Annotated in this window: 98 protein-coding genes and 6 pseudogenes (1 of these 104 running past the window's edge); 42 read left to right on the plus strand and 62 right to left on the minus strand. The window is 60.1% G+C overall.

Going from position 1 to position 115,343, the window contains the following annotated elements; translation table 11 throughout:
* Positions 1-706: 706 nt before the first annotated feature.
* Positions 707-892, minus strand: a pseudogene (locus J9885_RS16385) (IS5/IS1182 family transposase); the annotation flags it as partial.
* A gap of 5 nt (positions 893-897) precedes the next feature.
* Positions 898-1,848 (minus strand): IS1595-like element ISKpn3 family transposase, encoded by a 951-nt coding sequence (locus tag J9885_RS16390; protein WP_005342491.1) that lies wholly within the window; start codon positions 1,846-1,848, stop codon positions 898-900.
* 178 nt (positions 1,849-2,026) lie between these two features.
* On the opposite strand from J9885_RS16390, the gene J9885_RS16395 reads away from it, so the two are divergent.
* Positions 2,027-2,323 carry a hypothetical protein gene (locus J9885_RS16395; RefSeq protein WP_197930939.1) on the plus strand — a complete coding sequence of 99 codons (297 nt, stop codon included), beginning with the start codon at positions 2,027-2,029 and terminating at the stop codon, positions 2,321-2,323.
* Here J9885_RS16395 and umuC read toward each other — a convergent pair.
* Both umuC and umuD read right to left on the minus strand, forming a co-directional pair.
* A complete protein-coding gene (umuC, locus tag J9885_RS16400; RefSeq protein WP_210550081.1) occupies positions 2,306-3,577 on the minus strand; it encodes a translesion error-prone DNA polymerase V subunit UmuC in 1,272 nt (423 codons plus the stop codon). The two genes, J9885_RS16395 and umuC, sit on opposite strands and share 18 nt — an antisense overlap.
* Before the next feature lie 3 nt (positions 3,578-3,580).
* A complete protein-coding gene (gene umuD, locus J9885_RS16405) occupies positions 3,581-4,003 on the minus strand; it encodes a translesion error-prone DNA polymerase V autoproteolytic subunit (protein ID WP_010676201.1) in 423 nt (140 codons plus the stop codon).
* Positions 4,004-4,179: 176 nt separating this feature from the next.
* On the opposite strand from umuD, the gene vapB reads away from it, so the two are divergent.
* The 5 genes from vapB (at position 4,180) to J9885_RS16430 (ending at position 12,158) form a co-directional block, all read left to right on the plus strand.
* A complete protein-coding gene (gene vapB, locus J9885_RS16410; RefSeq protein WP_246877014.1) occupies positions 4,180-4,362 on the plus strand; it encodes a type II toxin-antitoxin system VapB family antitoxin in 183 nt (60 codons plus the stop codon).
* A 554-nt stretch (positions 4,363-4,916) separates the two neighbouring features.
* On the plus strand, positions 4,917-5,897 hold the full coding sequence (locus J9885_RS16415; RefSeq protein ID WP_246876996.1) for an IS5 family transposase: 981 nt from the start codon (positions 4,917-4,919) through the stop codon (positions 5,895-5,897).
* A 243-nt stretch (positions 5,898-6,140) separates the two neighbouring features.
* Positions 6,141-8,831: a DNA methyltransferase gene (locus J9885_RS16420; protein WP_210550083.1), complete on the plus strand. Its 2,691-nt coding sequence runs from the start codon at positions 6,141-6,143 to the stop codon at positions 8,829-8,831.
* A 56-nt stretch (positions 8,832-8,887) separates the two neighbouring features.
* Positions 8,888-10,906, plus strand: coding sequence for a helicase-related protein (locus tag J9885_RS16425; protein WP_210550084.1), 2,019 nt, complete (start codon positions 8,888-8,890; stop codon positions 10,904-10,906).
* A 1-nt stretch (position 10,907) separates the two neighbouring features.
* Positions 10,908-12,158: a GIY-YIG nuclease family protein gene (locus tag J9885_RS16430; RefSeq protein ID WP_210550085.1), complete on the plus strand. Its 1,251-nt coding sequence runs from the start codon at positions 10,908-10,910 to the stop codon at positions 12,156-12,158.
* 319 nt (positions 12,159-12,477) lie between these two features.
* On the opposite strand, the pseudogene J9885_RS16435 reads toward J9885_RS16430, so the two are convergent.
* From J9885_RS16435 to J9885_RS16445, 3 genes and pseudogenes are all read right to left on the minus strand, one after another.
* Positions 12,478-12,630: pseudogene (locus tag J9885_RS16435) on the minus strand (IS630 family transposase); the annotation flags it as partial.
* Positions 12,631-12,968: 338 nt separating this feature from the next.
* Entirely contained in the window at positions 12,969-13,661 is a 693-nt protein-coding gene (locus tag J9885_RS16440) for a hypothetical protein (RefSeq protein WP_210550086.1), read from the minus strand.
* Between the two features lie 29 nt (positions 13,662-13,690).
* Positions 13,691-15,175, minus strand: coding sequence for a relaxase/mobilization nuclease domain-containing protein (locus tag J9885_RS16445; protein ID WP_210550087.1), 1,485 nt, complete (start codon positions 15,173-15,175; stop codon positions 13,691-13,693).
* Positions 15,176-16,131: 956 nt separating this feature from the next.
* On the opposite strand from J9885_RS16445, the pseudogene J9885_RS19995 reads away from it, so the two are divergent.
* Positions 16,132-16,257, plus strand: a pseudogene (locus J9885_RS19995) (IS30 family transposase); the annotation flags it as partial.
* A 1,219-nt stretch (positions 16,258-17,476) separates the two neighbouring features.
* Here the strand turns inward: J9885_RS19995 and J9885_RS16450 are convergent.
* Positions 17,477-17,704 carry a helix-turn-helix transcriptional regulator gene (locus J9885_RS16450; RefSeq protein WP_081043428.1) on the minus strand — a complete coding sequence of 76 codons (228 nt, stop codon included), beginning with the start codon at positions 17,702-17,704 and terminating at the stop codon, positions 17,477-17,479.
* Positions 17,705-17,814: 110 nt separating this feature from the next.
* On the opposite strand from J9885_RS16450, the gene J9885_RS16455 reads away from it, so the two are divergent.
* From J9885_RS16455 to repC, 5 genes and pseudogenes are all read left to right on the plus strand, one after another.
* Positions 17,815-18,054 carry a hypothetical protein gene (locus tag J9885_RS16455; RefSeq protein ID WP_042878959.1) on the plus strand — a complete coding sequence of 80 codons (240 nt, stop codon included), beginning with the start codon at positions 17,815-17,817 and terminating at the stop codon, positions 18,052-18,054.
* Positions 18,055-18,250: 196 nt separating this feature from the next.
* Positions 18,251-18,412, plus strand: a pseudogene (locus J9885_RS16460) (transposase); the annotation flags it as partial.
* An 86-nt stretch (positions 18,413-18,498) separates the two neighbouring features.
* Positions 18,499-19,527, plus strand: coding sequence for an IS110 family transposase (locus tag J9885_RS16465; protein ID WP_163157521.1), 1,029 nt, complete (start codon positions 18,499-18,501; stop codon positions 19,525-19,527).
* Positions 19,528-20,146: 619 nt separating this feature from the next.
* A complete protein-coding gene (locus tag J9885_RS16470) occupies positions 20,147-21,037 on the plus strand; it encodes a helicase RepA family protein (RefSeq protein ID WP_043851840.1) in 891 nt (296 codons plus the stop codon).
* Positions 21,024-21,953, plus strand: coding sequence for a replication protein C, IncQ-type (gene repC, locus J9885_RS16475; RefSeq protein ID WP_210550088.1), 930 nt, complete (start codon positions 21,024-21,026; stop codon positions 21,951-21,953). Before J9885_RS16470 ends, repC begins: the two co-directional genes overlap by 14 nt.
* Before the next feature lie 718 nt (positions 21,954-22,671).
* On the opposite strand, the gene J9885_RS16480 is transcribed toward repC, so the two are convergent.
* Positions 22,672-23,916, minus strand: a complete 1,245-nt coding sequence (locus tag J9885_RS16480) for a site-specific integrase (RefSeq protein WP_210550089.1) — start codon at positions 23,914-23,916, stop codon at positions 22,672-22,674.
* Between the two features lie 547 nt (positions 23,917-24,463).
* Here J9885_RS16480 and J9885_RS16485 point away from each other — a divergent pair.
* Complete coding sequence (locus J9885_RS16485; RefSeq protein ID WP_210550090.1) at positions 24,464-25,390, plus strand: L,D-transpeptidase family protein; 927 nt, start codon at positions 24,464-24,466, stop codon at positions 25,388-25,390.
* Between the two features lie 67 nt (positions 25,391-25,457).
* On the opposite strand, the gene J9885_RS16490 is transcribed toward J9885_RS16485, so the two are convergent.
* The 4 genes from J9885_RS16490 to fldB all read right to left on the minus strand — a co-directional run bounded on the left by J9885_RS16490 (position 25,458) and on the right by fldB (position 29,555).
* Positions 25,458-25,835: a VOC family protein gene (locus J9885_RS16490; protein ID WP_043762210.1), complete on the minus strand. Its 378-nt coding sequence runs from the start codon at positions 25,833-25,835 to the stop codon at positions 25,458-25,460.
* Between the two features lie 144 nt (positions 25,836-25,979).
* Complete coding sequence (locus J9885_RS16495; protein ID WP_210550091.1) at positions 25,980-27,320, minus strand: metallopeptidase TldD-related protein; 1,341 nt, start codon at positions 27,318-27,320, stop codon at positions 25,980-25,982.
* Positions 27,320-28,720: a TldD/PmbA family protein gene (locus J9885_RS16500; protein WP_210550092.1), complete on the minus strand. Its 1,401-nt coding sequence runs from the start codon at positions 28,718-28,720 to the stop codon at positions 27,320-27,322. The genes J9885_RS16495 and J9885_RS16500 overlap by 1 nt, the downstream gene beginning before the upstream one ends.
* Before the next feature lie 316 nt (positions 28,721-29,036).
* Positions 29,037-29,555 (minus strand): flavodoxin FldB, encoded by a 519-nt coding sequence (gene fldB, locus J9885_RS16505; RefSeq protein WP_134695363.1) that lies wholly within the window; start codon positions 29,553-29,555, stop codon positions 29,037-29,039.
* 181 nt (positions 29,556-29,736) lie between these two features.
* Between fldB and xerD the strand changes: the two genes are divergently transcribed.
* The gene (gene xerD / locus J9885_RS16510) at positions 29,737-30,636 is read left to right on the plus strand and encodes a site-specific tyrosine recombinase XerD (RefSeq protein ID WP_210550093.1); all 900 of its coding nucleotides are present in this window, start codon (positions 29,737-29,739) and stop codon (positions 30,634-30,636) included.
* Positions 30,637-30,711: 75 nt separating this feature from the next.
* Here the strand turns inward: xerD and J9885_RS16515 are convergent, their stop codons facing one another.
* The 3 genes from J9885_RS16515 to J9885_RS16525 form a co-directional block, all read right to left on the minus strand.
* Positions 30,712-33,195, minus strand: a complete 2,484-nt coding sequence (locus J9885_RS16515; RefSeq protein ID WP_210550094.1) for a hypothetical protein — start codon at positions 33,193-33,195, stop codon at positions 30,712-30,714.
* 693 nt (positions 33,196-33,888) lie between these two features.
* Positions 33,889-34,299: a large-conductance mechanosensitive channel protein MscL gene (mscL, locus tag J9885_RS16520; protein WP_043762205.1), complete on the minus strand. Its 411-nt coding sequence runs from the start codon at positions 34,297-34,299 to the stop codon at positions 33,889-33,891.
* A gap of 325 nt (positions 34,300-34,624) precedes the next feature.
* Entirely contained in the window at positions 34,625-36,313 is a 1,689-nt protein-coding gene (locus J9885_RS16525) for a hypothetical protein (protein ID WP_210550095.1), read from the minus strand.
* A 445-nt stretch (positions 36,314-36,758) separates the two neighbouring features.
* On the opposite strand from J9885_RS16525, the gene J9885_RS16530 reads away from it, so the two are divergent.
* Positions 36,759-38,099, plus strand: coding sequence for a sigma-54 dependent transcriptional regulator (locus J9885_RS16530; protein WP_246876997.1), 1,341 nt, complete (start codon positions 36,759-36,761; stop codon positions 38,097-38,099).
* Positions 38,100-38,202: 103 nt separating this feature from the next.
* Positions 38,203-39,933: a single-stranded-DNA-specific exonuclease RecJ gene (gene recJ / locus J9885_RS16535; protein WP_210550096.1), complete on the plus strand. Its 1,731-nt coding sequence runs from the start codon at positions 38,203-38,205 to the stop codon at positions 39,931-39,933.
* 93 nt (positions 39,934-40,026) lie between these two features.
* Here recJ and J9885_RS16540 read toward each other — a convergent pair whose 3' ends face one another.
* The 15 genes from J9885_RS16540 to leuS all read right to left on the minus strand — a co-directional run bounded on the left by J9885_RS16540 (position 40,027) and on the right by leuS (position 55,406).
* The gene (locus tag J9885_RS16540) at positions 40,027-40,527 is read right to left on the minus strand and encodes a GNAT family N-acetyltransferase (protein ID WP_210550097.1); all 501 of its coding nucleotides are present in this window, start codon (positions 40,525-40,527) and stop codon (positions 40,027-40,029) included.
* Positions 40,528-40,674: 147 nt separating this feature from the next.
* Positions 40,675-41,640, minus strand: a complete 966-nt coding sequence (lipA, locus tag J9885_RS16545; RefSeq protein WP_043762198.1) for a lipoyl synthase — start codon at positions 41,638-41,640, stop codon at positions 40,675-40,677.
* Complete coding sequence (lipB, locus tag J9885_RS16550; protein WP_210550098.1) at positions 41,637-42,329, minus strand: lipoyl(octanoyl) transferase LipB; 693 nt, start codon at positions 42,327-42,329, stop codon at positions 41,637-41,639. Before lipB ends, lipA begins: the two co-directional genes overlap by 4 nt.
* 94 nt (positions 42,330-42,423) lie before the next feature.
* Positions 42,424-42,687, minus strand: a complete 264-nt coding sequence (gene ybeD, locus J9885_RS16555) for a DUF493 family protein YbeD (protein ID WP_010673756.1) — start codon at positions 42,685-42,687, stop codon at positions 42,424-42,426.
* A gap of 277 nt (positions 42,688-42,964) precedes the next feature.
* Positions 42,965-44,194: a D-alanyl-D-alanine carboxypeptidase family protein gene (locus tag J9885_RS16560; protein WP_043762195.1), complete on the minus strand. Its 1,230-nt coding sequence runs from the start codon at positions 44,192-44,194 to the stop codon at positions 42,965-42,967.
* A 165-nt stretch (positions 44,195-44,359) separates the two neighbouring features.
* Complete coding sequence (locus J9885_RS16565) at positions 44,360-45,283, minus strand: septal ring lytic transglycosylase RlpA family protein (protein WP_043762194.1); 924 nt, start codon at positions 45,281-45,283, stop codon at positions 44,360-44,362.
* On the minus strand, positions 45,225-46,223 hold the full coding sequence (gene mltB / locus J9885_RS16570; protein WP_210550099.1) for a lytic murein transglycosylase B: 999 nt from the start codon (positions 46,221-46,223) through the stop codon (positions 45,225-45,227). The genes J9885_RS16565 and mltB overlap by 59 nt, the downstream gene beginning before the upstream one ends.
* Positions 46,223-47,326, minus strand: a complete 1,104-nt coding sequence (gene rodA / locus J9885_RS16575; RefSeq protein ID WP_043762191.1) for a rod shape-determining protein RodA — start codon at positions 47,324-47,326, stop codon at positions 46,223-46,225. Before rodA ends, mltB begins: the two co-directional genes overlap by 1 nt.
* Positions 47,319-49,235 carry a penicillin-binding protein 2 gene (mrdA, locus tag J9885_RS16580; RefSeq protein ID WP_134695371.1) on the minus strand — a complete coding sequence of 639 codons (1,917 nt, stop codon included), beginning with the start codon at positions 49,233-49,235 and terminating at the stop codon, positions 47,319-47,321. The genes rodA and mrdA overlap by 8 nt, the downstream gene beginning before the upstream one ends.
* Before the next feature lie 105 nt (positions 49,236-49,340).
* Entirely contained in the window at positions 49,341-49,808 is a 468-nt protein-coding gene (rlmH, locus tag J9885_RS16585; RefSeq protein ID WP_005298242.1) for a 23S rRNA (pseudouridine(1915)-N(3))-methyltransferase RlmH, read from the minus strand.
* Positions 49,809-49,832: 24 nt separating this feature from the next.
* Positions 49,833-50,171, minus strand: a complete 339-nt coding sequence (gene rsfS / locus J9885_RS16590) for a ribosome silencing factor (RefSeq protein ID WP_043762188.1) — start codon at positions 50,169-50,171, stop codon at positions 49,833-49,835.
* A 172-nt stretch (positions 50,172-50,343) separates the two neighbouring features.
* Positions 50,344-51,030, minus strand: a complete 687-nt coding sequence (nadD, locus tag J9885_RS16595; protein WP_210550100.1) for a nicotinate-nucleotide adenylyltransferase — start codon at positions 51,028-51,030, stop codon at positions 50,344-50,346.
* A gap of 76 nt (positions 51,031-51,106) precedes the next feature.
* Positions 51,107-52,141 carry a DNA polymerase III subunit delta gene (holA, locus tag J9885_RS16600; RefSeq protein ID WP_210550101.1) on the minus strand — a complete coding sequence of 345 codons (1,035 nt, stop codon included), beginning with the start codon at positions 52,139-52,141 and terminating at the stop codon, positions 51,107-51,109.
* A gap of 73 nt (positions 52,142-52,214) precedes the next feature.
* Complete coding sequence (lptE, locus tag J9885_RS16605; protein WP_210550102.1) at positions 52,215-52,697, minus strand: LPS assembly lipoprotein LptE; 483 nt, start codon at positions 52,695-52,697, stop codon at positions 52,215-52,217.
* A 117-nt stretch (positions 52,698-52,814) separates the two neighbouring features.
* On the minus strand, positions 52,815-55,406 hold the full coding sequence (gene leuS / locus J9885_RS16610) for a leucine--tRNA ligase (RefSeq protein WP_210550103.1): 2,592 nt from the start codon (positions 55,404-55,406) through the stop codon (positions 52,815-52,817).
* Positions 55,407-55,641: 235 nt separating this feature from the next.
* On the opposite strand from leuS, the gene J9885_RS16615 reads away from it, so the two are divergent.
* Positions 55,642-56,124, plus strand: a complete 483-nt coding sequence (locus tag J9885_RS16615) for a zinc ribbon-containing protein (protein WP_043762182.1) — start codon at positions 55,642-55,644, stop codon at positions 56,122-56,124.
* A gap of 228 nt (positions 56,125-56,352) precedes the next feature.
* On the opposite strand, the gene lnt is transcribed toward J9885_RS16615, so the two are convergent.
* From lnt to miaB, 5 genes are all read right to left on the minus strand, one after another.
* Positions 56,353-57,882 (minus strand): apolipoprotein N-acyltransferase, encoded by a 1,530-nt coding sequence (gene lnt, locus J9885_RS16620; RefSeq protein WP_210550104.1) that lies wholly within the window; start codon positions 57,880-57,882, stop codon positions 56,353-56,355.
* Positions 57,883-58,065: 183 nt separating this feature from the next.
* Positions 58,066-58,947, minus strand: coding sequence for a CNNM family magnesium/cobalt transport protein CorC (gene corC / locus J9885_RS16625; RefSeq protein WP_043762180.1), 882 nt, complete (start codon positions 58,945-58,947; stop codon positions 58,066-58,068).
* A gap of 94 nt (positions 58,948-59,041) precedes the next feature.
* Complete coding sequence (gene ybeY / locus J9885_RS16630; protein WP_043762179.1) at positions 59,042-59,509, minus strand: rRNA maturation RNase YbeY; 468 nt, start codon at positions 59,507-59,509, stop codon at positions 59,042-59,044.
* A complete protein-coding gene (locus tag J9885_RS16635) occupies positions 59,506-60,558 on the minus strand; it encodes a PhoH family protein (RefSeq protein WP_134695377.1) in 1,053 nt (350 codons plus the stop codon). The genes ybeY and J9885_RS16635 overlap by 4 nt, the downstream gene beginning before the upstream one ends.
* 44 nt (positions 60,559-60,602) lie before the next feature.
* Positions 60,603-62,036, minus strand: a complete 1,434-nt coding sequence (miaB, locus tag J9885_RS16640; protein WP_134695378.1) for a tRNA (N6-isopentenyl adenosine(37)-C2)-methylthiotransferase MiaB — start codon at positions 62,034-62,036, stop codon at positions 60,603-60,605.
* 256 nt (positions 62,037-62,292) lie between these two features.
* Here miaB and J9885_RS16645 point away from each other — a divergent pair, with 256 nt between their 5' ends.
* Positions 62,293-63,456 (plus strand): FAD-dependent monooxygenase, encoded by a 1,164-nt coding sequence (locus J9885_RS16645; RefSeq protein WP_043762176.1) that lies wholly within the window; start codon positions 62,293-62,295, stop codon positions 63,454-63,456.
* A 113-nt stretch (positions 63,457-63,569) separates the two neighbouring features.
* On the opposite strand, the gene J9885_RS16650 is transcribed toward J9885_RS16645, so the two are convergent.
* Positions 63,570-63,797 carry a DUF333 domain-containing protein gene (locus J9885_RS16650; protein ID WP_043762175.1) on the minus strand — a complete coding sequence of 76 codons (228 nt, stop codon included), beginning with the start codon at positions 63,795-63,797 and terminating at the stop codon, positions 63,570-63,572.
* Between the two features lie 83 nt (positions 63,798-63,880).
* On the minus strand, positions 63,881-64,786 hold the full coding sequence (locus J9885_RS16655; RefSeq protein ID WP_210550105.1) for a LysR family transcriptional regulator: 906 nt from the start codon (positions 64,784-64,786) through the stop codon (positions 63,881-63,883).
* A 114-nt stretch (positions 64,787-64,900) separates the two neighbouring features.
* Between J9885_RS16655 and J9885_RS16660 the strand changes: the two genes are divergently transcribed.
* Positions 64,901-65,119: a hypothetical protein gene (locus J9885_RS16660; RefSeq protein WP_134695382.1), complete on the plus strand. Its 219-nt coding sequence runs from the start codon at positions 64,901-64,903 to the stop codon at positions 65,117-65,119.
* 73 nt (positions 65,120-65,192) lie between these two features.
* Here the strand turns inward: J9885_RS16660 and J9885_RS16665 are convergent, their stop codons facing one another.
* Positions 65,193-66,656 (minus strand): GGDEF domain-containing protein, encoded by a 1,464-nt coding sequence (locus tag J9885_RS16665; protein ID WP_210550106.1) that lies wholly within the window; start codon positions 66,654-66,656, stop codon positions 65,193-65,195.
* 108 nt (positions 66,657-66,764) lie between these two features.
* Positions 66,765-67,367: a nitroreductase family protein gene (locus J9885_RS16670; RefSeq protein WP_134695384.1), complete on the minus strand. Its 603-nt coding sequence runs from the start codon at positions 67,365-67,367 to the stop codon at positions 66,765-66,767.
* Positions 67,368-67,645: 278 nt separating this feature from the next.
* Here J9885_RS16670 and J9885_RS16675 point away from each other — a divergent pair, with 278 nt between their 5' ends.
* Together J9885_RS16675 and J9885_RS16680 are read left to right on the plus strand one after the other, a co-directional pair.
* On the plus strand, positions 67,646-69,178 hold the full coding sequence (locus J9885_RS16675) for a sensor domain-containing diguanylate cyclase (protein WP_210550107.1): 1,533 nt from the start codon (positions 67,646-67,648) through the stop codon (positions 69,176-69,178).
* A gap of 254 nt (positions 69,179-69,432) precedes the next feature.
* Complete coding sequence (locus J9885_RS16680; RefSeq protein WP_043762168.1) at positions 69,433-69,915, plus strand: glycine zipper domain-containing protein; 483 nt, start codon at positions 69,433-69,435, stop codon at positions 69,913-69,915.
* 79 nt (positions 69,916-69,994) lie between these two features.
* Here the strand turns inward: J9885_RS16680 and J9885_RS16685 are convergent, their stop codons facing one another.
* Together J9885_RS16685 and J9885_RS16690 are read right to left on the minus strand one after the other, a co-directional pair.
* Positions 69,995-70,951: a D-2-hydroxyacid dehydrogenase gene (locus J9885_RS16685; RefSeq protein ID WP_210550108.1), complete on the minus strand. Its 957-nt coding sequence runs from the start codon at positions 70,949-70,951 to the stop codon at positions 69,995-69,997.
* A 104-nt stretch (positions 70,952-71,055) separates the two neighbouring features.
* A complete protein-coding gene (locus J9885_RS16690) occupies positions 71,056-71,826 on the minus strand; it encodes a DUF3530 family protein (protein ID WP_210550109.1) in 771 nt (256 codons plus the stop codon).
* 335 nt (positions 71,827-72,161) lie between these two features.
* Between J9885_RS16690 and J9885_RS16695 the strand changes: the two genes are divergently transcribed.
* The 4 genes and pseudogenes from J9885_RS16695 to J9885_RS16710 all read left to right on the plus strand — a co-directional run bounded on the left by J9885_RS16695 (position 72,162) and on the right by J9885_RS16710 (position 75,481).
* The gene (locus J9885_RS16695) at positions 72,162-73,199 is read left to right on the plus strand and encodes an isopenicillin N synthase family oxygenase (protein WP_210550110.1); all 1,038 of its coding nucleotides are present in this window, start codon (positions 72,162-72,164) and stop codon (positions 73,197-73,199) included.
* Between the two features lie 22 nt (positions 73,200-73,221).
* The gene (locus J9885_RS16700; protein ID WP_210550111.1) at positions 73,222-74,037 is read left to right on the plus strand and encodes a MetQ/NlpA family ABC transporter substrate-binding protein; all 816 of its coding nucleotides are present in this window, start codon (positions 73,222-73,224) and stop codon (positions 74,035-74,037) included.
* Positions 74,034-74,702, plus strand: a pseudogene (locus J9885_RS16705) (ATP-binding cassette domain-containing protein); the annotation flags it as partial. The gene J9885_RS16700 and the pseudogene J9885_RS16705, both read left to right, overlap by 4 nt.
* Before the next feature lie 107 nt (positions 74,703-74,809).
* Complete coding sequence (locus tag J9885_RS16710) at positions 74,810-75,481, plus strand: methionine ABC transporter permease (protein WP_210550113.1); 672 nt, start codon at positions 74,810-74,812, stop codon at positions 75,479-75,481.
* A gap of 94 nt (positions 75,482-75,575) precedes the next feature.
* Here J9885_RS16710 and efp read toward each other — a convergent pair whose 3' ends face one another.
* The 3 genes from efp to J9885_RS16725 form a co-directional block, all read right to left on the minus strand.
* The gene (gene efp / locus J9885_RS16715; protein ID WP_010673788.1) at positions 75,576-76,142 is read right to left on the minus strand and encodes an elongation factor P; all 567 of its coding nucleotides are present in this window, start codon (positions 76,140-76,142) and stop codon (positions 75,576-75,578) included.
* A gap of 45 nt (positions 76,143-76,187) precedes the next feature.
* The gene (earP, locus tag J9885_RS16720) at positions 76,188-77,366 is read right to left on the minus strand and encodes an elongation factor P maturation arginine rhamnosyltransferase EarP (protein ID WP_210550114.1); all 1,179 of its coding nucleotides are present in this window, start codon (positions 77,364-77,366) and stop codon (positions 76,188-76,190) included.
* Positions 77,367-77,447: 81 nt separating this feature from the next.
* Positions 77,448-78,491, minus strand: coding sequence for a GMP reductase (locus J9885_RS16725; RefSeq protein ID WP_134695393.1), 1,044 nt, complete (start codon positions 78,489-78,491; stop codon positions 77,448-77,450).
* A gap of 379 nt (positions 78,492-78,870) precedes the next feature.
* On the opposite strand from J9885_RS16725, the gene J9885_RS16730 reads away from it, so the two are divergent.
* Positions 78,871-79,362: a RimK/LysX family protein gene (locus J9885_RS16730; protein WP_246876998.1), complete on the plus strand. Its 492-nt coding sequence runs from the start codon at positions 78,871-78,873 to the stop codon at positions 79,360-79,362.
* Positions 79,363-79,427: 65 nt separating this feature from the next.
* Here the strand turns inward: J9885_RS16730 and J9885_RS16735 are convergent, their stop codons facing one another.
* From J9885_RS16735 to J9885_RS16765, 7 genes are all read right to left on the minus strand, one after another.
* Positions 79,428-80,870: an ATP-binding protein gene (locus J9885_RS16735; RefSeq protein ID WP_210550115.1), complete on the minus strand. Its 1,443-nt coding sequence runs from the start codon at positions 80,868-80,870 to the stop codon at positions 79,428-79,430.
* Entirely contained in the window at positions 80,867-81,559 is a 693-nt protein-coding gene (locus J9885_RS16740) for a response regulator (RefSeq protein ID WP_043762160.1), read from the minus strand. Before J9885_RS16740 ends, J9885_RS16735 begins: the two co-directional genes overlap by 4 nt.
* 82 nt (positions 81,560-81,641) lie before the next feature.
* Positions 81,642-82,289: a tetratricopeptide repeat protein gene (locus J9885_RS16745; protein WP_210550116.1), complete on the minus strand. Its 648-nt coding sequence runs from the start codon at positions 82,287-82,289 to the stop codon at positions 81,642-81,644.
* A gap of 1 nt (position 82,290) precedes the next feature.
* Positions 82,291-83,133, minus strand: a complete 843-nt coding sequence (locus tag J9885_RS16750) for an SDR family oxidoreductase (protein WP_043762157.1) — start codon at positions 83,131-83,133, stop codon at positions 82,291-82,293.
* Positions 83,130-83,786 (minus strand): iron-containing redox enzyme family protein, encoded by a 657-nt coding sequence (locus J9885_RS16755; RefSeq protein ID WP_210550117.1) that lies wholly within the window; start codon positions 83,784-83,786, stop codon positions 83,130-83,132. Before J9885_RS16755 ends, J9885_RS16750 begins: the two co-directional genes overlap by 4 nt.
* Positions 83,783-85,264, minus strand: a complete 1,482-nt coding sequence (locus J9885_RS16760) for an AMP-dependent synthetase/ligase (RefSeq protein WP_210550118.1) — start codon at positions 85,262-85,264, stop codon at positions 83,783-83,785. The genes J9885_RS16755 and J9885_RS16760 overlap by 4 nt, the downstream gene beginning before the upstream one ends.
* The gene (locus J9885_RS16765; RefSeq protein WP_210550119.1) at positions 85,261-85,920 is read right to left on the minus strand and encodes a thermostable hemolysin; all 660 of its coding nucleotides are present in this window, start codon (positions 85,918-85,920) and stop codon (positions 85,261-85,263) included. Before J9885_RS16765 ends, J9885_RS16760 begins: the two co-directional genes overlap by 4 nt.
* A gap of 182 nt (positions 85,921-86,102) precedes the next feature.
* On the opposite strand from J9885_RS16765, the gene J9885_RS16770 reads away from it, so the two are divergent.
* Together J9885_RS16770 and J9885_RS16775 are read left to right on the plus strand one after the other, a co-directional pair.
* A complete protein-coding gene (locus J9885_RS16770; protein WP_210550120.1) occupies positions 86,103-86,744 on the plus strand; it encodes a class I SAM-dependent methyltransferase in 642 nt (213 codons plus the stop codon).
* Between the two features lie 74 nt (positions 86,745-86,818).
* Complete coding sequence (locus tag J9885_RS16775) at positions 86,819-88,039, plus strand: winged helix-turn-helix domain-containing protein (protein ID WP_210550121.1); 1,221 nt, start codon at positions 86,819-86,821, stop codon at positions 88,037-88,039.
* A gap of 70 nt (positions 88,040-88,109) precedes the next feature.
* Here the strand turns inward: J9885_RS16775 and frdD are convergent, their stop codons facing one another.
* The 4 genes from frdD to frdA all read right to left on the minus strand — a co-directional run bounded on the left by frdD (position 88,110) and on the right by frdA (position 91,502).
* Positions 88,110-88,463 (minus strand): fumarate reductase subunit FrdD, encoded by a 354-nt coding sequence (gene frdD / locus J9885_RS16780; RefSeq protein ID WP_210550122.1) that lies wholly within the window; start codon positions 88,461-88,463, stop codon positions 88,110-88,112.
* A 112-nt stretch (positions 88,464-88,575) separates the two neighbouring features.
* Complete coding sequence (locus tag J9885_RS16785) at positions 88,576-88,974, minus strand: fumarate reductase (RefSeq protein WP_043762146.1); 399 nt, start codon at positions 88,972-88,974, stop codon at positions 88,576-88,578.
* A gap of 16 nt (positions 88,975-88,990) precedes the next feature.
* Complete coding sequence (locus J9885_RS16790) at positions 88,991-89,725, minus strand: succinate dehydrogenase/fumarate reductase iron-sulfur subunit (RefSeq protein ID WP_017781598.1); 735 nt, start codon at positions 89,723-89,725, stop codon at positions 88,991-88,993.
* Positions 89,718-91,502, minus strand: a complete 1,785-nt coding sequence (gene frdA / locus J9885_RS16795; protein ID WP_210537913.1) for a fumarate reductase (quinol) flavoprotein subunit — start codon at positions 91,500-91,502, stop codon at positions 89,718-89,720. The genes J9885_RS16790 and frdA overlap by 8 nt, the downstream gene beginning before the upstream one ends.
* A gap of 22 nt (positions 91,503-91,524) precedes the next feature.
* Between frdA and J9885_RS16800 the strand changes: the two genes are divergently transcribed.
* On the plus strand, positions 91,525-91,869 hold the full coding sequence (locus J9885_RS16800; protein WP_156135305.1) for a hypothetical protein: 345 nt from the start codon (positions 91,525-91,527) through the stop codon (positions 91,867-91,869).
* Positions 91,870-92,018: 149 nt separating this feature from the next.
* Here the strand turns inward: J9885_RS16800 and J9885_RS16805 are convergent, their stop codons facing one another.
* The 3 genes from J9885_RS16805 to mscM form a co-directional block, all read right to left on the minus strand.
* Complete coding sequence (locus J9885_RS16805; protein WP_210550123.1) at positions 92,019-93,896, minus strand: methyl-accepting chemotaxis protein; 1,878 nt, start codon at positions 93,894-93,896, stop codon at positions 92,019-92,021.
* A 156-nt stretch (positions 93,897-94,052) separates the two neighbouring features.
* On the minus strand, positions 94,053-94,730 hold the full coding sequence (locus J9885_RS16810) for a glycerophosphodiester phosphodiesterase family protein (protein ID WP_210550124.1): 678 nt from the start codon (positions 94,728-94,730) through the stop codon (positions 94,053-94,055).
* A 190-nt stretch (positions 94,731-94,920) separates the two neighbouring features.
* Complete coding sequence (gene mscM / locus J9885_RS16815) at positions 94,921-98,196, minus strand: miniconductance mechanosensitive channel MscM (RefSeq protein ID WP_210550125.1); 3,276 nt, start codon at positions 98,194-98,196, stop codon at positions 94,921-94,923.
* Between the two features lie 153 nt (positions 98,197-98,349).
* On the opposite strand from mscM, the gene J9885_RS16820 reads away from it, so the two are divergent.
* Positions 98,350-99,687, plus strand: coding sequence for an MATE family efflux transporter (locus J9885_RS16820; RefSeq protein WP_210550126.1), 1,338 nt, complete (start codon positions 98,350-98,352; stop codon positions 99,685-99,687).
* 66 nt (positions 99,688-99,753) lie between these two features.
* Here the strand turns inward: J9885_RS16820 and J9885_RS16825 are convergent, their stop codons facing one another.
* Positions 99,754-100,581, minus strand: a complete 828-nt coding sequence (locus J9885_RS16825; protein ID WP_210550127.1) for a M23 family metallopeptidase — start codon at positions 100,579-100,581, stop codon at positions 99,754-99,756.
* A gap of 244 nt (positions 100,582-100,825) precedes the next feature.
* Here J9885_RS16825 and J9885_RS16830 point away from each other — a divergent pair, with 244 nt between their 5' ends.
* The 7 genes and pseudogenes from J9885_RS16830 (at position 100,826) to J9885_RS16855 (ending at position 107,297) form a co-directional block, all read left to right on the plus strand.
* Positions 100,826-101,365, plus strand: a complete 540-nt coding sequence (locus J9885_RS16830; RefSeq protein ID WP_210550128.1) for a fimbrial protein — start codon at positions 100,826-100,828, stop codon at positions 101,363-101,365.
* Between the two features lie 9 nt (positions 101,366-101,374).
* Positions 101,375-102,124 (plus strand): fimbria/pilus periplasmic chaperone, encoded by a 750-nt coding sequence (locus tag J9885_RS16835; RefSeq protein WP_210550129.1) that lies wholly within the window; start codon positions 101,375-101,377, stop codon positions 102,122-102,124.
* A gap of 59 nt (positions 102,125-102,183) precedes the next feature.
* Positions 102,184-104,730: a fimbria/pilus outer membrane usher protein gene (locus J9885_RS16840; RefSeq protein ID WP_210550130.1), complete on the plus strand. Its 2,547-nt coding sequence runs from the start codon at positions 102,184-102,186 to the stop codon at positions 104,728-104,730.
* Between the two features lie 74 nt (positions 104,731-104,804).
* A pseudogene (locus J9885_RS20000) lies at positions 104,805-105,092 on the plus strand (fimbria/pilus periplasmic chaperone); the annotation flags it as partial.
* 124 nt (positions 105,093-105,216) lie between these two features.
* On the plus strand, positions 105,217-105,453 hold the full coding sequence (locus J9885_RS20005; protein ID WP_349237396.1) for a hypothetical protein: 237 nt from the start codon (positions 105,217-105,219) through the stop codon (positions 105,451-105,453).
* Positions 105,446-106,477, plus strand: a complete 1,032-nt coding sequence (locus J9885_RS16850) for a fimbrial protein (RefSeq protein ID WP_210550131.1) — start codon at positions 105,446-105,448, stop codon at positions 106,475-106,477. The genes J9885_RS20005 and J9885_RS16850 overlap by 8 nt, the downstream gene beginning before the upstream one ends.
* A gap of 40 nt (positions 106,478-106,517) precedes the next feature.
* Entirely contained in the window at positions 106,518-107,297 is a 780-nt protein-coding gene (locus J9885_RS16855; protein WP_210550132.1) for a BPSS1780 family membrane protein, read from the plus strand.
* A 49-nt stretch (positions 107,298-107,346) separates the two neighbouring features.
* Here the strand turns inward: J9885_RS16855 and J9885_RS16860 are convergent, their stop codons facing one another.
* Positions 107,347-108,249, minus strand: coding sequence for a LysR family transcriptional regulator (locus J9885_RS16860; protein ID WP_210550133.1), 903 nt, complete (start codon positions 108,247-108,249; stop codon positions 107,347-107,349).
* Between the two features lie 121 nt (positions 108,250-108,370).
* Here J9885_RS16860 and J9885_RS16865 point away from each other — a divergent pair, with 121 nt between their 5' ends.
* The 3 genes from J9885_RS16865 to oxyR all read left to right on the plus strand — a co-directional run bounded on the left by J9885_RS16865 (position 108,371) and on the right by oxyR (position 110,984).
* Complete coding sequence (locus tag J9885_RS16865; RefSeq protein ID WP_210550134.1) at positions 108,371-109,228, plus strand: Vmh family MBL fold metallo-hydrolase; 858 nt, start codon at positions 108,371-108,373, stop codon at positions 109,226-109,228.
* A gap of 79 nt (positions 109,229-109,307) precedes the next feature.
* Positions 109,308-109,943, plus strand: a complete 636-nt coding sequence (locus J9885_RS16870) for a DsbA family protein (RefSeq protein ID WP_210550135.1) — start codon at positions 109,308-109,310, stop codon at positions 109,941-109,943.
* 144 nt (positions 109,944-110,087) lie between these two features.
* Entirely contained in the window at positions 110,088-110,984 is an 897-nt protein-coding gene (gene oxyR, locus J9885_RS16875) for a DNA-binding transcriptional regulator OxyR (RefSeq protein ID WP_210550136.1), read from the plus strand.
* 65 nt (positions 110,985-111,049) lie between these two features.
* Here the strand turns inward: oxyR and J9885_RS16880 are convergent, their stop codons facing one another.
* Complete coding sequence (locus J9885_RS16880) at positions 111,050-113,539, minus strand: PBP1A family penicillin-binding protein (protein ID WP_210550137.1); 2,490 nt, start codon at positions 113,537-113,539, stop codon at positions 111,050-111,052.
* A gap of 297 nt (positions 113,540-113,836) precedes the next feature.
* Here J9885_RS16880 and tapM point away from each other — a divergent pair, with 297 nt between their 5' ends.
* Positions 113,837-114,898 (plus strand): PilM family type IVa pilus assembly protein TapM, encoded by a 1,062-nt coding sequence (tapM, locus tag J9885_RS16885; RefSeq protein WP_349237397.1) that lies wholly within the window; start codon positions 113,837-113,839, stop codon positions 114,896-114,898.
* On the plus strand, positions 114,886-115,343 hold the 5' portion of the coding sequence (tapN, locus tag J9885_RS16890; RefSeq protein ID WP_210550139.1) for a PilN family type IV pilus biogenesis protein TapN. It continues 112 nt past the right edge of the window; the window shows 458 of its 570 coding nt (coding positions 1-458); its start codon is at positions 114,886-114,888; the stop codon falls past the right edge of the window. Before tapM ends, tapN begins: the two co-directional genes overlap by 13 nt.

The following is a 115,343-nucleotide window of genomic DNA, read 5'->3' on the forward strand; positions in this document are numbered from 1 at the left end:
GAGAATAAAACCATCCAGATTGGCCAAATTTCCACCAAACAGAATTATTTTCAAACTTTTTCACATCCCCCCACTTGAAAAATTCGGAAAACTGTCCATTTACTAATTATGAGAGCTATAAATTAATTTTTTCCATTTCAACATTCCGCTGCTGCGCAGCGAAGAGAAACCAGTTTTACTACCCCCCCATAAGCTATTTTTTTAAATAAATGAAATTTAAAGAGCACTGATAAATTAAAGTTCCTTAACTTAGCTTAAGATATCAATGCTCCATCACTCAGTAATAAATTAGATTTATATAAACAGAAAACAGAAAACAGAAAACAGAAAACAGAAAACAGAAAACAGAAAACAGAAAACAGAAAACAGAAAACAGAAAACAGAAAACAGAAAACAGAAAACAGAAAACAGAAAACAGAAAACAGAAAACAGAAAACAGAAACAGAAACAGAAACAGAAACAGAAACAGAAACAGAAACAGAAAACAGAAATGTAACCTCAGTTAAGATGTGGTTATATTCGCCCTGTAGGGCGGAAAATTTAAAAGGTGTTTTTGCTAGGGAAGGTGCGAATAAGCGGGGAAATTCTTCTCGGCTGACTCAGTCATTTCATTTCTTCATGTTTGAGCCGATTTTTTCTCCCGTAAATGCCTTGAATCAGCCTATTTAGACCGTTTCTTCGCCATTTAAGGCTTTATTCCCAGTTTTTAGTGAGATCTCTCCCACTGACGTATCATTTGGTCCGCCCGAAACAGGTTGGCCAGCGTGAATAACATCGCCAGTTGGTTATCGTTTTTCAGCAACCCCTTGTATCTGGCTTTCACGAAGCCGAACTGTCGCTTGATGATGCGAAATGGGTGGTCCACCTTGGCCCGGATGCTGGCTTTCATGTACCTGATTACCCATGACCCTCAGCCAGCTTCAAGAGCCGATATGGCATCGGAGGGCTTGCCACGACTGCATGCCCCAATTCAACCAACATGCTCTTGAGGTCAAAACGATGATTAAACCGGAAGCAGTATTCCGCAAGATGCCTTGGTAAATGCTTCGCTCCGAGCGTATGGCAACTGCCCCGCAGCGAGTTTTTCACATTTCCTATCATCGTGTTTACCCAGTTGAATGCCGGATGATCCAGCCAGTCCAGGTTGCCCCCGGTGACAACACCCAGGTGCTCACAATTGGCCTCCTTGACCGCTTTGAAACAGGCCAATCCATCGGATATCACCGCGCTACCACTGGCAATATGCCGTTTTGCCCAATCAGCAACGGACTTGGTTTTGAAACCATCGACCACCGTCATCCGCATCTTGATTGGATGTCCTTCCTTGTTCAGGGCCACTGCTGCCACAAACGGCGTCTTGCCTGCCGCGCCCCGACCCCGTTTGCCACCACGGCGCTCGCCACCCCAGTAGACATCATCGAGCTGAATGATGCCGCTGATGGGCTGCTTGTCATCGGACTCTTTCATGGCTTGCAGCAGCTTGTGCTTGAGCATCCAGGCGGTGTCATATTTGACGCCCAACTGGCGCTTTAGCTCCATCGCTGACAAGCCTGTTTTGGTTTGTGACAACAGGTGCATTGCCAGAAACCACTTGGTCAGTGGGAGCTTGGTGTTTGCGAAAATCGTGTTTCCAGTCAATGACATCTGGTGACGGCAGTGATTGCATTGCCACACACGTGGCCGCCTTCTCAGGCGACAACAGGTCTTGTTGGCACATTCAGGGCAGACAAAGCCGTTAGGAAAACGCCAAGTGAACAGCGCGTTTTCGCACTGAGCCTCAGTGCCATAGTCCTTGAGAAACTCAAACAGGCTGTAGCCTTTCTGGAATTGGATTTTGCTTTTGGCCATGATCTCGCACCTCGATAACTGTACGTAAGATCAGTATAGTTCGTGGTAACTGACTGCTAATCATGGGTAATCAGGAAACCATTTAGTTCCGGTAGCGTTACAGTTCAACCATCTCGTGGCCTGTGGCAGGCAAGCTACTTAGGGCAGAAAGTCCCATAGCGAAGCGCGGTTTGGATCAATGGCAGAGACCCTTGCTCACCGGGCTTTGTTAAAATTGCAGGCAGGTAACTCTGACCCTGTGTCCGACGATCTGCAATTTAAGCTGCCATGGCGAATGCTGGATGCTGCCAGGCAATTGGGGCTCTCATTGGGCCAACTGCGGCAGTGGATGCTAACTGGAATGCTCAACGGACATGAGATTAAACCACCAATGCGTGACGTGAAAGGCGTTGACCGAATCACCGGTTGCGAATTGATGATGGCGCAAGAGCGCCTTGCTGAGTGCAAATCCGGGTTGTCACTTTGCAATGGGTAATTCGTCTAATGCCGTGGTATAGCGGGGACTGAGTTTTTCACGCCTCATAATCCAATCACTGTTGTCTCTCCCACAAGATCCAAAATGAATTTTTCCTAATCGTCCCTGGTTGATTCGGTCGATCATCTGCATTAGGTCCTGACTGCGGGGCTTATGTTGATGATGGTCGAACAAATCTCCCTGCTGGCTGCCGATAGGAGTGAAGTCGGCTAGCATCACGCCCCCTTTTTGGTAGCGGTGCCCATCCCGCCAGATATGAGAGAGCAGTGAGTGGATCACTCCCAGCAGCTCCCTGGTATCGTTGGTAGGCACAGCCAGCGTGGTGCTCACTTGGTTGCCGTAGTAGGGCTCTTTGTCATTGAAGGGGCTGGTACGAATGAATAGGGTGACATGGCGACAGCACATTCCCTCTGCCCGGAGTTTTTCAGCTGCACGTTCCATATATCCTGCGAGGGCTTGATGCATGGAATTCATGTGTGTGATCCGTTCACCGAATGATCGGGAGCAGATGATCTGCTGTTTGGCTTGTGTGTCCTGCTCCAGGCTGGCGCATGGATAGCCGCGTAGCTCTAGCACGGTTCGCTCAACAACGACCCCATAACGATGCCGTAGGTTTTTACCATCGACAGCGACTAGGTCCGCCACACTATTGATCCCGTGCGCTTCGAGCCTGGTGGTCAGTTTTCTACCTATTCCCCATATTTCCCCGACCGGAGTGATAGCCATCAAACGCGCACGACGTGCCTCATCACGCAAATCAACCACTCCACCAGTCGCAGGCCACTTCTTTGCGGCGTAGTTTGCCAGCTTGGCGAGTGTTTTGGTTGGCCCGATCCCGACGCCGACTGTGAGTCCAGTCCATTGCTGTATTCGTTCACGGATCTGACGACCATATGCTGTTAGGTCTCCCGCCCATGATTCGTTCAGTTCAACAAACGCCTCATCAACACTGTACACCTCGACAGTTGGCACCATGCCTTCCAGCGTGGTCATTACGCGCTGTGACATATCACCATAGAGGGCGTAGTTGCTCGAGAACCAAACACCGCCTACGGCCTCGAAGAACTGACGGATCTGGAAGTAGGGAACACCCATCTTGATGCCAAGCGCCTTGGCTTCTGCCGAGCGAGCCACAACGCAGCCGTCGTTGTTCGATAGCACCACGATCGGGCGCCCCTTGAGGTCTGGCCTAAACAGGCGCTCGCAGGACGCATAGAAGTTGTTCACATCGACGAGGGCAATGGCGTTGGGCATGGTTTACCCCAGTTTGGTCTTGTGGAGCACATAGGTTACGACGCCAAAAATTTCTAGTTCCTGCCCGTCCAATAGATGGATGGGTTGGAAATCCGGATTGGCGGGTAGCAGGGCAGGGAACGGGCGTTCTTGCAGCTGTTTGACAGTGAATTCTCCATCAAGGCAGGCTAGAACGATAGCGCCGTGGCGGGCCTTGAGCGCCCTATCTACGATCAAAAGATCCCCGTCATTGATGCCCTTTTCCACCATGCTGTGGCCACTGGCCCTGACATAGAAGGTGGCAGCGGGATGCTCAATACAGATCTGGTTCAGATCTATGGTTTGCTCAATATAGTCCTGTGCTGGGCTAGGAAAGCCGCAAACCACAGGGGACAGAAAAAGCGGCAGCTCTAGAGCGTCCGGGGTTGGATGTGGGATGGCGAACATGGTGGCTCACTGGTTACTGTTTTTATATACAGTATAGCCGTATTGCATAACGTGTGCATCCGGTGTCAGTTGACATACCGCACCCATTAGCTATGTTCGGTTCACATGGTACTGTGTTCATAGGACGCGTGATGGAATCAACAGTTTTTAGGTGTGGTCGTGGCTAGGGGGTATACCTGCCCGAGGCAGTGGCCCTGCCAGATGAGGTCACGCATGTTGAGATCGTCGTGGTTGGTCGTACTCGCATAATCACACCTGTAGGTGAGTCCTGGGATAGGTGGTTTGATGAGCCTGGTATGACCGCCGACTTCATGGCCGAACGTGAGCAGCCAACCGCCCAGGAGCGAGAGAAACTCTGAGGTTGGTCCAGCAGGGTAACTGAGTTGCGTAGCTGAGAGGGATTGTTTTTATATATATAGATAAAGCGTATCCCTCTCACCTGAAAAGGTGAATAGCTATGGCTATCATTCTCGCGTAGCGAGGATTGTTCATAGATCTGTCGGTACTCGCCCCCCAGGCAGGATAGCTCAGTAGCCATTTTTTCTAGGTTGCACCACTGGTCGTGGTGCATGTGATCCAGTTATCTACCCGTGGTTTCCATTGGACCATTCGTTGAAGGTGTTTTGGTGGCACTAGAGCTGAGGTGCACAGCTGAGAGGGATTGTTTTTATATATATAGATAAAGCGCACCCCTCTCACCTAACAGGTAACGATGTGGCTACATCATTCTCGCATAGCGAGGATTGTCCATAGATCTTTCGGCGCTGGCTCTCCCAGGTAGACAGGATAGCTCGATAGCAATTTTCAATGTTGCACCACTGGCGTGGTGCATCTGATCCAGTTAGGGAAGGTGCGAACAAGTCCCTGATATGAGATCATGTTTGTCATCTGGAGCCATGGAACAGGGTTCATCATGAGTCATCAACTTACCTTCGCCGACAGTGAATTCAGCAGTAAGCGCCGTCAGACCAGAAAAGAGATTTTCTTGTCCTGCATGGAGCAGATTCTGCCATGGCAAAACATGGTGGAAGTCATCGAGCCGTTTTACCCCAAGGTTGGTAGTGGCCGGCGACCTTATCCGCTGGAAACCATGCTACGCATTCACTGCATGCAGCATTGGTACAACCTGAGCGATGGCGCGATGGAAGATGCTCTGTACGAAATCGCCTCCATGCGTCTGTTTGCCCGGTTATCCCTGGATAGCGCCTTGCCGGACCGCACCACCATCATGAATTTCCGCCACCTGCTGGAGCAGCATCAACTGGCCCGTCAATTGTTCAAGACCATCAATCGCTGGCTGGCCGAAGCAGGCGTCATGATGACCCAAGGCACCTTGGTCGATGCCACCATTATTGAGGCACCCAGCTCGACCAAGAACAAACAGCAGCAACGCGATCCGGAGATGCATCAGACCAAGAAAGGCAATCAGTGGCACTTTGGCATGAAGGCCCACATTGGTGTCGATGCCAAGAGTGGCCTGACCCACAGCCTGGTCACCACCGCGGCCAACGAGCATGACCTCAATCAGCTGGGTAATCTGCTGCATGGAGAGGAGCAATTTGTCTCAGCCGATGCCGGCTACCAAGGGGCGCCACAGCGCGAGGAGCTGGCCGAGGTGGATGTGGACTGGCTGATCGCCGAGCGCCCCGGCAAGGTAAAAACCTTGAAACAGCATCCACGCAAGAACAAAACGGCCATCACCATCGAATACATGAAAGCCCGCATCCGGGCCAAAGTGGAGCACCCGTTTCGCATCATCAAGCGGCAGTTCGGCTTCGTGAAAGCCAGATACAAGGGGCTACAGAAAAACGATAACCAACTGGCGATGTTATTCACCCTGGCCAACCTGTTTCGGGTGGACCAGATGATACGTCAGTGGGAGAGATCTCACTAAAAACTGGGAATAACGCCTTAAATGGCGAAGAAACGGTCTAAATAGGCTGATTCAAGGCATTTACGGGAGAAAAAATCGGCTCAAACATGAAGAAATGAAATGACTGAGTCAGCCGAGAAGAATTTCCCCGCTTATTCGCACCTTCTCTAGAGTATAAGTGGCTTACTCAAGGCAACTTTGTACGTGATTGATGAAGTGTCAGGGTTAGGCAAAAAATAATCAACAAACATCTTAGGACCACTAATGGCCGTCAATCAGGCGAAAATTTTCGAACAGCTCGAACAACTGACTCAAGAGCTAGATGTCGATGAATTTATATACAGCTTTCTGACAGTGTTCGGTTTCCCCAAAGCCACTGTCTCACGAATTCGCAATGGCGATGACCCGAGAAATTTAGCAAAAGAAGCAGGTCATGTTGCGCTCAAGAACAAGCTTTACTTCCAGCCAACAGTAGAGAGAGCAGACCTGAATGCCTTGTTGGATGCTCGCTTAAGCGATCCTGCTATTGCTAAACACAAGATCCGATTTGTGTTGGTCACAGATTTTATCCGGTTTCTGGCGTGGGATACTTTAAGCAAAGAGTTGCTCGATATTGAGCTTGAGGAGCTGCACAGCAACTATGGTTTCTTCCTGCCACTGGTCGGACTGGAAAAAGCCATCATGAGAAGCGAAAACCCGGCCGATGTCAAAGCTGCCGAGAAAATGGGCAAGCTGTTTGACCTGATTCGCACTCAAAATGACCTTAGCCAGCCTGCTGACATCCACGCTCTGAACGTCTTTTTGACTCGCTTGCTGTTTTGCCTATTTGCCGAAGATACCGGCATTTTTGCCAAAGGGCAGTTTACTTCTGCCATCCAGAGCTACACAGGGGAAGATGGTCGCGATCTGGACTTCTTCCTCGATCAATTGTTCACGGTGCTCAATAGCGAACCAGGCAGTGCTAAGCGGCAAAATTTACCTGTGCATCTGACGGCATTCCCCTACGTCAATGGCGGACTGTTTTCATCTGATCAACCCATCCCGGAACTGGGTAAGAAAGGCCGCCGGATCCTGCTTGAATGCGGCACCATGGATTGGAGCGAGATCAATCCTGACATCTTCGGCAGTATGTTCCAGGCCGTCATCGACGTAGAACAGCGCAGTCGTCTTGGCCAGCACTATACCTCTTACAGCAATATCATGAAGGTGATTCGACCGCTGTTTCTTGATTCGTTGCAGGCTGAGCTTGATAAACAGCTTCAGGTCGCAGCAAGCAAACGTGCTGTAGGGCTGCAAGCGTTATTGGTGCGGATGGGCCAAATCAAGGTTTTCGATCCAGCCTGCGGCTCGGGTAACTTCTTAATCGTTGCCTATAAGGAACTTCGTAAGATTGAGATGGCGGTAATCAAGGCGTTGAAAGAAGTTGACCCGCAAGGTTTTGCTATGAGTGGGCTACATCTATCACAATTTTATGGTATTGAGATCGACGATTTTGCATGTGAGATTGCCCGGCTGTCGCTGTGGCTGGCCGAGCACCAGCTTAACAGCCTGTGGCAGCAGGAGTTTGGTTTTGCTCCCCCGGCACTCCCTTTGCGTGAAAGCGGTAATATTCACAGTGGTAACAGCTTGCGGTTGGATTGGAACCAAGTATGTCCTAAAAGAAAGGAGGATGAGGTTTATATTATCGGAAATCCCCCATTTTTGGGACATGCAGGAAGAGACGAAACTCAAAAAATAGATTTACAGCACGTTTTTTCTAATATTAAAACCACTAACAAGCTGGATTATGTCACCTGCTGGTTTTGGAAAGGTGCGCAATACATTCAACATTCTAAGGCTGAACTAGCATTAGTAGCAACGAACTCTATTTGCCAAGGTGAGCAAGTATCAGCGCTTTGGCCTGCACTGCTTTCACTTGGACTTAACATACATATCGCATACCCTACATTTGTGTGGGCAAACAATGCTCGCGACAAAGCAGCAGTTCATGTTGTTATTGTTGGGTTGTCATCTCATTCCGTCACAAAGCGGCTTTATCAACAATTAGATGGTGAATGGCATTGCCAAAAAGTCAAAAATATAAATCCTTATCTTATCGCAGGGGACAATGTTATTGTCGGAACACCAAGTAAGCCATTAGTGAAAAACGTCCCCCCTTTATTATTTGGTAATATGCCAAACGATGGCGGCCACCTATTGCTAAACCGTCCTGAGCTAGAGCTCTTATTAAATAATGAGTCTGAAGCACAAAAGTGGATTAAGAAATTACTGGGGGCAGACGAATTTCTTAATGGTAAAGAACGATGGTGTTTATGGCTTAAAACGGCAACTGAGGATGAGATAAACTCCATGCCCACCGTTGCAAGCCGAGTAAGAATGGTCGCAGAGACGCGCAAACGAAGTCGTGATAAGGGGACTCAGAAGCTTGCTGAGCGACCACATCAGTTCCGGGACTTAAATAACCCAGATAATTACATCCTTGTACCTAGCGTGTCTTCTGAGCGTAGAACCTATGTTCCACTTGGTTTTTTCAATGCCGATGTGATTTCTACAAACCTTAACTACATAATACCGAATGGCACTCTGTACGAATTTGGAATCCTCTCCTCACTGTTGCACAACGATTGGATGCGCTTGGTTGCTGGGCGTTTAAAAAGTGATTATCGCTACTCTGCATCGGTTGTTTACAATCCATTCCCCTGGCCGGAAGTCACGGATGCCCAACGCCAAGAAATAGAGCGTTTAGCTGAAGAGGTCCTGCTGACTCGAGCAGAGTTCCTTGGGCGTACCTTGGCAGAGCTCTATGATCCCAACAAAATGCCTGCTGCATTGTTGGCTGCTCATCAGGCGCTTGACAGAGCGGTTGATCGCCTTTACCGCGAGCGCCCATTCAAGGATGCAGCAGAGCGTTTAAGCTGCCTGCTGGCTCGTTACGAGGCTCTCGTCGCACATTGATCAATCGCGCAGGCATTGAGCCTGCGTTGTGTCACCATTATTCGGAAGGATTCACGATGAACAATTTGTTGCATGTCGAGTATGGCCAGACAGGCCAGAGTGCCAGCTTAAATGAAATGGGGATGCGCGAGATGCAGGCGCGTGCGTTTGCCGAGCGTAATAGCCAATATTTGTTGATTAAGGCACCGCCTGCTTGCGGTAAGTCTCGTGCTTTGATGTTTCTGGGGCTCGACAAGTTAGAGCGTCAGGGGCTGCGCAAGGTGATAGTAGCTGTGCCTGAAAAGTCCATCGGTGGATCTTTCCAGAATACGCAGTTAACCGAACATGGTTTTTTTGCCGATTGGGTGGTAAGCCCGGAAAACAATCTCTGTGTGGATGGTAGTGACAGCGGAAAGGTCAACGCTTTTCAGCGCTTTATGAGTGGTGATGATCGGATCTTGGTTTGCACCCATGCCACTCTGCGGTTTGCGTTTGATAAGTTACCAGTGGCCGTCTTCAATGACTGTGTTGTGGCCATCGATGAGTTTCACCATGTGTCCGCAGATGGTGATAACCGATTGGGGAGCCTGATCGATGATCTGATGAATAAGTCGAGCGCCCATATTGTCGCGATGACGGGGTCTTATTTCCGAGGAGATACAGTTCCGATCCTGCTCGCAGAGGATGAGGCCAAGTTTACCAAGGTCACTTATACCTACTACGAACAACTCAATGGCTACCAGTACCTGAAATCCCTTGGCATCGGTTACCACTTTTATCAGGGGCGTTATATCGATGCTTTGCCTGATGTGCTTGATGCCAGCAAGAAAACCATCATCCATATCCCTAACGTCAATTCAGGTGAATCGACCAAGGACAAGCACGGTGAGGTAGATGCCATTCTTGACGTGTTGGGTGAGGTTGCCATGCGTGACCCGGAATCGGGCATTTTGCATATCACTGCCAAAGATGGGCGGATGTTGAAAGTGGCCAACTTGGTAGATGACAATGCCACTGAACGCCCAAAGGTTCAGGCCTATTTACGAGATATCAAACAGGCCGATGATATGGACATCATCATTGCCTTGGGAATGGCCAAGGAGGGGTTTGACTGGCCTTACTGCGAGCATGTGTTGACCATTGGTTATCGCAGCTCACTGACCGAGATTGTGCAGATCATTGGTCGTGCTACCCGTGATTGCAAAGGCAAGAGGCATGCCCAGTTTACCAATCTGATCGCCCAACCTGATGCGCAAGATGAGGATGTTCGGGCATCTGTAAACAATATGCTCAAAGCAATCACCACTTCACTGTTGATGGAGCAAATCCTCGCTCCCAGCATTCAGTTCAAGCCCCGTTCGCAATGGGATGGCACCCCACTGCCGCCTAATACCCTGATTATCGATGACACTACGGCCACACCCGTTTCTCAGAAGGTATTGGACATTTTGAACGGTGACAGGAATGAGTTGATGGCTGCGCTTTTAACCAAAGAGCAGGTGGTGAAAGAGGCGATCACAGATACCACGCCAATTGAAGCCGTGACACAGGTGGCGCTGCCTCAAGTGCTCCAGACCCTCTACCCGGAACTGAGCGAGGAAGAGCAGGAACAGGTACGGCAAGGATTGCTGCAAACCATATTGATCAACCAACAGGGAGGCTTGATTGATGGCAAAGACTTGCCAGAAGGTGCGGACGTCGATTTTGGTAGTGAAGCAGGTCATCAGGATGGCAGCACTGGAAGTGGTGTGGCGGGTAAACAGTTTTTGAAAATGGGTGAGAAGTTCCTATGCATCGACAATCTGGATATTGACCTGATCGATACAGTTAATCCGTTCCACGGTGCTTATGAGATCCTGTCCAAGCAGGTCACCGCAGCCATGCTGAAGACAATCCAGCAGGCGGTAAGTGCAACCAAATCACAGGTTTCTGAAGAAGAGGCGGTGATCCTCTGGCCAAAGATCAAGCTGTTTACCCGTGAGCATGGGCGTGAACCATCGCTGAATGCAAGTGACCCAATTGAGGTGCGCTATGCGGAAGCGTTAGCCTTTGTGCGCAAGATGAAGCAACAACAGATGGCAGCACAGGGACGTTAAAATGATCCGCTTATCGACAGCCAGGCTCGCCACTAAATCGAGCCTGGGAGATATCCTCGGTGAAGAGGATGACCTGGGGTTGCTGGATGTTCAACCGTTGAAAGCCAAAGCGGCTCCCATCGATCTCGCCAGCGCACAGTTTGCTGAAATCACTGCATTCTATGAGCTACATGGCCGGTTACCGGATGAGGGAAGTGGTGCGCAGCTCGAGGAGAAGCTGCTGGCAAGACGACTTAAGGGGATTTTGGCAAATCCCGCCCAGTGCGATCATTTGCAGGCGCATGATAAATTCGGTCTGTTAAACCGAGGCGAAACAGCTCTAGAACAGAGTTATTTAGCTACTGCGGTTGAGCCTGAAACGTGCATAAGCAAGTCTGAATTAGTGACTTCGCTTGCTGATATTTTTGCCGATGACGATGATGGTTTACTCGACTTTGATGAGCCAGATATATTCAACTTAAGGCATGTCTCTAGTGAGAAAAAAGAACAACCGGATGAGATTGCTCAGCGTCGGCCATGTCATGATTTCCCCCGCTTTGCCCCATTATTTACTGCCTTTCATGACGGCCTGAAGTCGGGGTCTTTTCGTCTAGAGCGGTTCACGCACAAGCTGAAAATTACTGCTGGTGATTTCTTCATACTTAATGGATTGCTCGGTTATGTGGATAGTGTGGGGGAGCGCCTCGAGCAATATAGCGGGTACAATGCCAGGCTTTATCTGGTGTTTGAAAATGGCACTGAGATGCACATGCTCTATCAGTCATTGACCCATGGTTTGGTTCGAGATAACGAAGGTCGAAAAGCTCAGCTCAATGGGCAATCATTGCTGCCATCTTTGGATACAGTGTCGACCGGGGTTGTTTATATCCTCAAAACACTGAGTACAGATCCTGCTCTCATTCCATATAAGCCGAATCTCTACAAGATTGGGTTCACTGAAACGTCGGTGGAAGAGCGGATCAAAAATGCAGAGCTGGACAGTACATTTCTGGAGGCTCCGGTTCAAATAGTTGCCATCAACCACTGTTTCAATCTCAATGCGCAAAAGCTGGAGGCTTTAGTTCATGGTTTTCTTGCCTCACGACGTCTCAATGTAAAACTAAAGGGGCTCGGTGGGCAGGTGTATACACCGAAGGAGTGGTTTTGTGTTCCTATAGAGACAGCTATGGATGTAATTCAGTACATCGTTGATGGCTCTATCTCTCAGTATCGGTTAGATAACACCACTGGCAAGATTGTTGCGAAGCAGTAGGTTATATGACCACGATGCGAATGCATCTTTTCAACCATTTGTTCTAAGAGATTTTTCGCAGCAGTAAAACGAGCAGTTTATTAGGGATGCTTGTACTTGAAGGGTGAGGGGATGATAAACATACTATTCCCTCGCCCTTTAATTGAAAATGGTCGCGTTCTCGCAGAGCGAGGAATGCTCCGACATATTGCCTACCTATGACTCAATCGCGAATCGAGCTATAATTTTTGAGTTTTGCACCACTGTGGTGCATCCACACCAGTTACAATAAATCGCCTCAAAGATCGTTCTTGTCACTAAATAACTGATCCTAATAGTGCTACACCTTTGCTGTGCCATAGCCATTCCCCGGGAAAGGAGACACGGTATCCATGAAGTGTTTCACTCGAGCCAGCAGGTTGGCCATCCCTCTGCATTGATGATTGCGCGTGATGGTTTCATGCAACTTGTGCCACAGCCGTTCTATGTGATTAGAAACCGACCCAGCAGCCGACGGCCCGTTGGATCTTTTTGCGCTTTGGTGGCATCCATGAATATCGACTGGGAGAAGCTCCGCCACAAGTAACGGAGCTAACAGGAGACCAGCAGATCATTTTGGAGGTATTGGGTGAGCGCTATCGGCAAATTTATTCCTAAATCAGGTGCGGAATGTCGGGTTAATCAATGACTTGTTGTATTGAGGCCAGTTGGTGATGGGGTGAAGCGATGTGCCCATGATGCAGACTTGAAGAGGATGGTGGTGATCAGATCACCAAGTTCTCAGTTAGTTCCATTCAAGGCGCATTGATTTGGGAAACAACGCCGTATTTACTATCCAAACTTACCGTTAGTTTTATTTTTTAACAATGATATAGTTTTTGCTCTGTAACTAGGCGGTAGTTTTTTTTCTAGGTCGGATTGTTTAAATCCAATAACCTCAGTTATCAGGTAGGTAATGGGTTTCAATCCCTGGAAAATACTCTTAGCCTCCTCAATGTTTAATTTTGTTTTTTTGTGAGATCTGATAATTTCATCACACAACGGACTTAGCATGTCGACCAGTGTCCCATCCTTACGTATAAGGTGGAAATTTAATGAATTATCCTTATCTGATTTCGAGGGGAGGTGATTTATTTTTATCGGATCAGCGATAACGCCTATGAACTCACCTATACGTCTATTTTGAATAAACCCAAATTCATCGCGATACTTTTTATCATCGGAAACTGATCTTTTTATAACGGGGTAACCACCCAAAAAACCTCTGGCATGATTCGCGAGATAGGAATTTTTAACGTCATTTTGTTGCTGTTTAGCCCATTCGGTAAATTTTATCACTTCATCCTGTGTTAGACTTGAAATGAGTGAGTAATCAGAATCTATATCAACAGTGCCAAGGTGCTCATGTTTGGATTTATATATTGACCTAATGGTTCCGTCCTTGAGTTCTAAATTTTCTTGAATGCTGATTGTTGTACTGAATGTGATTGTTTTTAAGTTTGAATTCAATCTTGCTATTGCCATATTACTAACCTCATAATTTATTGTTTTAATTATTTTATCTTTAATAACTCAATGCCATTTGGGATGGTTCTTCCAGTCCAATCATCAATCCATTTGTTAGCGTTGTGAATTGACGTGACTAACTCCTCCTGATTGGATGATGTAATCACAACGATGTTTGGTGCCTGCGCCTCTGTATCCATAACGTACCCATCGGGTAGGTTTGGTTCCAATCCGTGATTAACTGACTCAAAACCATTCTTGAATATACGTTTTAATGCAGCCGTTATCGCGGCTAAGAACTCCTCAATCACTGAATCGGAAGGTTTTTCTTTCCATTCACATGAAAAATTAAGTTGTAGCAGGTTATGAGCGTTAAATCGTTTATCCCTGTATATGTATGACTTAACCCTACCTATAATTTTCTTATATTGCTTTTGAGTACAGCGAACCAGTGCTATGAAATTTTCTATATATGTGTCACATTTAGATGTTAGTGATTTTTGGTTATGTTTTCTTTCATTTAAACTAACCTCTGATGCTATAGGGATGGTTTGTTTTAAATGTAAATTTGGCTCTGGTGAAATTTTATTGTATTTTTGAAGTTCAGTTATTATTTTTTGTTCCTCTAAATTGTGAGTACGTAACTCTAAAATTTTATCATCTCTAGTTGGTGAGTAAGTAATACCCTGTTCTAATAGCCTGCCCCAGGCCGCACGGCGGCGTTTAACATGCGTTCCTGAAATCCATATCAGTCCATCAACACTGTACATAATGCCTGTTGGGACACCATTTTTTCTACGCACGGCAACCATCACATTATAGCCCCGCAACTTTTTTACGAGTCCAGAGATGGTTCTCGGTCTACATTCAAACACTCTATCTAAAACAGATCTTATAAGATTTTTTGGATCTTGCTGGGCTGACAACGTTCCTCTACCAGAGCCGGTTTTCATGTCTGTGATAGAATATTCAATTCCCCAGTTTTCATTAGGATTTTTTTGTTTAACGAGGCCAAGAATTTTTTCTATATCTCGTACCGCCTGTATGCAACGGTCATAATCGTTGTAGGTATTGACTAGAGTGCGATCTAGTTTTACGCGACATGCAACGATATGGATATGTTGGCAATGAGCGTCATTGTGTATTACAGAGGTCCATTTCGTGTCATTTCCATATCCCATCCGATCCATGAAAATTCGAGCTGACATGAACCAGTGATATGGGCTGAGGCTATCACCAGCAGGTAACGAAATTGAATAATGCGCACATTTCATTTCTCCAGAACCCAAATACAAATTCGCCTGCTGCTCTAGTTCTGTGAGCAGCCCACTGACATTATAATTTTTACCGCTTTCAGTGAGCGCCAACTCTGGGTAGCTGAATACATTTCCGCCAAGATAATTTATCTGTGTTGGGGTCTGTTTTTTATGGTCTTTCTTTTTGTTGTTAGGATTTTTGAATGGAGAACTCCTGAATATATAATTTAGTCTCCCAGAAAAACCTGGCGTCAGATCAAAAACCTCACCGATCATGTTTGCCCTCCGCATGTGCTACGCCTGAAACATTTATCAGTAATTTATAGACGGATTGGATTTTCTGGAGGATCAAAACATTTTTGGAGTGATTATTTTTGACCTCATCAGAATGTAAATGGAGTCTACACTCCAAAATGAATTCGTTGATATCTGCCGCCAGCCTATTTAGCTGAGCTAACCAATGGATCAATTCTACATGACGGATAGCTGGCTTCGAGTCTATTTTTTTCTCGTTGAGCGCAATTGCACGAACGAGTTCGCTAATTTTAGCTACCCCGGATGCATGGCATCGTGCCTTTAATTTCTGATATTCGTCCGCTGTAAACGAAACTCGAACTCGCAGGGTGCGTTTGTCTGAGTCTATTTTTGGGGGTCTACCCCATTTTTGCCTTTTTATCATAAACACCTTCTGATAGTTGTTATTAGTGTTTTTGTGCCTATCTGTGAACAATAAGACCAGATAAGTAGCCACCTAAATATAGCTGGTAAGGAAAATTATCAAGAACATAATAATTTAAGTGTAATCTGTCATAAATATTGATGTTAAGCTACAAGGAAAAGTCTAAATCAATAATCTTGTTTTAATTATTGCAAATTATAAAAATGATATCAACCCTTCCAATGAAAATATTATTGATTTTTGAAAAGTTATTTTTGAGTAAATTTCTAGGTTCGTAATTTTAGTTTTGATGATAGCTATGTCAGTGGCGTGATCACTCATTTTTTGAACGTAATAAATGGTCATTTTTAAATTGATTTTATCGGTAAGGATGGCGAAAACGGTTACAGAGAAATTTTGATCTGATAGCGGGTATTTCTACCACCCTCAGGCATTTTTTCAAGGCAGCCCGGGAATTCAGATAATAAGTGCGACACTCATGGTTAAGCGGTGAGAGGTAGTCAACTGCTGACGGTGGTACGCTTCAGCTCGCCAAAGTAGAAGCAGTATCACCATGAGTTATCAGCAGGTGACTGAAGGGCAACGATACCAGATATCGGCAAAGGATATCCGTTGCCGCCATGGCTCACTCCATTGGTGTTATCGTTCCACTGTCTATCGGGAACTGCGGCGTAACGCCTGCTAAGATAGCTATCAGCTTGGCTGCTGGCCGATCTTCGGCTCGGTGCTTTCTGGCAGATGGATTATCGGTAGCGTGAAATGGAACTCGGCTTGTCCAGCGATGGCGATTGTTGTCAGCTGACAACGGAGTGATCAGTACATCAGTGCCCGCAGTCATCTGCATTATAAGTATCGTGAAATGGAAACCAAGCTGCTGGCTGGCAGCGATTGTCAGCTGACAACGAGGTGATCTGCGCCTCAGTAGCCGCTGAAAACCGCATTATCGGTATCGAGAAATGGAAACCAAGCTGCTGGTTGGCAGCGATTGTCAGCTGACAACGAGGTGATCTGCGCCTCAGTAGCCGCTGAAAACCGCATTATCGGTATCGAGAAATGGAAACCAAGCTGCTGGTTGGCAGCGATTGTCAGCTGACAATGGGGTGATCTGCGCATCAGTAGCCGCTGGAAACCGCATTATCGGTATCGTGAAATGGAAACTAGGCTACTGGCTGGCAGCGATTGTCAGCTGACAACGGGGTGATCTGCACCTCAGTAGTCGCTGGCGACCCCATTATCGGTATCGTGAAATGAAATCCTGGCTGCTGGCCGATCTTCGGCTCGGTGCTTTCTGGCAGATGGATTATCGGTAGCGTGAGATGGAACTCGTCCTGTCCAGCGATGGCGATTGTCAGCTGACAACGGAGTGATCAGTACATCAATGCCCGCAGGCATTTGCATTATAAGTATCGTGAAATGCTTACAGTACATCAATATCGGTATCAGCGATTTTTTCAGAATATCTCCCAGGCACAGGGTTGTTGTTTTCAACGGTTTTGTTGTAGTCACAACGAGAGGATTGAGATACCTGCTGGCTTCCTAATCGGCTGTCTGGGCGATGCGTTTGTGAGTTGTGACACCGACGATTTCCTAAATAAGGTCTCCTTTCCCTACAGGCCTCATGAGAGGACTGCCTAGTATCATCACTACTCTGTGAGGGTCGACGGAGCACCGGATGTAGCGTTTGTGGGCAAACTTCTGGCCGAATGTGACGCATCTCCCTGATGCGTCTGATGACAACGAGTGTGGTTTCGTATGGATCTGTATAGAGCTGAAACTGTACCAAACCAGCTCAGGGCGGTTTGTATGCAGTGATAAGGTGAGGTGTTTGACGTGTTCGAGTTTATTGCAAATCCAGGGCGGGCCATTGGGTAAGAGCAACAGCCATGCTATGGCTATGGCTATGGCAGCAATGATGCAGGCGAGACCCCAAGGGCTTTGGCGATCAGATAAACTTTCTCCAAGGTTACCCTAGTCTCCCCACGTTCGATTTTTCCCATATGACCACGGTCTATACCAGCAATTAGCGCTAGTTTTTCCTGTTGCATACCTCGTGCAGACCGCAGTTCTCGTACATTTTTACCGAATGCAGTTGCGAGCATCGCCAGCTCAAACTCGTCAGAATCCATTTTATCTCCTCACTAGAGGATCTATGGTCTACGTTATACGGCGCACTGTACACGGCCATCAGTACACTTGTATAATGACACGGCATATAAGCATCATTTGAGGGTGGATAATGTCCAATCAACAGATCATCCTGAGCCAGGATCAAAAAAGTGGCACAGTGACATTAATTTTTCACAATGCGGATTTCCTAGCCGCAGTAGGAGATTCGCTGAGAGTGGATTCACTCTTACATGTCACTATCAATCAATCCATATATGATGAATTTGTTAAGAGTGTGATGGGTTCGTTTGTTGCTGAGTTTATGGATTTTAAGAAAAATTGGCCGATACCTCAGGAGCTAAGGAAGTGAACAAGTCTCTGATATGAGATGTTTACACTCATATGGAGCCGCATCTCAGAGGGCCATCATTAGTCATGTCTGGCATTCCAGCCAGTCGGAGTTGTTGCCCAAATTGATGCAGATTGAATGGAACTAACTTAGGGCTCTGTGATCTGATCACTACCATCCCTCTTCAACTCTGCATCATGGGCGCATCGCTTCACCCCATCACTGACGACGGGGACGCAGCCAGCTCTACACCGACCAAACTATCCCTACTTTCCTGATGCCCAAAGGGATTTTCAGCCTCACGCTTCGCGCAACTCAGGGGCTACTCGACTCCTTGTCCGAGTTGATGAACTTACCGCTGTGCGCGCCGGACTATAGCTAATGGGATGGTCGCCCCTCCCCAAAACGGCATCTGATTGCCAAAGTGGCGAATGTAAGTTCCCACTGATGAGAGAGGCGACCACCATGAAGGCTACGACTATCGGCATTGATCTGGCAAAACATCTCTTCCAATTACATGGCGTTGATCAACATGGCAAGACGGTCCTCAAGCGACAGTTGAAGCGGGATCAGATGCTCTCATTCTTTACCAATCTTCCTCCTAGCCTGATCGGCATGGAGGCATGCGGCAGTGCCCATTACTGGGCCAATAAACTGCAAGGAATGGGGCATACCGTCAAACTGATGGCGCCGCAGTTCGTTAAGCCCTATGTGAAGACCAACAAGAACGATGCTGCGGATGCAGAAGCTATCTGCGAAGCCGTCACCCGACCCAATATGCGGTTTGTGCCAATAAAAAATGGCGAGCAGTTAGCCGTGTTGGCGCTACATCGCGCAAGGCAAGGGTTCGTCAAAGCCAGAACGGCACAAGCTAATCAAATCAGGGGCCTGCTGGCTGAACATGGCATCATTGTCCCTAAAGGTATTACACACATTAGCCTACGATTGCCCGAGCTCCTGGAGGATGCAGAGAACAACCTACCCGGAACGTTTCGTCAATTAATTGAGCGTTTAGGGGAGCACCTCAAAGAGCTCGCCAAGCAGGTGAATGAACTGGAAGAGCAGATCTGGTGTTGGCACAAAAAAAACTCGGCAAGCCAGAAGCTGGCTAAGATGCCGGGTATTGGTCCTCTCACGGCCAGTGCACTGGTAGCGTCTATCGGCGATGCAAAGCAGTTCGAAAATGGCCGCCAGCTAGCAGCCTGGCTGGGCTTGGTACCCAAGCAACATTCCAGCGGCGGCAAGCAGACCCTGTTGGGGATAAGCAAACGCGGTGACATCTATCTACGCACACTGCTGATCCACGGGGCCCGCTCCGTGCTCCGGGTCGCTGAGCGTAAGACAGAGTACGCAGGAAGCTGGCTTGCGGGGGTCATGGAGCGACGTAACCATAATGTAACGGTAGTGGCTCTGGCCAACAAGAATGCACGCATCATCTGGGCATTACTTGCCCATGAGCGCGAGTACGATGCTGATCACGCAGTAGCGGCCTGAGCGCAATAGCTAGCACAGGAACGGTGTTTCATAGCAAGCGTGACAAAGTATCGAGTTAACAACCAGCGTTAGAAAGTACCACCGATTGCACGGGCGATCATGACGTGATGGCGAGGCAGGTCAGACCGTGACTGGCAAAACCCGACAGACACAGGGCACTAATAAGTGCGTTTAGCTGATAGAGGAGCCAGTCAGCGAATTCCATCAGGGATAGAGGCTGTTGCCTCGGTGAAATCCGGATCTATGGCTGCAATCTCAACCTGACTCACTTTCATTGATTGAGGGCTTGGCAAACCGGGGCGACCATCTATGTATCCGCCTCGCAAGCACGCGGGGTTATAGAACAAGAAATGAAGCGGTGCTGGCGATGCGCAAGGAAGGTCTGGCGCACTGGAAGAAGATATCGGGATACCACCGTCGCTTGCTGGCTGATTTGGGCAACAACGCCTACTAGCACCTATGAAAAGCTATTTTTGCTTGTTAGTTGTATAGCTAATGATAGTATATTGAGCGTTTTTTTGGTTTCCGTAGCTGAGTTTTCTGTTTAGCTAATTTTAATTGATGAATTAATGTTAACATTTGGATATTTTTATTTTATTGTTCTGTTAGTGGATTGGAAATGGAAACTATATCTTCCCCGAAAAACAAATTTATTATGGAAAGGGGCGCTGGATCGATAAATTTCGATCACGACCAATTTTTAGTTGAAGATCTTTTAGACGAAAATTCGCTAGCTGGATTTTACGGTCCCAGCGGTTCGCGAAAATCGTTCATTATAATGGATATTGCCTGTCGGATCGCATCAGGGAAGAAATGGCAGGGCAGGGAGGTAAAACATGGTGCTGTAATCTATGTTGCTGCCGAGGGAAGCAATGGCATGAAAAAACGCATGCACGCCTGGATTAATAAATACAATGATGGGCATGACCTAGACAATCTGTACCGTATATCACAACCAATATTTGTATCACAACCACAGGTTGTTACTGATTTAATTTTGGCTACAAAGAATGTTCAAGAAGAAACTAATTTGCCTGTAAGATTGATTGTTATTGATACGCTTGCACGTAGTTTTATCGGTAATGAGAATTCTGCTGAGGATATGGGGAAATTCATCGCCGGTTGTGATGAAATAAAATGCAAAACTGGTGCGACAATTCTCATTGTGCATCACACAGGAAAAGATTTGGGTCAGGGAGCAAGAGGGGCATATTCATTCAAAGCTGCATTAGACAGTGAGTATTTTATAGCTAAGATAGAAGGCAATGATGCGCTAACTACTAAATTAGAATGCACCAAAAATAAGGAGGGGAGCGATGGATTAAAAATGGAAATAAATCTAAAAATCGAGGCTATAGGGAAAACCACAAAAGGAAAAACTATTGATACCTTGGTTGTCATAGACCGTGATAGTCGTTTGGTAGGAGCCCAAAACACTAGGAAAGATAAGAATATCCAGCCACCCTGTGAAAATAAAAAAACTAAAGCAATAGTTGATGAAAATTTCTAAAAATAATGACCACAATGTAAAGAATTTTGCTCTGGCTGCCCCATTTTTAGGGCGAATACCTGGGTTGTTCATGCCTATGCCAAGTGGTAAGCGTCCAAAAAATATTATACTAGATATTGAAAGTGGTCATGAAAGACTGTGTGCTGAATTGGCAGAAGGGCTTGATAGCTCAGACCAAAGCGTACTTCTCGCATTAATCGCCCTAGCTGGTATAGAGAGTAAAATAATTTCGTCAGCTAATACCGGACCGAAGTCGACTCTATTGTGGAATAATTTGAATGTAAGTTTTGATGCTGAAACTGAACAATGTGCGTTAGTAACTACTACACAGACCGACATTTTAAACATTCTAGGGTGGAATAGATCGGGTCATGAATACAATAGGTTGAAGAAATGCTTAAATAGATTAAATAATGTTAATTTACTTATATTTAAGGGAGAGAGAAAGTGGAGATCTGGGCTACTGAGTTATCTAATCAACAACACATCAGTCATTGGTGAGGAAGATGTCGTCTATGTTGTGTTGAACTCCAAAATTGCATATGCGGTCGATGGGGGACAATACGCTAGGATATGTTTGGAGGAACGTCGTTTGCTTAGTTCAAATATAGCTAAGCTGCTTCATGCATGGCTTTCATTCAATATCAATCATGGCTACCACTTATCTCCTTATATAGATACACTAGTACAGAGGATTTGGGGTGAGCCATACAAGCCTCACCAACCTAAATCAAAAACAGAGTATGAAAAAAAAGAGATAAGGCGTAAACGTGCTGAGATTGTTACTGCACTGAAGCAGCTCAGCGAGTTGGACGGCTGGAGAGTTCGGTTTAATGACAAGGTTGGCTCGAATAAGCAAGTCCAGGTGAAGCGTTTAAGAGTCATCAATGGGGCTGTAGAAAAGAGTAATCCATGACGTTAAAGCGATGTACGCAATCAGCGTTAAAGCATGGTGCGTCGCTACGTTAATTCATGGTACGAAAATTGATTTTAAATTCTCTTACAGCCCTTGTTCTACAAGGGTCTTAGCCATTTCATGTTCCTGCTGTTTAAGAAGATCTTCTTAAAGGAAGACTCCTCTTATTACGAAAAAAACTCAGTATCTCTATTGCTCAGTGTAAAACACTGAGCATCATGATGGCCAGTTCCTTTTCTGTTCGCTATGATGTCAATCAATGCGTTTTAAGCTTAGTGGCCATACACAGAATTAATACCAGCCATGAAAATGGTATTATCACCCTCAGCCCTCATATTGAGATAAGTGGGTTCATCATAATGATGTTCATAGAAATAACCACCTCTTCATGGAAAATCATGGAAAAGTAGTGTGCCATCGAATTTCAATTTGGCTGGTAAACAATTAACGATTTCCATAACTAAAAATAGTAATGCCATCTGTTCATAAAAAAGTCCCGACCATATACAAGAATTTATGCGGGTGTCAATTTTTTGATAAAATGAGGGCGAAGCCCTAAAATTTTAAAGCGAAGCGCCTAATAATACAAATCGAATAACAACGAAGTGGCACGAGCGTGTGCGAAGCTAACACGCGGGTGTTTAAATTTCAATTGTGCTCAGATATCACTCACTCGCTATGGTAGTGATAGTATTTTTATTCAACGTTAGAAATCTATCTATTTATCATTTTTGTCTTTTTTATTTCTATCCAATTCAGCAGTTCGAATTCGTCTCATAGTTGCATGAGAGTAGTGCCGTTCGATCATTTTTACGCTGTTGCCGACCTGCGCAGCAATGTGTGCAAGCGGCTCTCCCCTAAGTATCTCATTAGTTATATAGGTATGCCTGAACCAATACAATGTTCCTTCAACTTCCATCTCATCAGCGAAAGATCGCCAAATCTCGGCAGGGCGTTTTAGTTCGAATAGGTACTGGGTTGGAGCCTTAGCTTTGGCTTCAGAAATTTTTTCAAATCCCTGTATTTTAGCTAGCGGAGACATGACCTCAATTATAACCTTGCTCTCCTGCCCACTCCTTGAAATAATCATCTCACGGCCCTCTTTTATCGTGCCCTCCATTTTCCCCTTGCGTACTTTTAAGTAATAATCTTTTTCTGTTTTTAGATCATCCCATCTAACACCAAGTGCCTCATTCCCTGTTCTAATACCGGTTAAATAAAGAAACCTGCAATACAAGTTAAAAATTACTCTATCGGTGTTTGTTGGGGATAATGATTGCCATTTAGTTAATTTATCAAAAATTGTTTTTATTTGATTAGGTTCCCAGCACTCTCCTTTTATAATATTTTTAGTTTCTACTTTATTACTCATGTCAGGTATCGAGCTTATGAGGGCTTGTTCTTTGGCTTCAAGCAAGATTCTTCTCAATACAATATGGATTGAGTTGGCAAGTGATTTTCCTGGAGCATCATGAGTCTCACAGTATTTATTCCAAAACAGTCTAACTGATCTATCGTTGATGCTAGCAATCTCTTGCTCACCAAAATATGGAAGGAGGTGATTCTTGAGCAAGCTTATGTAGTATGTATCTATAGGCTTAGAGCGCTTCAAGTAGAATTGAACGATTTCATTCGCTATTGTTTTAAACGTAATACCCTTTTTAAGCGCAACACCACTCGATAATTTAATTTTTAACATCAGTGCTATTTGATGTGCTTCGGACGTTGCATCTCGTAAGTCGAGTTTCCGTGTGCTCTGACGATAGTCATGAATGCCATCTGCTGGTTGATGGACTCTACAGTGCCACCTGGCGCTGCCTTTTTGTTTGAATAGTGTTATGCCCCCGCCCAAATCATGACGATTTTTGAACGTGCTCTGACTGTCAGCCTCGATCCTCTCTGCCAGCATTCTAGCCAAGTCATGTACAGAAAATTTACTCAACACATCGATCAAATCGCTCATGAGAAGCCCCTAATACTCAACGCAGTCTCATACTAGCATTGTGTATAGTTCCATGGATATCAATTTGAAGATTGTTGTAAGTGACTGAATTTATGGCGGTATGTTATGTTGCGTTCTGATTGCAAATCAGGACGGCGCCACCTGATGGCGTCGTAAGGGTTCATCGGACTGGGTGCGACCGTACTCGCCGCAGGGCCACCCGATGGAGTGCACCCAGAGCAGGAGATGGCTCGATACTCTGGAGATACGGGGTGCGAGATTGTACTCGCGACCGCAGCATCATGCAATTTGGGGTGGGGCTATCAGACCGCCGACATGTTCATTTTACGCTCAGACTGTGGATGCTAGGGTGCCATCTACCCGGGATGCCCGAGAGTTGGCGAAGGAATGGATCTTTTCCGCGAAAAAGTCCATCTCCAAGTTGAAATTTTGCCCTACTCGGGAAAGAATGCGCGCTCGGTGATTGGGCTCGGGTGACACGTCACAAGAGCGACCGAGGATGAGCAGGCCAAAGGCCCACAGGTACAGGAAACCATACAGGAATTTTATGAATCCCCTTCGCATTGCCGCTTCGGCCCTTATTTGCACTCTGACCCTGGTCAGCCAGCAGGCTGCCGCCGTTGAATACGCGCTGCCCGCCGCCAACAGCCGCCTGATCGGCGAGAACCAGGAGTACGTGGTGCCTGCGGACAACCGTCCGCTGGAGCAGATCGCCTCTGACTTCCAGCTGGGCCTGACCAACATCATGGAGGCCAACCCGGGCGTTGACCCCTATCTGCCCACCCCGGGCAGCAAGCTGATCATCCCCCATCAGCTGATCCTGCCGAATGCGCCCCGCGAAGGGATCGTCATCAACGTGGCCGAGATGCGTCTCTACTACTACCCCAAGGGCAAGAACGTGGTGCAGGTGCTGCCCATCGGCATCGGCCAGCTGGGGGTGAACACCCCGGAGAACTGGATCACCAAGGTGGAGCGCAAGCGTGCCAACCCGACCTGGACCCCGACCGAGAACATCCGTCGCCGTTATGCCGCCCAGGGCAAGACCCTGCCTGCGGTCTGGCCGGCCGGCCCGGACAACCCCATGGGTCTGCATGCCCTCTATATCGGCAACCTCTACGCCATCCACGGCACCAACGCCACTTTCGGCATCGGTCTGCGGGTGAGCAGCGGCTGCGTGCGTCTGCGCGCCGATGACATCAAGTACCTGTTCGACAACGTGCCGGTCGGTACCCGCGTCCAGTTCGTCAATCAGCCGATCAAGACCACGGTAGAACCGGATGGCAGCCGCTACATGGAGGTGCACGAGCCGCTGTCGCGCACCGAAGAGGAGTTCAACTCCACCGCCGCCGTCCCCCTGCCCATGACCCAGGCCACGACCCGCTTCATCGCTCACGCCGACTCTGACTCCAACGTGGTCAAGCAGGTGCTGGAACAGCGTACCGGCATGCCGACTCGCCTCAATCCGCAGACGTGATGGCCCGGAAGGGTTATTAATGAACAACGGCGACCCTCTGGTCGCCGTTGTCGTTTCTGCGTGTTTCCTAGGAGGCTGGCGGGGCATAGAGGGCCAGCCAGTTCCCTTCGGTATCTTCGATGATGACCCGTGAGCCATGGCCGCTGCCGATACTGTGCAGAGGCTCCAGCACGCGCCCGCCGAGGTGGGGGACCAGCTGCTCCGCCTCTTGCAGCCGATCGCCCAGGGCGAGGTAGATGAGGGGGCCGGCACCGCCGGGCTGGTGGTACTTGTCCATGGGGCCGAGGCAGGCCGCCGCGTTGTTGCCATCGTGGCGCAACATGGCGAAGCGCATCTCCTCCTCCTGGATGGGGGTGACCTGCACATCGAGCAGGGCAGAGTAGAAGTCCATGGCACGATCCAGATCCCGTGTCGGAATGTCGGCCCAGACCAGGGTGTTGTCCATCTTCGTGTTCTCCAGAGGTTTCCGGCCAACATGCGGCCGGTGGCTCTTTGAGGTTAGAAGTGGCCATCGGGAGGCGCCACGGAGGATAAAAAACGGCGCCTGATGGCGCCGTTTTGAGAGTGCAGGGACGAGCCCGGAATCGCCTTACTTGCCCGCGATGCTGAGTCCGCCGAAGCGGATGAGCGGGGCATAGAAGCCCTTGCCATCGTCATGATGCAGCAGGTCGCCGACCGCTTCCAGCTCGCCGAGCAGGCGGTAGAAGTTGCCCGCCACCGTGATGCCGCGCACCGGTGCCACACGCTCGCCATCCCGGCACAGGAAGCCGGAGGCGCCGAACGAGAAGTCGCCGCTCACCGCGTCGGCGCCGGAGTGCAGGCCGTCCAGCTTGACCAGCTCCAGGTACTCGCCACACTGGACCTCACGCTCGCTGTGGGGGCCGAGTCCGAACACTAGGTGGCGCGGGCTCACGTCAAGGGCGCTGCGGGCACTGCGGGCCGCCGCACCATTGCCGGCCACGCCGAAGTGGCGGGCGGTGGCGCTGTTGTGCAGCAGGGCCTTGAGCTCCCCCTCACCGATGAGCAGCAGATCCGACGTCGGGGCTCCTTCACCGTCGAAGGCCTTGATCTTCATCCCCCCCGGCATATGGACACGGCTCTCCAGGGTGAGCCAGCGGGACGCCACGCTCTGGCCGAGCTTGTCGCGCCAGGGGTTGATCCCCTGCTGGGCCCACTTGCCCGACAGCACCGACTGGAAGCAGCCGAACAGGCTGGCCAGACAGTTGGTGCTGAAGATGACGCTGTAGCGACCGCTCGGCACCGCCTCACCCATCAGCAGGCCATCGGCCACGGCATGGATCTGGCGGATGAGGGGCTGGCTCGCCAGCTCGTCGAAGCGACGGCCATATTGCCCCTGATAGTGCATGGACTGGCGGCCGTACCGCTCGATGAGGGCCGAGCTGTGGCAACCGACGCTGAATTCCTGATGCTCGCAGAAGGTGCCCTGGCTGTTGGCGAGCCAGAGGCGGCTCTCCCCCTCGAAGAAGCCGTTGTAGGGGGCGCCGGTCACGTCCGGCAGGGCCAGCATGTCCGATTCGAGGCGCAGGGCCAGGGCGATCTTCTCCTCCACTGGCGTGGTGTCGGGCTGGTTGATCTCGGCGCAGTCTGTAGTGAGCCGGCTGTTGGCGACCGAGATGGCCTGATCCGCATCCACCTTGGCGAAGCGGCTGGCATCGAGCGCATCCTGCACCATGGCGTCCAGCGCCGATGCATCCAGGGACTCCGAGTAGGCGATGCCGACCCGGCCTTCCTTTATCAGGCGAATGCCGATCTGCTGGCTGCTGGTGACCTTGTATTCGCTGAGCTCCCCCTTGTCGGCCTTGAGGGAGAAGGCCTTGTCCTGATTGGCAATGACGTCCGCCTCGGCACCCAGATCGGCGACCTTGTCCAGCAGACGGGTGAGCAGTTGGTTCATGTCGAGCTGGCTCATCAGGCGTTCCCCCCCACCAGAATGCTGTCAACCTTGAGCGGCGGCTGGCCGACCGAGGCGGGAATGGAGCCGGAGACCGAGCCGCACATGCCGGCGGAGAGGGCCAGATCGCGCCCCACCATGGAGATCTCCTTGAGCACTTGCGGACCGGTGCCGATCAGGGTGGCCGACTTCAGCGGTCTGGTTATTTTACCCCCCTCGATAAGGTAGGCCTCCTGCACGTTGAAGTTGAACTCGCCGGTGCCGGGCTGCACCGAGCCGCCCCCCATCCGCTTGGCATAGATGCCGTGCTCCACGGTTGCCAGCATGTCGTCCAGGCTGTGGTTGCCCGGCTCGATGTAGGTGTTGCGCATGCGCGAGGCCGGGGCGAACTTGTAGGATTCGCGCCGCCCGGAGCCGGTGCGAGCGTAGCCGGTGCGAAGGGCGCCCATTCTGTCCACCAGGAAGCCGGTCAGCACGCCGTCCTTGATGAGCTGGGTGTGCTGGGTCGCCATCCCCTCGTCATCGACGTTGATGGAGCCCCAGGCGTTGCCCTGCAGGCCTTCGTCCACCGCGCTGACCGCGGGGTTGGCGATGAGCTGGCCCATCTTGTCGTGGAACACGGATGCCTTCTTGGCTACCGAGGTGGTCTCGAGCAGGTGGCCGCACGCCTCGTGGAAGATGACGCCGCCAAAACCGCTCTCCATGATGACCGGCAGCTTGCCGCTCGGACAGGGGGCCGCCCCCAGCTTCACCAGTGCCTGGCGGGTAGCGATGAGGGCCAGCTCGCGGGGATCGATGCGTTCGGCGTGTTCCCAGCCCATCATGGCGCCGGGGGCTTCATAGCCCACGCTCTGCTCGCACCCGTCCACGGCGATGGTCTGGGCCATGATGCGGTTGTAGTGGCGGCGATCACTCACCTGCCCCCCTTCGCTGTTGAAGATCTCCACCTCCTGCTCCCAGCCCAGCACGTTGCCGGAGAACTGGCTCACCTTGTCGCTCTCGGCGCGGGCCGCGGCGTCCATGGCGTGCAGGTAGGCGATCTTCTGCTCCAGCAGCTTGTCGGCTGACAGGGGCAGGGCGATCGGGTTGCGATCGGTCAACCGGGTGAAATCGAAGGCGGTGGCGGTCACCACGGGGTCACGCCTGTCCTTGGCCGCCAGCAGGGTGACGATGCGCAAGAGCTCGTTGCGATCGGCCAGGTTGGTGTAGCCGTAGAGCACCTTGTGGCCGTAGCACAGGCGCACGCCGATGCCGAAATCGAGGCCACCGCTGATGTTCTCCATCTGGCTGGAGAGCAGGCTGAGCTGGCTGCGGCGCTTGCGCTCCACAAACAGCTCGGCGAAGTCGGCACCCAGCGCCAGCGCGTGATCGAGCACGTCGCGGGCGATGGCGGGGGCCAACAGGGAGAGTGAAGTCATAGAATTTCCTTTTCTGGTCTGTCCGTTTGCTTCCGACACCCGGCTTTAGGTTGTTATAGGGTGTCGAACCCATTGTTGCAGACCAGCAGCAAAAAGTCGCTATAGCGTCAGGCGATGATACCAAACGAGAAAATCGGTGCGGTTTATGCGCCCGTAAGCCGGATTTGAGTCGCGGACAGGGGGAGCGTTCTGTCGGGGATCGAGTCGCTCAAAGCGGGTTCGGCGCAAGGCATCATGCCCTCAGGGCGTGGGACATGGGGAACGAGAGGCGAGGAGCATCGCCGGGCCGTCTCTCGTGAGGCGGCCCGGCAGGGGGTCACAGCAGCTCGTGGATTTCCCCCAGGATCTGGTCGACCCACTGTTCGATACGGGATTCGGTCTGGTCGTACTGGTTGGCGTCGTCGAGGGCCAGGCCGACGAAGTGACGGCCATCGTCGATGAGCGCCTTGGAGGCGTCGAACTCGTACCCCTCGTTGGGCCAGTAGCCCACCAGCTTGACCCCCTTGGGCACCAGCTGGTCGTGCAAGAGGCCGAGGGCATCCTGATACCACTCCCCATAACCCAGCTGATCGCCGAGGCCAAACAGGGCGATGATGCGTCCCTCCAGCTGCAGGTCGGCAATGTCTTCCCAGCGGGACTCCCAATCTTCCTGGAGCTCGCCGAAGTCCCAGGTGGAGATGCCCAGGATCAGGATGTCGTACTCCTGCATGCGGGCGAGGGGCACATCCTTGATGTTGTGGAGATCGACCAGCTCGGGGCCAATGAGGGCGCGGATCTTCTCGGCCGCCATCTCGGTGTAGCAGGTGGTGGAGCCGTAAAACAAACCTATCTTCATCGCTCTTCTCTTGATCGCAGTCGGCAAGGGGCGTGACCGGCACAGCGGCGCCCGGGGGAGGGCGCCAGTCTAGCAGATTGCGCCGGGCTCTTCACCGCCTGAGGGATGTGCAGCCTTGCCTTGCGGCCCGGGTGGGTCGGCACGTTACAATGGCGACCTGTTTCCCCGAGCGCGGCGCACCATGAGCAAAGCTGAATCCCATCCCCTGATCGAGCCATTCCTCGATGCCCTCTGGCTGGAGCGGGGGCTGTCTGACAACACGGTCAGCTCCTATCGCACCGATCTGGAAAAGTTCGCCCTCTGGCTCGATGAGCAGGGCGGCTCCCTGTTGCTGGCCGGGCTGGACGACATCCAGCACTACCTCGCCTGGCGGGTGGACCACCAGTTTGCGGCCAGCAGCACGGCCCGTTTCCTGTCGGCTCTGCGCCGCTTCTATCAGTATCTCAACCGGGAGAAGCTGCGCAGCGACGATCCCACCGTGCTGCTGGAGGGGCCCAAGCTCCCCAAGAAGCTCCCCGCCGACTTGAGCGAGGCCGAGGTGGAGGCGCTGCTCACGGCGCCTCTGGTGGACGACCCGCTGGAGCTGCGCGACAAGGCGATGCTCGAACTGCTCTATGCCACCGGGCTGCGGGTCTCCGAGCTGGTGGGGCTCACCGCCGAGCATATCAGCCTGCGTCAGGGGCTGGTGCGGGTAGTGGGCAAGGGCAACAAGGAGCGGCTGGTCCCCATGGGGGAGGAGGCGGTGCACTGGCTGGAGCGTTACTACCGGGAGGGGCGCACCCTGCTGCTGGGGGGCACCAGCTCGGACGTGGTGTTTCCTTCCAAGCGGGCCCAGATGATGACGCGCCAGACCTTCTGGCATCGCATCAAACTCTATGCCCAGCGCGCCGGGATCAGGGGGGAGCTCTCCCCCCACACCCTGCGCCACGCCTTCGCCACCCACCTGCTCAACCACGGCGCCGACTTGCGGGTGGTACAGATGCTGCTGGGCCATGCAGATCTCTCCACCACCCAGATCTACACCCACGTGGCGAACGAGCGGCTCAAGGCACTACACGGCCAGCACCACCCCAGAGCCTGAGCCTTAGTCTTAAGACGGCAATACCAAAAAAACGCCCCGGCATTGCCGGGGCGTCAAAGCAAGACAACAAAATGCTTAAGGAGTGGTATCGATAACGACGGAGGCCTCGGCACTGGCCTTGCTCCCTTCCTCGTCGGCAAACTCAACCACAACCGCATCACCGCTGGTGATACTGCTGGTGAACTGGTTGAACTGGCTCGGTGTGAAGTTCGGGGCAAACTCGACACTGAAGGCACAACTGTAATCTGCATCCGGATCCAGCGACAGAGTGTAGGTTGGAGGCTCATCTAGATCAGCCGGTTCCACGCAGGCGAGCAGGTTGAAGCTGCCGAAAGAACCTCCCTCATTGGCGATGGCAAAGTTGCCAGGGAGGTTAGCCGCGTTTCTGACTGTCATGCCCAGTATCCTGAGGGATTTCAGGTAGATTTTTTCGAGGCTCTTGTTCTTCACATTGAGGAACACGGTTGCCTTGAGGGCGAAACCACCTTCAATGCTGGGCGGGACATCATCGAAGTTGACGGTTGCCTGATCTTCGTTGGATGTCACCTCAGTATTTTGGGGGGTCGTTGCCTTGACCTGGGCGGTATTCACCAGGCGACCTTCATTCACCTCTGTCTCCGGATCTGGGTCAAGGGCATTGCCAGTGACATCCGCCACCAGGGTACAGACATACGGGGTGCCATAGGCGATCGTTGTGGTGAAGATACACTCATCCGCTCGTTGGGTGCTCGACTTGGTAGCACGGGGACTGGCAAACAGCACATCGTCGATAAAGTCGCTGAGGGTCAGATCCTCCTCGGTAACGGAATTGTTATTGGTGATGGTAAAGCGATACACCACCATGCCACCGGGTTCGTTCACACTGGTTTCTTCGCCAAAGTCTGCGTCCATCACCGTATTGGGGTCTGAGCCGTTTACGGCGGCGACTTCCTTGGACAGCACGATAGAGGGGGTTCCCAGAGTGACGGACTCACTCGCAACGTCACTTGCCGGTCTATCCTCATTGTCCTTGCCACCGACTTCCACCGTATTGGTATAGGTCTGCCCTTGTCCGAGACTGACATTGGCTACGTATCGGCAGGTGAAGGATCCTCCATCCTTGGCGAGCGTCATGCCGTCAGCCAGACTACAGGCCGGTGAGCCCGTGTTATCTTTCAGCAAATCGGCGATGGCGGTATCTGTCAGAGAGGTCAGCAAGACGGCATCGACAGTACTGTTATTGGTAATGGTCACCACATAGGTGACATTCCCTGATGCCTCAATGAACCAGACATCACCAATCTTGTGCAGGCCCGGGCCAGATTCGGCCTCTTTGGTTATCTCGAGGACAGGATTCACGTTGGCCATCTTGACGGTGACCACATTCGTGCAGTTGCCTGCATTATTGTTTGGATCGTCATCGGTGGGATCACATTGATCATTGCCTACTGCCGTGGTGCCATCGACCCTTGTGGCGGTCGCCCGGATGAAGTCCTGATAGAGCTCGGGGCTACCATCGTCCGGCAGATCTTCGTCCTCTATCTTCATCACCAGCTGGCAGGAGAGAGTAGGAGATGCAGTGGTAAGGGTCTGGGGCAGCGCGAGATCATCGCTGTCGCAGGTATTGTCGGTATCACTGCCAAGCAGGGTCAGGTTGCCAATGGTCTGATCGGTGTTGCTGTTCAGATCGAAATTGGCAAGCACAGTGTTATCCGTGCTGGAACGCACAATGTCACGCAGCGACTGGATGATGACATCTGCCGGCACTGCATCCTTGGTAATGGTCAGCCTGTACTTGAAGATGCCTTCCGGTTCGTTCGCCTGATCGGCGCTTAATAGCTCCTTGCTCAGAGTGGGTGGATTGGGATTGACGACGACATTGATATTGAACTTGCCGCAATTGCATTTGGATTTGTTGTTGGGTACCTGGCCTACCACGGGATTGTCATCGACATCGCAGTTGTTACGGCTGATGTTGTCCCAGGCTGCACAGTAGTTGAAATCGGCACGACCATCGCGATCCGCATCTGCGCACAGCATGGTGATGGGTTCGTCATGCAACACATACTGGTCATTGGTCAGCAGGCTCTTCTTGATGTCACCACACTGGTCGCCATCGAGATTGGCAGCCTGTTCTTCACCAGGTTTGGGTATCAACAGGCTACAGTTCTGGGCATTTGCCCCCTGGATGACCTGGGGGCTCAAATCATTGAGCGGCAGATAGAAGGTGGTATCCCAGCGCTCAGCTGCATTTGTCCTGATGGTGACATCGGCATAGAAGGTGAATGTGTCTCCCAGATCACACGCCTCATTGGGGTTGTTGGGGATTACCTGGGTGATCTCGACATCGTTGGCCGTACAGTTGAGAGACTCGCCCAGCGTATTGGACATCCCCTTGCCACCGGCCTTTATATAGGCGTCGGCCATACAGTACTGTTTATTGAGATCTACTCCTGCCGCCTGTACCGGCCCATCCGAATTTTGCCATATATCTGCGATGGCTGGCTGACATAGCAGCAGTGCAGCGGCACAGGCCGTCCGCAGTGGGCTAAACAGGCGGTTGCGCTTGTTTGGTTTCATGACGCTTTCCTCTTCCTATCCTGTGGTTTCTTGCTCCATTTCGCTCGGCTGCGACTGCGTTAACCGAACGGTGCCCCGGGCCCGGGGCTGATCCGGCAGAGGCGTCTCCCTGTCTCGATGACAGGGGAACAGGCTCTGCCCTCAGGACGGGTATCAAGAGGCAGCCTGCTGTGTTCGCAAGGCGCGTACCAGAGATGTAATTAATTGAAAAGTAATGTTTTTTCTTTACTTTCCAGCGGGCGAGGCCAGGGAAGAGGTGAGAGGTGTAACGGTTATGGGGGGGGATAAACGCGATACGCACTTATGGCATTGATACATAACAACTTTTAATTGTTCAGCGCGTTACGAGGATGAAACAGGGGCTTGTCGGAATGGGGGCTGCCAGCCGTCATGTTCCCGGGTGTGCCTGAAGGATGACGAGCGGTAAAAGAGGAAGTGGCTGCGGCATTCATGGCTGCAAGCGGGTCAGAATCCGGCTGGCACCATGATCGGGGGCTGGCGGCCTGGGGGCTGGTCTGTGTATCAAGGTTGAGACAGTGGGGCGTGAGTCCATCAAGGGCACAAGCGCGGAACCCCGTGCCGGCAAGGGGGGAAGTGCGTTCGCCCATCCTGTAAAAGCAGCCATGAAGGGGACTCTGGGCTCCCCTTCATGGCAAGGCTGCACACAGGATGGACGCGGTGCCGCGAGCGGGCTTACTGATCCTGGCGGGACTTGAGCAGATCGCGGATCTCGGTCAGCAGTTCCTGATCCTTGGTGGGGCCGGCGGGTGCAGCGGCTTCCTCTTCCTGTTTCTTCTTGAGGGTGTTGATGGCCTTGAGACCCATGAAGATGGCGAAAGAGATGATGAGGAAGTCGATACAGGTCTGGATGAACTTGCCATAGGCGATGACCACGGCGGGAGCATCCCCTTCGGCCGCCTTCAGGGTGATGGCCAGATCGCTGAAATCCACCCCGCCCAGGATCAGGCCGATGGGAGGCATGATGACATCTCCCACGAAGGAGGAGACGATCTTGCCGAAGGCGGCACCGATGATGATACCGACCGCCATGTCGATCACGTTGCCTCTGGATGCAAAGGCCTTGAACTCTTGAATCAGACTCATTTTTCCCCCTGGAAATGGACGGCGTGTGGCGTGACCACCGCTGGGTTTGAACAATAAAACATCTGTAAAACAGAGGGATGGCTATGATGCCTCCCGTCGTCATGTTTAGCTTGCGGGGCTCAAGCCCGATTGGCAACCAATTGAAGGGGAAATTTTTGCCTCTACCGCTATTAATGCTTCGCTCACTGCAGGGCGGCCTCTGTGGCCGGTGGTGCTTGTGAGGGGCAGGATGGGGGGCAGGCACCCAGCGTCGTCGATGTTATAAAAAAGGGCCATGGTCTGCACCATGGCCCTGTGGTTCACTCGCGACAGGCGCCTGTCATGCCTAAGGAGTCGGGCAATCCGGGCAGCTTGGGCAGAGCGGGCAGGTAGCGGTTGCCGTGTCTGAAACCGGATCCAGACCGAGGACGGCTGGCGGCTTCCCTGTGGCGGTGACGACATCGCTGAAGGATATCTCGCCGGGGTTTATCGATCCGGCTGCGCTCGGGAAGTAGGATCCAGAATAGGATTCACAGGTGTTCGCCGGGAGAGACGAGATCTGCTTGACCGTCGTCGACGAATTCGAGCCATCCTGCACCTCATCCGTGACCACGACGTCATGCAGACCGACATTCGTGGTGTTGCAGACTTCACCGCTGAAGTCGACTCTCACCACCAATTGGTTCGAGTCCGTGATGACCTTGGTCTCACAGGATTTGGTGACATCTATCCCGGGGGTCTTGACGACGGTGGGGCAGTCTGCCGTCGTGGAATCCGTGATCGTCTGTTGCCCGCCATCGCTGGAGGCGGCCTTGACACTGACACCGTTGGTGGGAGCGTTACCGACGGAATCAAAGCTACCGCTGTAGTTCTCCGAACCGCCTTTCGGTATGGAATCAAATGTCGCGACGACGAAGTCATCGTTGGTGTCGGCCGGGGTACCGTTGTCGTCGGTGACGACGACGTCGAAGATGGCGCCAAAGCCGTCGTTGCTGACAGTACCGTTGAAGTTGTAGGTAAAGCCGGTTTCGGCGGCATTGAGGTCACCGTCTGTACATGTCTTGGTGATCGAGACTTTGCACAGCTCGAAGTTATCCAGCACGAAGTCTTTCAAGGCTGCCGTGAAAGAGCTGGAAGAGCGGGTCTCGGCCATGAAGCTGCTGAAACAGCCGTCACTGCTGCCGACGATCTGGCTGAGATTGATCCCCCCCTCGAAGAAGCTCTCGAAGGGGAAGGTGCCCTGAGTTCCGCTCTTGGGGGTGTAATCGCTCCACAGACCGCTGACGCCATTTGCCAGAGAGTTCGGGGGGACGGGCACGTCACCCGTGTTGGTCAGGGCGCAGGCGAGAGTGGTGCCGCCCTGGCTGGCACAGACGACATCATTGGCTCCCGAGCCTTGCAGCTTCAGCCTCAGGTTGGTAGCGGCGCATTGGCCCGGTTGCGGGTCGTTGTTGGTCGCCTTGCTGCAGGTCGGATCCCAGGTCACCACGGCCAGGTAAGGGACGGCATTGCTCGCCTGCGGGAAGTTGATGAGTACCAGGGTGTCCCCCACGGTGTGCATGCCGCTGAATTTGCCGTTGGGCAGGGCGGTGACCTTCTGCTTGAAGAACCAGAAGCCCATAAAGGCATCCCCAACATTGGAGAGCCTGTCGGCACCGAAGTAGAGCAACAGGTCGCTGTTTTCGTTATAGGCGGCGGCATAGGCGTGGGTCAGATCATCCTTGTCGGGCACCGAGCCATCCTTCCAGCTCCATTTATCGATATCCAGTATGTCTTTGTCGCCTCCCCCGAAGATGGTCTTGGGGGCGGTATCCTGGATGATACCGGTGAACTTGGTGGCTGCCCCGCTGTCGGGAGGGGTAGCCCAGTCATCGCTGTTGAGGGCGGGGTTGTCATCTTGCGGGTTGGCATCCAGCTCGAATGGTGACTCCGCCGTGGCAGCCAGTGCCGGCCCGCAAAGCGCCAGCAGCAAGCCCAGAGCGAGGAGACCATGCTGCCAACAGCGTGGCCAGAGTTGCGTTGCTCGGGTATCCATGTTGCATTCCTTCTGCTTGTTAGTTTTCCATGTCGTCCGGTTATGCGTGAACGGCCGGAGGCGCTGTGGGAATGCAGGCTTTATTCCATCAACTTAACCAATTGAAAATAAATAAAAATAATAGCGTTATTGCCCCTTTGGCTAGACGGTTGTTAACCCTGTGAGGGGGGGGCTTGCAGAGGGGACGGTCTACGTGCAGGCAGGGCAAGGAGTGGGAACTTTTGGCGCTGTCTCCAGGGTGGAACAGAGAACAGATAAAGCGTATCGGACACGGCCGGAGACATGAGCGAACATTGAATTCAATAGATTGTTTTTAAAGGGTTTATCATGTTTTAAATCTTCCTTTGAGAACCGGTTATGCCCCTGTTCCATTAGTGGCACAAGTCGACCTTCTATCCAATACTTTGCACAGTGTTTGGCCGCCATGTGGTGGAGGGGGCTGTTGATGGAAATGCGTACGCTGCTGTGTGTCAACACGGACGAAGTGTGGTCGCCCCCATCACAGGTTGCCGCACTGGGCTGGAGTGTCTGCCTGGCGTCGTCGCCCCAGGAGGCTTTCAGTCATTATGTCAAGAAGGCTCCCAAAGTGGGGGTGGTGCTGTTGAGCGAAGACGCGGCCGAGGCCGTGGAAGCGCTCTTTCGCCAGACCTGCGGCACCATGGTCTGGGTTGCACTTGCCCCTCCTCACCTGCTCGCGCACCCCAGGATGCAGGAGCAGCTTCTGAATTATTGCTTTGACTATCATAGCCTGCCGGTCGAGGACGATCGTCTGCTGGCCATACTGGGGCATGCCTTCGGCATTGCCTGTTTGCGGGGCCGTGTGCCACGCCCCTGCGGGCAGGACAAGGAGGAAGGGGGGCTCATCGGGGAGAGTCCCGTCATGCGACAGCTCATGGGCCGGGTGGAGCGCCTCGCCAAGGCGGATTCGTCGGTCGTGCTGCAAGGGGAGAGCGGCACGGGCAAGGAGCTGGTGGCTCGACTGATCCATCGCCACTCGTCGCGAGCAACGGGCCCCTTCATCGCGATCAATTGCGGCGCCATTCCCGCCACCCTGATCCAGTCAGAGTTGTTTGGTCATGAAAAGGGGGCCTTTACCGATGCCTGGCGCCGCCATATCGGCTGTGTGGAGCGGGCACACAAGGGGGTGCTCTTCCTCGACGAGATTGGGGAGCTGCCGGTGCAGATGCAAGTCAACCTGCTGAGGTTCTTGCAGGAGCGCACCATCATGAGGGTGGGGGGCACCGAGCCCATCGAGGTGGATATCCGTGTGATCGCGGCGACCAACCGGGTGCTGGACAAGGAGATGGCGCAGGGGAACTTCCGGTCCGATCTCTTCTACCGCCTCTGCGTGCTGGATCTGGAGCTGCCACCGCTGCGAGAGCGGGGGGAGGACGTCATGCTGCTGGCCCAGTATTTCCTGGGCAAGATGAGGGAGAGCCTGAACCCCAAGGTACACGGCTTCACGGCTGGCGCCATTCACCAGATGATGAGCTACCACTGGCCCGGCAATGTGCGGGAGCTCAAGAACCGGCTTGAGCGGGCGCTGGTCCTGTGTGAGGGATGCCGCATCGATCATCAGGACCTGGGGCTGGCGCTGCCAAAGGCGGAGGGGGGAATCCGTCCCCTGAACCTGGTGAGGGCGGAGGCGGAGTGTGAAGCGGTGCGTCGGGCGCTGGTCCTGTGCGGCAACAACGTGACCGAAGCCGCCCGTCACCTCGGGATCTCCAGGCTGACCCTCTACCGGGTGCTGGAACGCTCTGCTTCCTCCGAAGATCGCCTCGCCTAGACCCGTCCTGCAAACTGAACCATCGCCGATCCGCTCAAGGCGTGTATCATACGGCCTGCCCTGGCTCATCGCCTTAATCGCCCCAGAAGACAGGATAGAATCGATGTCCCTGCAAATCCGTCGTCGCCCGCGCGTGGATGATTCCCATCTGCCCGCCACCTTGCACCCGCTGCTTCGCCAGATCTTCGCCAGCCGTGGCGTCGAGGATCCCGTCCTGCTCGAACGCAGCGCGAGCTCGCTGCTGCCACCCCAGCGTCTGTTTGGCATGGCGCAGGCGGTGCCCCTGCTGGCCGATGCCCTGGCGGCGCAAAAGCGCATTCTCATCGTCGGCGACTTCGACTGCGACGGCGCCACCAGCTCGGCCCTGTGCGTGCTGGCCCTGCGCGCCATGGGCGGCCGCCACATCGATTTTCTGGTGCCCAACCGCTTCGAGTTCGGTTACGGCCTCACCCCGGAGATCGTCGAACTGGCGGTGGCCCGCGGCGCCGAGTTTCTCATCACGGTGGATAACGGCATCTCCAGCATCGCCGGGGTGGCGGCGGCCAAGGCGGCCGGTATGCAGGTACTGGTTACCGATCACCATCTGCCAGGCCAGGAAGTGCCTGACGCCGATGCGATAGTGAACCCCAACCAGCATGGCTGCGACTTCCCCTCCAAATCGCTGGCCGGGGTCGGGGTCGCCTTCTACCTGATGGCGGCCCTCAACACCCACCTGCGTCAGAGCGGCTGGTATGAGCGCCAGGGGCTGCGCGCCCCCAACGTGGCGGATTACCTGGACCTGGTGGCCCTCGGCACCGTGGCCGACGTGGTGGCGCTCGATGGCAACAACCGCATCCTGGTGCACCAGGGTCTGCAGCGGATCCGGGCAGGGCGCTGCCGTCCCGGCATCCAGGCGCTGGTGGACGTATCGGGCCGCGACGGTCGGCGCCTGTGCGCCGCCGATCTGGGCTTTGCGCTGGGGCCACGTCTCAATGCGGTGGGGCGCCTCGATGACATGTCCCTCGGGGTCGCCTGCCTGCTCTGCGACGACCTCAACCTGGCGCGCCAGCTCGCTTCCGAGATGGACAGCCTCAACCAGGAGCGCAAGGAGATCGAGCAGGGGATGCAGCAGGAGGCCTTGGCCACCCTGGAGCAGATCCGTTTTCGTGACGGCGAGGTGCCCTCCGGCATCGTGCTGCACCGGGACGAGTGGCACCAGGGGGTGGTGGGGCTGGTGGCCTCCAAGATCAAGGAGAAGTACTACCGCCCCGTCATCGCGTTTGCCGAGAGCAGCGACACCGAGCTCAAGGGCTCCGGGCGCTCCATTCCGGGGGTGCACCTGCGCGATGCGCTGGAACTGCTCGATACCCGTCACCCCGGCCTGATGGGCAAGTTTGGCGGCCACGCCATGGCGGCGGGGCTGACCCTGCCCAAGGCCAATATCGAGGCTTTCGGCCGGGCGTTCGAGGCGGTCATCGGCGAGCTGGTGACCCCTGAGCTCTTGACCGGGGTGCTGCTCACCGATGGCGAGCTGCTGCCCGATGAACTGAGTCTGGAGCTGGCGGAGCTGATCCGCGCCTCCGGCCCCTGGGGTCAGGCCTTCCCCGAGCCATTGTTCGACGGCGAGTTCGTGCTGGTGCAGCAGCGGCTGGTGGGGGAGAAGCACCTCAAGATGATGCTGACCACGGATTCCGGCCACGCGGTGGATGCCATCGCCTTTGGCGTCGACTTGCAGCGCTGGCCCGACGCCTCGGTCAAACGGGTGCGGCTGGTCTACCGGCTCGATGTCAACGAGTGGCGCGGCAACCGCAGCGTGCAGCTGCTGGTGGAACATCTGGAGGCCGCCGGCCTCTGACTCGGCGAACTTCGACAATGGCCACCCCGGGGTGGCCGTTTTCGTTGGTGGGCCATGCTATCCGGGCCGGAAGCGGGCGCACCGGAGCAGTTATCACCCCAGGTGCTTCGCCATGTTGTAGCCGGTGATGGTGAAACCCAGCGCCTGATAGAGCGCCAGGGCCCGCGGGTTGTCGTGGGCGACCCTCAGCTTGATCTGGTGGATGCCGAGGGGGACGAGCTGCGCCTCCAGGGCGACCATGGCCGCCTTGCCGAAGCCCTGGCCACGATGGGGCGGTGCCACATAGAAGTCGTAGATGAAGGTGGTGCCGGCGGCGCTGTCGAGGGCATGCCAGAGATAGCCCAGGGGCTCACCCGGTGTGTTCGAGGCGCCGCTACCGTCCTCAGGCACCAGGGCGAGCAGGTGGTGACCCGGGGTGGCGACGCCCTGTGGCAGGAGCTGTTGCAACGAGGCGTCGGCCTGACGGCGGGCGTCAGGCAGCGCCATCCCGTGATTGCTGGCAAGATCCCGGGCGTAATCCTCGATGAAGTAGTCGCGATAGGCGGGAAAGTCTGCGTCATGCAGGGGGATCAGGCGAACGGTGAGAGTCGGCATCCGGCACATCACTCCAGAGAAGGGGGGAGTGGCCACGTTACGCCAGGACGGCGCCAAGCACAAAGGGACAACCGGTGTCTGCGAGGGGGATGGAAATAAAAAAGAGCGCCCAGGGGCGCTCTTTTTTCTGCTGGCAGGAATAGAGGCTTATTTGACCTCTTCCCCCTTGGCCTGCAGATCCGCGTGGTAGGAGGAACGCACGAAGGGGCCGCAGGCTGCGTGGCTGAAGCCGAGCTCCATGGCCACGTCTTTGAGCTCATCGAACTCTGCAGGCGGCACATAGCGCTTCACTGGCAGGTGGTGGCGGCTCGGCTGCAGGTACTGACCCAGGGTCAGCATGTTGACGCCGTGTTCGCGCAGGTCCTTGAGGACCTCCACGATCTCCTCGTTGGTCTCGCCAAGGCCCATCATCAGACCGGACTTGGTCGGTACGTGGGGGTGCATCTCCTTGATGCGGCGCAAGAGCTCCAGGGACCACTTGTAGTCGGCGCCCGGGCGGGCGACCCGGTACATGCGCGGGGCTGTTTCCAGGTTGTGGTTGAAGACGTCCGGCGGGGTCTCGCGGAACACCTCCAGCGCCTGCTCCATGCGGCCGCGGAAGTCCGGGGTCAGGATCTCGATGCGGGTCTGCGGGCTGTGCTCGCGGATTTCGCGGATGCAGTCGGCGAAGTGCTGGGCACCGCCGTCGCGCAGATCGTCGCGGTCCACCGAGGTGATCACCACGTACTTGAGGTTCATCTCCTTGATGGTGAGCGCCAGCTTCTTCGGCTCTTCCGGATCCAGCGGCAGCGGACGGCCGTGGGCCACGTCGCAGAAGGGGCAGCGACGAGTACAGATGGCGCCCATGATCATGAAGGTGGCGGTACCGTGGTTGAAGCACTCCGCCAGGTTGGGGCAGGAGGCTTCCTCACACACAGAGTGCAGCTTGTTCTTGCGTAGGGTGCTCTTGATGTGCTCGATCTTCTGGCTTGACGGCGGCAGCTTGATCCGCATCCAGTCCGGCTTGCGCAGCACTTCTTCGTTGGGATCCGGCATGAATTTCACCGGGATCAGGGCCATCTTGTCGCCATCGCGCAGCTTGACGCCCGGCTCCATACGAACGGGTTTGCTCATGATTCACTCTCGGTGTTTGTTATTGTGTGATAACCAATCAGGCTGGCCAGTTCGGCCACCAGGATGGATTGCGCCTCGGCCACGCTTTGCGGGCCGCCCAGGGCGCTGGTCTGGGTCATGGCCATGCCCGCATAGCCGCACGGGTTGATGCGCAGGAAGGGGGTCATGTCCATGTCGATATTGAGTGCCAGCCCGTGGAACGAGCAGCCCTTGCGGATGCGCAGGCCGAGGGAGGCCAGCTTGGCCTCCATGCCGAGCTCGTTCTTCACGTAGACCCCGGGGGCATCGGCCTTGGCATAGGCAGCGATGTCGCTCTTGGCCAGGGTGTTGATGATGGCGGTTTCCAGGCAGGTCACCAGCTCGCGCACCGTCAGCTTGCTGCGGCGCACGTCCACCAATACGTAGAGCACCAGCTGGCCGGGACCGTGATAGGTCACCTGGCCGCCGCGATCGCTCTGCACCACAGGGATGTCGCCGGGGGCGAGCAGGTGTTCGGCCTTGCCGGCCTGCCCCTGGGTGTAGACGGGGTCGTGCTCCACCACCCAGAACTCGTCCGGGGTGTCGCCGGTACGGCTGTCCGTGAAGGCCTTCATGGCGTCCCATACCGGCTGGTAGGGGCGACGGCCCAGTTGTCTGACGATCAGCTGACTGGGGGGCGAGTGTGGCTCGGCGGGCGTTTCGGGTGACATCTTTCCTCACTGACAGGCGCAGGGCCGGTACGATAGTCGGTGCAACCGGGTGGCAGATAATCAGTCGCCCCGGTGACGGGGCGAGAGAGGTGACTTACAGGACGTAGCGAACCAGCTCGATCTTGCCGAGGGCGGTGTACATGGCCTCGATGTGTTCTTTGCTCTGGGCGGTGACCGTCACTCGTACCGAGTGATAGTTACCCTTGGAGCTCGGTTGAACGGTCGGGCTGTAGGTGCCGGGGGCGTGTTGCTGCAGCACTTCCACCACCATGTCGGGCAGGGCGGGATCGGCCACGCCGAGCACCTTGAACGGGAACTTGCAGGGGAACTCCAGCAGTTCATCAAACTTGGTATTCATCTACTTCACCTTTCTGCGTCGCCGGGAAGCGACTTCATCTTTCATCTTGCAGGGCCGACGGAGGCCGTCGGCATGCGCCTGTAGGGGCATCACCCCAGTCTATATGGGCATTGTCCGCACCGGGATCAAGACCCGGTGATTTGGCAAGACGTGGAAATGCTGCTTTTTACCACAAATCGTCAGTCGGCGGAACCTGCAGATTACAGGGTTATTGACTGGACTGACCGTAAAAGACAGCAGCGGCGCCTGTTGGCGCCGCTGTTTGAGGAGGGGAGTATTACTTGAACCAGCTGGAGACCAGCATCACCAGGTAATCCCACAGGCGGCTCATCAGGCCACCTTCCTGCACCTCTTCCAGGGCAACCAGCGGCACCTGCTTGATCTCCTTGTCCCCTTGCTTCAGGAACACGGTGCCGACGCGCTGACCCTTGGCAAGCGGGGCCTTCAGCTCGCTCTCGAGCTGGAAGTCGGCCTTGAGGTTGTTGCCCTGGCCGCGGGTGACCAGCACGGAGACATCCTGGTCGACGCCCAGTTTCACCTCGGACTTGTCGCCCATCCAGATCTTCTGGGTCACCAGCTCGGTGCCGGCCTTGTAGGGGGTCAGGCTCTGGAAGAAGCGGAAGCCGTAGGTGAGCAGCTTCTTGCTCTCGGCGGCGCGGGTGGCTTCGCTGCTCGCGCCCAGCACCACGGCGATCAGGCGCATGCCTTCGTTGTTGGTGGCGGAGGAGACCAGGTTGTAGCCGACCTGGCTGACGTGGCCGGTCTTGATGCCGTCAACCTGCAGGGACTGGTCCCACAGCAGACGGTTGCGGTTGTGCTGGGTGATGCCGTTGAAGACGAAGGACTTCTGGGCGTAGATCTTGTACTCCTCCGGCAGGTCGCGGATCAGGGCCTGGCCCAAGCGCGCCATGTCGTGAGCGGTACTGTAGTGACCCTCGGCATCCAGGCCGTGCGGGTTCATGAAGTGGCTGTCGTTCATGCCGAGCTTGGCGGCCCAGCTGTTCATCAGGCTGGCGAAGGAGTCGGTGCTGCCTGCCAGGTGTTCGGCCATGGCGACGCAGGCGTCGTTGCCGGACTGGATGATGATGCCCTTGTTGAGATCATCGACGGAGACCTGCTTGCCCACCTCGATGAACATCTTGGAGGAGTCGGAGTAGTTCTTGGACCAGGCGTTCTGGCTGATGGTCACCATGTCGGTGCGCTTGATGTTCCCCTTGGCCAGCTCCTGGCCGATGATGTAGGAAGTCATCATCTTGGTCAGACTGGCGGGGGGCAGACGCTCTTCGGCGTTCTGTTCGGCCAGCACCTGACCGGAGTAGTAGTCGATCAGGATGTGGGCCTTGGCGGAGATCTCCGGTGCGGCGGGGACCACCATGGGGGCGCTGTTCAAAGTGGGGACCGGCTGGGCGGTTGGCAGTGCCGAATCCGGCGTCGGAACAGGCTGGTTGGCCTGAGCGGTGGCGCTTAACAGGGAGGCCAGAATAACGGAACGGGCAAATTTGGACATCTTGAAATTCCTGGTGCCTGGATGGGGTGTACCCAAGTTGAAAAAAAGCGGGCTTCACTATACCAGATGTGCTCGTCGGTCATAGCCCGAGTTGCGATCTGGACGGGATTTTATGGGTTTTCCCCCGACCTCACGTCGTATCCCGGCGTGAGGTCGGGGCTGCGTTCAGGGCACGATGAAGGCCTGCTCCAGCCCGCCCTGGCGGATCTGATCCAGCAGGGCAGCCTGCTGATCGGCCGCCACCGGCCCCATCAGGACGCGGAAGACGGCGCCATGGGTCACCACCTGATAGGGCACGCCGTAGCGCTGGGTCATCACCTTGCCCATGGCCTGGGCCCGGGCCTCGGAGCCGCTCGCCAGCACCTGGATCATCTTGCCCTCGGCCGTGCCGGTCTTGGGGGCGGAGACGGTGCTGGTCGCCGTCTCGGCTGGTGCCGGAGCGGCCTTGGCCGGTGCAGTCGGGGCCGGCGTCTCGTTGACGAAGGTGTCGGCGGCCGGCGCCGCAGGCGCCATCGGTGTCATGGGGGCCATGGGCACCATCTCCACCATCTGGTCCGGCTGATCGGTGATGAGCTCGAGGCGTACCCTGGCCTCGCCACCTTCCACCATCTCCAGCTGTGTGGCGGCGGCGTGGGAGAGGTCGATCAGGCGGTCGCTGCCGAAGGGGCCGCGGTCGTTGACCCGCACGATCGTCTCCAGCCCGTTGTCCAGGTTGGTGACCCGCACGTAGCTTGGCAGCGGCAGGTTGCGGTGGGCGGCGCTGAACAGGGTGCTGTCCAGCACGTCGCCATTGGCGGTCTTGTTGCCGTCCAGATCCCTGGCGAGCCAGCTCGCTGTCCCCTCCTCGCTGTAGTGCTTGATGTCGCGCCACACCTCGTATTTCTGCTTGCCAATCCAGTAATCCCGGTTGCCGCTCTGGCTCATGGGTTCGGGGCGGGGAATGGCGCCGGTCGCCTGGGGGATCTCGATGACCTGAGGCTTCTCCTGGGGGACGGGCTCTGGCGGCAGCGGCTGTGGCTCCGGCTGGCTGCTACAGGCGGCCAGCAACAAGGTCAGGCTGAGGGGGAGAAGTTTGTGGCTGTAATGCATAAGCGTCCTGGATGGCTTGACTGAGTTGATGCACCGCCATCGCATAGAGAGGGCTGCGGTTGTAGCGGGTGATCACGTAAAAATTGTGGCGCGCGACCCAGTATTCCGGTCCTTCGGCCTGCTCCAATGCCAGCAGTTTTACCGGCGTGTCGGGTGCCAGCGGGGTGGCGAGTTCGATGCCTGCGGCCGCCAGCTCGGCCCAGCGCTGCTTGAGCTCGGGCTCGGGTGCAAGCAGGGTACCTACTGGAGCCAATCCGATCAAGGCGGGTTCGACCACCGACTCCCCCCAGCGCCAGCGGTGCAGGGCGAAGTAGTTGGCCACGCTGCCGATGGCATCCGCCGGGTTGGCGAAGAGATCCCGCTTGCCGTCGCCGTCAAAATCGACCGCGTAGTGACGGTAGCTGGAGGGCATGAACTGGCCCATGCCCATGGCGCCGGCATAGGATCCCTTGAGGGTGGTGAGCGGCCACTTCTCCTCCCGGGCAAGCAGCACCAACTGTGCAAACTCCTTGGCAAAGAAGTCGGCCCGCTCGGGGTAGTGGAATCCCAGGGTGTAGAGGCTGTCGAGCACCGGATGGCGGCCCATCTGGCGGCCATAGAAGGTTTCGATGCCGATGATGGCGACGATGAGGGCGGCGGGCACCTGGTAGGTCTGCTCGGCCCGGGCCAGGGTGGAGGCATGGCGCTGCCAGAAGTCGACTCCGCCCCGGATCCGTTCCGGGGTGACGAACAGCGGCCGGTAGCGGTGCCAGGGCTTGGCCTCCCAGGGGCGGCGGATGGTGTCGAGCACCTCCTGACGCAGACTGGCCTCGCCGATGGCGGCCTGCAACTCGGCCAGCGGCACCTGCTGCTGTTCGGCCAGCAGGGCGAGCCCTGCTGGCGAGACGGTGGCGCCCGCCGTCAGGGAGCAGACGCAGAGCGCCAGCCAGCCGCACTTCATCAGGCGAGCAGGCGCCTGTGGGTCTGGATGGACATCAGGACGCCGAAGCCCGCCATCAGGGTCACCATGGAGGTGCCGCCGTAGCTAACCAGCGGCAGGGGCACCCCCACCACGGGCAGGATACCGCTCACCATGCCCATGTTGACGAACACATAGACGAAGAAGGTGAGGGTCAGGGCACCCCCCAGCAGGCGTTCGAAGCTGTTCTGGGCCTGCATGGAGATGAAGAGGCAGCGGCTGATGATATAGAGGTAGATCACCAGCAGGAGGGCCACCCCCACCAGACCGAACTCCTCGCTGAACACGGCGAAGATAAAGTCGGTGTGGCGTTCGGGCAGAAACTCCAGCTGGGACTGGGTGCCTTGCAGCCAGCCCTTGCCGAACACGCCCCCTGAGCCGATGGCAATCTTGGACTGGATGATGTGGTAGCCGCGGCCGAGCGGGTCCTTCTCGGGATCCAGCAGCATCAGCACCCGCTGACGCTGGTAGTCGTGCATCAGGAAGAACCAGAGCACCGGCATGAAGGCGCAGATGAGCAGCACCGCGAGCCCGATGAGCCACCAGCTGATCCCCGCCAGGAAGATGACGAAGAAGCCGGAGGCCGCCACCAGAATGGAAGTGCCAAGGTCCGGCTGGGCGGCGATGAGCAGGGTGGGCAGCAGCACCATCACCAGGGCGATCATCACGTGGCTGAACTTGGGGGGCAGCGAATGGCGGCTGAGCCAGGCGGCCACCATGATGGGCATGGAGAGTTTCATCACCTCGGAGGGCTGGAACTTCATGAAGCCGAGGTCCAGCCAGCGCTGGGCCCCCTTGCCGATGTGACCGAATACGTCCACCGCGATGAGCAGCAGCACCACCACGGCGAACAGGGGCACCGACCAGCGGGCGTAGAGGGAAGGGGGTAGCTGGGCCATGCCGATCATCAGGGCGAAGGCCAGACCGCCACGCACCAGCTGGCGCACGATGGCGTCAACACTCTGCCCCGACGCCGAGTAGAGCACGACCATGGAGAGGGTCATGAGGGCCAGCAGGCCGAGCAGCAGCGGCAGATCGATGTGCAGCTTGTACCAGATGCTCTGCTGGCGGGCAGAATTACTCATTGGGAACGACCTCGCTCGGTTGGGACGGCTTTTCCGGTGCCGGTGGCAGCTGGGGCTCGGGCGGAAGCAGGTAGGCGTCCAGCATGTGGCGGGCGACCGGCGCCGCCATGGCGCTGCCACCCCCGGCGTTCTCCAGCACCAGGGCGACCACGGCCTTGGGCGCCTCGAAGGGGGCGAAGGCGACGAACAGGGCGTTGTCGCGGTGCTCCACCTTGGTGGTGGCCGCGTTGTAGACCTGGTTCTCCTTGAGGCCCACCACCTGGGCGGTGCCCGACTTGCCTGCCGCCTTGTAGGGGGTGTTGGCGAAGGCGCGGCGTCCCGTTCCCTCGTGGCCGTTGATGACGCGCCACATGCCGTCCTTGGCCACCTGCCAGTAGGTGTCGCTCTTGGCGGCGATGGCCACGTTCGGGTTGATGGGGGCGTTGACCACGCCGTCCGACGAGGCGGTGCTCTTGAGCAGGTGCGGTGTCACATCGTGACCGTTCTGGGTCAGGATGCTGATGGCCTTGGCGAGCTGGATCGGAGTGGCGCTCCAGTAGCCCTGGCCGATGCCGATGGAGATGGTGTCACCCTGGTACCAGGGCTGGCGCCAGCGCGCCATCTTCCAGTCGCGCGACGGCATGACCCCCTTGGTCTCCTCGTAGAGATCGACGCCGCTGTACTGACCGAAGCCGAAGCGGGTCATGTAGCTGTTGATCTTGTCGATGCCGACCCGGTAGGCGAGATCGTAGAAGTAGGTGTCAGCCGATACCTCGATGGCGCGGTAGACGTCGAGCCAGCCATGACCCCAGCGACGCCAGTCGCGGAACTTCTTGGTGGTGCCCGGGATGGAGAAGCTGGGCCCGCCGAAGTAGCGATAGTTGGGGGTGATGGCCCCCTCGTTCAGCCCCATCACCGCCATCATGGGCTTGACGGTGGAGGCGGGGGCATAGATGCCCTGGGTGGTGCGGTTCACCAGCGGCCGGGCGGGATCGTTGAGCAGCGCCGAGTAGTTGGTGCTGGAGATACCGGTCACGAACAGGTTGGGGTCGTAGCTCGGGCTCGACTCCATGGCGAGGATGGCGCCGGTGTTGGGCTCCATCATCACGATGGCACCCCGGCGACCGGCCAGCAGCTCCTGCGCCTTCAACTGCAGGCGGATGTCGATGTTGAGGTAGATGTCCTTGCCGGGCTCGGGGGGCTGGAACTTGAGGGTGCGCACCACCCGGCCGCGGTTGTTGACCTCGACCTCCTGGTAGCCCGCCACGCCGTGCAGCTGATCCTCGTAGAACTTCTCCACCCCCTGCTTGCCGATGTCCTTGGTGGCAGCGTAGTTGGCGAGCTTCTCCTCCTTCTCGAGGCGCTCCACGTCGCGGGTGTTGATCTTGGCCACGTAGCCCAGGGCATGGGTCAGGGTGTCGCCAAACGGGTAGTAGCGCTTGAGGTAGGCCTCGATGCTGGCTCCCGGGTAGTTGTGCTGGTTGACCGAGAAGAGGGCGACCTGGTACTCGCTCAGCTTCTCGTACAGGGGCACCGGCTTGAAGCGGCGCTGGCGCTTCACCTCCGCCAGGAACTTCTCCTTGGTCCCTTCCGGCAGGGCCAGCAGGGTGATGAGCGCGTCGGCGGTCTTCTCCAGGTTCTCGGTCTCTTCCGGTACGATTTCCAGGCTGTAGACGGGGCGGTTTTCCGCCAGCAGCACGCCGTTGGCGTCGTAGATCAGGCCGCGGGGCGGTGCCACCGGCACGACGCGGATGCGGTTGTCGTTGGAACGGGTCTGGTAGGTGTCGTAGGACTCTACCTGCAGGTAGTAGAGGTTGCCCAGCAGCACCAGCATGAGCACGACCATGCCGATGTAGGCGACCAGGGTGCGCCGGAAGAACAGACGTCCCTCGGCACTGTGATCGCGCATTTCGATGCGATTCTTCAGCATGCCGTTACCTTATGGCTGACGTGTGATGGAGAGTGACGGTGCGGATAGGCATGCTCAGGCTCCGGGGGCCGGGCGGGTGAGCGGAATGCATAGGCTCTGCATGGGTCACTCTCTGTGATACGGATGATTGGTGGTGATGCTCCAGGCGCGATAGAGGCTCTCGGCCACCAGTACCCGCACCAGCGGATGGGGCAGGGTCAGGGGCGACAGGGACCAGCTCTGTTCGGCGGCGGCCTTGCACTCGGGGGAAAGCCCTTCCGGGCCGCCCACCAGCAGCGCCACGTCCCGGCCATCGAGCTTCCAGGCTTCCAGTTGCACGGCGAGCTGCTCCGTGGTCCAGGGCTTGCCCGGAATGTCCAGGGTCACGATACGCGAGCGCCCGGCGGCCGCCAGCATGGCTTCCCCTTCCTTCTGCAGGATGCGGGGAATGTCGGCATTCTTGCCGCGTTTGCCTGCGCCTATCTCGACGAGTTCGAACGGCATGTCTTTGGGGAAGCGGCGACGGTACTCTTCGAAGCCATGCTCTACCCAGGCAGGCATCTTGGTGCCCACGGCAATCAACTGGATTTTCATCTTTGGTTACGCTGTCGCCCTTTATTACGAATTCATCTGAGCGGCGCCGCTCCAGAGTTTTTCCAGTTGGTAGAAGTCGCGGTACTCATCCTGCATCACGTGGACGATGACCGACCCCATGTCCACCAGCACCCATTCGCCGGTGAGTTCCCCTTCCACGCTCAGCAGATCGAGGCCGGCGTGGCGCGCCTCGCTGGCGAGGTTGTGGGCGATGGCACTGACATGACGATTGGAGTTGCCGGAGCAGATGATCATGGTGTCTGTGATGCTGGATTTGCCGCGCACATCGAGGGTGATGATGTCGCGGCCTTTCATGTCATCGATCTTGTCGACGATAAAGGCGAGCAATTCTTGGCCTTGCAATGTCTTCTCCTGTCTTCCGGCGCCAGAGGGCGGCGGATTATATCATGGTCACTCCCGTTTCCCAGCTTGGCAACGGGAAGGTGCGGGCTGTCATGTCGCAAGGGCAGGCCCTCAAGGATCACTATAGTGCGCAACCCGTCCGGACAATAGTCGGGCCGAGGCCGGGTACGCCTCAAGGTGTCGGCTCGACGCCCTCTCCGGCGGATGACCCCGCCGAGGATTGATAGAGCCCGTGCTGCCGGATGTAGTCGGCGACCGGGGCGGGCAGCAGATAGCGGGGATCCCGCCCCGCCGCCAGCAGAGCCCGCAGCCCCGTGGCCGACAGCTCGATGGGCAGGTTGTCCGCCAGCCAGATGCGGCCGTGGCGCAGCCGGTGCAGATCTGCCACCTCGCGGGTCTGGTGGCGGGCCAGCAACTCGGCGATGGGGGCTGGATAGTCCGGCTGCCAGCCGGGGCGGGTACTCACCACCAGGTGGGCATGGTCGAGCAGCTCCCGCCAGCGGTGCCAGCCCGGCAAGCCGAGCAAGGAGTCCATCCCCATCAGGAAGCAGATCGGGGTGTCCGGCAGCTCGCTCCTCAGCTCCATCAGCGTGTCGATGGTCCAGGAGGGGGTGTCCCGCTTGAGCTCGCGCTCGTCCACCACGAATCCCGGGTTCTCCGCCGCCGCCAGCCTGACCATGGCCAGGCGCTGCTCGCTGGAGCAGAACGGATTGGCGCGGTGGGGCGGGATGTGGTTCGGGAGCAGCCTCACCTCGCCCAGGCCCAGGGCCTCGCGGGCCTCGATGGCGGGCCTCAGGTGACCGATGTGGATGGGATCGAAGGTCCCCCCCAGAATGCCGATGGGTGGTCTCAGCGTCATTCTTCTGCCCCTGTCTGAACAAGGTGATCGATATGGATCGGATCGAAGGTACCGCCGAGGATGCCGATGGGCGCTTTCAGCATGGATCCGCCTCCAGCAAAGGCAGAGGGGCGCCATCGCGAAAACCGAGGGCGATGGTCTGCAGCATCAGCCAGGCCCCCTCGGTATCGAAGCGGCGCTGGGCGTCGTCCAGTTGCGCCATCAGTTGCCACAGCTGCTGCAGCTTGGCAAAGGGGAGCCGGGTCAGGGCCTGCTGGATGAGCTGCTGGCGGCTCTGCCAGATGCGTAACCGGGTGAAGTGTTCCACCAGGGGTTGCCCGGCGCGGGCGGCCAGCGCCAGCTCGGTGAGCTGTTCCAGCTCGCGGCACAGGGTCCAGGCCAGCATGCCGGGCTCGGTGCCCTCGGCGCGCAGGGCCAGCAGGATGCGCTGGGCCCGGTTCACCTTGCCCTCCAGCAGGGTATCGACCAGCTGGAACGGGGTGAAGTGGGCGTGGCGGATGATGGTCTCCTGCAGGTAGGCGACCGTGATGGGCTGGGGGGGCGAGAGCAGGGTCAGCTTCTCGATCTCCTGGCTCGCGGCCAGCAGGTTGCCCTCGTAAGCGTGACACATGAAGTTGACCGCATCCGGCATCGCCTTGAGACCGAAGCGTTGAAACCGTGCGCTCATCCAGCGCGGGAAGAAGCGGGGCTCGGGGTGGTTGACCGGGACATAGGTGCCGCTCTGACTCAGCTTGTCGAACCAGGCTGCCTTCATCTGGGTCTGGTTGAGGCGAGCGCCGCTGAGCACCAGCAGCAGATCGGGGTGGAGCTGCTTGCCGATCTCGCTGATGCGGGCGGCCAAGTCCTTGTCGACCTTGGCCGGCAGCTCCAGCTCGATGATCTGGCGGGCGGAGAAGAGGCTCATGGCCTGGCAGGCGTCATGGACCTGGTTCCAGTCCAGCCCGGCTTCCACCACGAAGCTGTGGCGTTCATCGAAGCCCTGCTTGCGCGCCACCTGGCGCACGGCGTCGATGGCTTCGAGCTTGAGCAGGGGCTCGTCTCCAAAAATGAGATAGCAGGGCTTGAGCCCTGCCTTGAGGTGATCCGCGAACTGCTCCGGATAGACTCTCATCAAGATACCTTCATCAGAACTGGACCTGGCTGAGGTTGATGGATCACCAGTCCGGCGGTCGGATAGATCCCCATCAGAACTTGACCTGGCTGAGCTGGCGGATCACCAGGTTGGCGGCCTGTTCCTGCATCTCCTTGCCGAGCTGCTCCTGCTCGCGGGAGGAGGCGAGCGCCGCATCCGGCTTGTTCAGGAAGCTGCGGTTGAAGGTGATGGGGAAGACCTGGGTCGGTTTGCCCGGCATGACCACGGTGAACTGGGTGCTGTAGCCCAGCAGGTATTCGCGATCCTGGCCGATGGAATCGACGGAGGCGACCTGGCTGCTGCTGCGCACACTGCCCAGGGTCAGCACCGGAATGCCCTCCTTGTCGGCGAGCTGCACGCCGGCCGCCTTGAGGCGGGTGGTGACCAGCCGGTAGAAGTCGCTCTTGTTGTCACCGACCACTTTCATGGTCATCAACTCGGGGGGAATGGCGGTGCCCCGCATCTGAAAACCGCAGGCCTGCAGCAGCAGACCTGCCATCAGGATGGCCATCCAGCGAGTGAAGATGGTGCCCATAAAAAATCCTCTTTGCATGAAGGGAAGAGCGGCGGGCGCAGGGCCCGCCGTTATCATCCGTTTGCTGTTACCGCTTGGCAACCAGACAGTCAGCCTGCATGGCCAGGCGGTATGGCATCAGTTGGCCACGATGTTGAGCAGCTTGCCCGGCACATAGACGACCTTGCGCACGGTCAGCCCCTCGGTGAACTTCTGCACCGAGGCATCGGCCATGGCCAGCTTCTCGACGTCCGCCTGGCTGATCTCGGCCGGCACGGTCAGCTTGCCGCGCATCTTGCCGTTGATCTGCACCACCACCAGCTTCTCGGTCTCGATCATGGCAGCCTCGTCGGCCACCGGCCAGGTGGCGTGGTCGATGTCCTCGCCCTTGCCCAGCATCTTCCACAGCTCGAAGCCGATGTGCGGGGTGATGGGGTAGAGCATGACCACGACCGCTTCCAGCGCTTCCTGCATCAGGGCGCGATCCTGGGCGTCGCTGCCCAGCTTGGAGAGGTTGTTCATCAGCTCCATGACCGCAGCGATGGCGGTGTTGAAAGTCTGGCGGCGACCCACGTCGTCGCTCACCTTGGCGATGGTCTTGTGCAGCTCGCGGCGAACGGCTTTCTGCTCGCTGGTGAGGGCTGCCACGTCCAGCGCCGGTACGGCACCGCCGGAGACGTGCTCGAAGGTGATGCGCCACAGGCGGCGCAGGAAGCGCTGGGCCCCCTCGACGCCGGAGTCGGACCACTCCAGGGTCATGTCGGCCGGGGAGGCGAACATCATGAACAGACGGACGGTGTCGGCGCCGTAACGCTCCACCATCAGCTGGGGGTCGATGCCGTTGTTCTTGGACTTGGACATCTTGGTCATGCCGGAGTGGATCACCTCGCGGCCCTCGTTGTCCACGGACTTGGTGATGCGGCCCTTGTCGTCGCGCTCCACCTTGACGTCGAGGGGGCTGACCCAGACGTTGCCGCCCTTCTCGTCCTTGTAGTAGAAGGCGTCGGCCAGCACCATGCCCTGGCAGAGCAGGCGCTTGAACGGCTCGTCGCTGTTCACCAGACCTGCGTCACGCAGCAGCTTGTGGAAGAAGCGGGCGTAGAGCAGGTGCATACAGGCGTGCTCGATGCCGCCGATGTACTGATCCACCGGCAGCCAGTGGTTGGCAGCCGCCGGATCCAGCATGCCCTTGTCGTAGTCCGGGGAGCAGTAGCGGGCGTAGTACCAGGAAGACTCCATGAAGGTGTCGAAGGTATCGGTCTCGCGGAACGCTTCCTGGCCGTTGTAGGTGGTCTTGGCCCACTCGGCGTCGGCCTTGATGGGGCTCTGGATGCCGTCCATCACCACGTCTTCCGGCAGCAGAACCGGCAGCTGGTCTTCCGGGGTCGGCACCACAGTGCCGTCCGCCAGGGTCAGCATGGGGATGGGGGCGCCCCAGTAGCGCTGACGGGAGACACCCCAGTCGCGCAGGCGGTAGTTGACGGTGCGCTTGCCGCGGCCGAGGGCTTCCAGCTTGTTGGCGATGGCATCGAAGGCGGCCTGGAACTCGAGGCCGTCGAACTCGCCGGAGTTGAACAGCACCCCCTTGTCGGTGTAGGCGGCGGCGATCACGTCCGGTGCGTCACCGTCGGCCGGCTTGATGACCGGCTTGATGACCGGCTTGATCTCGAGGCCGTACTTGGTGGCGAATTCGTGGTCGCGCAGATCGTGGCCGGGCACGGCCATGACGGCGCCGGTGCCGTAGTTCATCAGCACGAAGTTGGCGACCCAGACCGGCACTTTACGGCCATCCAGGGGGTGAATGGCGTAGAGGCCGGTGGCCATGCCCTTCTTCTCCATGGTCGCCATGTCTGCCTCGGCCACCTTGGTGTGCTTGCACTCCTCGATGAAGGCGGCGAGCTCGGGGTTGCCTTCGGCTGCCAGGGCGGCCAGCGGGTGGCCGGCGGCGATGCCCACATAGGTCACGCCCATGAAGGTGTCCGGACGGGTAGTGTAGACCTCCAGGTGATCATCCAGGCCATCGACAGCGAAGCTGATGTTGACCCCTTCGGAGCGGCCAATCCAGTTGCGCTGCATGGTCTTGACCATCTCCGGCCAGCCTTCCAGGTTGTCGATGTCGTTCAGCAGCTCTTCGGCGTAGTCGGTGATCTTGATGAACCACTGGGGGATCTCTTTTTGCTCCACCGGGGTGTCACAGCGCCAGCAGCAGTTGTCGATCACCTGCTCGTTGGCCAGCACCGTCATGTCGTTCGGGCACCAGTTGACGGAGGAGGTCTTCTTGTAGACCAGACCCTTCTCATAGAGCTTGGTGAAGAACCACTGCTCCCAGCGGTAGTAGTCCGGCTTGCAGGTGGCGAGTTCTCTGTCCCAGTCATAGCCCAGACCCAGCATCTTCAGCTGGTTCTTCATGTATTCGATGTTCTCGTAGGTCCACGGAGCCGGCGCAGTGCTGTTCTTGATGGCGGCGTTTTCCGCCGGCAGGCCGAAGGCGTCCCAGCCGATGGGTTGCAGCACGTTCTTGCCATTGAGGCGTTGATAACGGGAGATCACATCACCTATGGTGTAGTTACGCACGTGCCCCATGTGCAGTCGACCAGACGGATAGGGGAACATGGAGAGGCAGTAGAACTTCTCTTTGTCTACTTTTTCCACGGCCTTGAAGGTTTTCTTGGCATCCCAGTGCTGCTGCACTGCTGGTTCTATGGATTGGGGAACGTATTGCTCTTGCATTGGTGACATCCGGATCTGTGAAATGAATAGATAAAACGGCTGGGAAATCGCAATAGAATACCCATATCCTGCGGCGGCAACAACCGCCAGCATCCGCCCGGTGTCAGGCCCGGCCACGGCACCCTGGCGGTTTAGCCGGGGAGCTTGGGGAGCGAGGGCGACAACCACAGCCCGTATCCGCTCAGTCTCCGGTTCAGGCCGGGCACGAACGGGGTTCAGCAGAGGAGTGATGGTCATGGACAAACGTCGACAAGGGTATGAAGACTTCATCGCCCAGCTCAGGAAGCAGTGGGAGGAGACGGAGGAGTTCCAGGGGGAGCGTCTCAACCGGATGATCGCCAGGGTGCAGGCCTATCTGGAGGCGGCGGGGGATCTGACCAAGGATGAACTGGCGCTCATCGCCGAATACGTGAAACGGGATCTCGGCAATTACGACGAGGGCAAGCAAGAGGCCCCGGAATCCGCCTTTATGCTGGCGCTCAAAGACACAGTCTGGTCCTGGCTGGCGGATGTGACCGATCGGGCCCAGGTGGAGTGGCAGGAGCTCGCGGACGAGCTGGAGCACAAGGGCGTCTACCGCGCCGGCGACTGGGTGGGGCTTGGCGTGCTGGTGTGCGATCACTGCGAGTGGCGCCATACCGTGCTGCACCCGGAGCAGCTCGGCACCTGCCCCGAGTGCGGGGCCGACGAGTATCACCGTGAGCCGCTCTCGCCCTGAGAACCTGTCCACACTCTTGCTGCGAGGCCGCGATCAAGGCTCATGTGCTGCTCGCTTGTCTGTAACCGAGAGTGCTCACGTATATCTATACGCTCCGGTTTCTGCGCTGCTCTTTACCTTGCCGACGACCTCTCGTTGCAGAGCCTGAACAGGTTCTGGGCGGGTATCAGACTGAACAGAAGAGAGGCGCCCCTGGGCGCCTCTCTTGTTTATCTGCCTTGTGTTGCCTCAGCCCTTGCGTGCCCAGGGATGGGCGCGGGGGCGCAGGACCAGACCCAGCCCCAGCAGCAGGGCGGCGATGCCATACATGGGCCAGCTGCCAAAGCGCAGATAGGGGGTCACGCCGTGGGCCGGGCGCACCTCGGCGCGCAGCACCCCGGCCTCGAACTGCGGCAGCTGGGCGATGATGCTGCCGTCGATCTCGGTGACGATGGTGATGCCGGTGTTGGTGTCGCGCAGCAGCGGGCGGGCGAGCTCGAGGGCGCGCATGCGGGCGATCTCCATGTGCTGCCAGGGGCCGATACTGGTGCCGAACCAGGCATCGTTCGAGACGGTCAGCAGGAAGTCGGTGTCCGGCTGCACGTTGCGGCGCACCTCGTCCGGGAAGATGATCTCGTAGCAGATGGCGGCGGCGAACTTGAGCCCCTTGGCGATCAGGTTCGGCTGCACCTCGTCACCCCGGCTGAAGGAGGACATGGGCAGATTGAAGAAGGGGGCGATGGGGCGCAGCAGATCTTCAAAGGGCACGAACTCGCCGATGGGCAGCAGGTGGTACTTGTAGTAGCGGTTCTTGTGCTCGTAGTAGTAGGACTCCTTGCCCTCGGCATCCTGCACCCCCATGCCGAGCACGGTATTGTAGAAGCGCTGCTGTTTCAGATCGTAATGGATGATGCCCGCCAGCAGGCCGGTGTCGTTCACCTTCATCGCCTTGTCCAGGCTCTCCAGATAGGTGCCCATCTCTTTCTCGATGGCCGGGATCGCCGATTCGGGCCAGACGATGATGTCGGCGTCCTGGTTCTCGCGGCTGAGATCCTGATAGGTGCGCACCGTCGGCACCAGGGCCTCCGGATCCCACTTGAGGGACTGGGCGATGTTGCCCTGCACCAGGGCGACCTTGACTGGCTCCCCCCGGGTCACCCAGTTGAGCTGCATCAGCCCCTGGGCTCCGCCCACCAGGGCGACCGGCAGCAGCAGCCAGGCCGGCTTGCGGCTCTGCCAGGTTAGCCAGAGGGCGGAGGCGGTCAAGAGCAGGGCGAGGGTGATGCCCTGCACCCCGAGGATGGGGGCGAAACCCTTGAGGGGGCCGTCTATCTGGGTATAGCCAAACCAGAGCCAGGGATAGCCCGTCATCACCCAGCCCCGCAGCCAGTCGGCCATCAGCCAGAGCGCCGGGAAGGCGAGCAGCCAGCGGCTCCAGTGGCGACCCGTGAAGAAGCGGGCGAAGAGCCAGCAGGCCAGGGTCGGATAGAGGGACAGATAGGCGCAGAGCCCGGCCAGCAGCACGAAGGCGGCCGGCAGCGGGATGCCGCCAAACTCCGTCATGCTGACGTGGATCCACCACTGTCCGGGCAGGAACAGGCCCATGGCGTAGCCGAAGCCGCGCCAGGCAGCCTGTTTGGGGGTGGCCTTGTCCAGCAGGGCGTAGAGACCGAGCAGGGAGGGGATCACCAGAGGCCAGTAGCCGAAGGGGGAGAAGGCCAGCACGGCGATGGCGCCAGAGGCCAGGGCGCACAGGCTTGTCAGGAGTTTCGATTTCACGGGAGATCGGGGCTCGAATTGGGCTGAATGAAAATGGAATGGCCGACATCTTAACCGCAAAGCACGCCAACGGCGAGCCTGGCGGCGGCGGACGTCGTGAGGGGGCCCGGGGAATGGGCAAGGGGGCAAAAACAAACGCCCCTGGTCAGAGGGGCGTTGATTGACGAAGCGGGTAGCGCGGGATCAGGACTCCGGCTGGGCCGCCGCGTGATGTTCCGGGATCTTCACCTGCAGCTGCTGCAGGCGGCGACGGTCCGCGTGCATCACCTTGAACAGGTAGCCGTCGAGCTCGATCTCCTCGCCCTTCTTGGGCAGGTGGCTGAAGGCGTGCATCACCAGACCGCCCACGGTATCCACCTCTTCATCGCTGAACTGGGTGCCGAAGAAGTCGTTGAAGTCCTCGATCTCGGTGAGGGCGCTGATGGAGAAGACCCGTTTGCTGATGCGGCGGATCTCTTCGGGCTCGTCCTCGATGTCGTCGAACTCGTCGTCAATCTCGCCGACGATGAGCTCCAGGATGTCCTCGATGGTCACGAGGCCAGAGACACCGCCAAACTCGTCCACCACGATGGCCATGTGGTAGCGCTCTTCCCGGAACTCCTTGAGCAGGCGATCGACCCGCTTGCTCTCCGGCACGATGACGGTGGGACGCAGGATCTTCTCGAGCTGCAGCGGTTCGCTGGCGTGATGGCCGCCAAAGCCAAACGGCAGCAGATCCTTGGCGAGCAGTATGCCCTCCACGTGATCCTTGTCTTCGTTGATCACCGGGAAACGGGAGTGGCCGGATTCGATGATGACGGGCAGGAACTCGTCCACCGGTTGGGACTTCTCGATGGTCACCATCTGGGAGCGGGGGATCATGATGTCGCGCACGCGCAGCTCGGCAATTTCGAGCACGCCCTCGATCATGTCCTTGGTGTCCTGATCGATGAGGTCCCGCTCTTCGGCATCGGCGATGACTTCCACCAGATCGTTGCGGTCTTTGGGCTCGCCCTGAAAGAGTTGGCTGAGCTTGTCGAGCCAGGTTTTCTTCGGCGAGCCGGTACTAGGGTGATCGTCGGTCATTTTCTCTCTTGGTTACTCGCTAAAACACACGTGAAATCGTTGGGAGATATAAGGGTGGTCATCGGCTGTTTCAAGGCGATGACAGCCCGGCCCTTTACTCTTCGTCGTCGTCCAAATAGGGGTCTGCAAAGCCCAGTTCTTGCATGATGTCGCGCTCGAGCTGCTCCATCTCCTCGGCTTCCTCGTCCTCGATATGGTCATAACCTAGCAGATGCAGACTGCCGTGCACAACCATGTGGGCCCAGTGGGCCATGAGCGGTTTGCCCTGCTCGATGGCCTCGGCTTCCACCACCTGGCGGCAGATCACCAGATCGCCGAGCAGGGGCAGCTCGAGACCCGGGGGCGCCTCGAACGGGAAGGAGAGCACGTTGGTGGGTTTGTCCTTGCCACGGTAGGTGTGGTTGAGCTCGCGGCTCTCCGCCTCGTCCACCAGGCGCACCGTCACCTCGGCCTCCTCCTGGAAGCCCAGGATGGTGCCGTCAAGCCAGCCCTGCAGCTGGGCCTCGCTCGGCAGGCCGTCGTTGCTGGCACAGGCCAGTTGCAGATCCAGGGTCACGCTCATTGGGCACTCTCTTTGCTGGTGTTCGCTTTGTTGATGGCGGCCTTCTCGGCCGCCTGCTGGGCGTCAAATGCCTCGTAGGCCTGGACGATGCGGGCGACCACGGGGTGGCGCACCACGTCCTTGGACTCGAAGAAGTTGAAGGAGAGGCCATCGACCCCCTGCAGTACCTCCAGGGCGTGGCGCAGGCCGGACTTGGTGCTGCGGGGCAGGTCCACCTGGGTGATGTCGCCGGTGACCACCGCCTTGGAGTTGAAGCCGATGCGGGTCAGGAACATCTTCATCTGCTCCGTGGTGGTGTTCTGGGCCTCGTCCAGGATGATAAAGGCGTCATTCAAGGTTCTGCCTCGCATATAAGCGAGCGGCGCTACCTCGATGATGTTGCGCTCCATCAGCTTCTCCACGCGCTCGAAGCCCAGCATCTCGAACAGGGCGTCGTAGAGCGGGCGCAGGTAGGGGTCCACCTTCTGGGAGAGATCCCCGGGCAGGAAGCCGAGCTTCTCCCCCGCTTCTACCGCCGGACGGGTCAGCAGGATGCGGCGGATCTCCTGGCGCTCCAGGGCATCCACGGCGGCGGCCACCGCCAGATAGGTCTTGCCGGTACCGGCCGGGCCTATGCCGAAGCTGATGTCGTGGCGCACGATATTGGCGATGTACTGGGCTTGGTTCGGGCTGCGCGGCTTGATGAGGCCGCGTTTGGTCTTGACCGTCACCTCCTTGCCATAAGGCAGGCTGGGAGCCTCGTCCTCGTCCTGCTCCAGCACCCGGGACTCCTGCACCGCCAGGTGCACCATGTCGGGGGTAATGTCAGTCACCTTGCCGCCCTTGAGCGGCTGGGTCTCCACATAGAGGTGCTTGAGGATGACGGCTGCGGCGTCCACCTGGGCCTGCTTGCCGATCACCTGGAAATGGTTGTTCCGGTAGCTGACCTCGATGCCGAGGCGGCGCTCCAGCTGCTTGAGGTTGTCGTCAAAGGGGCCGCACAGGCTGGCGAGGCGCAGGTTGTCGGCGGGCTCCAGGTGCAGGTTCAGGGTCGCGATATGTCGGCTCAAGTTGACCTCGTTTCAGGGCGCCTCCCTCCGGGAGGGAAGCGCAATTAATGGGGAGTGAAGGCCGCAACGCCCAGGGGATCGGGCACGTTGTCGGGGCGGCGGGCCAGGATCTCGCTCGGCGCCGTGGCGATGCGCAGGTTCATCTCGTCCTCGCCACGGATGAAACGGCCGCGCAGGGAGAAGGGGCGCACGTCGATGATCTCCACGTCGGCGAAGCCGCCGATGAGGCGGTGGGAGCCCTCGAAGTTGACCACCCGGTTGTTCTCGGTGCGGCCACTGAGCTGCATGGGATCCAGCTTGGAGGGGCCTTCCACCAGGATGCGCTGTACCGAGCCCAGCATGGCGCGGCCGATGAGCATGGACTGGTGATTGATCTGGTTCTGCAGCCGGGTGAGGCGGGCCTTCTTCACCTCCATGTCCACATCGTCGGGCAGGTCCGCGGCCGGAGTGCCGGGGCGGGGGCTGTAGATGAAGCTGAAGCTCATGTCGAAGTTGATCTCCTCGATCAGCTTCATGGTGGCCTCGAAGTCCTCGTCCGTCTCGTTCGGGAAGCCGACGATGAAGTCCGAGCTCATGGTGATGTCGGGACGCACGGCGCGCAGGCGGCGGATCTTGGACTTGTACTCCAGCACGGTATGGGGCCGCTTCATCATGGTCAGGATGCGATCCGAGCCGCTTTGTACCGGCAGGTGCAGGAAGCTGACCACCTCGGGGGTGTCCCGATAGACCTCGATGATGTCGTCGGTGAACTCGATGGGGTGGCTGGTGGTGTAGCGAATGCGGTCGATGCCGTCGATGGCGGCCACCAGGCGCAGCAGCTCGGCGAAGGTGCAGTCATCCCCCTCGAAGGTCGGGCCGCGATAGGCGTTGACGTTCTGGCCGAGCAGGTTGACCTCGCGCACCCCCTGCTGGGCGAGCTGGGCGATTTCGTAGAGCACGTCGTCGAGCGGGCGGCTCACCTCTTCGCCGCGGGTGTAGGGCACCACGCAGAAGGAGCAGTATTTGGAGCAGCCTTCCATGATGGAGACGAAGGCGGTGGCCCCCTCGGCGCGCGGCTCCGGCAGGTTGTCGAACTTCTCGATTTCGGGGAAGGCGATGTCCACCTGGGCGCCGTGGCCCTCCTGCACCTGCTTGATCATGGCGGGCAGGCGATGGAGGGTCTGGGGGCCGAAGACGATGTCCACATAGGGGGCGCGCTTTCTCAGGTTGTCCCCTTCCTGGGAGGCGACGCAGCCGCCCACCCCGATCACCAGACCCGGCTTCTTGGCCTTGAGCTTCTTCCAGCGACCGAGCAGGTGGAACACCTTCTCCTGGGCCTTCTCGCGGATGGAACAGGTGTTCAGCAACAGGACGTCGGCCTCTTCGGGCTCTTCGGTCAGCTGATAACCATGGCTGGCGTCCAACAGGTCCGCCATCTTGGACGAGTCGTACTCGTTCATCTGGCAGCCCCAGGTCTTGATATGAAGTTTCTTGCTCATCGCTACTCTAATGACGGTTTTTTGCTATCGACAGGGTCAAAGGACCGGGCATTTTACTCCGCAATGGCGGGGCTGACTAGTTAATATCCGGCGGTCCCCATGGGCTGGCTGGCCGCGTCAACAGGGGTTTTGTCCTTGATTGGGCAAGGCAATTCGCCGCTTCTCTCACTGTTTATCCACCTTCGTTGCGCTATCATGCCCTCATTCGATTCAGCCCCTCTCTGTCTGCGTGGGCGCCCATTTCAGGAAGTACGTCATGGAACATTGCGATATCGCCATCGTCGGCGCCGGCATGGTGGGCGCCGCCACCGCCTGCCTGCTGGCGAGCCAGGGCCGCTCGGTGCGGGTCATCGAGACCCGGTTGCCGGGGCCCTACGCGCCGGAGCAGCCGCTGGATCTGCGGGTCTCCGCCATCAGTCTGGCGTCGGTGGCCCTGCTGGAGCAGGCGGGCGCCTGGCAATACCTGCGGCAGATGCGGCTGTGCCCCTATCGCCGGCTGGAGACCTGGGAGCTGGACGGCTTTGCCACCCGCTTTGATGCGGCCGACCTGGGCCTGCCCCAGCTTGGCTACATCATCGAGAACCGGCTGGTGCAGCTCGCTCTCTTGAGGCGTATGGAGGATTTCCCCAACATCCAGACCCATACCCCGGCGGCGGTGCAGAGTCTGCGTCAGGACAGGGAACACGCTACCCTGCTGCTGGATGATGGCACCGAGCTGCAGGCACGCTGGGTGCTGGCCTGCGACGGCGCCGAATCCCATACCCGCAGGCTCGCCGGGATCGGCGTCTCGCGCTTCGAGTACCGCCAGCACTGCATGCTGATCAACATCGACACCGACTTTGAGCAGGAGGACATCACCTGGCAGCAGTTCACCCCGCAGGGCCCCCGCGCCTTCCTGCCGCTGCCGGGTCGTCACGGCTCCCTGGTGTGGTACGACAGCCCGGCCCGCATCCGGGCCCTGACCGCCATGGACAACGAGGGGCTGGCCGCCGAGGTGCGCCGCCACTTCCCGAGCCGGCTCGGCGGCTTTCGCGTGACCGGCAAGGGGAGCTTCCCCCTGGTGCGTCGCCACGCCAACGACTACCACGCCGGCAGGGTGGTGCTGCTCGGTGATGCCGCCCACACCATCAACCCGCTTGCCGGGCAGGGGGTCAACCTCGGCTTCAAGGACGTGGCCTGCTGGGCCGAGGCTCTGGCCAAGGCGGGGGCTGACTGGCATGGGCTGGGGCTGGCCGCGCGCTACGAGCGCCGTCGGCGTCCGGACAACCTGCTGATGCAGTCGGGGATGGATCTCTTCTACGGGGCGTTCAGCAACGAGATAGGCCCCCTCAAGCTTGCCCGCAACCTGGCGCTGAACCTGGCGGACAAGGCGGGCCCCCTCAAGGAGATGGCGCTGCGTTATGCCCTGGGGCTGGTCTGAGGTTGCCGCCGGTCGCCATGAGAGAAGCGGGCGCAGCTCCCGTGAGCGTAACAACAAGGGGGCGGTTCTGATGAATCGCCCCCTTGTGCATCAGGCCTGCAGTCGCGCCAAGATCAGGGATGAGTCGAGCGATAGAAGGCCCACTCCTCGGCCACCTGGCCGTCTGGCAGATGGCAGTAACCCACGGCGCCATTGGCTTCCTGCTTGATGATCACTTTGCCTCCCTGTTCGCCACAGTAGACCGAGGCCGGGTTGGCCATGCCGACGGGCGTCGGCGCTTTTTCGCTGGCACAGGCGCTCAGCAAGAGGGCGGGCAAGAGCGCAATAAGTGGCTTGATCATGGGGTTCTCCCTTCAGATGGTGGCTGGATTCTCGCTGCCCATCTTACTGCCCCCCTCATAAAAAAGGCAAAAATGAGTCCATTTTATCCTTCGGTCGCGGGGCTGGCTGCCGGGTGGGCCGCCAGAACCAGTTGCAGGAAGCGATCCCGGATAGGGTCCGCAAACTCCGGGTTCCACACCAGGCTGATGTCCCACTCCGACCAGGGGCCGGAGAGAGGGTAGAGGGTCACCTCCTGGCCTGCGATAAAGCCGACGCTGCGGGGCAGGATGGCGTTGCCGATGCCGGCGGCCACCAGGGCCACCAGAGTCTGGATATCTTCCGCCTCCTGGATCATGCCGCTCAGGCGGTTGGCGCCGAGAAAGCGGGCTATCTGCCGGGTGAGACCGGGGCAGCGGTGACCCACCATCTGCAGCAGCGGCTGGCGAGTCAGGGCCTGCTCCACGTCGAAGGCCGCCGGATCCGGCAGCGTCATCCGGGTGGGAACGGCCAGCACCAGCCTGTCCGTCAGCAGCCTGTGCTCGCGCAGTTGCGGCGCCTCTGGCCGGCGCATGAAACCGGCCTGCAGCCGTCCGGTCAGCAGCTGCTCCTGCTGAATGGCGGAGGTCATGTCCTGCAGATGCACCAGCACGTCCGGGGCCTGCTGCTTGAAGGCGGCCACCAGGGAGGGGGCGAGTGCGAAGCTGGAGAGCCCGAACCCTATCCTGAGGCGCCCCGCGGCGCCGCTCGCCAGCGCCAGGGCGTGATGTTCGAACCCCTTGCCGTGTTCGACCAGGGCAAGGGCCTGGGGGAGCAGCTGCTGGCCGATGGCGGTCAGCTCGGCGCCGTGGCGCCCCCGGTTGAACAGGGTGCTGCCGAGGGCGAGCTCCAGCCCCTGGATCTGCTTGGTGAGGGCCGGCTGGGTCACGAACAGCCGCTGCGCCGCCTCGCGGTAGTTGGCGGTCTCGGCCAGCATGACGAAGGCCTGCAGTTGCCTGAGGTCGAATTTCATTCCATTTGGTTATCCAATGTGGCGATTTATTGATTATAAATTATCTAACTGCCTTGTTCTAATGGTCTCGAAACAGGCCATCCGGCCTGCCGACCAGCCACAAGGAGTCATGTCATGTCGACCGAACGCTATCTGTTCTTGATCAAGGGAAGCCTGGTACTGGCACAGCCACTGGCGGCCCAGGAGACGGGGGAACTGCTGACCAGCCTGTTGCAGCAGGGATTTGCGGTGGGCCCCCAGCCGGTGTGGGCGAGCAATGCCGAGCAGGCGCTCGCCTGCTATGAGGCCGCGACCCAGCGGCAGGCCTTCATCGACACGCTGGCGGGGCGCTGAAGGGATCGAGCCGCATCGGCCGACCGGGGTATCTGGACGCTGAGCTCGAACGGGATCGCCGGATGGGGAGGGCTCATGGGTTGGCCGACGGGCTGCCATCCCGGTCATCCGGCGCGTCTTCCCGGTGCAGCTCCACCCGGTTGCGACCATGGCGCTTGGCCTGATAGAGCGCCTGATCGGCGCGGGAGAGCAGCCTGTCCAGGTTGTAGGTGCCGCGTTGCTGGCAGGCGAGCCCTATGCTGACGGTGGCGACGATGGGTTGACCGGACGCATCCATCATGCTCATCCCGGCCACCTTCTCCCGCAGTCGCTCGACCACCTCCAGGGCCTGGGACTGGGTGGTCGCCGGCAGCACGATGGCGAACTCCTCCCCTCCCAGACGCACGAAGAGATCCCCCTGGCGCAGCTGGTGACGCACTGTATCGGTGAAGGCCCTGAGCAGGTGATCGCCGGACTCGTGGCCATGACTGTCATTGACGCGCTTGAAGTGGTCCAGATCCAGCATGCCGACGGCGACGGGGAGCTGGCGCAGCTCCTGGGTGGCTAGCATGGACTGGGCCATCGGCCAGAAGCCGGTGCGATTGAGCACGCCGGTGAGGTGATCATGATGGGCCAGATGCTCCATCCTGCTCAGCAGGTTGTTGCGCACGGCCATGATGCTGGCGGCGGTGAGGGGGGTGAGGGCGATCAGCATGACGCCGATCCTGACCGAAAACATCCAGTACTGGGTCTGGGCATCGTGGCTGATGACGAGATAGCCGTTGGAGAGGGCCAGCAGGGTCAGGGTGCTGAAACCCAGGGAGAGCAGGCTGGTGGTAAAGAGCGAATAGCTGACGGCGCACCACAGCAGGGCGGGCACCGGGAAGGCGATGGAGCCGGGACCAGCGATCAGCAGGGAGAGCATCATGGTGCAGAGCAGGCTCAGCAGTGGCATCAGCCTGGGCCAGGAGAGCTGGGGCCGGAACAGGCGGGCTAGCCAGGCCGAGATCTCCCCGGGGGGAGGCAGCGTGAGGATCACCGGCAGTATGGCCATGTAGTTGACGAGCTCGCTGGCAAACCAGAAGCCGAGCCCGTAGAGCATGGTGCCCTGAAAAAGCAGGGGATTGATGAAGGCCCCGACGAGGCCGGCAGCCAGGGAGGCCGCCATGGATATCAGTAGCAAAAACACCAGGGAGGTGGGTCGCCTCAGACGCCTCTCTTGCGAGCTCAGGCAGCGAAACAGCACAAAGCCGACGCAGACGCCCGCCAGGTTGCCCAGGGTCAGCAGCAGCGTCTTCTGGAGGTCGTCCTGGGTGAACTGGGCGGCGAGCAGGTAGCCTGCAATGCTTCCCAGCCACCCCGGCAGGGAGGCGAGGCGTGGGTAGCGCAGCATGATGCCGAGCAGCACGGCGTTGGCCGGCCAGAAGGCGGCCAGCAGGTTCGGGGGGCGGGTGAAGATGCCCATCAGGGAGAACAGGAGGATCAGGGTGGTGACACAGAGAAAGGCAAACAGCGGATAGAGTCTGGGCGGGATCTGCTGGCGTCTGGCCTCCCTCATGAGGTTCTCCTCGTCATGACTGATAATGTTGTCACAGAGTAGGGGGGTTGACGGGAAAAGGACAGAGGAGAGGCGGGAAGAGGCCCCCTGCGAGAGGGGGCCGGGGGATTAGCCGAAGACCCGGAAGCGGACATCGTCCTCGATGAAGGTCTTGTCACCGGCGGGCTGTTCTATGCTGCCGAAGGGCATCTGGGCACGCAGGAGCCAACTAGCGGGCAGGTTCCACGTCTGGCGCACCGCCTCGTCGATCAGCGGATTGTAGTGCTGCAGGGAGGCGCCGATGCCTTCCTGGGCCAGGGTGGTCCAGACCGCGAACTGGGCTATCCCGGTGCCGTGTTCGGACCAGATGGGGAAGTTGTCGGCATAGAGGGCGAACTTCTGCTGCAGATCCTGGATGACGGCGGTGTCCTCGAAGAAGAGAACGGTTCCGAAACCGGCCCGGAAGCTGCCGTTGATCTTGGCCTCACTCTGGGGATAGGCCTCCGGCGGAACTATCTTCTTGAGCTCGGCCTTGACGATGTCCCACAGCTTGTGGTGCTCCTCGCCAAACAGAATGACGGCGCGGGAGCTCTGGGAGTTGAAAGAGGAGGGGCTGTGCTTGATGGCATCCTTGATAAGGGCCGTCAGTTGGGGCTCGGAATGGGTCACCCGGTTGCCCAGGGCATAGATGGTACGACGTACTTTGATCTGTTCGATAAACGGACTGCTCATAACATCTCCTTGGTTGATGGATCATCGCCGATAACGTTCATCTGGCTCCGATTTCTCGAGTCATCGACTATAACACCTTCTGCACAAGAAACCGTCAACACGGGGTGAGGAGTGTTTTTACTTTTTATGGATATTCACTGCTCGGGAACGCATATATAAGAGTGGACCCAATGTTCCCTTTTCGACCCCCAACAGTAGCCACTGATGATTTCAATCAATGATGGTTTGGTTGATTTCACCATAAAATGAGTTTTTAACGACATTTTATGGGTGGTGGAGTGGCTGCTGCGATCATCAAGGAACGCTATTACATCCTGACCCCGCTGTCGTTTGTGCTTGGCGCCCTGGTGCTGATCGCCACCCTGTTGCTGGCGGCGGCCAGCTACCTGCAGAGCATCGACAAGACCATGGCGGGTTACGGTCACATGCTCACCACCATCGATGCCACCCTGATCCACGAGCTGGCGCAGGACAACCAGCGGCAGCTCGGCGTGCTGGAGTCCTCCCTGGACAAGCGGGCGATCGCGAGGGGGGAGACGGCCATCAACCCGATCTGGCCCATCGCCCATCAGTTCAAGCACGACGCCCACTACCTCTTTTTCTACAACGTGCGCACCAACCACCTCGACGGCTATCCCGACTGGCGTGCGCCGGCAGGCTATGAGGCGCGGGAGCGCCCCTGGTACCAGGCGATCGCCAGCGGCGGTGATGACCTCATCTGGTTTGGCCCCTACGATGAGTTTGCTTCCGCCAACCAGGTACTGACCCTGATCAAGCGGGTCAGGGATGACGAGGGGCAACTGCTGGGGCTGCTGATGGTGGACATGTCGTTCAACACGCTGCAGGCGGCGTTGGGGCGGGCACTGGGAGGGGACCAGGCCGCCCTCTACATCACGGAGCGCAAGGGGGGGCAGCGGGTGGTGGGGCACAATCTGCAGCTGCTGCCGAGCGCCTTCGACCGGGAGCGTCAGGTCGGCGGGCTGGATGTGCTCTGGGAGGGGCGCCACCTCAGGCACGGGCTCACCGACATGGACTGGGATCTCAACCTCTACCTGCCCCCCGGCCATTTTCACGAGAACCTGCAGGAGACCCTGCTGATGGTGGTGCTGCCCGCGCTGGCACTGCTCTGCATCTGGCTGTGCAGCCTGCTGTTACTGGTGCGGATCTTCCGCCAGGAGCAGGCGCTGGTGCAGGGCTCCCTCAGCGGCCTCATTCGGGATGAGGCCTTGCTGGAGATCCAGCGGCGCCAGCGCACCTGGTTCGTGCATGGCAGCCTGGGGGAGATAAACCAGGTCAGAACCAGTCTGCAGCAGGGGCTGGATGCCCTGTTGCACGATCCCCTCACCGGCATCATGAACCGGCGGGCCTTCGAGCAGGACAGGGCCGGGCTGGAGCAGGAGGGCACCCCCTACTGGCTGGTCCTGTTCGACGTGGACAACTTCAAGGGCGTCAATGACAGCTGGGGACACGGGGTGGGGGATGCCGTGCTGTTTCGGGTGGCGACCATCATGGCGAGAACCCTGGGGGAAGGGGGGGTCTACCGGATCGGTGGGGACGAATTTGCGGCCCTGCTGCCCTGGGAGCGGGAGGAGGTGGAGTACGGCCTGACCCACCTGCTGGGGAGGGTACGGACGCTGCAATGGCGCGAGTTCGAGGCGTCCATCACCCTGAGCGCCGGAGGCGCGCACTATCCGGAGGACTCCCCTGACCCGTTCGAGCGGGCCGATGAATGCCTCTACGAGAGCAAGCGGCAGGGGCGCGACTGCTGGCATCTCTCCTCCCCTGAAACGTCCTTCTGCGGGGGTATGTGACAGTATCTGTCAGAGCATTGCAGTGGGAAAAATAATGCTCTGGGGCAAGAATCGGGTCACAGCGGAGATAATTTCCTATGTGACCTTTTTTTTTAATTAATTTTCATGTGTTTAGCCTGCTCCAATGGAACCTGTCGCGAACAGGAGACAACCGGGTTGCCGCAGCTCTCCCTGTTGCCGCAGTAGCGCAGGGCATGTCGCTTTGTATAGTGCTGGGAAAAATCACCAGTCATCAGGCTTGACGGGAGTATCCCATGAAAATGAAACAGTTTGGCATGAGTACGGTGGCATTGCTGGGGTCGCTGCTGTTGGGAACGGGTCAGGTGCAGGCGTCCGAGACCCTCAATACCATACTCGGCGGCGGTGCCGGCGGGGTGGCCGGGACCATGATCGGCAAGGAGCTGGGCGGCGACACGGGGGCCCTGGTCGGGGCGGCGATCGGCGGTGCGGCAGGTGGTGCGGCCACGGCCAACCGGGGCAACAAAAATGAAGCCGCCCTCGGAGGCGCCGTCGGTGCCCTGGGTGGCGCCGCCATCGGCAAGAGCGTCGGGGGCGACACCGGTCGCCTGATCGGGGCCGGCATCGGCGGTGCAGGCGGTTCCGCCATCGGCGCCAAGACCGGCGACACTCACGAGAGCCGGGGTGGCCGTTACTACGGTGACCGGCACTATCATGATCACCGCCATTACTACAAGAAGCACAAGAAACACCGCAAGCACAAATGGCACGACGATTGATGCCACTGCAGGATGCAAGAAGGGGCCACTGGCCCCTTTTTTTGATCCCGCAGCCGAGGCCCGGGGACGGTGTGCGCCGCTAGACCAGCCGGTGCTGGCGCCTGCCGAGGGCGAAGGCGTTGATATTGTCGATCAGCTGATCCGCGAGTCGCTGCATCGACTCCTCGCTGGCCCAGGCGACATGGGGGGTCAGGATGAAGTTGGGGTAGCGCAGGGCCTGCATCAGGGGATGTTCCGGAGGAGGCGGCTCCTGGCTCGCCACATCGAAGCCGGCGCCGCCGAGGCGCCCGTTGCCGAGGGCCTCCAGCAGGGCCTGCTCGTCCACCAGGCCGCCGCGTCCCACGTTGATGAGCAGGGCGCCCGGTTTCATCATGGCCAGCTCCCGCTCGCCTATCAGATGGCGGGTATAGGGGGTCAGCGGGCAGTGCAGGCTGATCACGTCCGAGCTCTCCAGCAGGGCGTCCAGGGGCAGTCGGTCGTCATCGCCACTCGTCCCTATCTGGCTCTGGGCATAGCGAACCTCCATGCCGATGGCCTGGGCCCGCTGCCCCAGCGCCTGCCCCAGCGTCCCCTTGCCGATGATGCCGAGGCGCTTGCCGTGCAGATCCGCGATGGGGTGATCGAAGAAGCAGAACTGGCCGCTCTGTTGCCAGCGTCCCTCCAGCAAGGATTGGCGCCAGGCGAACAGGTTGCGTGACAGGGCCAGCATCAGTGCCATGGCGTGCTCGGGGACGGAGGGGCCCGAGTAGTTGCGGATGTTGCACACGGCGACACCGGCGGCGCGGCACGCCTCCAGATCCAGGTTGTCGCTGCCGGTGGCCGCGAGGGCAATCAGCTTGAGCTCGGGCAACCTGGCCAGTTCGTCGGCACCGATGCGGACCTTGTTGATGATGGCGATGCTGGCGCACGCGAGGCGCTCAACCACCTGATCCGGCGCCGTGGCCGGATAGCTCTGCCAGTGATGGGGAAAATCGGGGCGACGCAGATTGATGCCGGCGTCCAGGGTGTCGCTGTCGAGAAACACGATTTGCTGCATGAAGCCTCCTGCCAATGGAAGAGACATGATGCCAAAGAGGGAGGGCGGCTGACCAGCCCGGTCATGAGCGGCGGCAGGAGGGCCGCTCCTGCCTCGTTATGGGGTCAGATCCAGCCCAGGTGGGTCAGCCAGCCCTGGATGCGTCCGGGGGTCTCCTCGAGATCCATCAGGGCATAGGGGCGGTAGTTGAGCTTGTGGCTGCGACGACTCTCGTGCCTGCGCGCCTCGGCGGCCAGCAGGGGCCAGCGGTTGCCCTCCTCCTGGTAGAGGTCGAGGGTGGGCACGCTGGCCTGGGCTACCTGCTTGGCAAGGGTCTGGTTGCTCTGCTGGTTGGGGAAGAAACCGTCCAGCAGGACCAGGGCGTCGGGGGCGGGCAGCTGCTCGCTCGCGATGAGGTTCGCGGCCCAGGCCGCGCTGGTGCCCTGTGCCAGCAACAGCCTGAAGCCACCCTCCTGCAGCTTGGCGTCGCCGATCTCGCTGATGCGGGTGGCAAACTGTTTGCGAAAGTCGTCGATGGCCTGCTGTTTCTTTTCGGCAGCCGGGTCCAGCTCGGCCTGGCGGGGGGAGGGGAGCAGCAGCAGGGTATCGAACCCGAGACGTCCCAGATCCCGGGTCAGTTGCCACAGCTGGCCGCTGCGCTGCCAGTCGGGCAGCAGGATCGCGAGCCCCACGTAGTTGTCGCCGTCGTGCTTCGCGAACAGCACCCGCTGCTTGTCGACTCGGGTGCTGTCAGGCACCCCTTGCCAGTCCGTGTTCTGCCAATAGTCGGCGGGGGGCGGCGGGGCGAGATCGAGGAGGGAGGAAGGGGGCGTCTGCCCGGCGCCGTGGGCGGCGAAGGCTAGCAAGGTCAGCAGTAGGCAGGGGCGAAACGACATGGGAAATCCTCCATTACACCCTGATAGCGGCTGTGGCGGCGTTTTCTTGAGAGCTTCGCAAAGGGGCTTGCCACCTCCCGCGAGATAACAAGAGCGGGGCTCGTGGAAGCGCGGCCTGATGGCGGGGCGCTATGGCTTCATATGGCAAAGCAATGCCGGATTTGATCGTTCCCTCATCCCATTCCCACGTGTTTCAGTAAGGACATGCAGAGGCGGGGCTCCCCCGCAGCTGGCCACCCCCCTCATCAGGAGAAACACTATGTATCTGTTCCACTGTTACAGCGACCTGGCTCTGACCTTGACCCATCTGTTCACCGACCGGGAGCGCTATCGCCATGAGCACCTTGACCCACTTGCCTGAACTCGACCTCGGGCAGCTCGATGCCTCGCCCAGGCAACGGGCGCAATTTCTGACCGCCTTGCGCAATGCCGCCCGGGAGGTGGGATTCTTCTACCTGACCGGCCACGGCATCGATCCCGAGCTGCAGCGGCAGTTGCAGCAGCTGTCGCGCGCCTTCTTTGCATTGCCTGCCGCCGCCAAGCAGCAGGTTGCCATGATCCATTCCCCCCACTTTCGAGGCTATAACCGGCCGGGGGCCGAGCTGACCCGTGGCCAGCCCGACTGGCGCGAGCAGTTCGATATCGGCGCCGAGCGCCCTGCCTTGCCACTGGCCGCGGGCGATCCGCCCTGGTGGCGGTTGCAGGGGCCGAATCAGTGGCCCGATGGGCTGCCTGAGCTCAAGCCCGTGCTGCTGGGCTGGCAGCAGGCGATGACCCGGATGTCCCGCACCCTGCTCGGCGCCTTTGCCGAGGCGCTCGCGCTGCCGCCGGATGCCTTCGATGCCTTGCACGGAGAGCGCCCCAACGAGCACATCAAGCTGATCCGCTATCCCGGTGAGCACGGTGCGACCCAGGGGGTGGGGCCTCACAAGGACTCGGGGTTCCTGAGCTTCCTGCTGCAGGATGACCAACCCGGCCTGCAGGTAGAGGTGGAGCCCGGGCGCTGGCTCGATGCACTCCCCCGTCCCGGCACCTTTGTCGTCAACATCGGTGAGCTGCTGGAGTTGGCCAGCAATGGTTACCTGCGGGCGACCGTGCACCGGGTGGTGCCGTCGGCGCCTGGGCATGAGCGCCATTCCATCGCCTTCTTCCTGGGGGCCCAGCTCGATGCCGTGGTGCCCGTCTACCCGCTGCCCGACGCCCTGGCCCGCGAGGCGAGGGGGCCGGCCACAGACCCGGACAACCCGCTTTTGCGGGAGGTGGGGTGGAATTACCTCAAGGGGCGACTGCGTTCCCACCCGGATGTGGCCCGGCGCCATCATGCCGATCTGCTGCCGGCGCCCCGGGTGCTGGCGGTCGGCGAAGCCTACTGATTGCATCGAAAGGAATCTCAAGATGAAGCAGAACAGACGACTGTTTTCCCTGACCGGCGTGGTACTGGCCCTCGGGCTCTCCTTTTCCTCCCAGGCGGCCCAGGCGCTGCGGGTGGCCGCCGATCCCCTGCCCCATGCCGAAATCCTTGGCGAGGTGAAACGCCAGGATCCCACCCTGGACCTGCAGGTGATCGAGCTCAGCGGTGGCATCAATGCCAATGAACTCCTGGTGGCGGGGGATGTGGATGCCAACTACTTCCAGCACGTTCCCTACCTCAAGGATCAGGAGAAGGCGCTCGGTACCGAGCTGGTGGTGGCCGCCACCGTGCATGTGGAGCCGCTCGGCATCTATTCGAAGAAGTTCAAGCGGCTCGAGGAGGTGCCGGCCAAATCGGTGATCGCCTTGCCCAACAACGTCACCAACCTGAGCCGGGCGCTCTACCTGTTGCAGAGCAAGGGGCTCATCACCCTCAAGGCGGGCTATCAGGATCCGGCCCGGGATCTGGCCACGGTGCAAGACATTGCCACGAATCCCAGGGAGCTCAAGATCCTGGAGATCGAGTCACCCCAGCTGCCCCGTTCGCTGGACGATGTGGATCTGGCGGTGATCAATGGCAACTATGCCCTGGAGGCGGGGCTGGAGCCGGCTCGGGATGCCCTGGGGCTGGAGAGCGCCGAGCATAACCCTTACGCCAACATCCTGGTGACCACTCCGGCGTTCAAGGATGATCCGCGGATCCGCAAGCTGGCGCGGGAGCTGGAGTCCAGGGCGATCGCCGAGTTCATTCGCAAGAGCTACAAGGGATCGGTGATCCCGGTGGCGGGGCAGCAGTCATGATAGCGCTCGAGGGGCTGGGCAAGCGCTACCCCGGGCACTCGCAGCCAGCCCTGGACGGGGTGTCGCTGGCAATCCCGGACGGGGCCATCTATGGCATCCTCGGGCGCAGCGGGGCGGGCAAGAGCACCCTCATCCGTTGCCTCAATCTGCTGGAGCGGCCGACCAGCGGCCGCATTCTGGTGGACGGGCGCGACATCACGGCATTGGAGGGGGCGGCCCTGCGCCGCCATCGCCAGGCTTGCGGCATGATCTTTCAGCATTTCAACCTGTTGCATGCCCGCAACGTGGCAGACAATGTGGCTGTGCCGCTGGAGATCGCCGGGGTGGCGCGCCGCGAGCGGTCAGCCAGGGTCGCCGAGCTGCTCGAATTGGTGGGGCTCTCGGAGCACGCGCTCGCCTTCCCCTCCCGGCTCTCGGGCGGGCAGAAACAGCGGGTCGGCATCGCCCGCGCTCTGGCCGGCAACCCGTCCCACCTGCTGTGTGACGAGGCGACCAGCGCGCTGGACCCGGAGACCACGGAGTCGGTGCTGGCACTGCTTGCCGACATCAACCGTCGGCTCGGGCTCACCATAGTGCTCATCACCCACGAGCTGGACGTGGTCAAGGCCATCTGCGATCACGCGGCGCTGCTCGAGCGGGGCGTGCTGGTCGAGAGCGGGGCCCTGGGCACCCTGCTGGCGGATCCCGGCTCTCGCGTGCGGCAGGCCCTGCTGCCGGATCCCGAGGCCCAGCGCCGCTTCTTGCTGCGTCACGGGGTGGAGGAGGCGCGTCTATGCAGAGTCGCCTGAACCTGGATGCCCTGCTCGACCTGATGTATCAGGGGACTGTCGAGACGCTCTATATGGTCGGGGTGGCGGCTCTCTTCACCCTGTTGCTGGGGTTGCCGATCGGAGTACTGCTGGTGGTGACCCGCAAGGAGGGCGTGCTGCCGCTGCCCCGCGTCAACATGGTGCTGGGGCTGTTTATCAACATCGGGCGCTCGCTCCCCTTCGTGGTGCTCTTGATCGCGCTGATCCCCCTGACCCGGCTGCTGGTCGGTACCACCCTTGGCAGCACGGCGGCGATCGTGCCCATCACCCTGGGGGCCTTTCCCTTCTTTGCCAGGGTGGTGGAAAATGCCCTCGATGAAGTGGACAAGGGGCGTGTCGAAGCGGTGCTCGTCATGGGGGGAAGCGGCTGGCACGTGGTGGCCAAGGCGTTGCTGCCCGAGGCGCTGCCAGCCCTGCTGGCCGGGCTGACCCTGACGGTGGTGATGCTGATCGGCTTCTCCTCCATGGCGGGGGTGATCGGTGGTGGGGGGCTTGGGGATCTGGCCATTCGCTACGGGTATCAGCGCTTCGACGATCAGGTGATGGCGGGGACCGTCGTCATTCTGCTGCTGTTGGTGCAGCTGGTGCAGGGAGTGGGGGATCGGGTGGTGCGGGCACTGGCCCACCGCCGCTAGGGGCACCTCCCTTCATCAGGCTGCCAGCAAGGTGCCAGCCAATAAAAAAGCGAGCCCGAGGCTCGCTTTTTTGCAATGACATCAAGGGGTCAACTTAGTTGACGCGACGCTTGAATTCACCGGTACGGGTGTCGATTTCGATCTTGTCACCGATCTCCACGAAGGCGGCAACGGCCAGCTCGTAGGAGGTACCCTTCAGGCGGGCAGGCTTGGTCACTTTACCAGAGGTGTCGCCACGGGCGGCCGGCTCGGTGTACTCGACTTCGCGAACGATGGTGGTCGGCAGCTCTACGGAGATGGCTTTCTCGTTGTAGAAAGTCACTTCACACAGATCTTCCATGCCGTCTACCAGGTAGTTCAGCGCGTCACCCAGGTTGTCTTTCTCGACGTCGTACTGGTTGTACTCGGTGTCCATGAAGACATACAGCGGGTCGGAGTAGTAGGAGTAGGTGCACTCTTTACGCTCCAGCTGAACGACTTCCAGCTTGTCGTCGGCCTTGAAGACGGTTTCGGTGGCGCTGCCGTTCAGCAGGCCTTTCAGCTTCATCTTGACCACGGCGGAGTTACGGCCGGATTTGTTGAATTCAGCCTTCTGGACCACCATCGGCTCGGTGCCGATCATGACTACGTTGCCAGCGCGGATTTCCTGTGCGGTTTTCATGTAAAAAATTCCTGTTCGTGAAACGGACGGATAAAAACTGCCAGATTATATACGGCTTTCTAAAAATTTCACCAACCTCGTGACGAGATCCCCGTCGGCAAGCAACTTCTGTGACCAGGCTCCCCCATGTTGCTGCCAGATGGCGCCGTATCGCGGCCATTGGGCCCAGAGTTCGCCGACATCCTGCCCATGGTTGAGGGCAAGATTGACGTCGCGCAGCCACTGGCCACACTCGGCGGGCAAGTCCGCCAGATAGTGGTCGAGGAAGTCCTCCAGCTTGGCGATGTGGGCCTCATCATCCTGGGGGTAGATGTGCCACAGGAAGGGGCGCGCCGCCCACTGGGCCCGCACGAAGGAGTCCTCCCCGCGCACCAGATTGAGGTCGCAGCTCCACAGCAGGCGATCGTAGCCAGCCTGATCCGTCATCGGCAGCAGCTTGATGGCGAGGCTGCCCGAGCGCAGCAGGTCTCCCGCCCGGGCGGTGGGGATGGCGTCAGCCAGCCCGGCGCCGGTGAGCACGTCGTTGAGGGAGCGGCCGAGCGGCAGCAGCAGGGTGACCGGTGTGGCGCCCTGGCTCCAGCTCGCTACCAGACTTCTGAGCGCCGCGCTCTCGTAGGTAAAGAGGCTGACTCTCAGTTCATTTTCTTGCCTGGGTGGCAAGCCCAGACTCGCCCAGTAAACATCGAGCCCCGCCTCGTCCTGCTGCCAGCGCTCCCGCTCGGCGATAAGCCCCCGCTCGCACAACAGGCCGCCCGTTTTCTGCGTGAAGCCCGGGAAGAAGAAGTACTTGTCGAGGCTGCGGTTGCCCACCCGCTGGGGGGAGGCGAGACCGTGGCAATCCTCGACCCAGGCTTCGGCGGAGAGGTACTCCAGGTTGATCCAGCAGGGGGCAGGGCTCTGCGCCGCCATGCGCTGGATGAAGGAGGGGGGCAGCGTGCAGGCGAACGCCTCGATCACCACCCGGGCCGGGATGGCCTCCGGGGGCAGGTCGTCGTGCCAGCGCTGGACATAGACCCCCTGTTGCCACTGGCCGTCCAGGGCGGGGTCCAGGCCCGGGCAGATGCGGGCGAAGCTCGCCAGATCGTCCACCCAGAGCCGCACGCCGGTGCCCCCGCCCTCCTGCTGCAACTGGCGGGCGAGCCGCCAGGTGACGCCGATGTCGCCGAAGTTGTCCACCACGGCGCAGAAGATATCCCAGTCGAACGGGGGGAGAGGGCTTGTCATGGCGCGGGATCCCAGATGCAAAAAAACCGGTGCGCAGGGTAGCACACCGGTGACTTGGCTTCTAACCGTCAGGCGGGCGGATCACTCCTTGCCGTAGACGTTGTTCTCCTGCTCGCGCACCCGGATAAAGGTGGTGCGCTTGGTGAGTTCCTTGAGCTGGCTGGCACCGACGTAGGTGCAGGTGGAGCGCACGCCCCCCAGGATGTCGCGCACGGCGTTTTCCACCGGGCCGCGATAGGGGAGCAGCACCGTCTTGCCCTCGGAGGCGCGGTACTCGGCGACGCCGCCGGCGTGCTTGTCCATGGCGCTGGACGAGCTCATGCCGTAGAACTTCATGAAGGGGGCGCCATCCACGTCGACGATCTCGCCGCCGCACTCCTCGTGGGCGGCCAGCATGCCCCCCAGCATCACGAAGTCAGCGCCGCCGCCGAAGGCCTTGGCCACGTCACCCGGGCAGGTGCAGCCGCCGTCGCCGACGATCTGGCCACCGAGGCCGTGGGCCGCATCGGCACACTCGATGATGGCGGAGAGCTGGGGATAGCCGACGCCGGTCTTGACCCGGGTGGTGCAGACCGAGCCCGGGCCTATGCCCACCTTGACGATGTCGGCGCCGGAGAGGATCAGCTCCTCCACCATCTCGCCGGTCACCACGTTGCCCGCCAGGATGACGTGGTTAGGGCAGGCCTCGCGGATCTTGCGCAGGAATTCGACGAAGTGCTGGGAGTAGCCGTTGGCCACGTCCACGCAGATGAAACGCAGCGCCTCGGACATGGCGAGGATCTGGCGGGTCTTGACGAAGTCCTCGTCCGAGGTGCCGGTCGATACCATTACGTGGCCCAGCACGGCCGGGTCAGTCTCATCGACGAAGGTTTGCCACTGCGCGAGGCTGTAGTGCTTGTGTACCGCCGTCATCATCTCGAAGCCGGCCAGGGCACGGGCCATGGCGAAGCTGCCGACGGTGTCCATGTTGGCGGCGATGACGGGCACGCCCTGCCACTGGGTCTGGGTGTGCTTGAAGGTGAACTGGCGGGTCAGGCTGACTTGGGAACGGCTCTTGAGAGTAGAGCGCTTGGGGCGAAACAGGACATCCTTGAAACCCAGCTTCAAGTCTTCTTCGATACGCATTACGAATTCCTTATTGAGCCTTGTTGAACGTCACTTTTGCAGTGGCAGATTTTCGGCAGGCACAAAAAAACCGGGGGTTTTCAGGGCCTCCGGTTTACAGCAGTGTAGGCAAAAATCCCGCCAGAACAAGACTGATAATTCGTGTCCCGCTGTGGTAGCCTTTGGCGTCACAACCTGAGGATGGCAGACAGTGTCATCCAGCACCTTTTTCTCCCCCCGTTTTCCCCCCTTTTGTCGCTTCTTCCCTTGCGCTGCCGGCACGGATTGTCGCCTGCTGGCGGGATCGCCATGGGCTGCTCGCCGGGGGCCGAGAATCCGGTTGACCCGCCGGGCGGCTGTGATAGATCTGGGCCCAGGTTACACAAGGCGAGAGAGCGAGATGGGCAAGACGATGGTGGGCGCGGCCATGTTGCTGGCGTTGTGCGGCAGCGCGATGGCGGCGCCGGCCAGCTACGGCTGGATCGAAAAGGGGCTGCTCATGCCCTCCGGGGTGGCGGTCAAGATGAAGCTGGATACCGGCGCCCTCACATCCTCTCTGGATGCCCGGGATCTGCGGCACTTCAGGCGCGACGGCAAGCCCTGGGTGCGCTTCAACCTGGAGCTGACCGACGCCAATACCGACAAGGTGGTGCGTCAGACCCTGGAGCGGCCGGTGGAGCGCAGCGTCACGGTGCGGGGGGCGGGCGGCATGGAACAACGCCCCACGGTGACCATGAGCATCTGCGTCGGCGACAAGGTCTATGAGGAGTGGTTCACCCTGCGGGATCGCAGCAAGATGATCTATCCCGTGCTGATTGGCCGCCGTCTGCTGGCCGAACTGGGGCCGGTGGATGCGAGGCGTACCTTCACGGTACAGCCCAGCTGCCGCTGAGGGGCGGAGAAAAAACGGGGGCCAGGCCCCCGTTTTTCATGGCTGAGCGGCGGGCTCGCCAACCCTCATGCCGAACGTGGCGGGGCGGGCAGCAGCACGCTCACCTCCAGCCCCCCCTGCGGCCGGTTGTGGATGTCGAGATCCGCTCCGTGCAGCTGGGCGATGCGCGAGACGATGGCCATGCCGAGCCCCACGCCGTCCCCCTGCTGGGGGTTGACCCGGAAGAAGCGCTCGCACAGTCGCGACAGGGCGGCGGTGGGGATGCCGGGGCCGTTGTCCCGCACATCCACCCGGACCCGGTTGCCCTCCTGGCTGACCATCACGGCGATCTCGCCACCCGCCTGGGTGTAGCGCAGCGCATTGTCGATGAGGTTGCCGAACATCAGGTCCAGCAGCATGGCCTGCCCCATCACCTGCAGATGCTCGCCCCCCTCCAGGGAGAGCTGCTGATCCTTCTTCAGGGCGATGGGGGCCAGGGTGGCCAGGGTGCCCTGCAGCAGGGGGAGCAGGGGGAGGGCGGTGAGCGCCGGCGTCTGCTGGTTGTCGATGCGGGCCTGGGTCAGCAGCTGGCGGATCAGGCGATCGCTGCGATCCAGGGCCAGGAGCATCTTGCGCAGCGCCTGTTCGCGGCTCGCCTCGTCTTCGGCCGCCATGGCATTCTCGCTGTGGATGCGCAGCACCGCCAGCGGGGTGCGCAGCTCGTGGGCCGCCTCGTTGGTGAACTGTTTCTCCCGCTCAAGGGTGTCCGCCAGGGCGTGCATCAGCCGGTTGATCTCCCCCACCAGGGGCGTCAGCTCCTCGGCCTTGATGGCCAGGTTGAGGGGGCTCAGGTTGGCGGGGTGGCGCTCGCCGATGGCCTGGGCAAGCTGGTGCAGCGGGGCCAGGCCACGGGTGATCAGCCACCACAGCAGGCCGAGCAGGAAGGGCAGGGTGATGAAGAGCGGCAGCATGGTGAGGGTGGCCATCTTGCTCGCCAGCTCCCCCCGCTCGTCGTCCCGCTCCGCCACGATGAGCCAGGTCTGCTCGTCCTTGTTGTAGAGGGTGAAGGTGCGCCAGTCGTGGCCGTCGCGGTGCACGGCGCCAAAGCCCAGCTCCGGTTTGCTGAACAGCTGGCGCGGGGCGCTGGGGGAGCGCAGCAGTATGTTGCCCTCCTCATCCGTCATCTGGAAGGTGAGGTTGCGCTCGAACTCGTGGCCATAGGGGGTGAACTCGTTGTCCTCCCCGATCTGGCCGAATCCGCTCGGCTCCTGGTGGGGCGCGTTCGGCTCGGCCTGCTCCCACTCCTGGTAGATGGCGCCGTTGCTCGGCAGATCGCCGCTCTGCTGCAGATAGCGGTTGAGCAGCTGGTTGGTGATGCGGGCGGACTGGGCCAGGCGGGCATCGAACAGCTCCTCCATCTCGTGGTTGGCCTCCAGATAGCCGATGAGGCCGCTGACGGCGAGGCTGACGCTGACCAGGGCCAGGATGCCGGAGAGCAGGAAGCGGCGGATGGAGCGGACGCGACTCATGGTGCCAGGGCTCCCTTGCCAGCCTGGCTGTCGAGCTGGGGCACTATGTAGCCGACCCCGCGGATGTTGCGGATGAGCTCGGGGAAAAACTTCTTGCGCAGGTGGTGGATGTGCACCTCCACCGCATTGCTCTCGGCCCCCTCGTCCCAGCCGTAGAGGCTCTGCTGCAGCTGGTCGCGGCTGAGCACCCGGCCGCTCTGGGTGATGAGCTCCTGCAGCAGCTTGTACTCGTGGGGCGTGAGCCTGACCGGCTCGCCCCGGTAGGTGACCTGCTGGGAGGCCGGGTAGAGCTGCAGCTCCCCGTACTCCAGCACCGCCTGGGCCTGCCCTTTGCTGCGGCGCACCAGGGCGCGCAGGCGGGCGTTGAGCTCCTGCAGGGCGAAGGGCTTGACCATGTAGTCGTCGGAGCCCGCGTCCAGCCCCAATACCCGGTCGTCCAGGGCATCCCGGGCGGTGAGGATGAGCACCGGCAGACTCTGCCCTTCCCGGCGCAGCTTGCGCAGCAGGCTGATGCCGTCGATGTCGGGCAGGTTGAGGTCCAGAATGAGGGCGGCGAACTCCTCGCTCTTGAGCGCCGACAGGGCGGGCAGTCCCTGCTGCAGCCAGTCCACCGTGTAGCCGCTGCTGCGCAGGGCATCCACCATGCCGTCCCCCAGCATCACATCATCTTCCACCAACAGGATCCGCATTCTCTTCTCCCCTCAAACGGCACTGCCCACCAGTATGCAAGCTGGTGGGCAGAGTTTAAATAGCGCACTGTGCTGCCTGTGTTTACAGCTTGGCGAGACGCTCGCGGATCTCCTGTCTGCGGCCCTCGTCCGCCAGCTCGCGCCCCGGGCGGGCAGGGGCGGCCAGGGCCTTGTCCAGGTAGACCTTCGCCTGGGCCTTGTCCCCCTGATCCAGCAGGAAGTCGCCGTAGAAGAAGTTGGGGTCGATGCCAGTGGGGTTGATGGCGAGCGCCTGCTTGAGCAGTTGCTCCGCCTTCTCGTCATCGCCAAAGCCTACCGGCCAGCCCGGCACCTGGTAATAGAGCGAACCCAGGCTGGTGTAGGCCGAGCCGTCCAGCGCCTTGGGATCCTGCTTGATGGCGATCTCCAGCCTGGCCTTGGCCTCCTTCACCAGACTCAGTGCCCCCAGCCCGCCCTTGGCACCAGCCCAGGTGCTCTTGACGATGGCGGACCAGATCAGCAGATCGGTACGAAACGCCTCCTTGGCACTCGCCTCATCGGCCTTTGCACTCAGGGTCTCCAGGCAGCTCTCCTTGGCCTTGCCGGTCTGCTGGTACTGGCAGTGGGCCCATTGCTGCTGGATGGCGGGCAGGGCATCGGCGGCCCGGGCCAGGGGGCTGACCAGCGTACCTCCCAGAGTGAGCAGCAGGAGGCCGTGGGCGACGCTGGGACGGAATGTGGCGTGTTTCATCTCAATGTTCCTTCTCGTTCGTAGCGGAGGAGCCGTGGGGAGGGTGACCCAGGGCGTGGGAGCGGCGGGCATGGCGTTCTATGATGGGGAGCTGCCTGGCCAGCGCCAGATCCACCACGGCGGGCAGCAGGGCGTTGAGGCGCACGAACAGCTTTTCCGGCCAGCCGAGCCAGTAGCGTCGCGTCTCGTTGCACAGGGCGATAACGGCCTCCTCGGCCACGTCCTGGGGGCTGTCGGTGTGGGTGCCGAGCTCGGCATTCATGGCGTAGGCCGCCTCGGAGTTGAGCAGGGTGCGGGTGGCACGGGGGGCGAAGTGGATCACCTTGATGCCGCTCCCTTCCAGCTCCCGTCCCAGCGCCTCGCTGAAGCCGCGCAGGGCGAACTTGCTGGCGCAATAGACGCTGTAGCCGGCAAAGCCGATGGCCCCGAGGCTGGAACCCACGTTCATGATGATGGCGGGCTTGCGCAGCCTTGGCAGCAGGGCGCGGGTGAGCTGGATGGGCGCTTCTATGTTGAGCAGCACCTGGCGCGTCACCTGCTCGCCGCTCTGATCTTCCAGCCAGGCGAACTGGTTGCAGCCCGCGCTGTTGATCAGCACGTCCAGCCCCTCGTCCAGGGCCGGGTGTTGCAGCAACCGGGCACGCTCCTGGGGCGAGCCGAGATCGGCGCTCACCGTCTGGTGGCGCTCCGGGTGGGGCAGCTCCTTGCGCAGGCGCTCCAGCGCGCCCGCCCGGCGCCCGTGCAGCAGCAGGTGAGCGCCCTGGGTTGCCAGCTCCATGGCCAGGGCTTCACCGATGCCGCCGCTGGCACCGGTGAGCAGTATGCGTTTCCCTTCTAACTTCATTGAGCGGATCCCGTGAGCTGATAGAGCATGTCGCCGTAGAGGCGGTAGACCACCTTGGCGGCGTGAATGATGGCGGTCTGGTCGGCGGGGTTCTCCACCCGGTCCATCAGGGACTCGAAGAACTGGAGATGCTCCTGATCCAGGGCGCCGTGGGAGCTCAGGTAGCTCATGGCCTGGGGGGGCAGGCCGAGGCCGCTCTTGAGCTGGTCTGCGACGGTCAGGGCGATGGCGACGCTGGTGCCTTCCAGCACCTGGACCATGCCGAAGAAGCCCATGGGATTGCCGCGCTGGATCTGGTCGTAGAGGAAGGCCACCATCAGCTCGATGGGCAGGTCGGGCTGGCCGTGGCGCACCGCCTCGGCATCGCCGCCACAGGCGCGGATGTCATTGAGGATCCACTCCTGATGGCCGTACTCCTCGTCGATGTACTCCCGGATGGCGCCGCGCACCCACTCGTAATCCTGGCCCAGCTTGCCGCCGGTCGCCATCAGGAGCGGCACCGTGTGGCGCACGTGGTAATAGGCCTGTGCGAGGAAGGCAAGGTAGGTGTCGCGATGAATGTCGCCGCGGCGACAGGCCTCGATGATGGGGGCGTTGAACAGGCGTTCGCGCTCGGTGGCGGTGGCCTGTTGCAGGGTCTGGTAGAAGCTCATGAGGTTTCTCCTGTGAGGCATTGGCGTATCTGCCGGGAAAAGTGCTGATAAATCTCGTTGCGACGGGGGCGCCCGTTGGCGGTCAGCAGGCCGGGGTGTTGATCCAGGGCCACCGGCAACCAGTGATGGATGCGGGCGTAGTCGGGCAGTTGCTGGTTGATCCTGGCTATCTGTTCCGGCAACTGGGACTGGGTGCCCGGGAGCGGCTGGATCAGGGCCACGTTGGCGGGCTGGCCGTCGCCGAAGACCACAATGCGGGCGATGGCCGGACAGAGCTGGGCCTGGGCCTCCACCCACTCCGGCGAGAAGTTGCGGCCAAAGGCGGTGATCTGCACGTTCTTCTTGCGCCCGGTGATGTGCAGGAAGCCCTCGGCATCCAGATGGCCCAGATCCCCGGTGGCGATGGTTCCGGCGAGGGGGGCCTCTTCCCCCAGATAGCCCAGCATAGCGCTGCCACTCACTAGGACCTCGCCATTGGCGGCGATCGCTACCTGACAGTGGGGCAGGGGCAGGCCGACGCTGCCGGGGCTATCCCCCAGCGGGCCGTTGAGGGCCACGACGGAGCCGCACTCCGACAGGCCATAGCCCTCGTAGACCGGCAGACCCAGCGAGCGGGCGTGGGCGATGAGCTCGGGGGCGACCTTGCCCCCGCCGACGGCGACGAAGCGCAGCCCCTTGAGTGGCTCGGTCAGGGCCGGGGTGGTGCGGCACAGGGCCAGCAGCAGGCGCAGCAGTTCGGGCACCAGCACCAGGCTGTGGCTGGGCCAGCGCAGCAGGGCCTGGGCCAGGGTGGCCGGGTCCAGGGCGCTGGAGCCGGAGAAGCCGAGCTCCGCCAGCGAAGGAATGCGGCTGCAGGCGCCGGTCAGCAGCGGCACATAGAGGCCGGTCAGATTCTCCAGCAGGGTGGCCAGCGGCAGCAGGGTCAGGTGCTGCTCAACCCGGGCCGGGGCGACCCGCTCTGCCAGGGAGGTGCAGACGGCAGTCACCTGTGCCAGGGAGAGGCAGACCCCCTTGGGCTGGCCCGTGGTGCCGGAGGTATAGGTGATCTTGGCGGTGCCGTCGGGCAGTGCCGGGCGTCTGGCCGGGGTGCGCCGCCACAGGGGGAGCGCCTGGGCAGCCGGAGTGCCCGTCAACAGTTGCAGGGGGGCGGCGGCCTGCCAGCCCTCGTGCTTGGGGCCCACCAGGGCATCGGCGCCGCTGCTCTCCAGCAGCCAGGATTGCTGGACCGGGCTGAAGAAGTGGGGCACCGGGATGACGACGATGCCCGCCCGGGTGCAGGCCAGATCGAGCAGCGCCCAGGGCAGGCCGTTGTCGAGGTGCAGGGCCAGGCGTTCAATGCCGGCCTGCTGCAGGCGGTCGGCCAGCTGCTGGATCTGCTGCCACAGGGTCTGGTAGTCCAGCGCCCCCTGGCTGCCTTGCAGGGCCGGCTGGTGCGGCGTCTGGCTGGCGTGGCGGGCGATGGCGTCGAACAGGCTCATTGAGCGCACCTCATGTGATGGTCGAGACAGTGCTGGCTGAACAGGGTGGGCATGGTTTCCAGCAGGTTGAGCAGCAGGCTGCTCTGGGCCAGCACCTCGCGTCCCTGATTGATGTCGCCCACCATCACCCTGGGTTGGCAGCGGTAGTATTCCCCCCAGGCGCTGGCGTCGTCCCCCACCTGGTGGGCCTGGGCGGGGGCCAGCTCCACCGGGTTGAGGCGCAGACGGGCAAAGCTGTTGCGCAGTTTGGCGGTGCCGGTGAACACCACGTAGTCGAGGGCGTTGTCGCACAGCAGCCGGCAGAGGGCGGCGAACATCAGGCGGGCATTGCCCGGCTGGCTGCAGGCAAAGTTGCCCACCTCTATGATGCGGTTGCGGGCCGGGCGCACCCCGAGGCAGGTCTCGATGGCGGCCTCCACGGGTTGCTCCAGATACTGTTCCAGATAGAGGCGCTCACCGCTGGCCAGCTTGAGCCCACAGGCTCCGACCAGCAGGCCGTCGGCCCGGTAGAGCCCGAGCAGGCAGGGGAGAAAGTGGGGAATGCGGGCGTTGAACTCCAGGGTGTAGGCCGACTGGATATAGGTCTGCAGCGCCATGACCTGCTGCGGGGACTCGGCCAGGATCAACCTGTAGGGGGCTTGGATCTCTGTGGTCATGGTTGGCTCCTTCTTTTGTGATGGGTTGAGAGTAAAAGGGCAAACTTAAGAAACCCTTAAGGCATGAAAAAAGAGGCGAACGGGAGAGGGGGCCGCGCCGACCATGGGCAGACAGACAAAACAGTTGCCAGCGGCGGGCGTGGCAGGCACTCTGCCCCGCTGTCGCCACCCGAGGAGTCCCCATGTCATCCCCAGTTCGCTGTCCCCTCTGTTCATCCAGCCAACACTACCCCCTGCCGGTGGCAGGCAAGGGCTATCACCGGTGTCTGGCGTGCGAGCTGGTCTGGCTGGACGAGGCGGACCACCTGGACGAGGTGGCCGAAAAGGCGGTCTATGACGGGCACGACAACCGGGTGGACGATCCCGGTTATCGGCGCTTTCTGATGCGCGCGTTCGGGGAGGTGTTGGCGCGGGTATCGCCCCCGGCCAGCGGCCTCGACTTTGGCTGCGGCCCGGGCCCGGCGCTGGTCGCCATGGGGCGGGAGGCGGGCTATGAGATGGCGGGCTACGACAAGTTCTATGCCGATGAGCCCGAGCTGCTGACGAGACAGTATGACTTTATCACCAGCACCGAGGTGGTGGAGCACCTGGCCGAGCCACGCACCGTACTGGACGGGCTCTGGGCCCGCCTCCACCCCGGCGGCGTGCTGGTCTTGCAGACCCAGCGGGTGCTCGGGGACGAGCGCTTCAAGACCTGGCGCTACCGCCACGACCCGACCCACATAGTCTTCTTTGCCGAGGCGTCGTTTCGCGCCCTGGCCGCGTGCTGGCAAGCAGAAGTCGAATTTCCCCATGCCGATGTGGCGGTCTTCACCAAACCCTGAGCGGGGCGTTTTCATTTGACCATGAGTTGGGCATGCTGGTGGTTTGAACCCCAGGAACGGATGCCCCTATCGTCATGTCGACTCCCCACCTCTCATTGCAAGACGCCCGCCACCTGCAGCTCGCGGCCCAGGGGCTGCTGACGCCCCCCAGGCGCAAGGCGAGCCAGGCCGACGTGCTGGCCTGCATCCGCCGCATGGCACTGCTGCAGATAGACACCATCTCGGTGGTGGCCCGCAGTCCCTATCTGGTGCTGTTCAGCCGCCTCGGCCAGTATGACCCCCGCTGGCTGGAGCAACTGCTGGCCGGGGGCGACATCTTCGAGTACTGGGCCCACGAGGCCTGCTTCGTCCCCCGGGAGGATTACCGGCTGCTGCGCCACCGCATGCTGGATCCCGCCGCCATGGGGTGGAAATTCTCGGCCCAGTGGCTCAAGACCCACGGCGGCGAGATAGAGCAGATCGTGGCGCGCATCCGCGAGGAGGGACCGGTGCGGGCGGCGGACTTCGAGCGCAAGGGGGGCAAGGGCAACGGCTGGTGGGACTGGAAGCCCGAGAAGCGCCACCTTGAGGTGCTGTTCACTGCGGGGCGCCTGATGGTGCGCGAGCGGCGCAACTTTCAGCGGGTCTACGATCTCGCCGAGCGGATCCTCCCCGAGTGGAACGACGAGCGGGATCTGCCGAGCCGGGAGCTGGCACAGCGGGACATGGTGCGGGCCAGCTGCCGTGCGCTGGGGCTGGTCAAGACCGGCTGGGTGTCGGATTACTACCGGCTGCGGCGCGGTAAGTACGACGCCCTGCTCCACCAGCTGGCGGACGAGGGGGAGCTGTTGCCGGTGCGGGTGGAGGGGTGGCAGCACGGCGCCTTCGTGCACGCCTCCCTGGCCGGGGAGCTGGCCCAGGCGCAGGGCGGCACCCTCAGGGCGACCCATACCACGGCCCTGTCACCGTTTGATCCTCTGGTGTGGGATCGCAAGCGGGCCAGCGAGTTGTTTGGCTTTGACTACCGCATCGAGTGCTATACCCCGGCCCCCAAGCGCCAGTACGGCTACTTCGTGCTGCCCCTGCTGCATCGCGGCAAGCTGGTGGCCAGGATGGACGCCAAGGCCCACCGCAAGGAGGGGGTGTTCGAGGTGAAGAGCCTCTATCTGGAGGCGGGGGTCAGGGTGACGCGCACCCTGGCGCAGGACTTGCTCAAGGCGCTGCAAAGGTTGGCCGACTGGCACCAGACCCCGCAACTGAGATACGGCGCCGTGCCGGCCCCCTTGCTGGGACTGTGGCAAAACGAGGTGGCGTGATTCGCCGACTCCCAGACAAAGAAAAACCGGGCACCAGGCCCGGTTTTTTGATGGCGATCGGAACCGCTTACTAGAACACCAGCACCATCAGCAGGCCGACGGTGATGGCGGACACCAGGAAGGCGAAGCCATAGAACACGTAGTGGTGCAGCTTGGTGGTGTGGATCCCGAGGTCGTGCAGGCCGTGGTAGATGCGGTGCATGCCGTGCCAGACGGGCAGGGCGATGATCACCAGCAGGATGCAGGCACCCCACCAGGAGCTGGCGAATTCGAGCACGCGCTCGTAGCTCATGGTCTCCACGTCCATGATGCCCATGGGCACCAGCAGACCTGTGATGAGGACAATGACCGGCAGCAGCATGGCAACGACCATGCCGCCGGCACCAAACAGACCCCAATATATAGGCTCGTCAGAACGTCTCATATTTTTTCCTCAAATCATGATTGAGTGATCGTGGCCAACGTTTCTGAATGAGAGCCCGGTACCAAACAGACACCAATAACCAGGCTCGTCAGAACGTCTCATTGTTTTCTCCTCAGGCCACGATGATCAGGACAAGCAGGGATACCACCGCCAGCGCCACATACTGGGCGATGACGATCGGCTTCTCCGGCACCAGGTCTTCACCACGGAAGATGCGCATGGCTTTCGGGGCCAGGGCGAACCAGGTCTTGGCGTGGAACAGGCAGGCTGCCAGAGCGACGACGTGGAACAGGATGGCGATGGGGCTCTGCAGGGATTCCAGCCAGCCGTTGAACGCCTCCTGACCCTGGACCAGGCGCATCAGACCCCACATCAGCACCACGGCATAGATGGAGACGAAGATGCTGGTGCCTTCGCGGATCATGTAGCCGGTGTAGAAGGCATTCTTCAGCCACCAGTCTTTCTTCATCTCGCGCACGTAGGGCTTACGTTTGCTCTCAGTGTTGTTCATGGTCTCACTCCTGGTCTCAATCCGGCTTGAACATGGCGATCATGTAGTCCTTGGCGCTCTCGACCTTGCCAAGCTGGATGGCGGCGGCCGGATCCACGCCCTTCGGGCACACTTCGGAGCAGTAGCCCACGAAGGTGCAACCCCAGACGCCTTCGTCCTGGCTGATGATCTTCATCCGCTCTTTGGACGCGCTGTCGCGGTTGTCGGCGTTGTAGCGGTAGGCCAGTGCCAGGGCCGCCGGACCGGTGAACTTCTTGTTGATGCCATACTGCGGGCAGGCCGCGTAGCACAGACCGCAGTTGATGCACATGGAGAACTGGTGATACTTCGCCATGTCAGCCGGGGTCTGGGTGTACTCGCCATCGCACAGGTTGCGCGGCTCAGACGGGATGATGTAGGGCTTGATGCTCTCCAGCTTCTCGATGAAGTCGGACATGTCCACCACCAGATCGCGCTCGATCGGGAAGTTGTTGAGCGGCTCTATGGTCATCTTGCCCGGCAGGTAGTCCCGCAGGAAGGTCTTGCAGCCCAGCTTCGGAATGCCGTTGACCATCATGCCGCAGGAGCCGCAGATCGCCATCCGGCAGGACCAGCGGAAGCTCAGGGTGGAGTCCAGTTGATCCTTGATGTACTGCAGGGCATCCAGCAGGGACATCTCTTTGAGGTAGGGCACCTGGAAGGTTTGCATCCAGGGCTCGTTATCCTGCTCCGGACGGTAGCGCAGGATTTCAATTTCGATCATCTCAGCCATTCTTCTTAGCCTCGTCTTGTTTCTCACCCTCGGAACCGTACACGCGCTTGGCCGGTTGGGATTTAGTGATCTTCACATCGGAATAGTCGATGGTCGGGGCCCCTTCGCCGTTGTAGAAGGAGAGAGAGTGCTTGAGGAAGTTCACGTCATCACGCTCTTCGTAACCGTCCAGACGCTGGTGGGAACCGCGGGACTCTTTCCGGTTGATGGCGGAGTGCGCCATGGCTTCGGCCACGTCCAGCATGTAGCCCAGCTCGATGGCGTACAGCAGATCGGTGTTGAAGACGGAGGACTTGTCGTTGATCTTGATCTTCTTGTAACGGGCCTTCAGCTCGTTGATCTTGTCGATGGTGCCCTGCATCAGCTCTTCGGTACGGTAGATACCGACGCCGGCTTCCATGGACATGCCGAGTTCATTGCGGATATCCGCCGGGTTTTCGGTGCCGTCGATGTCGAGCAGGGAGAGGTGCTGCTTGATGAGCGCCTCGGCCTTGGCGGCCAGGGCGGCGGTGTCGCCGTGAGCCTGGGTCTTGGCGAATTCACCGGCGTGTTCACCGGCCACTTTGCCGAAGACCACGATCTCGGACAGGGAGTTGGAACCCAGACGGTTCGCGCCGTGCAGACCGACGGAGGCACACTCGCCCAGGGCATAGAGGCCCGGCAGACGGGTGGCGCACTGGCCGTTGGTCTCGATGCCGCCCATGGTGTAGTGGGCAGTCGGACGCACCGGAATCGGTTCTTTCACCGGATCCACGCCCACGTAGGCCTTGGCCAGTTCGCAGATGAAGGGCAGACGCTCCTTCAGGTATTTCTCGCCGAGGTGGCGCAGGTCGAGGTGAACCACGTCGCCCATGGGGCCCTGGATCACGCGGCCTTTCTGCTGCTCCTGCCAGAAGGCCTGGGAGAGACGGTCACGGGGACCCAGCTCCATGTGCTTGTTCTTCGGCTGGCCGACCGGGGTTTCCGGGCCCAGACCGTAGTCTTGCAGGTAGCGGTAGCCATCTTTGTTGAGCAGGATGCCGCCCTCACCACGACAACCCTCGGTCATCAGGATGCCGGTGCCCGGCAGACCGGTCGGGTGGTACTGGACGAACTCCATGTCCCGCAGGGGCACGCCGTGGCGGTAGGCCAGGGCCATGCCGTCACCGGTGACGATGCCGCCGTTGGTGTTGTAGCGATAGACGCGGCCGGCACCGCCGGTGGCCAGCACCACGGACTTGGCCTGGATGAAGCGGGTGATGCCGTTCTGGATGTCAAAGGTGACGACACCCTGGACGCGACCGTCTTCCACGATGAGATCCAGGCAGAAGTGCTCGTCGAAACGCTTGATGCTCGGGTACTTGATGGAGGTCTGGAACAGGGTATGCAGGATGTGGAAGCCGGACTTGTCGGCGGCGAACCAGGTACGGGGGATCTTCATCCCGCCGAAACGGCGCACGTTGGCCTTGCCATCGGGCTTGCGGCTCCAGGGGCAGCCCCAGTGCTCCAGCTGGATCATCTCGTTGGTGGCGTTCTCGACGAAGTACTCGACCACGTCCTGCTCGCACAACCAGTCGCCGCCGGAGACGGTGTCGTTGAAGTGGTTTTCGAGGGAGTCGTCATCGCGGACGACGCCGGCGGCACCACCTTCGGCAGCGACGGTGTGGCTGCGCATAGGGTAAACCTTGGAAATCAGGGCGATGTCCAGGTCGGGGTGGGCTTCTGCAATGGCGATTGCGGCACGCAGGCCACCGCCACCGGCACCGATGATGGCGACATCGGTCTTGATAATATCCACATCTGCCTCCTTAGGGATAGATTTGCTGGGCACGATTTTGCTCTATGAAAAAAATTCAGGCTTGATGCAAGTCAAACTGCTCTGTTTTAGTGCGTGGCAATGGTGGTTTTTAGTACAACCACCCCATTCCATGGATGAAAACGCCGTATTTATCGCCATCCGTCAGTCATCAGGATCAGCCGCAACCATGAGTCTGGTTGTTTTAACCCCCAGATTATATGTAGTTTTCTTTCAGGAAAATGAGAAATGCCTCTCTTTTTGGGTATTACCCTTAAAGTTTTTAAGTTTTTTATCAAAATTATTTAGTAAGAATTATTCTCAGCGTTTCCCACCGAAAATAGACTTCAAAAAAGTAATGCGAATATAGACTGCATGCGCCAAGGGCAGGCTGGATGCGAGCTGAATGGGGAGGCGCGTCACAAAAATGGTCGGCGAGGCCCCTGGGTAATAACTGCTGAAACAAAAGGGATTTTACAAAAAAAAAGGGGCCTGTACGGCCCCCTGAATAGGGTGGTCTCATATGCGGAACATGCCCACCTGATTGTTCAGTTCGCCTGAGATATTTTTAAGCTGGGCCGACAGATTGCGAGAGCTGTCCGCATCGACCGCCAGCTCGTCGGAGACGTCCTTGACCGCCTGGATGTTGCGGCTGACCTCGTCGGTGACTGCACGCTGCTCCTCGGCGGCGCTGGAGATCTGGGTCGCCATGTCGGAGATCTGGTTGATGGAGGTGGTGATCTGCTCCAGCGCCTGGGTCGCATCATTGGCATCTTCCACGCTGTTCTGGGCCAGCAGCTGACCCTCGTGCATGGTACTGACGGCGCCCTGGGTGTTGCGCTGCAGGGTCTCGATCATGCTGCGGATCTCGACGGTGGAGCTGTGGGTGCGCTGGGACAGCACCCGTACCTCGTCGGCGACCACCGCAAAGCCACGGCCCTGCTCGCCGGCCCGGGCCGCCTCGATGGCGGCGTTGAGCGCCAGCAGGTTGGTCTGCTCGGCGATGCCCTGGATGGTGGAGAGGATGGTGTTGATCTCCTGGGCGTTCTTCTCCAGCTCCTGGATGATGCCGGAGGCCTGCTTGACCTGGGTGGCGAGATCCGTGATGGAGCGCTGGTTGCGTGCGATCACCTGCTTGCCGTGCTCACAGCTGCTGGAGGAGCTGCGGGCCGCTTCCGCGGTCTGCTCGGCATTGCTGGCGACCTCGACGGCAGTGGCGGACATCTCGTGCACCGCGGTCGCTATCTGGGAGATCTCGTTCTGCTGGCGGGCCAGCCCCTGGTTGGATTTCTCCGCCATGTCGTGGGAGGACCTGGCCTGCTGATTGAGCTGGCTGGAGGAGTTGGAGATGTCCTGCACCATCACGTGGATGCGCTCGATGAAGGTGTTGACGTGCTTGGCGACGGCGCCGACCTCGTCTTCCCGCTCGATCTTGATGCGGCGGGTCAGGTCGCCGTTGCCGCGGGAGAGATCCGCGATGGCGTCGCCGAGGGTCTTGAGCGGAGCCAGGGAGCGGTTGATGGCCACGTAGGAGAAGCCCGCGACGATGAGGATGGTCAGCAGCCCCTGCAGCAGGGCGGAGGTCACCATGCGCGACACGGACTGGTAGGCGACCGCCTCGTCAACGACGATGCCGAAGTACCAGTTGGTATTGGGGATCTCGGTGAGATCGAAGATGCTCGCCTTGCCGCTGATCTCCATCTCGGAGATGGTGTTGTCATGGGCCAGTTCGTTGACCTTGGCCGCCGTCAGCTCCGGGGAGATGGCGGTGGCGGGTTTGAGGGTCAGCGCCTTGTCCGGGTGGGCGATGATGGTGCCGTTGCTGTCCACCAGGATGGCGTAGGTGCCTTCCGAGTTCATGGCGAGCACGTCTTTCACCAGACCGTCGATGGAGACGTCACCGGCGATGACGCCGTCGGTGTTGCCGCGGCTGAAGGGCTCGGCGATGGTGATGATGAGCTGGCCCGTGGTGATGTCGGCGTAAGGGGCCGTGATGGCGAGCTTGCCGGCGGCCATGGCATCCTTGTACCAGGGGCGCTGGCGCGGGTCATAGCCGGCCGGCAGATCGGTGGGCTTGCTCTGGATCATCCGGCCATCCTTGGTGCCCACGTAGACGAGATCGAAGTTGCCCGCATTCATGGACTGGGCCAGATGGCTGAGGGGCTCGTCTTCCTTGGCGAAGGCTTCTTTGGTGGCGGTGACGAGATTGATGCGGGCGTCGAGCCAGCGGGAGATCCCCTTGACGTTGGCGACTGAGCTGTCGTCGATGAAGCTCCAGATCAGTCGCTGTGTCTCGCTGCGCAACTGGGAGGTGTTGTACCAGACCTGCAGGCCGGTAATGACCAGAATGATGGCCCCGATGGCGAGGACCAGCTTGTTCTTGATGGATAGGTTCATGTTTACATCCTTGTGAGCGTCAGTCTGAGATCCATGGTGTTTGTTATTGTTATGAGCCAACTCTGTATCGGCTGGCTGTGGACTTTATGTATCCCGGTGCACAGCAATTTTTCGACTTTTTTCACCTCCCGACGGCCCGCCAGGCCGCGCCGATACTCAGCTGAATCGATCTGGCCGGTTGGTAAAGATGCCATCGACACCCATGCTGGCGAGGGCTCTCTCATCACTCACTTCGTCGACCGTGTAGACCAGGATCTTGAGCCCCCGGCGATGGGCATCCGCCACCAGGGTCTGGTCGACAAAATCCACGTCGCAGTTGAGAGACCAGGCCCCCAGCTCTTCGGCGAAGCGGGCCCCGTGCAGCGGCAGGCTGGCGGTCAGGGCGCCGAGGCGCAGATCGGGCCTCAGGCTGGCAAAGTGCGCCAGCTCGGGATGGTGGAAAGAGGAGATGACCCAGTGCGCCGGGGTGAAGCCGAGATCGGCCTCGGCCCGACGGGTCAGGGCGGCCACCGGCTCGGCGGTGCCAGCCCCCTTGAGCTCGATATGCAGTTCGCAGCGCCCCGCCACCAGCGTCATCACCTGCCACAGGGTCGGGATCCGCTCCCCCTGGCCCGCATCCAGGCTTGCCAGGTAGTCCCGGGACTGCCCGGTCAGAACCCCGTGCCCGTCGGTGCAGCGCTCCAGCCGGCGGTCGTGGAAGACCCAGAGCTCGCCGTCGGCCCACTGTACGTCGAGCTCGATGGCGCCGACGCCAAGCTCCAGCGCGACGGCCATCGCCTTGAGGGTGTTCTCCGGTGCCAGGCCGCTGGCGCCGCGATGGGCAATGATCTGCATGCTTGCTCCTGTTGTTGTCGGTGCACGGCGCTGCGCTTGTTGCACCCTACGAGGCTAGCTCAACCCCGGCTCATCCGGATATCGATCTGCTGGTGAGGCAGGTGCATGCCTATCTGGTGAAGTTTCTCCAGGATCAGCGAGTGCACTTCGTGGGTGCACAGGGACATCCGGTGATCCCTGCGTGTCATGCTCAACCCCGGCTCATCCGGATATCGATCTGCTGGTGAGGCAGGTGCATGCCTATCTGGTGGAGTTTCTCCAGGATCAACGAGTGCACCTCGTGGGTGATGGGCATCCGGTGATCCATGTTGTTCACGTAGAGGCGGATCTCGTAGATGAGGGCCGAGTCGGTGAACTCGACCAGGAATACCTCCGGGGTGGGGGTATCCAGCACCAGGGTGGACTCCTGCACGCACAGCTCCAGCAACTGCTGCACCTGCTTGGGATTCTGGGTCAGGCCGATGCGGATGCGCAGCTTGACCCGGGTAATGGCGTCGGACAGGGACCAGTTGATGAACTGCTCCGTGATGAAGGCCTTGTTGGGGACGATGATCTCCTTTCGGTCCCAGTCCACTATGGTGGTGGCCCGGGTCTTGATCTTGGTGACGGTGCCGGTCAGATCACGGATGGTGACGGTGTCACCGAGCCGGATCGGTTTCTCGAACAGGATGATGAGGCCGGAGACGAAGTTCGCGAAGATCTCCTGCAATCCGAAGCCCAGCCCCACCGACAGGGCCGCCACCAGCCACTGGGTCTTGGACCAGTCGATGCCGAGCATGGAGAAGCCGGTGAGGGCGCCGATCAGCAGCACCAGGTACTTGCTGACGGTGGTGAGCGCGAAGCCGGTGCCGGGGGAGAGGCTCAGGTGCTGGAGCAGGGTGAGCTCCATCAGCCCCGGCAGGTTGCGGGCGGTGACCACGGTCAGGATGAAGGCAAAGGCGGTCAGCATCAGATCCTGCAGGGTGATGGCGGAGAGCTGCTCGATCCCCGCCACCTTGCTGCTCACCTGCCACACCTCGATGCTGCTGAGGAAGCTGAACGCCGAGTTGAGATCCGACCATTGCACCACCACCAGCATGGTGAAGCCCAGCATCAGCAGGGTGCGCACCAGGCCGAGGGACTGGGCGCTGATGGTGTCCAGATCCAGCTCGGGCTCCTCGACCACGTCGGGGATCTCGGAGCTGAGATCGTCCTCGTCCCGTTCCCGCTGGGCCAGGATCTCGGCCCGCTTCTGCTTGGCGCGATCGAAGGCGAGGCGACGGCGCTGGATCAGCATCCAGCGGTGGGCCAGGTAATAGGCGAGCAGGCAGCCCAGCCCCATCAGCAGGCTCAGTTCCAGCTGGCGCAGCAGGATGCGGGAGGTATAGAAGTAACCAAACAGGGTGCCCAGCACCGCCAGCAGGGGGGCCAGCATCAGGCTGTTCCAGATTAAGTGGTGCAGCAGGTGGGGCTTGCTCATGTCGGCTTGACCCCAGGTGAGGGGCAGCTTCTCCCGGTTGAGGCGAGCGAAGAAGAGCAGCAACCAGAGGGCGCCGACGATGAAGGCGAGGCGGCCGAGGGAGTCATAGAAGGCGTGCTCCTGATAGCTGCTCGCCATGCCCTGGACGAAGAAGCTCGGGATCAGTACCAGCAGCAGGGTGCGGAACTGGCCCCATACCTTCTGGACCCGCTCCTTCTGCCAGCGGAAATGCAGGATCAGGATCCCCTTCTCCAGAGAGAGGTGACGGGCTACCAGCAGGGCCAGCAGCAGGAACCAGATCTCCCCCAGCCCCCGGGCCACCGCCACCGCGAAGGGATATTGCCAGGCGCCGTCGAGCAGGCCGTGCACCATGATCACCATGGCGGGCAGCGGCAGGGCGGCAAGCACGGAGCGCAGCAGCAACCGGCTGGTGAGGCTGAACTTGTCCTGGGTCACCTTGCCGATACTGGGAGCTATGTAGTGGCTGTAGTGGACGAGGTGGCGAGCCAGTTTCAGCCAGCACCAGACCAGCCCCAGCAGGGCGAGCCCGGCCAGGGTGAGGGTCAGGGGGCTGTTCTCGGCGATTGCCTTGGGGATCTGCAGCCAGTTGACCGGATTGAAGACCAGCGCCAGGGCGGCAGGCACGCCGAGCAGCACGGCGGGGCTCAGGGGGCGCACGTCCGGCATCCAGAAGAGGTGGCTGGCGCTGAGCTCGCGGATCTCGTCGATCTTGCTGTTCTGGCGGCTGTAGAGCAGCTTGAGGCGGGTCTGTTCCTGGATCAGGGTGTCGGAGGCATCGTTGAGCCGGGTCAGCAGTTGCCGTCTCGCCTTGAGCAGGTTGTCGAGCACGGCGCGCTGGGCCCTGTCCAGGGTGATGCCATCCCCGCTCAGCAGCTGGTTGCGGACCTGCTCAGGATCCTTCAAGGCGTCCTGCTCGGTCTCGTACTGGTACTTCGCCATGCGCGCCTTGACGATGGCGGACTCCAGTCTCTCCAGCGGGAAGTAAGCAGGCAGGTCGGCGAGCTTGCTGCGCAGGTTCTCGCCGTAGGCGTTGCTGATCTGCAGCCATTCCAGTTGCTCGCGCACCGAGTTGACCAGGTCGTTGAGCCCGGAGAGGGCGCTGTCTATGGTGCGCTGCTCGTCCTGCACCCGTTCAATCTGATCTTCCAGGGCGCCGAGCTGCAGGGAGAGGGCCTGGTTTTGCTGTTGCTGCTCCTGCAGCAGGGGGAGATCCGAGGTGAGCTGGCGGCGCAGGCGTTCACTCTCGGCCAGCGCCTGCTCGGTCTTGTCACGGCGCAGCTGGTTCTGCTGGGCGAGCAGGCTGGCCTGCCACTCGTCCTCGTCGGTGATGGCGAGGCTGAGCTCCTGCAGCTTCAGCTTGCCGAGATCGTTGCGCTGCTGGGCGGAGAGCTGCTCCAGCTCCAGCATCTGGATCCGGTCGGAGAGGCTCTGCTCCTTGAGGCGGGTCGCCAGCTGCTGGGCCTCCTGCAGCCTGTCCGACTCGTTGCTGAAGCTCAGGCGATCGAGCAGGGCGCGGGTCTGCAGCAACTGCTTGCGCAACTCGTCGACCCTCTGGTGATACTCCTGCCCCGTGCTCTCCAGCTGGTTCAGGCTGTCGGTCACCGCCTGGCGCTCCTTGCGCAGGTTGATCTGGCGGTTGCTGCTCAGGCTGATGGCCTGGCGCAGTGCCTCCTCTTTCAGGGAGGAGAGGGACGGGCGGGGCTGGGGCTGGTAGTTGTGCAGCGCCTCCTTGAGGCGGGCGGACTCCTTGGGGTAGTCGATGAGGATCTGCTGGTAGGCCTTGCCCTGCTCCCGGTAGCGCTGGGCGTCGCGGGCATATTGCAGCGCCTGTTGATAGCTCTCTCGCAGCTGCTGGTTTTCCGGGCTTTCCGTCTTGGGCACGCTCTGCAGCAGCTCCTCGACCTGGGTGATGGCATCATCGGCCTGGGCGGTGGAGAAGGGGAGCAGGCTGAGACAGAGCATCAGACAGAGCAGGCGTTGCAACATGGCGCACGTTTCCGTTCATGAGAAGTCGCCCTAGCCTAAAGCAGGGGCTGGGGCGGGTAAAGTCTTCCATCCTAATGATTCACAACATAAATAACGGGTGATCCGGGGTTTGTTTGGCTATTATTCTGGCCGTTTTCCCTCGTTGAGCACCCTATGTCCACTGTCGATCTGGGCACTGCCCCCCTTTCCCGCCTCTTCCTGCGCTACGTGACCCCGACGGTGGCCGCCATGCTGGTCACCGGCATCTATGTCACCATAGACGGCATCTTCGTCGGTCATATCCTGGGTCAGGACGGCCTGGCCGGCATGATGCTGGCCTACCCCATCTGCGCCGTGCTCTACGCGGTGGGGGCGCTGATCGGCATGGGCTCCTCGTCGCTGGCCTCTTTCTATCTCGGCAAGGGGGAGCAGGCAAAGGCGCGCCACATCGTCGGCAATGCCCTGGTGATGGTGATCATCGCCTCGGCACTGCTCGCCTTTGTCGGTATTCGCTATGGCGACGAGATGCTGGCCTGGATGGGGGCGGAGGGGGCCATCTTCGACGCCGGCCTCGCCTATCTGCAGTGGTACGCCTGGCTCGGGGTCTTCGCCGTGCTCTCCATGGCGTTTACCGCATTGCTGCGCAACGACGGGCGACCCGGCCTCACCACCTGGATCCTGGTGGGGGGCGGCGTGCTCAACGTGCTGCTCGACTACCTGCTGATGGCGGTGATCCCCTGGGGGTTGGCAGGGGCGGCCATCGCCACCATGCTCTCCCAGGCGGTGACCGGGGGCCTGTGCCTGTGGCACTTCTTCACCCCGCGCAGCCAGCTGCGCATCCGCCTGGACACCCTGCTGCCGGACTGGCGCCTGATGGGGGAGACATTGCGACTCGGGGTGTCGAGCTTCCTGATGTACCTCTATCTGTCTGTGGTACTGGCGCTGCACAACAAGGCGCTGCTCTCGGTCGGTACTTCACTGCACGTGGCGGCCTATGGCGTCATCAGCTACAGCGAGGCCTTCTTCTATCTCATCTTCGAGGGGATCGCCATGGGCATCCAGCCCATCGCCAGCTTCAACGCCGGGGCGGGCAACTGGGCGCGGGTGCTGCGGGTGCGTAACCTGGCGCTGGGGGTGACCCTGCTGGTGGCGCTGTGCGGCATGGTGCCGCTCTATCTGTGGCCGGAGGGGGTCGTCTACCTGTTTGCCGGCGACAATGCGGCCCTCTTGCCGGTGGCGACCCTGGGGATCTGGCTCTACTTCTGGGGGCTGCCCATGGAGGGGCTGTTGCTGGTGGGGGCGACCTACTTCCAGGCCATCAACCGGGCCCGCATCGCCTCCCTGCTCACCGGCGGCAAGCTGGTGCTGATAGGCGGCTTCCTGTGGGGCTTCTCCTCCCTCTGGGGGGTATCCGGCGTCTGGCTGGCGCTGCCTGCCTGCAGCACCCTGCTGGTTCTGGTGATGTGGCGGGTCATGGGCAAGGAGGCCGGGCTGCATGCCGCAGCCGCATAGCTAACGCCCCCGTCCATTGACGACAAAGGCAGCCTGGGCTGCCTTTGTCGTTTCATCCAGCCAGGATCAGGGCTTGAAGGCCCCGATAAAGATGGCGGGGTCGACCCGGGCGTCGTTCAGGCTGACGTTCCAGTGCATGTGGGGGCCGGTGGCGCGGCCGGTGGCGCCGACCCGGCCGACGATGCCGCCCCGGGGCAGGCTCTGGCCCAGGGTCACGTCGATTTTGGACATGTGGCAGAACATGCTGATGAGCCCCTGGCCGTGATCGACAAACACCGTATTGCCGTTGAAGAAGTAGCTGCCGATGAGGATCACCTTGCCCGCCGCCGGCGCCTTGATGGGGGTGCCTGCACCGACCGCAAAGTCGAGGCCCGAGTGGGGGTTGCGCTCCTCGCCGTTGAAGAAGCGGCGCAGGCCGAACGGGCTGGAGAGGGGGCCGTTGACCGGCTTGTCGAACATCAGGTTGCTGGGCTGGGCCGGACTGAAGGTCTGGTAGGCCTTGGTCTGTTCGGCCAGCTCGCGGTTGATGCGCGCCATGTCTTCCGCCAGCGGATTGACCTGGCGCGTATTTTTCAACTTGATGTGCTGCTCTCGGTAGTGCTTGGCGCGGACCGTGAAGCTCAAGGTACGGCCATCGCTGGTGGTCAGTTGATGGGAGCCGGGCGCGCTCTTGAGCGGGATGCCGACGATGGCGATCCAGCGCCTGCCCTCTTCCTGCACCACCAGCACGGGCTTGTCCTGATACCGCACGGCGGGCGCCTTGGCGCCGTCCCCGAGCGGCACCACGGCCACGCCCCCCGGCACAGGGTGGTTGAGCAGGCGGCTGATAAAGCCGGATTCGGCGTGAAGAGCGGGACTGCCGAGCAGCACGAGAAGGAAGAACAGGCGGCGCATGGTGGCTCCATCGAACAAGGCGGTGAGATACGAGGGGGCAGATGATGCCACATTCTGCCGGGGCTGTCCGTCCCCCGGCCCCATGACCGCAGGGCTGCCTGAAAGGAGCAGGAGTGAAAACTCTGTGCTATTTACTAATGTGTCACTAAAGGTGTCTTTGAATGGCACCTATGTCGGCAGGCAGTGAAGCACTGGCAGGAGGACGGCAGTCGCCAGCGACATCCAGGGATAGACGGAGGTTGTGATGAAGACCAAGGCTCTCTTGCTACTCGGACTCATAATGGGGATGTCGGCACCCGTTGCCGCCTTCAACGGGGTCATTACCATCAATGGCGAAGTGACCGCGGGGACCTGTGCCATCGCGGTCAACGGGGGCACGGCGTCTGCGACCGTGACCCTGCCCACCGTCAGCACCAATGCCCTTGGCAGCATAGGCCAGACCGCAGGGGCGACCGGTTTCAACCTCGCTCTCACCAGTTGCCCGACCACGGGGTCGGTGCGCGCCTACTTCGAGAACATCGGGGTGGAGCAGACAACGGGCAACCTCAGCAACAAGGCCGTCGCCTCGGGCGGCAAGAACCCGGCGCAGAACGTGGAGGTGCAGATCCTCTCGGCCAACAGCACCCCCATCGATCTGCGCACCAACACCGGCAATGACGTGCTGGTCGACTTCAGCGCCACCGGTGGGGCGACCCTCTACTACAGCGCCCAGTACATCGCCACCGGTGCCGTGGGAGCCGGCCTGGTCTCTGCAGATCTCATCTATTCCCTGGACTACCACTGAGTTCGCCTGATGAACCTTCTGGTGCTTCAGCGACGCTTAGGGGGTCTCCTCTGGTGCGGGCTCTGGTTCCTGCCCTGGCTGGCCTGGGGTCATGTCCAGATCTCGGGCACCCGGGTCATCTACCCTGCCAATGCGCGAGAGGTCACGCTGGAGCTGACCAACAAGGGGAACACCCCCTCTCTGGTGCAGGTGTGGCTGGATGCCGGTGATCGCCGTATCCGTCCCGGTGCGGAGGCCCTTCCTTTCCTGATCACCCCTCCCATCACCCGCATCGAACCCCAGCGCGGCCAGTCCCTGCGCCTGGCTTATGTGGGGCAGGGGCTGCCTCAGGATCGGGAATCCGTGTTCTGGCTCAACGTGCTGGAGGTGCCGCCGAGTGTCAAAGCTGCCCAGCCGGGTCAGAACATGGTCCAGCTCGCCTTTCGCTCCCGCATCAAGATGTTCTATCGGCCGACCGGGTTGCCCGGCAATGTCGAACGCTCCGCCCACCAGCTCAGCTGGCGCCTGATCCGCCAGGGCGCCGGTTATGCGCTGCGGGCCAGCAACCCGAGCCTCTATCATGTCAGCATCAGCAACCTGGATCTGCAGACAACCCAGTCGAAGCGCTACCACAACCTGAGCGGTGGCATGGTGGCGCCAGGCGGTTTCTTTGATTTTCCCGTCGCTCAGTTGTCGGGAAATGCCCAGGCCAGGGAGCTGACCTTCTACTGGCTCAACGACTACGGCGCTCGTGAGGTGGGGCAATTCGTTTTCCGCTGATCCTCGAACAGGCCGGTGGCTCGCCCGGTGCTGGCGTCATTGCCGAAGGGCGTCAGGTCATGGCCATCCCCCCCTCCCTCCATTGCCCTTTCCCTGGCCCTGCTGTTTGGCAAGGTAGCTGGAGCCTCGCTCTCCTGCTCTGGGGAGGGTCGGCAATCGCCGAAAATGCGGAGCTGACTGGCGACGAGTCTGCCGAGGTACAGTTCGACAGCCGGCTGCTCGACAGCCTGGGGGTCGACATCGATCTGGCCCGTTTCTCCCGTGCCGATTTCATTCCCCCCGGGCACTATCAGCTCGATATCACCATCAATGGCAAGGAGAGACTGAGCCAGCAGGTGGAGGTGAGAGCGGGGGAAGACCCGGGAACCCCCAGGTTCTGTTTCCAGCCGGGCCAGATGCAACAGTGGGGGCTGCTTCTGGACAAGCTGCCCGATCAGGCCGAGGTGAAGCGGCAGCTGAGCCTCGATTGCATCGAGGTGGGAGAACTGGTGCCGGGAGCCAGCTTCACGTTCGATCTCGCCAGCCTGAGCGGCGCCCTCAGCCTGCCCCAGGCTTACCTCGGCCAGGTCAGGCGCGACTATGTGGGGCCAGAGCAGTGGGTGCAGGGGATCAATGCCGCCTTCGTCAGTTATAACGCCAACCTCTACTACAGCGAGCAGGATAAGGGCAGCGATCCGCTGAGTGGCAGCGTCAACCTCAACACCGGCCTCAATCTCGGTGCCTGGCGCCTGCGCCACAACGGCTCCTATCAGGGAGGCAGCCAAAGCGGCTATCAGGCCCTCAACAGTTATGCGCAGCGGGACATCACCTCACAGACTGCCCAGCTGACGCTGGGGGAGTATTTTACCCCGGGGGACAGCTTCGACAGCGTGCCCTTCACCGGCGTGCAGATCGCCAGCGACGACGCTATGCTGCCCGACTTCGAGCGGGGGTTTGCCCCCGTGGTGCGCGGGGTGGCCCAGAGCAATGCCAGGGTCACCATTCGCCAGGGCAGCGCCCTCATCTACGAGACCCAGGTTGCGCCCGGCGCCTTTGCCATCGACGATCTCTATGCCACCAGCTTTGCCGGCGATCTGGACGTGACCATCACGGAGGCGGATGGCAGCGAGCAGCGCTTCACCCTGCCGTTCTCCTCCGTGGTACAGATGCTGCGCGACGACACTTCCCGTTTCAGCCTGACTCTGGGGCGTTATCGCAATGAAGTGGGTCCCGATGGCCCAGACTTTGCGCAAGGCACCTACAGGCGCGGCCTGTCGGATGCCCTGACCCTCTATGGCGGGGCCATTGCCGCCGAGGATTACACCGCGTTACTGGGGGGCGCCGCCGTCGGATCGGATTATGGCGCCCTGGCCCTCGATGTCACCGGCTCCTGGGCGCGGGCCTTGCCGGCCAGCACCGACTTGCCGCCCTCCCTTTCCGGCCAGAGCTACCGCCTCACCTACAGCAAGCAGATGGAGATGACCCGGACTTACTTCACCCTGGCCGCCTATCGCTTCTCCAGCGAAGGCTATCTGGATCTCGACGACGTGGCGGCGATGCAGGCCCAGGCGCTGGACCGTCTGCAGCGTGAGCGCAATCGCTTCCAGCTCAATGTTAATCAGCCGGTGGGGGAGTGGGGGGATCTCTATTTCAACGGCATCCGCCGCGACTACTGGGGCGGCCAGGGGGAGAGCAGCAGCTTCCAGCTCGGCTACAACCGGGGATTTGACTGGGGCAGTGTGACCCTGTCGGCCAGCCACTCGCTGGAGGAGGGGGTCGGCGATCAATATGTGCTGAGCCTCAGCATCCCCATCGGCGACAAACTGGGGGCGCCGCGCCTCGGCAGCACCCTCTCCTACCAGGAGGGGCAGGGTGCCAGCGCCAGGCTGGATCTCAACGGCGGTACCCAGGATGGGCGCTTCTATTACGGCCTTTATGGCAGTCACGGCACCAGGGAGGGCAGTCCCCGGGGCTATGGTGCCAACCTGCAGTACCAGACGGCGTCCACCCAGCTGGGGCTCAGCACCAGTCAGGGGGAGGGCTACGCCCAGTATGTGGCGTCGGCCAAGGGCACCCTGCTGGTCCATGGTGAGGGCTGGGTGCTGGGGCAGACGCAGGGGGAGACCATGGCGCTGGTGGAGGCAAAGGGAGCCCAGGGGGCCAGGGTGAGTCACGGCATCGGCAGCGAGGTGGATGGCGATGGGTATGCCGTGCTGGCCGGGCTCAACCCTTATCGCACCAACATCATCGGGCTGGATCCGAGCGGCTTGCCGCTGGATGTGGAGATTGACGGCAGTGCCCGCATGGTGGCCCCCCGGCGAGGAGCCATCGTCAAGCTGGCCTACGAGACTCACGTCGGCCAGCCTCTGCTGATCAAGGCCGAACGGCAGGATGGCAGCACGCCTCCGTTCGGGGCCGAGGTGGTCGACGGCAGCGGTGGCTCGGTGGCCGTGGTCGGCCAGGGGGGGCTCATCTTCGTGCGTGGCGAGCAGGGGACGCTCTACGTCCAGTGGGGGGCGGAGCGAGACGAGCGGTGCCGGCTGGATTACCAAGTTCCCCGGCCGGATCCCGAGCTGCCCTATCAACAGGTGGCGGCCCGCTGTATCGGTGTAGAGGGGGGCTCATGAGGCGGGTCGGGTACCACGGGATGGTGCTGGCGGCCCTGCTGTGGGCGATGGACGGGGAGGGGGCTCTCAATCTGATGCGCACCCGGATCGTCCATGAAGGAGGTGAGGCCAGCCTGCTGGTACGCAACGACGGCACCGCACCCAGCCTGCTGCAGGCCTGGGTCGATGCGGGGAACGAGCACCAGGGGCCGACGGAGGTCGCGACCCCCTTCCTGGTGGTGCCGCCAGTGATGCGGCTGGGGCCCGGGCGGGGGCAGACGCTGCGGATCCTCGGCGCGGATCTGGGCCGGTTGCCCCGGGACAGGGAGTCCCTGTTCTGGCTCAACGTGCTCGGCCTGCCCCCGCAGCAACAGGCCTCCCAGGGGAGCGTGCAGCTGGCGTACCGCACCCGCATCAAGCTGTTCTACCGGCCGCCCGGGCTGGCGGGCTCGGTGGCCCAGACCAGTCTCCAGACTGGGTTGGCAGGTTCGCCCCGGAGGGCTTCGAGTGACGAACCCCGGCCCCTTCCACATCAACCTGAGCGAAGTGCTGCTGACGGTGGGCAAAGGGCGGCTGGCCTGGCAGGAGGGCGGTGTGTTGCCACCCTATGGCGCCCTGTCCGTGCCCATGGCCGGGACTGTACTACCAGGGGCCACTGGGCGGCTGCGCTGGATAGACGACGACGGCATCTACCACGAGCAGGCCTTTGTGCCGGGCCAAGGGGAAGGAGAGCGACATGAGTGAACTGACCGGCCGTCGTGGCCCCAGGTGCCTGCTGGCGGGGCTTCTGCTACTGGCGGGGATCTGGCCCGGGGAGGGGCGGGCCGTCAACGGCCAATGCACCAGCCCCTTCGTGGCGACCCTGCCCATCAGTGTCAACAGCGGTTTCTACCAGCCCGGTGACACCCGCAGTGCGACCTTCTCGACCACGGACACGGCCGCCTGCGACTGCATCGGGATCTCGGTCGGCCTGCTGGTGACAGCCTATTATCAGGGCACCACCAGCCTGCCGACCGTGACAGACCCCATCGGCACCCTCATCAAGCTCAACCCCTATTTCGGGCTCAAGGTGGAGTTCTACGCGGGAGGGGGATACCAGACGGTGCCCTTCAGCACAACCACCACAGGGTTGCTCAGCGCCTGTGTCGGCGGCCTGCTGAACGTCTCCCTGCTGGGGGGGATCAGCGTGAACGGGGGCCGGGTCACCCTGAAGCTGCTCAAGGGGGTGACGGGCACCCAGACCTTCAGCGGGACCGTCGCCTATCTCTTCGTGCGCCGTGCGAGTGCCCCGGATACCAGCCCGGCCAATGCGTTCAGCACCCTGGCGATGAACATCAGCGTCACCTCGACGCCGACCTGCCAGTTCCCCGCCGGGACCAGCATCCCCATCGATCTCGGCGCCGTGGCCCAGAGCGCCTTCGTCGAAGGGGACATTCCCAGGGGGTATGCACCCCGCAGCGTCGACGTGAGCGTGACCTGCAGCCAGATCCCGAGCGACTACGTGGTGCCGCTGAGCTACAGCTTCGGGGGGGCGCTCAGCAGCCAGAACCGTTTCGTCACCACCAGCCTGGCCGGCGTGGGGGTGGGCATGGTGGCGCAGGATACCCTGACCCCTATTCCATTCGATACCGCCATCGCGGTACCCTACTCGGCGGCTACCCAGGACACCCGTTACAGGGTGAGGCTCTATCCGACCCGGTTGCCGGGCCAGGTGGTGCGTACCGGTGCCTACACGGGAACCATCATGGTCACGGTGAGCGTGCCCTGATGCGAGGTTTCCCCGCTCCTATTTTTCTACGAGGTCAATGATGCAAAGTGACAGCGTCCTGCGCCGCGAACCCAAGCGCCACTCCATCGGACAGGGCTGGATCTGGGTCCGCACGGGATTCGACATCTTCAACAAGGGGATGGGGGCCAGTGTGGCCATGATAGTGGTCTGGTTTCTGGTGGGCATGCTGCTGGACCAACTGCCGGCAGGGGGATTCATCTCCCAGTTGCTCTATATGGTGTGGGGCGCGGGCTGGGTGGCGGTGGCGCATCGGGGATACCAGGGGGGCGCGCTGCAGTTTGCCGATTTCTTCGCCGGTTTCCGTCAGCGGCTGACCCCGCTGATGCTGGGCGGCCTGCTGGTGCTCGCCCTGTTCATGGGGATCCTGATGATCTGCGCCTTCCTGTTGCATCTGTGGGGGTTGACCGGCCTGCTGTCCCAGGATCCGGAGACCCTGAGTCTGACCCCCGGCCAGGCACAGGGCTTCCTGCTCTGCCTGCTGCTGGGGCTGGCCCTGCTGGTGCCCGTGCTGATGGCCATCACCTTCGCCCCCGCCCTGATCTTCTTCCACGGGGTCGGCGTCTTGCAGGCGGCCAGACTCAGCTTCAAGGGGTGCCTGTGCAACATGTGGCCCTTCCTCTGGTGGGGGCTGCTCGGGGCCGTGCTGATCTTCTTCGGGGCGCTCCTGATGCTGGTGGGCCTGCTGGTGGTGCTGCCCGCCATCAACTACTCCATCTATGCCGCCTATCGCGACATCTATCTGGAGGAGCAGGGGAGTGCCGAGGGCGAACCGCCCAGGGAGTTTGGCTTCGAAGCCTGATTCGTCATCCAAAGAGCAAGGGGCCGTGGGGCCCCTTTTTCATGGGCACTCACTGCTCCTGCCACAGAGGGTCGTCCGCCATCCGGGCGACGAGAAAGTCGAGGAAGCTGCGCAGCAGGGGGGACATCTGCTTGCGGGTACCGTAGACGGCGTAGACGCCGAGCCGCTTGGGTTGCCACTGACTCAACAGGGGCACCAGGGCGCCGCTCTCCAGATGGGCTTGTACCGAGTAGCGGGGCTGCAGGCTGATCCCCGCCCCGTCCAGGGTGGCCGAGAGCAGCAGATTGGAAATGTTGGCGCTGAGGTTGCCGCTCACCGGCACTGACTCGGGGCCATGTGGCCCCTGAAACTCCCACAGGCTCTTGCCGAAGTAGGTGTAGGTCAGGCAGTTGTGCAGCGCCAGATCCTGCACCTGCTGAGGCGGTGCATGGCGGGCCAGGTAGGCGGGGCTGGCACAGACCACGGAGTGGCAAGTGCCGAGACGGCGTGCCACCAGGTTGGGATCGAGATCGTTGGTGATGCGCAGGGCGAGATCGATCCGCTCTTCCACCAGGTTGACCGTCCTGTCCAGCAGCAGGATGTCGATCGCCGTACCGGGGTAGCGGCCCAGATAGTCGTTTGCCGCCTTGACCAGCAGGGCGTCGGAGAGGGAGTAGCTGCTGGTGACGCGCAGCTGTCCCTTGGGGGCGTCGTCGCCGCGCACGGCCAGCTGTTCCATCTCATCCCCCAGTGCCAGCATGGCCCTGGCACGGTTAAGCGCCTCTTCCCCCGGGCCGGTCAGGCTCAGCCTGCGGGTGGTGCGGTGCAGCAGGCGGGCTCCCATCCAGCGCTCCAGCTCGGCCAGGTAGCGCGAGACCATGGCGCGAGACATCTCCAGCTTTTCGCCTGCCCCGCTCAGGCTGCCCTGCTCGACCACGCAGACGAAGACCCGCAATGCGGTCAACCTATCCATGCATGCCTCTATATGCTCGATTTGTGCAACAGTGATGCGCTTATTATGCGGTATTTGCGCTAAAAGTATTGCAATAAACTGTATCCATTCCATGAACACACGACCTGACGAGACAGATACCATGCACACAGCACTGCGCACCCTGACCCTGGCCACCACCCTGATTGCGGGCACCGCCCTGGCGGCGCCCCTGACCGTGACCCTCTACAACCCCGGCGACAAGGCCATCTTCCCGGTCTCCTCCGAGCTGGTGAGTGGCGAGAAGGAGGCCATCCTCATCGACGCCCAGTTCGGGGTCAACGACGGCCAGGCGCTGGTGGAGCTGATCAAGCAGAGCGGCAAGAAACTGACCACCGTCTACATCAGCGGCGGGGATCCCGATTTCTACTTCGGGCTGGAGCCCATCAAGGCCGCCTTCCCGGACGTGAAGGTACTGGCCAGCCAGCACGTGGTGGATCACATCAAGCAGACCAAGGATGCCAAGCTGGCGTACTGGGGCCCCATCCTGGGTAAACAGGCACCCAAGACCCTGATAGTGCCGCAGGTGATGACCGCCAGCCACCTCACCCTGGAGGGGGAGCGGATCGAGATCAAGGAGATGAACACGCCCAATGCCTACCTCTGGGCGCCGGCCATCAAGACGGCGTTTGGCGGCGTGCCGGTTTACAGCGGCGTGCATGTCTGGATGGCGGACAGCCAGAGCAAGGCGGCGCGGACCGAGTGGGTGAAGGCCCTGGATAGCATGCTGGCCCTCAAGCCTGAGCGGGTCATTCCCGGCCATTTCCTGGGAGAGGCCCCCAAGGGGACCCAGGCTGTGGCCTTCACCCGTGACTATGTCCTGCGCTTTGAGCAGGCGCTGGCGAGCACCAAGGGGTCCGGGCCGCTGATCGATGCGCTGAAGCAAGCCTACCCCTCCCTGCCGGTGGACGACGGCCTGGCCATCGGTGCCAAGGTCAACACGGGCGAGATGAAATGGTGATGGGCCAAGCCCTTATCCCTGTGTTTTTCCGGGCAGAGGCTGCCCGGTTTTTTTCATGCAATCTGTCCGGAGCAAACCGATGAACGACACCACCCTGCATTACGTGTATGACCCCCTGTGTGGCTGGTGCTACGGCGCCGCCCCCCTGCTGCAGGCCGCGGCCGGGATCCCGGATCTGCGAATCGCCCTGCATGCGGGCGGCCTCTGGCTGGGGGCACGGCGCCAGCGGATGGGCCAGGCGCTGCGGGACTATGTCCGTCCCCATGACGAGCGCATCCACGCACTGACTGGCCAGCCCTTTGGGAAGCCCTACTTCGACGAGCTTCTGCTCGATGAATCGCGGCTCCTCGACTCCGAGCCGCCCATTCGCGCCGTTCTGGCCGTGAGCGAGCTTGGTGGCGACGGCCTTACCTTGTTGCACCGCATCCAGGAGACCCACTACCGGGATGGGGAGTGGGTCGGTTCCCCGACGCGGCTGGCGGCGCTCGCGCTGGAGCAGGGGGTGACACCGGAGGCATTCGCCCTGGCCTTTGGCCGGGTCGATCTTTCCGGCCACCTTGCCACAAGCCAGGCCTGGTTGCAGCGGCTCGGCGGTCAGGGATTCCCGACCCTGGGGCTGATGCGGGGGGGGAGCCTGCTGCCCGTCTCCGTCTCCACCTTCCTGGGGGAGCCGACCGCCTTTGTGGATCATCTCGCTTCCCTGATGGCGGGTTGATCCCCCGGCCGCCACTGTCCTCTCGCCGTGGCGGCCCGATTGCTGATAATCTGCGCAATGCGCGCCAGCCAACGAGCCTCCCTTGTTCCCCTCACCATTCTTGTGCATGCTATCGGCCTCATTGATTGGCAGGATGCAGTACCTATGAACCTTCGCGATCTCGAGTACCTGGTAGCGCTGGAAGAGGAGAAACACTTTCGCAAGGCGGCGGAGCGCTGCTTCGTCAGCCAGCCGACCCTGAGCGGCCAGCTGCGCAAGCTGGAAGATGAACTGGGGGTGATCCTCATCGAACGTACCTCCCGCAAGGTGTTGTTCACCCCGGCCGGCGACGCCATGGCCAGCCAGGCCCGCAAGGTGCTTAAAGAGGTGCGCGAGCTCAAGAGCATAGGCCAGCACTTCGCCGAGCCCATGTCCGGCGAGATCCACATCGGTTTCATTCCCACCGTGGGGCCCTATCTGCTGCCCCATATCATTCAGGATCTGCGCGAACATTTTCCCAAGCTGGAGTTCTACCTCTACGAAGAGCAGACCCAGGTGCTGCTCAAACGGCTGGAGGAGGGGGAGCTGGATTGCCTCGTGCTCGCCGAACTGGAGGGAATGGAGGGCTTTGGCGCCATTCCCCTCTATCAGGAGCCCATGTGGCTCGCGGTTCCGCAGCACCACCCCGAGGCCAGCGCCAGGGCGGTCCCCCTGCACAACCTCAAGGGCAAGAAACTGCTGATGCTGGCCGATGGCCACTGTCTGCGGGACCAGGCGATGGGATTCTGCTTTGCCGCCGGCATCGGCGAGGATCAGCGCTTCAAGGGCACCAGTCTGGAGACGCTGCGCAACATGGTGGCGGCCGGCAGCGGCATGACGCTGGTGCCTAGGCTCGCCGTGCCCGCCAACCCGGAGGAGGGGGGCGTCAGCTATCGCCCCGTGGTTGACCCCGTGCCGGGACGCACCATCTCTCTGCTCTATCGTCACTACTCGGTGCGCCGCCCCTGTTTCAACGAGCTGGCTGCCCGGATCTCGAGCCTGATAACGAGCCTGCTGGGCTGAGCGAACGCCGCCAGGCACCACAAAAGAAAACCGGCGCCAGGGCGCCGGTTTTTTCGTTTGCTGTATTAGAAGATGTCGTCGGTCGAGACGGGACCATCGGTGGCCAGACCGTCGCCGCCGTACACCTGGTTGCCATCTGATAGCTGGCTCGCGTAACGGGTCGGCTCGCTACCTTCCTTGAAGAACTCCTCTGTGGTGCTGCCATCGGTGCGATTGGTCAGCAGACCTGTCTCGCGATCGATGCGTACCTGCATGATCCCCTCGGGCACCGGCATCTTGCGCTCCGGTATCTGTTGCAGGGCCGTCTTCATGAAGTCGATCCAGATGGGTTGGGCTGCACCGCCACCGAACTCGCCACGACCCAGGCCGCGCTGGTGGTTGTCAAACCCGATCCAGGAGGTAGCCACCAGGTTCGGGGTATAGCCGGAGAACCAGGCGTCACGGGACTCGTTGGTCGTCCCTGTCTTGCCCGAAATGTCGTGGCGCTTGAGGTCACGCGCTGCACGCCAGCCGGTGCCACGCCAGCCATTGCCACCCCAGATGGCGGTGGTCAGGGTGTCGGTGATCAGGAAGGCGCTCTGGGCACTGATGGTCTGCGGTGCCATGTTGTTGGGCACGACGGGATCGATCGGGCACTGGGCCTGCCAGTCAGGCGCGGTATTGGCATAGGCATCGGCGCTGTCGAGGCCGGCGGCGGCCAGCACGCCGCAATCGCGGCAGGCGGCGGCCGGATTGGCCTCAAACAGAGGGGTACCGAAGCTGTCGGTCACCGAGGTGATGAAGTAGGGGGTGACCTGGAAGCCGCCATTGGCCAGCACCGAGTAGCCGCGCACCACTTCCATCGGAGTGAACTCGGCGGCGCCGAGGGCCAGGGATTCGTTGGCGGAGATGTTGTCGCGGGCAAAGCCGAAGCGGGTCAGGCCGTCGATATAGGTGTCCAGCCCGATGGCGCGCATCAGCCGGACCGACATGACGTTCTTGGACTTGGCGAGGCCAAGGCGCAGTGTGGTCGGCCCCTCATAGATGGCCGGTGAGTTCTTGGGCTGCCACATGGGGCCCTTGGCGGGATCCCACTGGTTGATCGGCGCATCGTTGATGAGGGAGGCCAGGGTGTACCCCTGCTCCAGCGCGGTAGCATAGAGGAAGGGTTTGATGTTGGAGCCGACCTGGCGGCGCGCCTGGTCCACCCGGTTGAACTTGGATATCTCGAAGCTGAAGCCGCCGACCAGGGCTTCGATGGCACCATCCTGCGGATTCATGGCGACCAGGGCGGCGTTGACATCGGGGATCTGGGAGAGCATCAGCGCTTCCCCTTTCTCTCTCACCCAGATCTGGGCACCGACCTTGAGCACGTCCCGCGCCGATTTCGGGGCAAAGCCCTGGCGATCGTCAGTGATGAAGGCGCGCGCCCACTTGATGCCATCCCAGCCCAGCTCGGCCTGCTTGCCATTGCGCAGCACCAGGGTGGCGCTCCGGTCGCCGAGTTTGGTGACCACGGCGGCCATCAGCGGCTGATAGCTCGGCTGTTTGCTCAGATGGGCCATGATCTGGTCGTAATCCCAGGGCGTTTCACCGGCCTTCCACAGCAGGGCGGTCGGGCCGCGATAACCGTGACGGACATCGTAGTCGAAGACGCCGTCGAGCAGTGCCTGACGAGCGGCGCGCTGGCGCTTGGCGGTGACGGTGGTATAGACGTGCAGCCCCATGGTGTAGGCATCTTCACCAAACTGCTCCACCATCTTCTGGCGCACCATCTCGCTCAGATAAGGGGCGTTCAGCGTGGTTTCAGCGCCGTGGTAGCGAGCCTTGACCGGCATCTTGGAGGCTTCGTCAAACTGGGCCTGGGTGATCTTGCCGGTCTCCAGCATGCGGCCCAGCACCACGTTGCGGCGTGCGAAGGCCCGCTCCGGGGAACGGATGGGGTTCAGCATGGAAGGGGCCTTGGGTAGACCCGCGATGATGGCGATCTCGTCCAGGGTCAGATCCTTGACATCCTTGCCGAAGTAGACCTGGGCGGCGGCGCCGACCCCGAAAGCCCGGTAGCCGAGGGGGATCTTGTTGAGGTAGAGCGTGAGGATCTCGTCCTTTGAGAGGTTCTGCTCGATGCGCCAGGCGAGGAACACTTCCTTGATCTTGCGCACCAGGGTCTTCTCGTTGCTCAGGAAGAAGTTGCGGGCCACCTGCTGGGTGATGGTACTGGCCCCCTGACGTGCCTGACCGGACACGGCCCAGACGGTCGCGGCACGGATGATGCCGATGGGATCTATGCCCGGGTGTTCATAGAAACGGGCATCCTCGGTGGCGAGCACGGCATCGATCATGGACTGGGGGATTTCATCCAGTCGCAGGGGGATGCGACGAATTTCGCCAAACTGGGAGATAAGTTCCCCGTCCCGGCTATAGACCTTCATGGGGGTAGCCAGTTTGACATCGCGCAGGGCGCTCACATCCGGCAACTGGGGCTTGATGTAGAAGTAGATGCCGATGAGGCTGGCAACACCCAGCACTGCACCCAGCATCATGACAATAAACAGGCGAACGAGCCATTTCAGCATGGAAGAACTACCAATCGTCTTAAAATTAGCCAACGGGCGCAGAGTATAGCCTTTTTACCCTCGCGGATTCGAGGTTTTCCTGTATGTGGACGAGGGGCCTCGAGAAGAGGCGGGAGGGTAGCACTCCATGACGCAATTACCAAGGGGCCGCGATCGAGGGCGAAAGGAGAGGGCGGTCAACTTTTGACATAAACTTTATGACATTGATAGATAGGGCATTATATTGAGTTAAAACATCAGGCAGCGACGCGCTGTCCTACAATAAGTCCGAAAACCCAATAACGCATGGATGTGTATATGTTTGGGCTACTAAGTAAAGGATCCCTCCTCTCCTTGGCGGGTATTGATTTTGGCAGTCAAACCATCAAGGCCGTCACCATCAGCGGACGTCCCGGCAAGGTGCATCTGGGCTCGGTTGCCGAGATCCCCATGCCCAGGGGCACCCTGGTCGACTATCAACTGCAGGACATTGAACGGGTCGGTCAGTCCCTCAAGTCGCTCAGGCGACTGGTGCAAGGGGATTGCCAGCACGTGGCCACGGCCGTGACGGGCTCCAATGTCATCACCAAAATCATCCAGGTCGACACCGGCATCAACGAGAATGAGCTGGAGAGTCAGGTTTACCTGGAGGCGGAGCAGATCATTCCGTTTCCTCTCGACGAAGTCAGCCTGGATTTCGAGATCCTCGGCATGACCGCCGACAACAGCCGTCAGGAAGTCTTGCTGAGCGCGGCGCGTACCGAGAGCGTCAACGGCCGGGTCAGCGCCCTGGCCGAGGCGGACATGAGTACCATGGTGGTGGATGTGGGGTCCCACGCCCTCGGGCGTGCCGTGCTGGCCTGCCTGCCCGAGCTGCAGACGTGGGAGACCCCGGTCGGCATCGTCGACATCGGTGCCACTGCCATGACCTTTGCCGCTCTGCTCAGGGGGCAGGTGATCTATTCCCGCCTGCAGAATTTCGGTGGCGATCAATACAGCCAGGCCCTGGCCTCGTTCTACAGCATGAGTCTGGAGGAGGCGGAACAGGCCAAGATCCAGGGCTCCCTGCCCGTGGATTACGAGGTGGATGTGCTCTTGCCGCATATCGCTACCCTGGTGCTGCAAATCAAGCGCAATGTGCAGCTGTTTTGCAGCTCATCGGGCAACAAGGAGCTCTCCAGGCTGGTGCTGACGGGAGGGGGGAGTCTGCTGCCCGGTCTCGCCGCACAGCTAGGCAGCGAGCTCAACTGTGAAGTGCTGCATCCCGATCCCTTTGTGCTCTTTGGCAAACCCAAGGGAGAAGGGGATCAGGCCCACGGGGCCAAGTACATGACGGCACTCGGGCTGGCACTGCGGAGCTTCACACCATGTCAAATATAAACCTCCTGCCCTGGCGGGTGGCCAGGGCCCAGCGCCAGAAGAAGCAGTTTGGCATCGTGTTCGGCCTTTTCCTGGCCGGGACCGCCGCGATCGCCTTTGCCGCCGACTGGCTGGTCCAGCAGCAGATTGGGAATCAGCAGCAGCGCAACCAGCGGTTGTTGCAGGAGATGGCGATGCTGGACACCCAGCTCGGCGAAATCCGGCTGCTCAAGGAGCGGCGCAAGGAGCTGCTCGATCGCATGCAGCTCATCGAGCAGTTGCAGACACGTCGCAACATCCCGGTGCGTCTCTTCAACCAGTTGCCCGTCTTGGTGCCCAACGGCGTCTACCTTGATACCCTCGCCCTGCAAAGCAACAGGATAGATGTCATGGGCAAGACCGAAGCCTATGGCAGGGTGGCCAACATGATGAGGCGCATCGATGGTTCGGGCTGGCTGATGCAATC

This window comes from Aeromonas sp. SrichE-2G, assembly GCF_017939565.1.
Taxonomy (GTDB): domain Bacteria; phylum Pseudomonadota; class Gammaproteobacteria; order Enterobacterales; family Aeromonadaceae; genus Aeromonas; species Aeromonas taiwanensis.

Coding starts and splice junctions, on each gene's coding strand:
- J9885_RS16390 (WP_005342491.1), bottom strand. CDS start 1,848: ATGGCCAAAAGCAAAATCCAATTCCAGAAAGGCTACAGCCTGTTTGAG.
- J9885_RS16395 (WP_197930939.1), top strand. CDS start 2,027: ATGGCAGAGACCCTTGCTCACCGGGCTTTGTTAAAATTGCAGGCAGGT.
- umuC (WP_210550081.1), bottom strand. CDS start 3,577: ATGCCCAACGCCATTGCCCTCGTCGATGTGAACAACTTCTATGCGTCC.
- umuD (WP_010676201.1), bottom strand. CDS start 4,003: ATGTTCGCCATCCCACATCCAACCCCGGACGCTCTAGAGCTGCCGCTT.
- J9885_RS16415 (WP_246876996.1), top strand. CDS start 4,917: ATGAGTCATCAACTTACCTTCGCCGACAGTGAATTCAGCAGTAAGCGC.
- J9885_RS16420 (WP_210550083.1), top strand. CDS start 6,141: ATGGCCGTCAATCAGGCGAAAATTTTCGAACAGCTCGAACAACTGACT.
- J9885_RS16425 (WP_210550084.1), top strand. CDS start 8,888: ATGAACAATTTGTTGCATGTCGAGTATGGCCAGACAGGCCAGAGTGCC.
- J9885_RS16430 (WP_210550085.1), top strand. CDS start 10,908: ATGATCCGCTTATCGACAGCCAGGCTCGCCACTAAATCGAGCCTGGGA.
- J9885_RS16440 (WP_210550086.1), bottom strand. CDS start 13,661: ATGGCAATAGCAAGATTGAATTCAAACTTAAAAACAATCACATTCAGT.
- J9885_RS16445 (WP_210550087.1), bottom strand. CDS start 15,175: ATGATCGGTGAGGTTTTTGATCTGACGCCAGGTTTTTCTGGGAGACTA.
- J9885_RS16450 (WP_081043428.1), bottom strand. CDS start 17,704: ATGGATTCTGACGAGTTTGAGCTGGCGATGCTCGCAACTGCATTCGGT.
- J9885_RS16455 (WP_042878959.1), top strand. CDS start 17,815: ATGTCCAATCAACAGATCATCCTGAGCCAGGATCAAAAAAGTGGCACA.
- J9885_RS16465 (WP_163157521.1), top strand. CDS start 18,499: ATGAAGGCTACGACTATCGGCATTGATCTGGCAAAACATCTCTTCCAA.
- J9885_RS16470 (WP_043851840.1), top strand. CDS start 20,147: ATGGAAACTATATCTTCCCCGAAAAACAAATTTATTATGGAAAGGGGC.
- repC (WP_210550088.1), top strand. CDS start 21,024: ATGAAAATTTCTAAAAATAATGACCACAATGTAAAGAATTTTGCTCTG.
- J9885_RS16480 (WP_210550089.1), bottom strand. CDS start 23,916: ATGAGCGATTTGATCGATGTGTTGAGTAAATTTTCTGTACATGACTTG.
- J9885_RS16485 (WP_210550090.1), top strand. CDS start 24,464: ATGAATCCCCTTCGCATTGCCGCTTCGGCCCTTATTTGCACTCTGACC.
- J9885_RS16490 (WP_043762210.1), bottom strand. CDS start 25,835: ATGGACAACACCCTGGTCTGGGCCGACATTCCGACACGGGATCTGGAT.
- J9885_RS16495 (WP_210550091.1), bottom strand. CDS start 27,320: ATGAGCCAGCTCGACATGAACCAACTGCTCACCCGTCTGCTGGACAAG.
- J9885_RS16500 (WP_210550092.1), bottom strand. CDS start 28,720: ATGACTTCACTCTCCCTGTTGGCCCCCGCCATCGCCCGCGACGTGCTC.
- fldB (WP_134695363.1), bottom strand. CDS start 29,555: ATGAAGATAGGTTTGTTTTACGGCTCCACCACCTGCTACACCGAGATG.
- xerD (WP_210550093.1), top strand. CDS start 29,737: ATGAGCAAAGCTGAATCCCATCCCCTGATCGAGCCATTCCTCGATGCC.
- J9885_RS16515 (WP_210550094.1), bottom strand. CDS start 33,195: ATGAAACCAAACAAGCGCAACCGCCTGTTTAGCCCACTGCGGACGGCC.
- mscL (WP_043762205.1), bottom strand. CDS start 34,299: ATGAGTCTGATTCAAGAGTTCAAGGCCTTTGCATCCAGAGGCAACGTG.
- J9885_RS16525 (WP_210550095.1), bottom strand. CDS start 36,313: ATGGATACCCGAGCAACGCAACTCTGGCCACGCTGTTGGCAGCATGGT.
- J9885_RS16530 (WP_246876997.1), top strand. CDS start 36,759: ATGGAAATGCGTACGCTGCTGTGTGTCAACACGGACGAAGTGTGGTCG.
- recJ (WP_210550096.1), top strand. CDS start 38,203: ATGTCCCTGCAAATCCGTCGTCGCCCGCGCGTGGATGATTCCCATCTG.
- J9885_RS16540 (WP_210550097.1), bottom strand. CDS start 40,527: ATGCCGACTCTCACCGTTCGCCTGATCCCCCTGCATGACGCAGACTTT.
- lipA (WP_043762198.1), bottom strand. CDS start 41,640: ATGAGCAAACCCGTTCGTATGGAGCCGGGCGTCAAGCTGCGCGATGGC.
- lipB (WP_210550098.1), bottom strand. CDS start 42,329: ATGTCACCCGAAACGCCCGCCGAGCCACACTCGCCCCCCAGTCAGCTG.
- ybeD (WP_010673756.1), bottom strand. CDS start 42,687: ATGAATACCAAGTTTGATGAACTGCTGGAGTTCCCCTGCAAGTTCCCG.
- J9885_RS16560 (WP_043762195.1), bottom strand. CDS start 44,194: ATGTCCAAATTTGCCCGTTCCGTTATTCTGGCCTCCCTGTTAAGCGCC.
- J9885_RS16565 (WP_043762194.1), bottom strand. CDS start 45,283: ATGCATTACAGCCACAAACTTCTCCCCCTCAGCCTGACCTTGTTGCTG.
- mltB (WP_210550099.1), bottom strand. CDS start 46,223: ATGAAGTGCGGCTGGCTGGCGCTCTGCGTCTGCTCCCTGACGGCGGGC.
- rodA (WP_043762191.1), bottom strand. CDS start 47,326: ATGAGTAATTCTGCCCGCCAGCAGAGCATCTGGTACAAGCTGCACATC.
- mrdA (WP_134695371.1), bottom strand. CDS start 49,235: ATGCTGAAGAATCGCATCGAAATGCGCGATCACAGTGCCGAGGGACGT.
- rlmH (WP_005298242.1), bottom strand. CDS start 49,808: ATGAAAATCCAGTTGATTGCCGTGGGCACCAAGATGCCTGCCTGGGTA.
- nadD (WP_210550100.1), bottom strand. CDS start 51,030: ATGACGCTGAGACCACCCATCGGCATTCTGGGGGGGACCTTCGATCCC.
- holA (WP_210550101.1), bottom strand. CDS start 52,141: ATGAGAGTCTATCCGGAGCAGTTCGCGGATCACCTCAAGGCAGGGCTC.
- lptE (WP_210550102.1), bottom strand. CDS start 52,697: ATGGGCACCATCTTCACTCGCTGGATGGCCATCCTGATGGCAGGTCTG.
- leuS (WP_210550103.1), bottom strand. CDS start 55,406: ATGCAAGAGCAATACGTTCCCCAATCCATAGAACCAGCAGTGCAGCAG.
- J9885_RS16615 (WP_043762182.1), top strand. CDS start 55,642: ATGGACAAACGTCGACAAGGGTATGAAGACTTCATCGCCCAGCTCAGG.
- corC (WP_043762180.1), bottom strand. CDS start 58,947: ATGACCGACGATCACCCTAGTACCGGCTCGCCGAAGAAAACCTGGCTC.
- ybeY (WP_043762179.1), bottom strand. CDS start 59,509: ATGAGCGTGACCCTGGATCTGCAACTGGCCTGTGCCAGCAACGACGGC.
- miaB (WP_134695378.1), bottom strand. CDS start 62,036: ATGAGCAAGAAACTTCATATCAAGACCTGGGGCTGCCAGATGAACGAG.
- J9885_RS16645 (WP_043762176.1), top strand. CDS start 62,293: ATGGAACATTGCGATATCGCCATCGTCGGCGCCGGCATGGTGGGCGCC.
- J9885_RS16650 (WP_043762175.1), bottom strand. CDS start 63,797: ATGATCAAGCCACTTATTGCGCTCTTGCCCGCCCTCTTGCTGAGCGCC.
- J9885_RS16655 (WP_210550105.1), bottom strand. CDS start 64,786: ATGAAATTCGACCTCAGGCAACTGCAGGCCTTCGTCATGCTGGCCGAG.
- J9885_RS16660 (WP_134695382.1), top strand. CDS start 64,901: ATGTCGACCGAACGCTATCTGTTCTTGATCAAGGGAAGCCTGGTACTG.
- J9885_RS16665 (WP_210550106.1), bottom strand. CDS start 66,656: ATGAGGGAGGCCAGACGCCAGCAGATCCCGCCCAGACTCTATCCGCTG.
- J9885_RS16670 (WP_134695384.1), bottom strand. CDS start 67,367: ATGAGCAGTCCGTTTATCGAACAGATCAAAGTACGTCGTACCATCTAT.
- J9885_RS16680 (WP_043762168.1), top strand. CDS start 69,433: ATGAAAATGAAACAGTTTGGCATGAGTACGGTGGCATTGCTGGGGTCG.
- J9885_RS16685 (WP_210550108.1), bottom strand. CDS start 70,951: ATGCAGCAAATCGTGTTTCTCGACAGCGACACCCTGGACGCCGGCATC.
- J9885_RS16690 (WP_210550109.1), bottom strand. CDS start 71,826: ATGTCGTTTCGCCCCTGCCTACTGCTGACCTTGCTAGCCTTCGCCGCC.
- J9885_RS16695 (WP_210550110.1), top strand. CDS start 72,162: ATGAGCACCTTGACCCACTTGCCTGAACTCGACCTCGGGCAGCTCGAT.
- J9885_RS16700 (WP_210550111.1), top strand. CDS start 73,222: ATGAAGCAGAACAGACGACTGTTTTCCCTGACCGGCGTGGTACTGGCC.
- J9885_RS16710 (WP_210550113.1), top strand. CDS start 74,810: ATGCAGAGTCGCCTGAACCTGGATGCCCTGCTCGACCTGATGTATCAG.
- efp (WP_010673788.1), bottom strand. CDS start 76,142: ATGAAAACCGCACAGGAAATCCGCGCTGGCAACGTAGTCATGATCGGC.
- earP (WP_210550114.1), bottom strand. CDS start 77,366: ATGACAAGCCCTCTCCCCCCGTTCGACTGGGATATCTTCTGCGCCGTG.
- J9885_RS16725 (WP_134695393.1), bottom strand. CDS start 78,491: ATGCGTATCGAAGAAGACTTGAAGCTGGGTTTCAAGGATGTCCTGTTT.
- J9885_RS16730 (WP_246876998.1), top strand. CDS start 78,871: ATGGGCAAGACGATGGTGGGCGCGGCCATGTTGCTGGCGTTGTGCGGC.
- J9885_RS16735 (WP_210550115.1), bottom strand. CDS start 80,870: ATGAGTCGCGTCCGCTCCATCCGCCGCTTCCTGCTCTCCGGCATCCTG.
- J9885_RS16740 (WP_043762160.1), bottom strand. CDS start 81,559: ATGCGGATCCTGTTGGTGGAAGATGATGTGATGCTGGGGGACGGCATG.
- J9885_RS16745 (WP_210550116.1), bottom strand. CDS start 82,289: ATGAAACACGCCACATTCCGTCCCAGCGTCGCCCACGGCCTCCTGCTG.
- J9885_RS16750 (WP_043762157.1), bottom strand. CDS start 83,133: ATGAAGTTAGAAGGGAAACGCATACTGCTCACCGGTGCCAGCGGCGGC.
- J9885_RS16755 (WP_210550117.1), bottom strand. CDS start 83,786: ATGAGCTTCTACCAGACCCTGCAACAGGCCACCGCCACCGAGCGCGAA.
- J9885_RS16760 (WP_210550118.1), bottom strand. CDS start 85,264: ATGAGCCTGTTCGACGCCATCGCCCGCCACGCCAGCCAGACGCCGCAC.
- J9885_RS16765 (WP_210550119.1), bottom strand. CDS start 85,920: ATGACCACAGAGATCCAAGCCCCCTACAGGTTGATCCTGGCCGAGTCC.
- J9885_RS16770 (WP_210550120.1), top strand. CDS start 86,103: ATGTCATCCCCAGTTCGCTGTCCCCTCTGTTCATCCAGCCAACACTAC.
- J9885_RS16775 (WP_210550121.1), top strand. CDS start 86,819: ATGTCGACTCCCCACCTCTCATTGCAAGACGCCCGCCACCTGCAGCTC.
- frdD (WP_210550122.1), bottom strand. CDS start 88,463: ATGAGACGTTCTGACGAGCCTATATATTGGGGTCTGTTTGGTGCCGGC.
- J9885_RS16785 (WP_043762146.1), bottom strand. CDS start 88,974: ATGAACAACACTGAGAGCAAACGTAAGCCCTACGTGCGCGAGATGAAG.
- J9885_RS16790 (WP_017781598.1), bottom strand. CDS start 89,725: ATGGCTGAGATGATCGAAATTGAAATCCTGCGCTACCGTCCGGAGCAG.
- J9885_RS16805 (WP_210550123.1), bottom strand. CDS start 93,896: ATGAACCTATCCATCAAGAACAAGCTGGTCCTCGCCATCGGGGCCATC.
- J9885_RS16810 (WP_210550124.1), bottom strand. CDS start 94,730: ATGCAGATCATTGCCCATCGCGGCGCCAGCGGCCTGGCACCGGAGAAC.
- mscM (WP_210550125.1), bottom strand. CDS start 98,196: ATGTTGCAACGCCTGCTCTGTCTGATGCTCTGTCTCAGCCTGCTCCCC.
- J9885_RS16820 (WP_210550126.1), top strand. CDS start 98,350: ATGTCCACTGTCGATCTGGGCACTGCCCCCCTTTCCCGCCTCTTCCTG.
- J9885_RS16825 (WP_210550127.1), bottom strand. CDS start 100,581: ATGCGCCGCCTGTTCTTCCTTCTCGTGCTGCTCGGCAGTCCCGCTCTT.
- J9885_RS16830 (WP_210550128.1), top strand. CDS start 100,826: ATGAAGACCAAGGCTCTCTTGCTACTCGGACTCATAATGGGGATGTCG.
- J9885_RS16835 (WP_210550129.1), top strand. CDS start 101,375: ATGAACCTTCTGGTGCTTCAGCGACGCTTAGGGGGTCTCCTCTGGTGC.
- J9885_RS16840 (WP_210550130.1), top strand. CDS start 102,184: ATGGCCATCCCCCCCTCCCTCCATTGCCCTTTCCCTGGCCCTGCTGTT.
- J9885_RS16850 (WP_210550131.1), top strand. CDS start 105,446: ATGAGTGAACTGACCGGCCGTCGTGGCCCCAGGTGCCTGCTGGCGGGG.
- J9885_RS16855 (WP_210550132.1), top strand. CDS start 106,518: ATGCAAAGTGACAGCGTCCTGCGCCGCGAACCCAAGCGCCACTCCATC.
- J9885_RS16860 (WP_210550133.1), bottom strand. CDS start 108,249: ATGGATAGGTTGACCGCATTGCGGGTCTTCGTCTGCGTGGTCGAGCAG.
- J9885_RS16865 (WP_210550134.1), top strand. CDS start 108,371: ATGCACACAGCACTGCGCACCCTGACCCTGGCCACCACCCTGATTGCG.
- J9885_RS16870 (WP_210550135.1), top strand. CDS start 109,308: ATGAACGACACCACCCTGCATTACGTGTATGACCCCCTGTGTGGCTGG.
- oxyR (WP_210550136.1), top strand. CDS start 110,088: ATGAACCTTCGCGATCTCGAGTACCTGGTAGCGCTGGAAGAGGAGAAA.
- J9885_RS16880 (WP_210550137.1), bottom strand. CDS start 113,539: ATGCTGAAATGGCTCGTTCGCCTGTTTATTGTCATGATGCTGGGTGCA.
- tapM (WP_349237397.1), top strand. CDS start 113,837: ATGTTTGGGCTACTAAGTAAAGGATCCCTCCTCTCCTTGGCGGGTATT.